Origin of the sequence: Marivita sp. (assembly GCF_020055635.1) — a bacterium.
Taxonomy (GTDB): Bacteria; Pseudomonadota; Alphaproteobacteria; order Rhodobacterales; family Rhodobacteraceae; genus Marivita.
Window position 1 is genome coordinate 1 of the sequence record NZ_JAIPUT010000005.1, and the last position, 113,163, is coordinate 113,163.

The window sequence follows — 113,163 nt, forward strand, 5'->3', positions numbered from 1 at the left end:
CGTCCTTAGTCGTCAACAGCATTCTGGTCATTGCTCTCACCACAATTGGCGACAGCTGCCTGCGCATGTCCCTCTTCAAGGTTCCGCGTGTCGGCACAGTGACCGTGAGCACCGTCATCGCCATCATGTTACCGTCGCCATTTTGCAGAAGACTGCGGTTGGGCGCGCCCGATGCGAGAGCCGCGCCGGAGAGCGTGCCATTGCCATTGTTGGAACCGCTAAATTCGAAGGTCGCGACGTTGTCGTTCCCGAATTGCTCGGCAGTCTGGAATTTGTTCCCGTTTCCGCCTCCCTGGGTCAGGGTGAAGCTGTTGGTTTCGCCGAGTTGATCGAGCAGCCAGAGACTCTGCCCTGCGTTGATCTGGGTGACCGTTGCGCTGTTCGACGTGCCTTCCTGCCAGACGCCCTGTTTTGCAAAGGCTGGATTGAACCCGTTGAAATCGCCAATGCCACTTTGTTGGAACTCACCACCCGATTGTGTCACCGTCAGGCTGTTGCCGGTGCCGGACGCGCCATTGCCCGTGTAAGTTTGCCGAACACGACTGACGCGCATATTGCCTGTCTGGACGATCGTTGCAGTGTTCGCGACATCGATGACCGGTGACGTCGCGCCATTCGAATTCTGCTGCACTTCAAATACGCGCGACCCGAAATCCTGCGTTACGTCGAGAAGGTTTCGATCGCCCAACTGGTCGACGCCAAGATTGTTCTGAGCGTAGTTGGAACCCGTGCCCACGCGTCCCTCTGCAGACTGTAGGATCACGAGTACATTGTCGTCGCCGTCCTGAGTCATGCGGCGCTGCGGGTTACTGTCACCAGCGCTTGCGTTCGAACCATTTTGTTCGATCAAAGCCGAGTTATCAGTTCCTATCTGATCAAGGAACGCGTCATTGCCATCGGCCAAGGCGGTCGTCATCGAAAGACCAAGTGCAGTGGTCGAGGTGAGAAGAAGTCTTGTAAGGTTCATTGGATCGTTCCCGGATTTGTTCGAATTGGCAGCTGTTTACGTTGCCCGCAAAAGGCCATTTGGTGGCCGAAGCGGCCCCATTACCGTGTTGGTAAAAAAGGGATTTTGGGTGATTTGATCTCTGGGCGAACTTGAGCGTTCGATTTCGCGTCAAGGTGCCACCGATCGGCGTCAGACTGTTAACAAGTTAAAGTGACACTCCTCCCGTTCATCACAACCCCGCCGTTAACTTTTCAGAACTCGCCACGAATTTCTACAGTCTTGGCTGTTTTTTGCCTGCTTGCGGCCATCTTTTTGACAATTTTCTTGCTTAAGTAGAGTCAAATCAAACGTCTACTTTCTTAGGATGTATAATTTGTGCTGACGCGTTTCCGCGTCAGCCACAGAACTGCTTCTGTGGGAGGATTGTTGTTTTTCGTTTGACGGTAGAGCAACTTGATTCGAAGTGGCCGGTTCGTGGTCGCCGTTTGCGCCGCTTCAAGCCTGTGATCTGAAAAGTTGCAGTTGCGAGATTTTTGGGCGCATGAGCCTGGCATCGACGCGCCTCAAGGGCAGGCGAGATGCCGCAAAGGACACACTTTCGAGTGTTGCCGGTAAGGCACTCCTGCAACCTTGCGATGCTGAGACTCCTGCGGCCGCCATCGAAATTCCTTGAAAATGAACCATTTTTTGAGCAGGAAGGCCAATGAGCGTCTTTTTGCCGAATGGGAGATCACCGTGAATTACAGGCCATCGAGGATAATGGCTGCAGGCCTTGTCGCCTGTATGTCGTGCATGTCGCCCGCGATGGCGCAGGATCTGAGCTTTCAGTTCCTAAATCCCAGCTTCGGCGGCAACCCTGGTTACAGCGGCCATCTGCTTTCGACCGCGAACGCCCAGCGTACGGCGACGGCACCAGAAAGAAACGACGACGTTTTTGGCGGGAATGCGGGGGGCGTCGATGATGCGCGCGATACTCGTGCCGACCTGTTCGTCCGGCAGTTGGAAGGCCGTTTGCTCTCGGCGCTTTCGGCGGAGGTGACGGCCGCGATCTTCGGCGACACGCCGCAGGACCAGGGCACGGTCGAATTCGGAGACACGACGATCACCTTCGACCGCTCCGCCGATGCGATAACACTGAACATCATCGACGCGCTTGACGGCACATCGACGACCATCACGGTTCCACAGCTGGTGACAACTGGCGGCTGACGCATCAACGCAAACCGCAGAATTAGACGGCGCTCACAGAAGTCCGCATGTAAAGGAAATCGAGTTGATAAATTCAACGCATCTGCCGCGAGCATTTGGAAAATCCGCACGGCTCCTGCTTGCTCTGGGGCTCTCGATGGCCATTTCAGCCTGTGCGAGGAACGATCAATTCTACGAAGGCCCGAATCCGGCCAGCGTTGGAAACCTCACGGCGCAGAACCTTGCGTTGCGCGAGGTTGCTCCTCCTGTAAATCGCGTGGTGGTGTCCGTATACCGTTTTCCGGACCTGACCGGCCAATACAAGGAGCGGGATCTTGTTCAGTCGCTGTCGCGGGCCGTGCCACAGGCCGGCGCGCCGCTTCTGATCAAGGCTCTCCAGGATGCAGGCCATGGCCGTTGGTTCACCGTGCTCGACCGCGAAAGCCTTCAGGATGTCGTTCAGGAGCGCCAGATTGTCGAGCGGATGCGTGAACAGTATCGCGGCGAAAGTCCGGTGAACCCATCTGTGCTTGGACCATTGATGCATGCCGGGATTATCGTCACCGGTGGCATTATCGGATACGATTCCAATCTTCAGACCGGCGGTGCGGGTGCGCGATTCCTTGGCATCGGTGCCAATACGGAATGGAAATACGATATCGTCAGCGTCAGCTTGCGGGCGGTCTCAACCGAAACGGGTGAAGTTCTTGCCAGCGTCGTGGCGCGCAAGCCGCTTGCGTCGATCAAGGGGCAGGGGGACGTGTTCCGTTTCGTCGAGTTGGACAAGCTACTCGAAGCCGAGGTCGGCATTGCCACTAACGAACCTCGTCAAATCGCAGTTCAGCAGGCTGTGGAAAAAGCGGTCATGGGGCTGATCGCTGAAGGCGCTTCACGGGGCATCTGGCATTTCAAGAACAGCGAAGATCAGGCCCGCTTCGTCGCAGGCTATCGCAGCCAGCTGTTCAACGGCGATGTCCCCCGCGATGTCGTCAGCCCGCGTCCCGACACCGAACAAGCGGCGAACATACCTCAGACACTGCCGTACAGGCGTGCTGCTGCTGCGCCGGTTCGGATGCGACAAAACACGCCCGAGCCGTCTCCGCCGAACCCGCCGCCGCCCGCGGCGCCAAACGAGGTTCTCGGGTAGCGGAAGCGACCTTCGCCGCATCCATTCCGGATGTGGATGGAGGTCACTCAACCGTGCCTTTGCTGCCGTTTTTTTGCCATTCCTGGATGCTGTCTTGAAAGGGACGAGTGCAGCTACAGGAGGCAAGAATGCGCATCGGTTTTTTTGTCCAAATATTCGCGCTATCCGTTGTGTCGGGTGCAGCCATGCCCCCGACACCGGTTGCAAGCTCCGAAAGCGACGAAAACACGCTTTTTCTCAGGGGCGACACGACAGAAGCCCAAGTGACGGTCTGGCAATCTCCGCAAGCGCGCAACAGCGCAGCCCTCATTCTGAACGGAGCGGATGCATTGAGTGATCGTCCGACCTGGTTGCGCGAAACCTCGTCCACCCTGCGCCCAAACGCGCTGATGCAGCTTGGCGAGGGGCATCTCCTGGACATCACCATCACAGGTAAGGACAACCAGGTCGCCGTGACGCAATCTGGCATGACCGGGACCGCCACGATCAATGTTTCGGGTCGACTTAATATGACGGCCATTCAACAATTTGGTCGCGGTGATACTGTCTCTGTAAGGCAGTCCGGTTCTGCAAACACAGTGGCGATTTCACAATAGCCGTGCTAGGCAGGACGTGTATTGATTGGAGTTCGCACCATGAAGAACCTTTTTGAAAAATCCCCATTCGCCGCGCTTGTTCTGGCGGCCACGTTCTTTTCCGGCACGACATTTGCCGGAAGCGGGAATTCAGTGCTCGTTGAGCAAATCGCCACGAGTGCGGGGGGGAGCAATACGCTGATCATTGATCAGAGCGCCGCAAGCAACTCGACTGTTGGTGGTATCTCTCTGGATCGAGAGCTTGAGCTTGACCTGTCGGAACTTGGCCCAGTCGACCTGAACACGTTTGCCACAACTCTCGGGCAAGCATCCTCTGTAGCGCTCTCGGAGAACCTGCTCACCATCTCGGGTGGAGGCGCGAAGGCAACACAAAGAGGTGCCGGAAACACTGCGTCGATTGCCCTGAAAGGTGATGGTGGGAAGGCCGGTCTTGAGCAATTCGGAAATGACAACAGGGCGACCATCCTCGTGAACGAGGCGGCTCTGGGTGTCATCGTTCAAGAAGGAAACCAGAATACGGGCGTCTTGTCGGTTTCTGATCTCGGTGCAAGTGGCGAACTGATCCAACTCGGCAATGGAAACATGACGGAACTGGAGGTCAGCGGCGTGCAGGACGCGAACGTTTCATACACTGTACAGGGCAATGGTGTAACCACCTCCATCCCGGCAAGCGTCGTCAGTAACGTCAATGGACAGATCACCATCGTCCAAAGCCAATTCACCACGTTCCAGTCGCCGTGATGCGTGTGGGGTGGGATCGCATTTCACCGAGCTTGCGGTGGCTTGTTGCGGGCAGTCTTGTTGCGTGTGCGACCAACGCCATGGCCGGCCCGGTTGCGACGGGTCAAATTGAGATAACTCCGACCGAAACGGGAATGACCGTTTCTGCTTACGTCCGAGGCCTGTCTGACGACAGCGTAACCGTGGGGGCGAGCCTTGTCGTCGTAAAGACGGACGTGAACGGCAATATGCGCACGCAACAGTCCAGAACGCTGGAAATATCCAAAGGACAGACATTGCGTGTCGCACAGGCAGGGATATCGGTGGGGTCGGAAGGCGTCGTCGACATCGAAGTGATGGTTCGACACGATGATACCGTAATTCACAGCATAACCCACAGCATCCAACAAAAAGTCAGCGACTAACTCTGAGAATGAATTCCCATATGACACCTCCTCTGCGTCTCCCACGCTTTTCCCTTGCCGCAATCGTCCTTCTTGCTTCAGCCATCGGGGCTGACGAAGCGCATGCCCAGACCGAAGAAGAATTGGTGCAGGCGTTCTCGGGTGACTGGATCGTGGTGGATTCAAAATTCACGACCGACTCATCACCTTGTCGCATCCGGCTCGAAGAGGCTTCCAGCATCGATCCGGGCTGGCGCCAGAGCGATATCGGCGCCAATTGCGCAGCCTCCATCCTGCCGCGTTCTTTGTGGCGCATTGAAGAGGGAAAGATCCTCTTGCGATCGCCGGACGGTGAGCCACTGGCCGAACTTGGAGGAGAGCCCACGCGTCTCACAGGGGATTTCTTTGGCGATCCCGATGCGATCATTCTTGAACGCGAGGCAGGAAGCGGGGCCAAGGCAGATCTGGTCAAGGCCATATCACGCCACAGGTGTTATTTCCTTGGTTACACCGATACCTGTGCTCAAAGTACCGCGACCCAGGCCCCGGATCTTGCCGAAGGTCCGAGCAATATCGATGTCTTGGTAGACTTGAATGTTCGAAGTCAACCCCGCCGAGAGGCAGCCACCATCGGTGCGGTTCCCGCAGGATCCGAAGTGATGGTCAATCTCTGCTTTTCCACGTCCGACGGCATCTGGTGCCGCGCCCAATTCGGTGAACAGTCGGGGTGGATGGCAAAATCGGCCATAAGACAGGGTGAATGGCCGGTTCTGACCTTCGTGAATTCAAGCGAGTCCTGATGGATCCGGCTCCTTTCCGAAGGTCATGAGGGTTGACAGGGTGTCGCCCGCTGCTAGCGCTGTAGCATGCGAAAGTCACTTTCCAGCGCGACGCCTGTCCGAACGCGGGATCCGGAACGAACCAAAGGGCAGATTCTCGAAGCTGCTCTGAGTGAGTTCGCAAGCAACGGGTTCGATGGCGCGAAAGTTCACCAGATCGCGCAGAGGGCCGGTTGCAATGCGCGGTTGATCTACCATTATTTCGAAAGCAAGGAACGTCTGTATACGGCGGCCTTGAGCAGGATCTATTCTGAAATCCGCGCCCGCGAAGACGAACTTCATCTCGATACGCTTCCTCCGGAACACGCTATCAAACGACTGACCGAGACGACTTTCGATTTCTTCGAAAGCAATACGGCCTTTCTGGCGATCACGCGAAGCGAGAACCTACTGGGTGGGCGCTTCATCGCCCAGGTGCCCGAGATCCAGAAGATGTCCACACCGTTTCTCGACAAGATCTCGGATGTGCTGACGCGCGGCCATGCGGAGGGCGCATTCCGGGAAGGGCTCGACCCGTTGCAACTCTATGTCAGCATCGTTGCGCTGAGCGCGCATCACATCAACGCCAGTCACACCTTATCGGCCACCTTCGGCTGCGACGTATCCGGCAAGGAGTGGCGGCAGCACCGTCGCCGGCATGTGGTGGAAATGATCCGAAGCGCAGTGACGGCTGTCGAATCGACACTCTAGGGGCCCATCGCCAAGAGATTGTATACCTCTGCATATGCGGCATTCTTGCTCAGGACGGGGAAAAGTCGCCCGATTATGAGGCAGTCCCAAAATAATTCAATTTTCATTTACTTAACCGTTTTCAACTTTCGGCACGGCTGCTGCTAGTGCTGCGGCATGAACATGTCAGCCTCCATACCCGCTCCCGCACCGCCGCAGGCAAAAGCCGCAGGCGTCCATCCCAGACCGGCGCTGGAATTGCAGGACGCCTCTGTGGTCTTCGGAACCGGAGACACGGCAGTCACGGCCTTGTCGCCCACCAGCATCCGGATGGATCGCGGCGATTTCCTTGCCTTGGTCGGCCCCTCGGGCTGTGGCAAATCCACCATCCTCAAACTGGTGAGCAACCTGATCCAGCCAAGTTCGGGCCTGGTTCTGGTCGGCGGGAAAGAAGCCAGGGCCAAGGAACTGCGCATCGGCATGGCATTCCAGAACCCGACCATGCTGCCCTGGTTGACGATCGAGCGGAACATCATGATGCCGCTCAAGATCGTTTCGCCGTTCAAGCAGACCTATCGCAAGGACAAGACCGGGGCGTTCCGCGACCGTGTGCATGCGCTGCTCAAGCAGGTCGGGCTTCAGGGCTTCGCCAATCATTACCCGTGGCAATTGTCCGGCGGCATGTTGCAGCGGTCGAACCTGTGTCGCGCGCTGATCCACGAGCCTGACCTGCTCTTGCTGGACGAGCCGTTCGGCGCACTGGATCAGTTCACCCGCGAAGAGCTGTGGCAGATCATGCAGGATCTTTACCTCGACCGGAAGCCAACTGTCCTGCTGGTCACCCACGATCTGCGCGAGGCGGGGTATCTGGCCAACCGCATCTGCGTGATGAGCGCGCGTCCCGGGCGCATCATCTCGGACGAGCCGGTGACCATCCCGCAGCCGCGCGAGATCGGCATGATCTACAGCCCGGAATTCGTCGAAATGACCCAAGGCCTGCGCGAGCTGATCGCGCAAGTCCGAAGCACGTAAGGACGTCCCATGACCGACTCTCAACGCATCCGTCTGCTGTCGACGTCGCTGATCATCGGCTTTTTCCTGATGTGGGAATTGCTGTGCATCATTCTGAACGTGTCTGACCTCGTTCTGCCGCGCCCGTCGGAAATCCTGGTGACCATGTGGACGCGGTTCCCGGTTTTGTGGCCGCATATCCTTCAAACGCTGTATTCGACGCTGTTCGGGTTCTCGCTTGGGGTGATGATCGGTGTGACGCTGGGGGTGATCGTCGGCACGTCGAAGATCGCCTATGCGGTGGCTTATCCCCTGCTTGTCGGGTTCTCGTCGATCCCCAAGGTCGCGGTCGTTCCGATCTTCGTGCTCTGGTTCGGGTCGGGCACCACGCCCGCGGTGCTGACCGCGATGGTGATCTGCGTCTTCCCGATCGTGGTGAACATCGCCACAGGGCTCGCGACGACGGAACCGGAACTGGAAGACGTGCTCAAGACGCTGGGTGCGTCCAAGACCGAGATTCTCTGGAATGTCGGTCTGCCCCGCGCGATGCCGTATTTCTTTGCCTCGCTCAAGGTCGCGATCACGCTGTCTTTCGTCGGCGCGGTGCTGTCGGAAACCGTGGCGTCGAACATGGGCATCGGCAACGTCATGATGACCGCCTCATCCAATTTCCAGGTCTCTCTGGTCTTTGCCGGCTTGATTATCCTCGCTCTGATGGGGGTCGCGCTTTACGCCGTGTTCTCCATGCTGGAACGCCGGGTAACGGGATGGGCGACGCGCGGCAATGACATCGCCATCACCTGAAAACAATCCCTCAACGTCCCTCCAATCAAAAAGGATGACCTCATGAAACATTCCCTGTTCGGTGCTGCCTTCGCCTTGTTGGCCGGAGCCGCACCCGCATTGGCGGAAATGACCGATATCCGCTTCACTCTTGGCTGGAAGACCCAAGGATCCGACGCACCTTTCCTGCTGGCCCTGAACAAGGGGTATTTCGAGGAAGAGGGCCTGAACGTCACCATCGATCAGGGCGAAGGATCAGCCGCGACCGTGACGCGCATCATGGGCGGTGCCTATGACGCAGGCTTTGGCGACATCAACGCGATCATCCAGAACGCCGCCGCCCGTCCGGGCGAGGCACCGGTGATGGTCTACCAGTTGTGGAACCGCCCGCCCTTTGCCATCGTGACACCCAAGACCGCAGGCATTGAATCGCCAGCCGATTTCGAGGGCAAGACGCTGGGCGGTGCGCAAGGCACGCCGACGACCCGCCTGTTTCCGGTCTTTGCCGAACTGAACGGCATCGACCTCGAGAAGGTCGCGCAGGAAAACATGGCACCGAACCTGCAAGAACCGATGATGATCCGCGGTGACATCGACGGTGCTTTCGTGTTCACCTCGACGAGCTGGTTCAATCTGATCGCCAACCGACAGGACCCGGCCAATGACTACAACTGGTTCAACTTCGAAGACTATGGCATGGATCTTTATTCCAACGGGCTGATGGTGTCGCGCGCGATGCTGGCGGAAAACCCCGAGGCTGTGGCTGGTCTGGTCCGCGCGGTGAACAAGGCTACGATGGAAGTCGCGGCCAACCAGGACAGTTCGGTCGAGGCGATCATGGCTTTCGACAACCTTGTCGATCCCGAGCTCGAACGCGCCCGGCTTGAGTTTGCGTTGACCAACCTGATGAACGCGCCTGAAGTGACCGAGATCGGCATGGGCGATCTGGTGGATGAACGCCTGACCCGGTCAATCGAGATCGTCGCCAAGGGCTATGGCCTCGATCGTCTGCCCGAAGCGTCGGAGATCTTTGACCGGTCGTTCCTGCCGCCGATGGACACGCGCACCTTCGAAGTGACGCTGAACTAAGCCATGCAAGCCACATGCGCCAGGGCCCCCGCTTTGGCGCATGTTTTCTGTCTGGGGATCGCGGACGAATGACCAAGACTTTGATCCAGGGCGCGCAGGTTCTTGTCGAGAACGACAGCTTTGCCGATGTGTCGCTGTTGATCGAGGGCGACCGGATCGCGGCCTTCCTGCCAAAGGGCGAAACGGTCACCGATGCCAAACCGATGGATGCGAGCGGACGCATCATCATCCCCGGCCTCGTCAACGGGCACACCCATTCGCACGGAGCCCTGGCGCGCGGCGGTGTGCCGGACGATGCCATTCTCGAAACCTTCCTGTCCGGGTCCGCTTGGTTGAACCTTGGCCGCAGCCATGACGATCTGGCGCTCTGTGCCCAATTGTCTGCAGTCGAGTTGATCCGAAAAGGCTGCACCGCCTGTTTCGATCTGTTCATCGAGCTGCCCGGTCCCACAGTCGAGGGCACACATGCGGTGGCCCATGCCTATCATGACGTCGGCCTGCGGGCGGTCGTGGCGCCGATGATCGCGGACCAGACGATCTATCAGGCGTTGCCGGGGCTGCTGGACAGTTTTGATGGCCCGTTGAGAAACGCGGTTGCGGCGATGACCCTGCCCGATTGGGACAGCACGATGGCGATTTGCGGCGAGGCGCTGCGCAACTGGCCGGTGCCCATGGATCGCGTGCGTCCCGGTATCGGCCCGACGATCCCGCTGCATTGCTCTGATCCGTTCCTACAGCGTTGCGCGCACCTGTCGGCAGATATCGACATCCCGCTACAGACGCATCTGGCCGAAACGCGGTTGCAACAGGTGATGGCACAGCGGAAATTCGGAACGTCGCTGACCGAACACCTATCAGCGCTTGGCATCCTGTCGCCCCGTTTCAGTGGCGCGCACGGGGTCTGGTTGTCCGACCCTGAAATGGCGCTGCTGGCGGGGGCCGAAGCCGGGATTTCGCACAACCCGATGAGCAACCTGCGCCTCGGATCAGGCATTGCGCCGCTGCGCCGTCTGACTGATGCGGGGGTGCAAACGGGCATCGGCACCGATGCCAGCAACACGTCGGACGGGCAGAACATGTTCGAGGCGATGCGTCTTGCCGCGACGCTCAGCCGCGCGCAGACCATCGACACCGCGCAGTGGGTGCGCACGACAGAGGCGTTCGATATGGCGACGCAGGGCAGTGCCCGGTTGCTGGGGTTCGACAAACTGGGTCAGATCGCGACAGGCTGGGCCGCCGATCTGGTGTTCCTGGATCAAACCTATTGCCACTACACGCCGCAGCGCGCGACCCTGGATCAGATCGTTCTGGCCGAAACCGGGGCGGCCGTGCGCGAGGTGATGATCGCGGGGCAGATGGTCTTTGCCGAGGACCGTATCCTGACGCTGGACGAAACGGCCCTGCGCCAACGCGCCCTTGCCGCAGCCGAGCGCATCACCCATGCCAATGCCGACGCCCGCATGATGAACGCGGCGGCTGCCGAAGTCGTCAAGGGCTTCTGCCATCGCCATTGCTCTGCCAACCTGCCCTGAAGAACGAGGATATCATGGACCAGAAAACCGATCCGGCGACCGCCGCCAAAGCCATTGTCGAAGCCTATCTGGAACGGTCAATGGTTCCCGATCCCGAAGGTGCGCGGGCCTATGTCGCACAGGATTTCGAGATCACCTTCACGGGGGGGCGAAAGTTCACCGGCCCGGACCAGACCGCCGCCTTCAACGCCAAGCGCTACAAGTGGGTCAAGAAGAGGTTCCTACGCACGGATGCCGCCTATGATGCCTCGACAGGGGATGTGCATGTCTACAACACCGGCTATCTTTACGGCGCATGGCATGACGGCACGACCTTTGAAACAAACCGGTACATGGACAGCTTTGTCGTGCGGAACGGCAAGATCGTCAGCACCCATGTCTGGAATGACAGCGCAGAAATTCTGCTGGACAAGGCAGGCTTGGCCGAGGCTCCTTTATGATCGAATTGCCGACCCACGACCGGTACGACTACAGCGCCATCACGGAGAGACCCGACTACGAGTGGCCGGGTGGCAAACGGCTTGCGGTTTATGTCGGTCTCAACCTCGAACATTTCGCCTTTGGCGAAGGGCTGGGCGCAGAGCTTGCACCGGGCGGGCCGCAGCCGGATGTCCTGAACTATGCCTGGCGCGATTATGGCAACCGTGTCGGGGCGTGGCGCATGCTGGACATGTTCAACGCATTTGATCTGCCTGTCAGCGTCCTCGCCAATTCGGTGATGTACGATTATGCGCCCGACCTCATGGCGGCATTCAGCGCGCGAGGGGACGAGATTGTCGGTCATGGTCGCACCAATTCGGAACGTCAAAGCGTATTGTCGCCCGAGGAGGAGGAAACTCTGATCCACGAGGCCACCGATGTTCTGACCAAGGCAGAAGGCAAGGCGCCGAAAGGCTGGCTGTCACCCTGGATCGCGGAAAGCAGGGTCACACCGGACCTGCTCAGAAAAGCAGGCTACACCTATACACTCAACTGGTGCATGGACGACCAACCGATCTGGATGCGCACGGAACACGGACCGCTTTTGTCGATCCCGTACCCGCAAGAGGCCAACGACATTCCCTCCATCGTCGCGCGCAAGGACGGTGCCGCCACGTTCGCCGACATGATCATCGACAATTTCGACGAGATGCTCGAGCAATCACGGGCGCAACCCCTGGTGATGGGGATCGCCCTTCACCCCTATCTTGTCGGTCAACCTTACCGTCTCCGTCACCTCCGACGGGCCCTGACGCATATCTGTCAACACCGCGAGGAGATCTGGATCACCCAGGCCGGTTCGATTCACGATGCCTTTGCCCGCATGGACGACGGACCTGTCTGAAGTCGGCGTCTTGCCCGGGTCCTGTTTTCAGTCGTCGATCTCGAGACTGGTCGGCAGGATAACCTGCGCACTGACTTCAATCATGCCGGTCTGAATGACGACCTCGGCCACGGCCTCGGTGCCGGACCAACCGTTGATCAGGTGCTGATAGATCTGCGCGGTCAGTTCGACCTGCTCGCCTGTGTTCCCTTCATCCCCTGCCATCAGGGCTTTCAGATCGACAGCGCCGCCCGTTCGATCCATGCCATCTTGGGTATCCATCCATGCGAGAAACGCCTGGTTGGTTGCGGACGGGTCCCGTACTTCCGGCACGTTGAAAAGCCCCGTGGTGCAATACACCCGGGTCTTCTGACCAATCTCGCCGAAATGGATATAGACCTCTCCGGGCGGGGTCATGTCGAGGACCCAGAAGATTTTCTCGTCCGGAACGCGTGCAACGGCGACCGGGCCACCCTGACCTTGTGACCGTGCGGACTCGAAAAACGCGGATGGTTCCGCCATCGCACTGCTGCACTGGGCGACGAACCGGTTGATCGATTCGGAAACAAGCTCGTTTTCTTGCGTCGCGGCACCTGTTCCAAACATGGACACAGCCGTGGCTGCAAAAAAGAGTCTCTTGTAAGTCAATGTCTTTCCTCCTGAAATGAATTCCCGGCTATTCGGCACCGGTGACGCGAGGTGGTTTTTATTCTACCCTCATGACGAAGAACGAGGTTGCAATGATGAGGGTTCCTTTCAGCATTTTCGGCGTGATCCTATCCGCCTCTGGCGCGATGGCGCAGGGGCCGAGTTTCGATTGCGCCAAAGCATCCACCCCCGTTGAAGTGGCGATCTGCTCGTCAACACATTTGTCGCGGCTCGATCGCGAGATGGCGAAAGTCTATGCGTCCTTGCGCAATGAACTCGGGGTTCAAGCCCGACAGGACTTGCTCGACCGACAGCGGGCCTGGCTTGCTGATCGCGACAATTGTAGGGGCAGCGAGACCTGCCTTGCCCGAAAGATGTCAGATCGGATTGACGCTCTCAAGACACGGGCTTCTTTCCCTTCCGAGCAGTCGGGGGGCATGCCGCCGTCCCTGATCGGCCAATGGTTTCCTCATAGCGACATGAGCAGCCCGGATGGTGTCCGACTGTCGTCCGGAGTAGCGGATTTCGGACGGAACGGACGCTACGAAATCGAGCAGGTCCGACCGGGTGGATGGGTGTTCCGGATCACCGACAGAAACCAGGACGCCATGCAGCTCATGTGCGGATATGATCATGCCACCTATGTCGCCTTCATGCCGGCCAGGATGCCGCATGTCAGCTCAGGCACGCTTCTTGAGTATCAGTTCACGGCGCAGGACGCGCCACTGCCGGAACCGGACCCGTCGAACCCGATGGACCTTCTGACCGGGGCGTGCAGCATGGCGTATTACGTCAGGAACTAGCGGCTTGATCTCCAGCCGTTTGTCCGGCTTGGTGGCGATCCCGGCAGGGCGGTGTTCAGAACCGCATCGTGGCATCGACCGCGCGTTGCCAGGCGGCGTATTTGGCTTCGCGGGTCTCTTCCTCCATCTGCGGCGAGAAACTGCGATCGAGCGCCCATTGCGCGGCGAATTCGGCTTGGGCGGGGTAGATCCCGGCGCGTTGTCCGGCCAACCAGGCAGCGCCCAGAGCCGTGGTCTCGAGAACCTTGGGCCGGTCGACCCGCGCGCCGATGATGTCCGAGAGGAACTGCATGGCATATTCGGACGCGCTCATGCCGCCATCCACCCGGAGAACCGCGTCTCCGGTTCCGCCCATGTCGGCCTGCATCGCCGCCAGCAGGTCGCGGGTCTGGTAGCCCACGCTTTCCAGCGCGGCCTTGGCTAGCTCCGCAGGCCCGGAATTGCGGGTCAACCCGAAGACCGACCCGCGGCACTCGGCATTCCAGTAGGGCGCACCCAAACCGGTAAATGCCGGGACGAGCACGACGTTCTGGGTCGGATCGGCCTTTTCCGCCAGCGGTTGGGTTTCCCTGGCCTCGCGGATGATCTTGAGCCCGTCGCGCAGCCATTGCACCACGGCCCCGGCGATGAAGATCGATCCTTCAAGCGCATAGGTCGGTTCGCCGTCCAGCTGGTAGGCGATGGTGGTCAGCAGCCGATTTTCCGAGCGCACCGGCGTCTTGCCGGTGTTGATCAGGGCAAAACACCCGGTGCCATAGGTGGATTTCAGCATACCCGGTTCGAAACAGGCCTGACCCACGGTGGCGGCCTGCTGGTCGCCTGCAATCCCGAGGATCGGGATCGGACGACCGAACAGGTCGGGACGGGTCTCGCCGAAATCGGCGGCGCAGTCCCGCACTTCGGGCAACATGCCCTTGGGGATGTTCAGCCTGTCACAAATGGTTTGCGACCAGCGCCCCTTGTGGATGTCATAGAGCATGGTGCGCGCCGCGTTGGTGGCGTCGGTGACATGCTGCCTTCCGCCAGTGAGGTTCCAGACCAGCCAGGAGTCGACCGTACCGAACAACAGCTCTCCCGCCTCGGCGCGGGACCGTACGCCCTCGACATTGTCGAGGATCCAGGCCAGCTTGGTGCCCGAGAAATACGGGTCGAGCAGGAGTCCTGTGCGGGCTGTCACGGTTTCCTCGAATCCGTCCGCCTTGAGCGATTTGCAGAAATCAGACGTGCGCCGGTCCTGCCAGACGATGGCATTGTGGACCGGTTTGCCGGTCGCGCGGTCCCAGACCAGCGTGGTTTCGCGCTGGTTTGTGATGCCGATCGCGGCAATGCTGTCGGCACCGCTGCCGGCCTTTTCGATTGCGGATCGACAGGTTGCCGCCGTGGTGGACCACAGGTCCGCCGGATCATGTTCGACCCAGCCGCTCTTGGGGTAGTGCTGGTCGAATTCTTCCTGCGCCGATGCGATGACGGTCAGAGTCTGGTCAAACAGGATGGCGCGCGTCGATGTCGTGCCTTGGTCGATGGCGAGGATATGGGTCATGAGCGGCGGGCCTCCTCTTGGTGACGTGTTCTATTGGTCCAGTTTTTCAGGACGATGGAAAAGGATCAAACAGGAAAAGAGACTGTGGGGATCGGGGCGCGGAGTGCGCGCCCCGATCAAAGGCAGCTTACTGCCAGGACTTGATCAGCTCATCATAGGCGATGGTCTGGGGTTCTTCGTCCTCGTTCTCAAGCTTGGCATAAGGCGCACCCGGCTGGTCGAACCAGTACTGCGCGTCCCGCTCTTCGTTCATGACCGGACCGATGTCTCCCTGCACGCCTGCGCGCTCAAGGCGTTCCATCACGCTTTCCTGGTCAGCACACAGCGAATCCAGCGCCTCCTGAGCGGTTTTCGAACCGGACATGGCGTCGCCGATGTTCTGCCACCACAGCTGAGCCAGCTTTGGATAGTCAGGCACGTTGGTGCCGGTGGGCGACCATGCCACACGCGCCGGCGAGCGGTAGAATTCGACCAGACCGCCCAGCTTGTCCGCACGCTCGGTGAAGCTCTCGTGGTTGATCGAGCTGTCGCGGATGAAGGTCAGACCCACATGGGATTTCTTCACATCCACGGTCTTGGAGGTGACGAACTGGGCATAGAGCCAGGCCGCCTGTGCCCGATCCACCGGAGTGGATTTCATCAGCGTCCAGGATCCCACGTCCTGATAGCCGACCTTCTGGCCTTCTTTCCAGTAAACGCCATGCGGGCTGGGGGCCATGCGCCACTTGGGTGTACCGTCTTCATTCATCACCGGCAGATCAGGCTTTACGGTGTCTGCGGTAAAGGCTGTGTACCAGAACATCTGCTGGGCGATGTTGCCCTGTGCCGGGATCGGGCCTGCCTCGGAGAAGGTCATGCCAGCGGCTGCGGGCGGCGTGTACTTTTCAAGCCACTCGATCGCCTTTTCGACCGCATAGACTGCGGCAGGCGCGTTGGTTGCGCCACCCCGTGCCACACAAGACCCGGTCGGCTGCGAGTTCTCGTTCACACGGATGCCCCATTCATCGACCGGAAGGCCGTTGGGTTCACCCACGTCGCCCATGCCTGCCATGGACATCCACGCGTCGGTGTAGCGCCAGCCGAGGCTTGGGTCTTTCTTGCCATAGTCCATGTTGCCGAAGACTTCGCCATCGACGCCCATGTGGCTGAGGTCACGACCGGTGAAAAACTCGGCGATGTCCTCATAGGCAGACCAGTTGACCGGAACGCCCAGCTCGTAACCGAACTGGTCCTGGAAATCGGCCTTGTTCTTTTCGTCGTTGAACCAGTCATAGCGGAACCAGTAGAGGTTCGCGAACTGCTGTGTCGGCAACTGGTACAGCTTGCCATCGGGTGCGGTGGTGAACTGTGTGCCGATAAAGTCGTCCAGATCAAGGGTCGGCGACGTCACGTCCGCGCCTTCGCCCGCGATCCAGTCGGTCAGGTTGCGCACCTGCTGATAGCGCCAATGGGTGCCGATCAGGTCGGAGTCGTTGATATATGCGTCATAGATGTTTTCGCCCGACTGCATCTGCGTTTGCAGCTTTTCGACGACGTCCCCTTCACCGATCAGGTCATGTGTGACGTTGATCCCGGTGATGGCGGTGAAGGCCGGAGCAAGCACCTGGCTTTCGTATTCATGCGTCGTGATCGTCTCCGAGACCACCTTGATGTCCATGCCCTGGAACGGTTCAGCCGCGTCGATGAAGAACTGCATCTCGGCTTCCTGGGCGGCGCGATCGAGCGATGACATATCGCCGATCTCTTCGTCCAGGAACGCGCGCGCAGCGTTCATGTCGGCAAAGGCCGGACCCGCGAGGATCAGCAGCGCTGCCGTTGTGGATTTCAGGTTGAGGTTCATTGGTATTGTCCTCCCATTTTGAACCGTTGAACGAGGATTTGTTGTTGCGTGACCGGGGTTCCTCCGTTCCCGGTCACGGCGCCTGTCGCTACACCCAGCGGAAGACCGCAGCGGCGTAGATCAGGCAGACGACGAGGGCAAACGGCTGTGCCGTGCCCACGATCCCGAGCCAGGCCAGATTGATGAAGGCCGAGCCCAGAAGGGTGATGAAAAGCCGGTCGCCCCGCGTCGTTTCGATCCGAAGGATGCCCGTACGGGGCGTTTCCGGGAACTTGATCGCGAGCACCGTGAAGGTGATCAGAAGGCTCGCGATGACGATGAAGAACAACGCGGTCGGCCAGGTCCAAGCCATCCAGTCCATTGAAAATCCTCCCTTTCCGGATTCAAACGCGACCCAGGGCAAAGCCCTTGGCGATGTAGTTGCGGACGAAGTAGATCACCAAAGCGCCGGGCACGATGGTCAGGATGCCGGCGGCGGCAAGCACACCCCAGTCGATGCCGCTGGCCCCTTGTGTGCGGGTCATGATCGCGGCGATCGGTTTCGCGTCCACCGTGGTCAACGTGCGGCTCAGCAGCAGTTCGACCCACGAGAACATGAAGCAGAAGAAGGCGGCGACCCCGATGCCAGATGCGATCAGCGGGGTGAAGATCTTCACGAAGAAGCGACCAAAGCTGTAGCCGTCAAGATAGGCAGTCTCGTCGATCTCCTTGGGCACACCGCGCATGAAGCCTTCGAGGATCCAGACCGCGAGCGGCACGTTGAACAGGCAATGTGCCAGCGCGACGGCAATATGCGTGTCGAACAGACCGACAGAACTGTAGAGCTGGAAGAAGGGCAGGGCGAACACCGCTGGCGGCGCCATCCGGTTGGTCAGCAGCCAGAAGAACAGATGCTTGTCGCCCATGAAGTGATAGCGGCTGAATGCATAGGCTGCCGGCAGCGCCACGGCGAGGCTGATCACCGTGTTCATGGTCACGTAGATCAGCGAATTCACGTAGCCCATGTACCAGGCGGGATCGGTCAGGATCGTCCGGTAATTGTCCAGCGTCAGGTCACTAGGCCAGAGCGTGAACGAATTGAGGATCTCGGTATTGGTCTTCAGGCTCATGTTCAGCAGCCAGTAGATCGGCAGCATCAGGAACAGAAGGTAAAGCCCCATGACGATGATCGAGCCGTTGATCCTGACACGCTTCCTGGTGCCGCCTGCTGTCAGATCGCCGGGAATGCTGGTGGTGGTTGCATCGGTCATCGGATCAACCCTCCCGCTTGTCGAGGTTGATCATCACGGTGTAGAACACCCATGATATCAACAGGATGACGAGGAAATACATCAACGAGAACGCGGCTGCCGGGCCAAGGTCGAACTGACCCAGAGCCATTTTCACAAGGTCGATGGACAAGAGCGTGGTGGTGCTGCCGGGGCCTCCGCCGGTGACGACGAACGGCTCGGTATAGATCATGAAGCTGTCCATGAAGCGCAGCAGGATGGCGATCATCAGCACGCCCATCATCTTGGGCAGTTCGATGAAACGGAACACCTTCCAGCGTGACGCCTGGTCGATCTTGGCGGCCTGGTAATAGGCGTCCGGGATGGATTGCAGACCGGCATAGGCCAGGAGCGCCACAAGCGAGGTCCAGTGCCAGACATCCATGACGATGATCGTGACCCAGGCCGCGAACGGATCGCTGGTGTAGTTGTATTCGATCCCAAGGGCGGCCAGCGTGTGACCCAGAAGGCCAATGTCGACCCGGCCGAACACCTGCCAGATCGTGCCGACGACATTCCACGGGATCAGCAAGGGCAGGGACATGAAGACGAGGCAAAAGCTGGCCCAGAAACCCTTCTTCGGCATATTGAGCGCCACGAAGACCCCCAGCGGAACCTGGATCAGCAGGATGATCCCCGAGAACATCAACTGCCGTCCAAGCGCGCCCCACATGCGGTCGTCGTTCAGCATTTCCTCGAACCACTCAAGGCCCGCCCAGAAGAACTGGTTGTTGCCGAAGGTGTCCTGCACGGAATAGTTCACCACGGTCATCAGCGGAATGACCGCCGAAAATGCGACAAGCAAGAGTACCGGAAGCACCAGGAACCATGCTTTCTGATTGACGGTCTTGTTCATTACGCGGCCTCCCCCTGCACGCGCCAGTCATTGGCGTAGACGTTGACATGGGCATTGTCGAAGATGACCCGGTTCATGTCGGCGCTGACCGGATCCGCCTCACCGGCGATGATGTTGATGTCCGTCCCGAAGAATTCGGCCCGAATGATCTTGTGGCGCCCGACATCCTCGACCCGGCGCACCTTGACCGGCATTCCCTCGGTCTGCGACAGCCGCACGAATTCCGGGCGCACCCCGATCTCGACCTTGCCGTCCAGGGGTTTGTACTCCTGCGCCAGCTCCATCTGGGCACCGCTCAGATAGGCTGTGTTGCCGTCGATCCGCGCCGGGATCACGTTCATGCCGGGCGACCCGATGAAATAGCCGACAAACGTGTGTTCCGGGCGCTCGAAAAGTTCCTGGGGTGTCCCGATCTGCACGACGCGGCCGTCATACATGACCACCACCTTGTCGGCGAAGGTCAGGGCCTCGGTCTGGTCGTGGGTGACGTAGATCATCGTGTGGCCGAAATCGCGGTGCAGCTTCTTGAGCTGTGTGCGCAATTCCCATTTCATGTGCGGATCGATCACGGTCAGAGGTTCGTCGAACAGCAGCGCGTTCACGTCCTTGCGCACCATGCCGCGGCCAAGGCTGATCTTCTGTTTGGCATCCGCCGTCAGGCCGCGCGCCTTCTTGTTCAGCATGTCCTCCATGCCGATCATCTGCGCGATTTCCTGAACGCGTTCAGATACATAGGTTTCGTCCCGGCCACGGTTGCGGAGCGGAAAAGCCAGGTTGTCGCGCACGCTCATCGTGTCGTAGACGACAGGAAACTGGAACACCTGCGCAATGTTGCGCTCGGCTGTGGGCGCGTTGGTGACATCCTTGTCATCGAACAGGATGCGCCCCTGGGACGGGTGCAACAGGCCGGAAATGATGTTCAGAAGCGTGGACTTGCCACAGCCCGACGACCCCAAAAGCGCATAGGCCGCCCCGTCCTCCCAGTCGTGGTTCAGTTCCTTGAGGGCAAAGTCGTCCTCGCTGCCCGGCTTGGGCAGGTATGAATGTGCCAGATTGTCGAGTGTGATCTTGGCCATGATGTCCTCCCTCAGGCCGCCAGCGCATAGGCAGCAGGCGCAACGAGTTTGCCGTCTTCGCCGAAAATATAGACATGGCGGGGATCGAGCCAGACGCTCAATTCGTCACCAAGCGTCAGGTTGTGAACACCGTGAATCAGGCCGACCCATCGCTCGCCATGATGATCGAGATGCACGAATGTCTCGGACCCGGTCAGTTCGGTGACGGACAGCGTGGTCTTGAATTCCATCGCGTCGGTTTCATGCTTGCCGATTTCTAGATGATTCGGACGGAAGCCGGCCAGGTAACGGCCATCATCCAGTTCCGCGATCTTGCCCGTGGCGGGCGCGCTTTGGCCGTCGCCGAACATGATGCGTCCGCCGGTCTTGGAAATGGCGAGGAAATTCATCGGCGGATCCGAGAACACCCTTGCCGTGGTGGCGTCGATGGGCTGGCGATAGACCGACGGGGTGGGGCCGAACTGGGTGATGCGTCCTTCCCAGAGCGTGGCGACATTGCCGCCCAGAAGCAACGCTTCCTCCGGTTCCGTCGTGGCATAGACAAAGATCGAACCGGAAGCCTCGAAGATCTTGGGGATCTCGACCCGCAATTCCTCGCGCAGCTTGTAATCCAGGTTGGCAAGCGGCTCGTCCAGAAGCACCAGCCCGGCATTCTTGACCAGGGCCCGCGCCAGGGCGCAGCGCTGTTGCTGACCACCGGACAGTTCCAGCGGTTTGCGGTCAAGCATCGGCGTCAGCTTCATCAGTTCGGCGTTCTCGCGAACACGGCGGTCGATCTCGGACTTGTCGACGCCCATCAGCTTCAGCGGAGAGGCAATATTGTCATAGACGCTCATCGACGGGTAATTGATGAACTGCTGGTAAACCATCGCCACCTTGCGGTCCTGAACGCGCTGGCCTGTCACGTCCTTTCCGTTCCAGATGATCTGGCCGGTCGCGGGAACGTCCAGCCCGGCCATCAGGCGCATCAGCGAGGTCTTGCCCGACAGGGTTGGTCCAAGCAGCACGTTCATCGTGCCTTTCTCCAACGTCAGGTCCGTCGTGTAGATATGCGTCAGCCCGTCAACGGTCTTCGACACGCCCTTCAATTCCAGCGTCATCAGGTCCTCCTCCTTATTCCGCCGCCGCGGACGCGGAACGGCGATGACGCGCCATCCAGTCATCAAGTGCGCGGGATTGATCGCTGTTCAGTCGCAGCCCCAGCTTGTTGCGCCGCCAGAGCACGTCCTCTGCCGTCCGCGCGTATTCATGGGTCATCAGCCAATCGACCTCGGTTTCCGTCAGCGTGGCCCCGAAGTCGCGGCCCAGATCGGTGGCATCTGTCGCATCGCCAAGGACATCGGCGGCCTCGGTCCCGTAGGCGCGCACCAGTCGTTTCGCCCAGAAGTCACTCAGAAACGGATAGCGCGCTTTCAGATCGTCGATCAGTCCGGACACCCCGTCGACCGGAAAATCCCCGCCGGGCAGCGGCACACCGGCGGTCCAGCGCCCTTTGTTCACCGCAAGCTGTGCGGTGATCTTGTCCAGCGCGCTTTCCGCAAGACGACGGTAGGTGGTGATCTTGCCGCCAAAGATGTTCAGAACCGGAGCCCCCGCGCTGGTATCCACTTTCAGCGTGTAATCCCGTGTCGCCGCCGTGGCGCTGCTGGCGCCGTCATCGTAAAGCGGCCGCACGCCGGAATAGGTCCAGACAACATCGTCGCGGCTCAGGGGCTGTTTGAAATACTGGCTGGCGAAATCGAGCAGATAGTCCTGCTCTTCGGGGGTGCATTCGGGTTTGACCGAGGGGTCGCTATGCTCTGCATCCGTGGTGCCGATCAGCGTGAAATCGGTCTCGTAGGGAATTGCGAAGATGATGCGCCCGTCGGTTCCCTGGAAGAAATAGCACTTGTCATGGTCATAAAGCCTGCGAGTCACGATATGGCTGCCGCGGACCAGCCGCACACCTTCGCGCGAGTTCAACCTGACCTTGGACTGGATGATGTCGCCAACCCAGGGCCCACCCGCATTGACCAGCATCCGCGCATGAAAGGTCTGCAATTCGCCATTTTCGGTATCGCGCGTTTCGACGCGCCAGTGCCCGTTTTCATTGGCTGCACTGATCACCTTGGTACGCGTCTTGATCTGCGCCCCGCGCGCTTCTGCGTCTCTCGCATTGAGCACGACAAGCCGGGAATCCTCGACCCAGCAATCGGAATATTCGTACGCCTTGGTGAAACGCTCCTGAAGCGGCCTACCCTCCTTGGAGCCGCTCAGATCAAGCGTTTTCGTGCCGGGCAATATCTTGCGTCCGCCCAGGTGGTCATACATGAACAAGCCTAGGCGGATCAGCCAGGCGGGCCTGCGCCCCTTCATCCAGGGCATGAACACGCCCAGAAGTTTCGATGTCGGCGTATCGGAGTCGAACCGCATATCTTTATGATAAGGGAGCACAAAACGCATCGGCCAGCTGATGTGCGGCATCGCCCGAAGCAAGGTTTCGCGCTCGATCAGCGCCTCTCGCACGAGTCTGAATTCGAAATACTCAAGATATCGCAGGCCACCATGAAACAGCTTGGTCGAAGCCGAAGAGGTGGCCGAGGCCAGATCGTTCATTTCGACCACGGCGACAGACAACCCACGGCCGGCCGCATCCCGGGCAATACCGCATCCATTGATCCCGCCGCCGACGATCAGCAGGTCCAATACCTTTGTGTCCGAAGATTCAGTCACGCGTTTCTCCCCAACCGCGTCGCATTGCCAGTTATGTCGGCTGACGTCACGTCTTGCAAGCTTTATTTTCGTTTTCTTTCGTTTATGCGCCCTAGCGAAAGAAACCTCGCGCATGGGCGGTCTCTTGCAGCCCGCAAAGAGCACGAGAGGCGCCGTTGAGAGTTTTCGATTGTTTTTTGGCGCGTTTCTGGCGAGTCTTTCAAAAACCCGTGCCGGCCAGACATCGCGCTCGGGAAAAAACGAAAGGCCAGTGATGTCGCAAACGTTCCGCCATCCCGAAATACTCGAAATCGCGCGCCGGGAGGGAAAGGTGACGGTTGAGGGGCTCGCCGAGCATTTCGGTGTGACCTTGCAGACTATCCGCCGGGATCTGACCGACTTGGCCGAAGCTGGCCGCCTCGAACGTGTGCATGGCGGGGCTGTCCTGTCTTCTGGAACGACCAATATCGGATACGAGGAACGTCGGTCGCTGAAATCCGAAGCCAAACGCGCCATCGCGCGGGCCTGCGCGGCGCAAATTCCGGGGAATATCTCGCTGTTCCTGAACATCGGGACCTCGACAGAGGCGGTCGCGATGGAGTTGATGCACCATGAAAACCTCATGGTCCTGACCAACAACATGAACGTCGCCAATATCCTGGCCGGCAACCACGGGTGCGACGTGATCCTGACCGGTGGGCAACTGCGTCGCGCAGATGGCGGATTGGTTGGAAATCTCGCCACCGAAACGATCAAGCAGTTCAAGTTCGATCTTGCCGTGATCGGCTGTTCCGCACTCGACCGCGAGGGTGATCTGCTTGATTTCGACATTCAGGAAGTCAGTGTCAGCCAGGCAATCCTGCGCCAGTCGCGCAAGACGTTCCTGGTGGCGGATCAGACGAAACTCACCCGCAGCGCCCCCGCACGGATCGCGTCGCTTGCCAATATCGACACGTTCTTCACGGATGTGCCGCTGCCGGCCGATCTGGCGGCCGTTTGCACCGCGTGGGGAACCAAGGTGGTGGTTGCCTCCTGATGGTCTGAAGCCTGCGTTCCGTGAGGCTGGGAACCCCCGCGCACATGCGGCGTTTGACGACATGAGCCCTCCGCAAGGCCGTGGTCCGCCGAACGGCCCACGGTGCGGACCTGTCCAACGAGAAGGTTTCTCTCATGTCGCTGCACACCACATTGTGGATCAATGGCGAGACTTACGCGCTTGACGCCGATCCCCGAACGACGCTGCTTGATGCAATCCGCGATCACTTCAACCTCACCGGATCGAAGAAGGGCTGTGACCACGGCCAATGCGGCGCGTGCACGATGATCGTCAACGGCCGGCGGATCAATTCCTGCCTGACGCTGGCCTGCATGCATGACGGCGACGAGATCACCACCATCGAGGGGTTGGGCCAGCCTGGGGCAATGAGTGCGCTTCAGGAGGCCTTTGTCAGGCATGACGGGTTCCAATGTGGCTACTGCACCCCCGGACAGGTCTGTTCGGCGACGGCGATGCTCGAAGAGGTTTCCCAAGGCTGGCCGTCGCATGTCTCCGAAGATCTCGAGGGCCCGGCACCGCTTTCAGAGGCGGAAATCTCCGAGCGGATGAGCGGCAATCTGTGCCGGTGTTCGGCTTATCCCGGCATCGTCAATGCAATCCGTGACGCGGCCGAAGGAGGCACGACATGAGGGCTTTCGACTATGCCCGCGCCACGAGCGCGACCGACGCCACCGCCAAGGCCGCCGCTGGCGCGACGATCATTGCAGGTGGGACGAACCTGCTGGATCTCATGAAGCTCGAGGTGATGGCCCCCGAGCAGATCGTCGACATCAATCGCCTGGATATGAACCGGATCGAGCACACCGAGTCCGGTGGGCTGCGGATCGGCGCGCTGGTCACGAACAGCGATCTGGCCGTGCACCCGGTGGTGCGCCGTGACTACGCGGTCCTGTCCCGCGCGCTGCTGGCCGGGGCGTCGGGGCAATTGCGCAACAAGGCCACGACCGGCGGCAATCTTCTTCAGCGCACCCGCTGCGGCTATTTCTACGACACCGCGATGCCCTGCAACAAACGGGAACCGGGGACGGGCTGCCAGGCAAGGGACGGCTTCAACCGCATTCTTGCGATCCTCGGCACCTCGGAGCACTGCATCGCGACGCATCCGTCCGACATGGCCGTGGCGATGCGGGCATTGGATGCCGAGGTTGAAATCGAAAGCGCCACCGGCATTGCCCGGACCATCCCGCTTGTCGACCTGCACGTTCTGCCTGGCGAGACCCCGCATATCGAGACGACCCTTGACGAGGGCGATCTGATCACCGCCGTGATCTTGCCGCCACCGCCGGGGGGAGTGCACCGCTACCGCAAGGTACGGGACCGTTCGTCCTATGCCTTTGCGCTTGTCTCCGTCGCTGCCGTGCTTCGGATCGAGAGCGGCAAGATCGCGTCCTGTGCTCTGGCGTTCGGCGGGCTTGCCCCCAAACCCTGGCGCGTGGCCAAGGTGGAAGACGCCCTGACAGGGCAAGAACCAAGTCCCGAAATCTTCGACAAGGCGGCCGACATCCTCTTGGCCGATGCCAAGGGCTACGGGGCCAATGACTTCAAGATACCGCTTGCCCGGCGCACGTTGAAAGCCGTGTTGCGGGAGAGCGTGGAGGCCGCACAATGACCGCGCATCTGAAATTGGACAAACCGCAGTCGGACCGTCTGGGCGACATGGCGCAGGGCGTCATCGGGCGGGAAACGCCGCGCCGGGAAGGTCCCCTCAAGGTGACCGGCCGCGCGCCCTACGCGGCAGAGGTCGGGGATGGGACCGAAGCAGTGGGCGTCTTTGCGCGGGCCACCATCGCCAAGGGCAAGGTCACGAAGATCGGTCTCGACGCGGTCCGGGCGCTCCCGGGTGTCTGTGCCGTCATCACAGATGAAAGGCTGCTGAGAAACCCGGCGCAAGGCACGGCCAACACGGCGCCCGTGCAGGGGGGCCGGGATGTCGCGTATTTCGGTCAGCCCATCGCGCTGGTCGTGGCCGAGACCTACGAGCAGGCGCGCCATGCCGCGCACGGTCTCGAAATTGCCTATGACGCGGCAGAGGATGCTGCCGTCACGCCCGAAGACGCAGAACCGGAATCGCTGGAAAGCAAGCAGATCGACATCGGCGATCTGGACACCGCCATGTCACACGCGGCGCACAGCATGGACGCAACCTATACAACGCCCAGCCAGAACAGCGCCGCGATGGAGCCGCATGCTTCGATCGCCGTCTGGAAAGGGGATGAGCTGACGCTTCACGGCTCTTACCAGATGCTGAAGTTCAACCGGAACGAACTGGCGGATTCGCTGGGGGTCGATCCCGAAAAGGTGCAGATCAAGTCGCCTTATGTTGGGGGCGGGTTCGGCTCGAAGCTTGGCATCGCGCCCGAGGCGGTAGGGGCCGCTCTGGCCGCGAAAGAGTTGGGTCGTGCCGTGCGGGTGGTCCTGACCCGGCCTCAGGTCTTCGAAGCGACGATGCGGCGGTCCGAAACACGTCAACGGGTCCGGCTTGCCGCGGATGCCGACGGCAAGCTGACCGGAATCGGACATTCCGCCTGGGTGTCGAACCTTGTCGGCGAAGCGTTCAGCGAACCTGTCGCTCAGGCCACGCATTTCACCTACGGCGGTGCAAACCGGTCCTACAGGCACCTTATCCATCGTGTGAACCGCACCTGTGCGGGTTCCATGCGTGCTCCGGGCGAGGCGGTCGGGATGTTGGCGCTGGAAAACGCAATGGACGAACTGGCCCATGCGGCAGGTGTCGATCCGGTGGAGTTGCGCCTGAAGAACATTCCCGACAGGCACCCCGAAGACGACAAGCCGTATTCCTCGCGCCGCTTCGCCGATTGCCTCACGGAAGGTGCCAGGGCGTTCGGCTGGCACAAACGCAATCCGACACCGGGGCAGACCCGCGACGGCGAATGGCTCATCGGCCTTGGCATGGCCTCGGCCGCGCGGGGCAATATCCTGTCGGAAAGCCATGCCCGCGTCACCCTGCACTCGGATGGCACCGCGACGGTCGAAACGGACATGACCGACATCGGTACCGGCACCTACACGATCCTCGGGCAGATCACGGCCGAGATGCTGGGCCTGCCGCTGGACCGTGTGAATGTGGCGCTTGGGGACACGGCCTTTCCGCCTGCTTCTGGTTCGGGCGGGTCATGGGGCGCCGGATCGTCGGGATCGGCGGTCTTTGTCGCCTGCCAGAACATTCGCGCCGCGCTGGCCGAAAAGCTGGGCATGGAGGAAGACCAACTGACCCTGACCGAGGGATCCGTCATCCGGAACAACACGCGCGAACCGTTGAGCGCCGTCCTCGACGATGACTTGACCGTCGAAGGCCATATCGAACCCGGTGACACGTCCGAGGAAGTCCAGCAGGCGGCCTTTGGCGCCCATTTCGCGGAGGTCGCCGTCAGCGCCGTCACGGGCGAAACCCGCGTGCGGCGAATGCTGGGGTGCTTTGCGGCCGGACGGATTCTCAACGAACAGACCGCACGGAGCCAGTGCCACGGGGGCATGATCTTCGGGATCGGCGCGGCCCTGACCGAAGAGTTGGTGCACGATCCCCGAGACGGGCATATCGTGAACCATAATCTCGCCGAGTACCATGTGCCAGTGAATCTCGACATTCCGCAGCTCGAGGTGATGTTTCTCGAGGAACGCGACGCGCATGCAAACCCGTTGCAGTCGAAAGGCATCGGCGAGCTTGGCATTTCAGGCGCAGGTGCGGCGGTCACCAACGCGATCTTCAATGCCACCGGCGTGCGCGTGCGCGACTACCCGGCAACGCTGGACAAGGTGCTGCCGGGTTTGCCGGACATCTGATGCATGCGGCTGCACCCCTTACGCCGAAAACCGTGCCAGTGACGCGGCGAGTTGGTTCTCGGTGAACCCGCGTCCGATGACGGCGATGGTGTTGTCGGTGTCGCATGACGTCTCGGGGTCGGGCAGGATTTCCGGCGATTGAACCGACCGCCGCACGCTTTGCAGCAACAACCGACCCGCCGGTGTGCGCACCACGCCCTTGACGCGCACAACCTGGTCGCCGCGCGCATAAAGCAGCGCCGACAGCCAGACCGTGAAGGCGGTCCAGTCAGGTCTGTCGCCCAGATCAAGTCGCGTTGCCCGGATCGGTTGGCTGTCTTCGTCGGGCAATTGGTCCAGCGGGGCAGGGCGCGCGTCTTCGGACAGCGCCGGTAGGTCCAGACCATTGCCGAACCGCGCCGCCGTTTGCGCCGCACCGGGCGCGAGGCGGGCCAGCGTGGCGCGCAGCGTGTCGATCTCGGCTGGAGCTGCCAAGTCGGTCTTGGTCAGGATCAACCGATCCGCCGCTTCGATCTGTTTGCGGCTGAGCGCCTCTTTCCGGATCTGGTCAAGCGCGTTCTGGGCGTCGATGATCACGATGGTTTCGACGATCAGGATCTGACGCACCAGAACCGGGTGCGCCTGGATCATCGACAGGATCGCACCCGGATCGGCCAGGCCACTGGTCTCAAGAACGATGTTTTCAAGCCGTCCCGCCGGTGCGGCCACCTGGCTGCGCGCGTCGCACAGGGCCAGGAGCGTCCGGCGCAGGTCGTCCTGCCCGTCGCAACAGACGCAGGCCCCCGAAAGCAGAGTCATCCGGTCCGCCGCGGCGAGCAACGCATCGTCGACCGGCGCATCGGCGGCCTCGTTCACGATCACATGGACCCGCCCGAACCGACGCTCGAATAGCTGATGGCGAAGCCAGGTTGTCTTGCCCGACCCCAGAAACCCGCCAAGAAGGGTCAGCCGAAGGCGACCGTCGCTGTTGTCGGTCATGGATCCAGTGGATCGAGCGGCCGGCCCCGCAGGGTTTCGACCTCGCGCCAGACCGCTTCGAGATCGGGCACGATACTCTGCGCCCCGCTGAGGGACATCACCTGTATGCCCGGAATGACGCCGCCATCATGCGCCGTCACGCCAGTTCCCTTGAGAACCCTTTGCAGGACCTGAACACGGCGGAACCGTTCGCGCAGACGGTCATGCGGCGTGGCGGCCCCGGCTTCGGTCCAATGCCCCGGTGCCGCAGGATACCCACAGGCGCTGCACATCAGATCACCTCGGGCCGGGCCTCGCCGTCGAACGGATAGCGGGCGCGGAAATCGGTGGCGATGTCCTCGAACTTCATCCATTCGCAGCCGTCATGCCCGTTGATGTACTCGATCAGACGTTCCAGCATCAAAAGCACCTGCGGACGGCCCGCCACGTCGGGGTGGATGGTGATGGCGAAGACGCCATACTCCATTTCCCGGTAGACCCAGTCGAACTGGTCTTTCCACAGCTGTTCGATCACGCGGGGATCGACAAACCCGTGGCTGTTCGGCGCCTTCTTGATGAACATCATCGGCGGCAGGTCATCGACATACCAGTTCGCGTCGATCTCCACGAGGTCGATCTCGGGACCCCGCTTGAGCGGCTTCATCCACTCTCCGGCGGTCTTGGTATAGTCGATCAGCGTCCATTCGTCCCCGGACCGGGCGTAATGCACCTGGAAATCGCGATAGCTCTGGCTGTGGTCATAATCGAACCCGTGTTTCAACAGCAGGTCGGCGGTCGAGGCGGACATTTCCCACCACGGCGCGACGTAGCCCCTTGGTGCCTTGCCGGTCAGCCCCTTGATCAGTTCGATGGATTTGACCAGCACCTCTTCTTCCTGGCTCGGGGTCATCGCCACCGGGTTCTCGTGCGAGTACCCATGCGCGCCGATCTCGTGACCGGCCGCGACGATCATCTCCATCTCTTTCGGGAAGGTTTCGATGGAGTGTCCCGGGGCGAAGAAACTTGTCTTCAGGTCATACTTGTCGAACAGCCGCAAAAGGCGCGGCACACCGACCTCGGTCGCGAAGATGCCGCGCTGGATGTCGTTCGGGCTGTCGCCTCCTCCGTAAGAGCCGATCCAGCCCGCGACCGAGTCGATATCGGTGCCGAACGCGCACATGATTTTCTTGGGCATTGCAGTTTCTCCTCCTGGGATGTCAGACGCCGATGGGCATGTGTTTGGGGTCGCGTGCCACCGGGCGCGGCGCGACCAGCTCTTTCCACGTCGACAAGGCCCGGCTGACCGGCGGATAGGCGTCGCGCTTGATGAAACGGCCGCGTCCGGGCTGTGGCTGGCTGTTCGCGTCGGCCGCCCATACCACGTCGCCGCGCGACAGGGTAAAGCGCGGCAAGGCGCTGACCGTGAAGCCTTCGAACACATTGTAGTCGATGGCGGATTTCTGGGTTTTCGCGCTGATGGTCTTTGACGCAGCCGGATCCCAGACGACAAGGTCGGCATCCGCGCCGACCAGAACCGCCCCCTTTCGGGGATAGATGTTCAGGATCTTGGCGACGTTGGTCGAGGTCAGACCGACGAATTCGTTCATCGTGAGCCGCCCGGTTTCCACGCCATAGGTCCACAGGAGCGACATCCGGTCCTCCAACCCTCCGGTGCCGTTCGGGATGCGTGTGAAATCGCCGACGCCCATGCGTTTCAGTTTGGTGGTGAAGGCGCAATGATCGGTTGCGACGACCTGCAACGAACCGGCTGCCAGACCGGCCCAAAGCCCGTCCTGATGCTTCTTGTCCCGAAAAGGCGGTGACATCACGCGCTGCGCCGCATGGTCCCAGTCGGGATGCGCGTATTCGCCTTCGTCAAGCAGCAGATGCTGGATCAGCGGTTCACCCCAGACACGCTGCCCGTTCTGCCGCGCGCGACGGATCGCCTCGTGCGCGTCTTCGCTGCTGGTGTGCACGATATAGACCGGCACTCCGGCGGCATCGGCGATGGTTATGGCGCGGTTGGTCGCTTCCCCCTCGACCGAGGCGGGGCGGGAATAGGCATGCGCCTCTGGCCCGGTACTGCCCTCGGCCAGGTATTTTTCCTGAAGCGAGGCCACCAGATCGCCGTTTTCCGCATGCACGAACGGCAAGGCGCCCAATGCGGCGCAGCGGGTGAACGACGCGAACATCTCGTCGTCGTTCACCATCAGCGCGCCCTTGTAGGCCATGAAATGCTTGAAGCTGTTCACGCCGCGTTCGACCACGACCGCCATGTCGTTGAAGATCTGTTCCGACCAGCCGGTGATCGCCATGTGAAAGCTGTAGTCGCAGGAGGCCTGCCGCGCGGCCCGCTCTTCCCATTCGTCCAGCGCCGCGAGGATGCCGTCCTCGCCCGGAATGATGTAATCCACCACCATCGTGGTGCCGCCAGAGGCCGCGGCAAAGGTGCCGCTTTCCCATGTCTCGGCGGTGCGTGTGCCCATGAAGGGCATTTCCAGATGGGTATGCGGATCAATCCCGCCGGGCATGACGTAGCAGCCCGAGGCATCCAGCACTGTGTCGCCGGTCAGCTCAGGGCCGATCGCGGCGATGGTCTGGCCCTCGATCAGGACATCAGCGGCGTAGGTGCGATCGGCTGTGACGATTGTGCCACCTTTGATTAGGGTCGACATGCGGGGGCTCCTTTACGCGGGGGGAATTGCGCCGGTGCGTTCGACGATCAATCCGTAATGTTCGGGGCGTCGATGCGCGGCGAAGTCAAACACCGTCTGTTTGTAGGTCTTGCCCATATCCAGGTCGCAGGCAGCGGTGATCACCTCGTCCTCGACCGTGACGGCCTGCGCCGCGATTTCGCCCGATGGCGCGACGATCACGCTTTGCCCGCCCATGGCCGAGCCTTCTTCGTTGCCACATTTTGCCGTTCCCACAACCCAAGTGGCGTTCTGATAGGCACCGGCCTGCATTGAAAGAAGGTTGTGGAACAACGTGAGGCTGTCCATCGCCTGTTCGCCGACATGACCGAAGGGCGTGTTGTAGCCAAGCATGACCATTTCGACATCCTGAAGGCCCATCACGCGGTAGGTTTCGGGCCAGCGCCGGTCGTTGCAGATGGCCATGCCCATGTGACCTCCGAAAGCCTTGACCACGGGAAAGCCCAGATCGCCGGGTTCGAAATACAGCTTTTCAAGATGTTGAAAGTCGCGGCCCGGCTGCGGTTCCGCGTGACCCGGCAGATGAACCTTGCGATAGGTGCTGACGATGTTGCCGCCCTGATCGACAAGGATCGAGGTGTTGAAGCGCCGCTTGACGCCATCCACCACGACCAGTTCACCATAGCCAAGATAAAACCCGATCCCCAGATCCTTGGCCGCGTCGAAAAGCGGTTGGGTCGCGGGGCCGGGCATGTCCGTCTCGTAGTAGCTGTCCAGTTCTGCCTCGTCCTCGATCATCCAGCGGGGAAAAAACGTGGTCAGGGCAAGCTCGGGAAAAACCACGAGTTCGCAGCCACGCCCCTTGGCCTCGCGCATCATCTCAAGCAGACGTGCGACGGTGTGCACACGGGTTTCCGATTTGGCGATCGGTCCCATCTGGGCGGCTGCGGTGACGAGTTTACGCATCGGGGACGCTCCTTGTGTGCGGTGGAAACATGGCGGTACCGGCCCGAAAGAGACCCGCCCCGGTCACAGGAGTGCCCCGATCTGTACGGCTGCCTTGACGCCATCGATCATGCGAACCGTGATGTCGGGGCCGGCGGCCTGAGGAACATGGGACATGCCGGCACAGCCCAGTACGACCGACTGAATGTCGTCTTCGGCCTGAGCGTGGCGGATTGTTGCGAGAACCTGCTCGGTCGATGCGTCGCGATCGGTCTCAAGCGCGAGAACCGGAACGCCGCTGGCCCGGATTTTGGCAAGCTGGCCCGCAAGCCCATAGGACGCGATGTTGTCCTCAAGCACGGGTGTCGACACCGGCAGGGTGGTAATGACAGAAAACCTTGGCCCGGCAAGAGCGGCCAGATGATAGGCCGCCTGTCCGATCCCGATCACCGGACACGTGGCAAGGGTGCGGGCTTCGGTCAGGCCGGTGTCGTCGGCGCACGCGATCACGATCAACCGCGCGCCCGCGCGGGATGCTCTCTCGACCAGCTTGAGCAGCGGTGGGATGCAGGCCTCGCCGTCTTCGGGTCCCTGAATGGCAGGTGGACCATCATGCGAGGTCCAGGCCTCGATCATCGCATCCGGGGCTGCCTTGCGCGCCGTGGCCAGAATCGCTGCGGTCATGCTTTCGGTGCTGTTGGGGTTGATGATGACGATCATACCAGCCCCTTGCCGGCATCCGACCCCTTGCTGGCCCGGCGGCGGTTCATCCACACCGCGACACCGAGGAAGAACCCGATCACGAGCAACGAAAACACCGTGGTCAGCGTGCCAAGCGCATACAGGACGGGTGAGGTCACGTTGGTTGTCATGCCGTAGATTTCCAGCGGCAGCGTGTTCTTGCTGCCCGAGGTCAGCAGCGTGCGCGCGAATTCGTCATAGCTCAGCGTGAAGCCGAACAGAGCCACGCCGATCAGCGATGGCGCGATGATAGGCAGGACCACGTAGCGGATCGTCTGCCAGGCCGTCGCGCCCTGATCCCGTGCCGCTTCCTCGTAGCTTTTGTCGAACCGGTTGAAGACGGCGAACATGATCAGAAGCCCGAAGGGTAAGGTCCAGGTCAGCTGCGCGCCAAAGCCCGAGGTGGACCAATGCACATTGATCCCCGCCTGGTTGAACAACAGGCCAACCCCCAGCGAGATCAGGATCGACGGGATCACCAGAGCGGTGATAATCAGGTAGAACAGGATCGTGGACCCGGGAAACCGCTTGCGAAAGGCCAGCCCACCCATGACCGACACGACGATCGTGGTGACCATCACCATGAAGCCAAGCGCAAGGCTGCGCCGGAAGCTGCCCCAGATGTCACCCACCGCCTGCTGCTCGAAGAGGTCGAAGAACCAGTAAAGCGACACGCCCCGCATCGGAAAGGTCAGACCACCCCCCGGTCCCTGGAAGGACAGGATGCCGATGGTCAGTGTCGGACCGTAGAGAAACAGGATGAACAGCGCGAAGAACGCTGTCAGAACATAGAAGGAGCGCGGTCTGGGTTCCATCTCAAAGCTCCTTCCGGATATCGACGAACCGCAGAAGGATGCCGATGACGATCAGCACCGTCAGCAAAAGCACGATGGCCGTGGCCGAGGCGGACGGGTATTGCAGCAATGCAATGTCGTTGGAAATCAGACGACCGACATTGGCGGACTGGCTGCCCGACATGATCCTGACGGTGAAGAAATCGCCCATGACCAGCGTGACCACGAAGATGGTTCCGATCATGATGCCCGGCTTGGTCAGCGGCAGGATGACGTTCCAGAGGATCTGCGCGCCATTCGCGCCGCCGTCCCGCGCCGCCTCGATGAGGCTCTTGTCGATGCGCATCATGGTGTTGAAGATCGGCACCACCATGAAGAGCGTGTAAAGATGCACGAAGGCCAGAACGACCGAGAAGTCGCTGAACAGAAGCCATTCCAACGGCTCGTCTATGACCCCCCACGAAATCAAGGTGGTGTTGGCGATGCCGTTGCGCCCGAGAAACGGAATCCAGCTGATCATGCGGATGATGTTCGAGGTCCAGAACGGGATCGTGCACAGCAGAAACAGCGCGACCTGCCATGTCAGGCTGTGGATGTGAAAGGCCAGGTAATAGGCAACGGTAAACCCGATCAGGAACGTGAAAACCCACGTGATGATGGCGTATTTGAAGGTGTTCAGAAAGACGGTGTACGTCACCGGTGATCCGAACAGGAATTCGTAATTGTCGAATTCGAATGCCGGGATGATTGAAAACTCGGTTGCCTGCCAGAAGCTGACAATGGTGATCATGATGATCGGCAGAACAAGGAAGACCCCCAGAACAAGCGCCAATGGAGAGACCATCAGCCAGCCGATCAGGGATTTGCTTTCGCGCAGATTTTGCATGGTGTTCCGGTTGGCCCGTCAGAAAGAGGCAGGGGCGCAGTGACTGCGCCCCTGAACGGCGGTCACGCCGCGATGAATTCGTTCCACTTGCGGACCATGTACTGGTTCTCGTCCATGACAGAGTTCCAGCAGGCCACGGCCCCCATCCGGTCAAGGAACGATCCGCCGTCGCGCACCGCGCCCGGTCCTTCGAGAACCACACCCTGCGGGCTGACGATGTCGCTTTGGGATTCCTTGCCTTCGTACCAGAAGCCCCATTCGTCGTCGGACATGAACAGCTTGGAGGTTTCGGGCACGGCCGAGTAATAACCCTGACGCATGAGGAAGCCGCCGGCCCAGCCGGACAGGTACCAGTTGATGTATTCATACGCCGCATCGAGCTTGGCGCCCTCGAGGCTGGCCGCAAGACCCATCCCGCCGCCCCAGGACCGGTAGCCTTCTTCAAGCGGCTGGTAGACGCAGGGCACGCCCTGCGCGCGCACGGCGGTGATCGCCGGCGACCACATCGACTGGATCACAACCTCGCCCGAGGCCATCAGGTTGACGCTTTCGTCAAAGGATTTCCAGAACGCGCGGAACTGGCCGTTCTGCTTGGCTTCGGTGAAGATCGCCAATGTCTTGTCGATCTCTTCGCGGGTCATGTTGCCCTTGTCGGCATAGGTGATCTCACCCATGGATTCGCAGACCATCGCCATGTCCATGATGCCGATCGAAGAGATGTCGAGGATCGACGCCTTGCCCTTGAACTCGGTGTTCAGAAGCTCGGACCAGTTGCTGATCGGACGGCCGATGAGATCGGGGCGGATGCCCAGCGTGTCGGCGTTGTAGATCGTCGGGATGAGGGTCATCCAGCCGCTTTCGTTGTCGACGAATGAGGTGCCGTCAGGCCCGTCGACAAACCCGACCGTGTGCGGCGCGGTGCCTTGTGCGATCTCGCTTGTCGGGGTCAACTTGCCGGTCCGGAAGGTGCCGGCGATCTTGTCGTAATTCGCGATCCGGGAGGTATCCATGGCCTGAAGGTTGCCTGTGGGCCACACCTTCTTGCAGATCCAGTATTCGATGTCCGCGATGTCGAAGCTGTCGGGCTGGGTGGCCACACGCTGAGTGACGCTGTCGGAATCCAGCGCGGTCATTTCGAGCGTGATGCCAAGGTCTTCGAGTGCCTTGTCGGCGATCTCGTTGAAGGCCGACACGCCGGTGCCCGCCTGTCTCAGAACGATGTTGGACTGCGCCCAGACCATCGGTGCGGCGACGGTGCCGGCGGCGGCAGCCACCCCCGTCTTGAGCAATGTCCGGCGGCTCAGCCCGTTTCTTTTCGTGTATCGTGTCATCTTCTTCTCCTTGTCAGTGTCAAACGCCGCGTTTCAGGCGGTCAGGTGGTGTTGGTTGGTCTGGTCCCAGGTCAGCCCGATCAGGTCGCCTGGATTGTGCGGGCTGGCGTAGAAATCGGCATCCGGGACCACGGCTGTCACCTCCTGGTCTCCTTGCGCCCGCGTGAGGATCGACACATGCGTGCCCTGGTATTCGACGGCGACCACGCTGGCCTCGATCCGGCCCTGCCCGGCTTCGGTGGGCGCCACGGCATCGGAGCGGATTGCCACCTGGCCTTCGGGCAGGGAAATGACGTTGTGACCGCCCATGAACTGCGCCACGAATTTGGTGCGGGGCGCATTGAACACTTCGCGGGCGGGACCGGCCTGTTCGATGACCGCGTTGTTCATCACCACGACTTCGTCGGCGAGCGCCAAGGCTTCGTCCTGACCGTGGGTGACGTGCAGGAAACTGATGCCCAGCTCTTTCTGCAACTTGCGAAGCTCGCTGCGCATGCGGATCCGCAGGAACGGGTCCAGCGCCGACAGTGGTTCGTCCAGCAAGAGGACCTGTGGGCGGGTGATCAAGGCACGCGCCAGGGCGACGCGCTGTTGCTGACCACCCGAAAGCTGCGCCGGGCGCCGATCCTTGAGAGCGGTCAAATCCACGAGTTCCAGCATCTCGCCGGCTTTCTTGTCACGTTCGGACTTGTCGACGCCCTTCATCTTGAGGCTGAAAGCCACGTTGTCGAGAACGCTCAGATGCGGAAAAAGTGCGTAGTTCTGAAACATCATCGCCGTGCCGCGCTGCGCCGGAGGCAAGGGCGAGATGTCGCGCCCTGCGAGAAGGATGGACCCTTCCGATACGGTCTCGTGACCTGCGATCATGCGAAGCGTCGACGACTTGCCGCACCCCGACGGACCAAGCAGGCAGGTATAGCTCGCCGGTTTGAAATGGTGGCTTATCGTGTCGACCGCCACGGTGTCGCCATACCGCTTGGTAAGCGACACCAGCTCGAGATCCTGTTTCGCAGCGTTCATGCTTCCCCCTGATGCTGCTTTGAACAAAGCGGTTATGTTCCGCCTTCGGGAAGACATTCGGGCCGCAAATGCATCGGAGTTTCCCAGACGGTGCATCATCGGTCGTTTTGAGGGGCAGCTGCTCAGATTTTGTGCACAATATTGTATACACTTTGGTCAAATTTCGCTCTCAACCTCTGCGGTACTTGTCGTCAAAGGAGTGACATGGCATCACGATTCGCAAAGGACATTGCTATGAATGAAGCGGTTGGCGAGGCACTGGCACGGCGTGGCGACGCGCCATCAAGCGATCTGGTATGCCAGGCCCTGTCACAGGCGATCCATGAACAACGGCTGGCCCCGGGCACCAAACTGGGCGAAGGCGAGCTTGCTGAAATATACGGTGTGTCCCGTACGATCATCCGCACGGCGCTTCAGTCCCTGGCGCATGGTCACCTGGTCGAAACGCAGCGCAACCGCGGAGCCTTCGTGGCGAAACCAACGCCCAAGGAAGCCCGCGAGGTGTTTGAAACCCGTGAATTGCTGGAACCGCGCTGCGCGCGCATGGCCGCGCTGAAGGCCACCCCCGAAGACATCGCGATGCTTCAGGCGCATATCGAGAAAGAACATGAAGCTCTGGCCCAGGCCGATCAGGGCAAGGCGCTATACCTGTCCGGGCAGTTGCACATCCACATTTCCCGCATTGCGGACCAGTCGATCATTGCCGGTTTCATCGAACACCTCATTGCCCGATCTTCGTTGATCGTGGCCCTGTACTGGAAGCGCGAGAGCGCCCTGTGCGAAAAACATGCGCATCATTCGCTGGTAGAAGCGATACGGGACAAGAATCAGGACCGCGCCGAAGACCTGATGCGCAGCCATCTTGTCGATCTCCATTCCGCACTCGAACTGCGCCAACCGCGCGAGGCGGATCTGTCTCTCAAGGCCATTCTGGGGTGACCTGCGGTCAGACGTCAGCCGGTTTCTCAGCCCAGAAGCCCGGCAGTCCTCCGCAATAGCTGGGAACGTTCAGACTGTCCTCCACGGCCGCGTACATCAGGGCACTGGAATAGGCAAAGCGACCGGGCTCGCCATCTTCCGGCCGGTGCATGCCGGTATAAAGCGCCTTGAGCAGCGATGCGTGCAACGCATCGTCAGCCTGATCCGCGACAAGGGCGGCTTGATCAGTCGCGGAATAGATTTCGCGGACGCCCATCAGCAAGGCGCGTGGGATCGGATCGAAGCCCGTCAATTCCCGACATTTCGCCGCGAAAGCGGCGACCGACGGTCCGCTGGCCTGCGCGGATGCCCAACCGGGAAGCAGCGCCGCTGCGGAGACGCCGCCAAGGACAGAACGGCGGGTCAGGGTGGGTGTACGTGTCATTCCGATTCCCCTTGCGCACTTTCGGTGTCCGGCGTCCAACGCGCGAAATAGCGCGCCAAAGCCGAAATTTCGGACGGCGTCAGCCGTTCGGAATAGGCGCGCATGCGGCCCATCGGGTCGGAGGATCGCGTGCCGTCGGCATAGGCGCGCAGCTGATCTGCCAGATAAGCCTCGGGCTGGCCGTGCAGGCGCGGAGACAGGCGGGCGCGGTCGTCCTCGGGGTCAAGCGAGTGGCAGCTTGCGCAGGGCGCCAGACCCCGCGACCAATCCCCGTCCTCGACAAGATCCAGCGCCGTCGCATGATCCTCGGGCGGGTCGCGGAACACCAGGTCGGGATGCGGCGCGCCGGCATAGAGCCGTGCCATCGCCCCGGCTCCTTCGCCCAGAGCCAAGGCAGTCTGCTCCATTTGCCGATGCTGGCGCAGCCCCTGTCGATACGCCATCAACTGTCGTTCGATATAGCGGGCCGGCTGGCCGTTCAGGACGGGATAGATTTCCCGTCCCGCGGTCGCGGTGGCCTCGGGATCGGGGGAGGCAACGTGACAGGTGCTGCAATTCAGCAACACATCCATCGACTGTGCATGGGCCACCGGGGTCGCCAACAGCGCGATAGCAACGGCCACGGTCTTGTGTCTTTTCTGCATCATGGCTGTGCCTCGGTTGCGATGTGCTCTCCCAGTCTCAGGGCAAGCGCCGCGATGGTGAGCGTGACATTCACGCTGGAAACGGAGGGAAAGTTCGAAGACGAACTGATCCAGAGATTGGGGTGGTCATGCGTCCGGCAGTCGCTGTTGACCACGCTGTCGCGAGGATCTTCCCCCATGATCGTTGCGCCGGTGATATGGTTGTTCGGCAGATATCCCTCGTTATGCTCGACGCTTCCGGGGGCGGCGCCGAACCGTTCGGCAATCTCTTCGACGCGGCGTTTCGTGTCTTCCGCAGCGCGTGTCACGTAGTCGTCGACATCGTAATGAATCTCGGGACGCGGCAGGCCGAGCGCATCGGTCAGCCCCTCGGTCGAGGGGCGCATGCGGTTCGAGGGATCCGGCAACTGTTCGTGGAACGCCGTGATGACCTGACGCCGTGCGGTTCGGTGGCGCACCGCGTTTCGAAGCGCGTCGCCCGTCAGACCTTCGTCAATCGCCGCCAGCGCGATGCCTTCGACCGGGTTCATGTTCAGGATCATCATCTTGCGCGCGGAGTATTCGCTGCGGAAGTCGCCATCCCGAAGGCTGGTGATCGCCGAAATCACGTTGGGGCCGCGCCCCGGCCAGAGCGGCCTTTCGCTGTCGAAGGAAGATGACGTTCCGGGGTGATCCATCAGGTTGCGGCCCACCATGTCCGAGCTGTTGCCCACGCCTTGCGGCGCGCGGTCCTGCGTCGACATCAGCATGATCTTCGGTCCTTCGATCCCGTTGGCAGCGAGCACGAAGCGATCGGCCTCGACCCGGAACTCTTCGCGGCTCGGGGTCAGGTATCGTGCGGCCGTGATGCGACCGTCCTCGCCGACCTCCAAGCGGTGAACCACCGCATCGGTGATCAGTTGCGCGCCTGCCGCCTGAGCCTTTTCGATCGACATGTTTCCGGAATATTGCGCACCGATCGGGCAGATCGGCATGCAGTTGGCATTCCCGCAGCATGGCGGACGTCCGTCATAGACCTGCTGGTTGTTGCGCGCCTGCGGGGCGCTGATATGGGCATAGCCAAGCCGCTGTAGTTCCTCGTGAAAGATCTGGTCCATGTAGGAGAACGGGGCTGGCGGCATGGGGTAGGGCGACGACCGGGGCGCATCGAAGGGCGCATCCTCGGGGCCCGCGACGCCCAATGCGCGCTCGGCCTCGGCGTACCACGGCTCGATGTCCCAGTAATCGAGCGGCCAATCGCGTCCGACGCCATAAAGTGTCCTGAGCTTCATGTCGTTCGGAAGGTACCGCCACGTCGATGCGGCCCAATGCCAGGTCGTGCCGCCCACGGCGCGGATATATTGCTGATTGTAGGGGCGCGGGCCTTTCTGGATGAGGTAGTCGTCGGTGCGCGCGACCTGTGGCTGCGGGGCGTGAGGCACAACCGGATACGGAGACATCATCGTCTGCGGATCGGCCTGGCGGAATCGGTCCACGAGTTGTGTGCGGTCAAGCTCTGGCCCGTCGCACAGGATGGTGACGCGCATCCCGGCTTCGGCGGCGCGCTGCGCGACCAAGCCTCCCGCAACGCCTGCGCCGATGACAAGCAATTGAGGGCGATGCGGAAGCGTCGTTGTCATGTTGCGAGGTTCCTGTAGGTTTGGCGATTAACGCCACAGATGTGTCAGGGTTCCGCCCGTGTGTGCAGCAAGCGGTCCAGACGAGGACCCTTTGACACGGGATCAATCTGCAAGGGCCGCGTCCAGTTCCTCCAGATTTTCCTGGTTGCTGAGCAACAACGCCACGCCGCGTAACGCCTCGATGCGATGGAAGATGACCAGCATGCACAGCATGATCGGTGTGGCCAGGAATGCTCCGGCAATCCCCCAGACCCAGCTCCAGAACATCAGCGAGACCAGGATCACGGTCGGGGCCAGCACGATCTGCTGGCCCTGCAACAATGGGTCAACAAGATTTCCGAGCAACTGCTCGATTGCGAAGATGCCGACGCCGATCCAGAACGCCGTCGCGGGGTCTACCACCAGAAAGGCGTAGAGGACCGGAAGCGCTCCTGAAATCACCGACCCGAGGCTGGGGATATAGGTGAGGATGAAGGTCAGAACGGCCCAGACCACCAGCAGGTCTATCCCGAAGATCGCGAGCCATCCGACATAGAGTCCGGCCGTGAGCATCCCGACGAATGTCCGGACCAGCAAGAAGCGGTGCAGCCTGAGCGTGATCGATCCGGTGGCCTTGTCCAAGGCGCTGCGCCCGTTTTCGTCCACCAGATCCCGGGCTTTCGCGGCCCAGCACGGCGCTTCGGCCAACGCGAGAAGAACGATGAAAAGAATGACGATCAAGGCGGACAGGAAGGCGCCGGTCATTGTCGCGGCTGCCTCGGCGACAGTGGTGGCACGATCGACGATCCAGCCGCCGATCATGCCGCCGGCATTGCCCCAGACGGCGCGCAGGTCTTCGGCAAGCGGCGCTGTTTCGCTGTTCCCGTCGGATCCGGCCTGCGGCATCAGCGCGTTTATTTCGTCAGAAATGCTGGGAAGCACCTGAAGCGCCTGGAGCGCCGCGAAGTAAAGCGCGCCGAACAGCAGACAGATAATCGCAATCAGGAACAGGATGACAAGAAAATGGGCAAGCCAACCGATCCATCTTGGCAGCGCGCGTTTTATCTTCTGATCGAGAGGTGCCAGCATCAGGGCGATGAGCACGGCAAATGTCACCGGGACAGCAACGATCGCTGCGGTGCGCAACAGCCAGATGGCGAGGATCGCAAAAATTGCCCCCGTCAACCACACGCCCGTTCTGGACATGCCGGGCATTGCGAATTTCCGAGGCGGGCGGTTCTCCATGAAAGGCACTCCCAGTGCGCTTGCGAATTTTGCAGTGTCGCCGAAACGTTGCCTTGGCGGGCTTTGTTCCGGAGCCTCTATGGGCGCAGATGTTCCCGCAGACATCGACCGGCACTCAAAAAAACCGGATTCAAGCGTGAACCCGATCGCGCCCGGCGCGTTGAACGGGGGTGTTTGACGCTTTCACTCTGACCGCGCTTCTGGCCATCGGCGGCGTTGCTGCCGTCATCGTCTTGATTTCCGGCCTTCGGATGACCGGCCTTGCAGATCGCATCGCCGACCGGACCGGATTCGGCGAGGCGCTGATCGGCGGTGTCCTGCTGGGCGGCGCCACATCTTTTTCGGGCACGGTGGTTTCGCTGACGGCGGCGCTTGATGGGCGCGCGTCACTGGCCTTTTCGAACGGCATCGGGGGCATCGCGGCACAGACCGCATTTCTCGCCGTGGCGGATCTCCTGTATCGACGCGCCAATCTCGAGCATGCCTCTGCCGAACTCGCCAACGTGTTCCAGTGTGGCCAGCTTCTTCTGCTTCTGTCCGTCCCCTTTGCAGCCTACGCGGCACCTGAAATCGCGGTTTTCGGCGTTCATCCGGCGTCGCTCGCATTGGCGGCCATCTACGGTGTCGGCGTCGTCGCCACGTCGCGCTTGCGACAGTCGCCGATGTGGCGGCCGGTCGAGACCGAAGAGACACGCGACGATACGCCGGACGAGGGCGACAGTCCGGACCAGCCGGCACGGGGGCTCATCGTTCAGTTCGTTGGCCTCATGCTTGTCATGGGCAGTGCGGGCTGGGTGATTTCGCAGGTCGGTGCGCAGTTGACGGACCGTCTTGGGTTGTCTGCCTCGCTGGTCGGAGCCTTGATGACCGCGGTTGTCACTTCGCTGCCCGAACTCGTCACCACGCTGGCCGCCGTCCGCCGTGGCGCGTTGCAGCTTGCCGTCGGCGGGATCATCGGGGGCAATACGTTCGACACCCTGTTCCTGACCATTTCCGATATCGGGTATCGAGAGGGATCGTTGTACCACGCAATCGAACGAAGCGACCTGTTCTGGTTGGCGGTGGCGATGATCATGACCGGTGTCTTGATGCTCGGGCTTCTGTTCCGCGAAAAACAGGGACCTGCGGGGATCGGACGGGAAAGCGTCTTGCTTCTGTCGATCTATTTCGCGGCCATCGCAATTCAGGCGATGCTTGGCTGAGGGAATTCGCCGACGCGGGTCAGGCCGTGGAGCGGGTCTTTTCTTCGCCACGGGCGGCCCCCAACGTGTCGGCCTTGGTGGCTCCGCGCAGTCCCATCGGGCGGTCCGGGCCAATCGTAGAATCCTGCGCCGTCTGCGCCTCGGTTTCTGCGTCGAACAAGGCGGCGAGCAGCACGATGAAGGCCGACAGCCAGAACCATGTCAGAAGCACGACGACACCGGCGAGGGTTCCGAAAACCTCGTTGTAGTTTCCGAAGGTCTGGACGTAGTAGCTGAAGCCGAATGTGGCCGCGACCCAGAGCGTACATCCCAGCACGGCCCCGGGCGAAAGCCAGCGCCAGCGCGCCTTGCGCCGGTTCGGCCCGTGCCGGAACAGGGTTGCAACGCCCGTGACCGCCACGAGGAAGATCAGCGGCCAGCGCAGGACTGTCGCCGCGGTCTTGGCAAGCGGGCCGGCGGCGACCTGGCCCGCGATTGTCGGAAGCGCCGCAACGATGAGGACCGTGAGGCACAGCGCCAGGATCAGGGCAATCGTCAATCCGATGACGACCAACCAGCGCTTGAAGAAACCGCGGGTCTCGGTTTCCTCGTAGATCATCGCCAGCCCCTGCATGAGGCTGTCGGTGGCGTTCGACGCCAGCCAGAGCGCCACCCCGATGGAAATCACCGCCGCAAAGGTGAGGGATTCCTCTGCCGTGTCCGCGATGTCGGTCAATTGTGCCGACATCAGATCAGCAGCCGAGGGCGGAAACATCGAGGAAAAGAGCCCACGTGTCTGCTCGGCAAGGATCACGGGATCATAAACCAGCCCGACCAGCGCCACGATCGCCGAAAAGGCCGGGACCAGCGACAGGATGCCGAAAAAGGCGATGCCGGCCGAAATCAGTCCCAGATGCAGTTCGCCAAGCCGTGTCCAGCAGCGGGCAAGAATGTCCAGCCACCCGGATCTTGGCAGGGAGAGCGGATGTCTGGCATCGCGGCCTCGGGTCATGTCGGTCTCCAATATTCCGGAAAACGCCCCGCCTCAGGGCGCAGTTCCAAGAGGTGCTTTGCGTGGGTAGAAACGGCGTGAGGCAGTGCCGCACAGGTCAGTCGGGATCGCACCCGTCCGGTTCGATCCGGCCGCGCCGCGCGAGGGCCTGCGCCGCGCCAAAGCAGATCGCGGCCCATGCCGCACCGGCCAGCCATCCAGCCAGCACGTCGGTCGGCCAATGCACGCCAAGATAGACACGGCTGACACCGACAAGCAGGGTCAGAAGCACGGCGGTGGCAAGTATGAAGATCTTCAACCGGCGCTGTGGCTGAACCCGCGCGATCAGCACGCCGAGGGACAGATACGCGACCGCCGCCATCATCGAATGACCGGAGGGAAAACTGGCCGTATGCACGATGGATCCATGCGGCACGAGCTCTGGGCGGGGTCGGTCGAAAAACTCTTTCGCGATCCCCGACAAGACGATCCCGCCACCGACAGCGGACAGGAGAAAGAGCATCGAACTGATCCGATGCCGCATCAGGAAATAAAGCGCCACCAGCCCGGTCGCGAGCGTCAGCACCGCCACGCCTCCAAGAGCCGTGAGATCGCGCCCCATTTCCTCGATCCATCCCGGCCCGATGGGATCGCCAGGATCTCCTGGTGTGCGCAGGGCCAGCAGGATGTCGCGGTCAAGATTGCGCGTCGATCCTTCGACCACCTCGTCGGCCAGTTCCGCCAGCGCCCAGAAGGCGCAGACAAGGGCAACCAGAAAGACCAGCCAGCGCAGTTCGATTGCCTGCATCAGGGCTTTCGTTCGTGTCGTGGCTCCTGTCGCCATGTCTTTATCGCTCCATTCTCGTTCGTTTTTTAAGAATTTTTCGGGTTAGCCGGATCCGGACACGCTCAGCTTTGTGCTTCGGTTTCCCGATTCCGGGTCGGTCGCGTCGGGTTGAGGCACCTCCTGCACCCTTTCGCGCGGGAACCAGTCTGGATGGTGATCGCGGATATAAGCCATGAGCTCTTCGCGCAGTCGGCTCTGCGCCGCCCAACCGGTCGAGGGGTCATCCATCATCGCGTAGAAACTGATCTTCAGACCTTCAGCGTTCTGATCCACGGCGTAGGTGATCGCGCTTTCGGAATCCGAGATGTCCGATCCCTCTCGCACCAGCTTGTCGAAATAGGACCGCAATTCAGCGACGTCGGCGCGATGATCCAGCCACAGTTCGATGACCTTCATCATGCGCGCCTCGGCGACGGACCAGTTTTCGAACGGTTTCGACACGAAATAGGTGACCGGCACGACGATCCGCCGGTGATCCCAGGTGCGCAGGCGCAGAAAGGTGTAGAAGATCGATTCCACATATGCCCAATCGCCTTCGAACAGAACGGAATCGCCGATCCTGACGGGCTTGGCAAAGGCGATCTGAAGTGAAGCGAGGATATTGCCCAGCACAGCCTGACCGGCGATGCCCAGCAACACGGTCAGCACACCGGCCGAGGCCAGCAAGGTCAGGCCAATGCTTTCGAACAGGTTCAACTCGGCAAGCACCACGATCGCGGCAAGTCCGACCATGATCAGAACGATCAGGCGCCGCAGCGCATAGATCGACGTCAACAATTCGCGCTCATCGGCCCCCCGCTTGTCGTCGATGTCGCCAACATATCGCAGCGTGACGCGATGCAGGACCGCATCGAGCAGTCGAAGGGCGGTCATCCCGACACCCCAAACCATCAGAATGATCAAGGTCGGTCGCAGGACGGCCTGAACCGGGCCGGAGAACGAAATCACGTGGCTCAGGATGAGTTGGGTCGCGCCCGCCATGATGAGGATCGCCACGGGCATCCCACTGCGTTCAAGACCGTTGCTCAGCCATGGCCGGCTGGACTTCCGGGACAGCGAGAGCGCAGCCGTCCGTGCCGCCAGACCCAGCAGCAAAAGACCGGCGGCCAACAGAGGCAACGCAATCCATTCCCAGAGCCAGAGACCTGCGAAATCGCTCTTCAGGCTTTGCGGAATCCAGCTTTCGAAGCGTCGCGGGCCGAACGCATCATAGAGCGCTGCCACGTTCTCGACCGTTTGCGGCGTGAACAGCCAGACTGCCGGGGCGTCGGCGGGCTTGTACCGACCAAGGCGCAAGTCATAGGCGGACGCATGGGTCTCGAGCGTTCCGAGGATCAGGTTGCGCCGGGGTTGCCCCGCGCGGGCGTTGGAATCCGGAGAGCCTTCGATCATTGCATCGGGTCGCGCGGGCAGCGCGGACCAGTCGATCCAGACTTGTCGGGCCAATATGGACGCCAGTTTGCGAGCGATCTCGGGGGCGCGGTCCTGCTGGGAATCCGGTGGCAGGTCCGACAGGTTCAGATAATGCGCGGCACGGCTGTATTCGCCCTGCTGGGTGGCGTTCACAAAGCCGCGCAGGGCTTGTCGCGGCGAGGACCGGTCGATCCCGGTCGGATGTGGATCTTCGAGCCCGACATTGATGCGGTCGGTTTCGTACCAGGTTTCCGACGTCTCCTGTGCCGAAGCCGCGTTGCACCATGCCAGCATGACAAGACAGGCCGCTGCCGCCGTGAGACAGCGCAGAACGTCCCGGATCATTGTGCGGTTCGCCAACGGATCGGCTGGCATCGGTTCTCCTGCGAAAGTGCGGATGCGTGTGAACCCAACACCAGCCAACCCGAGCAGTTCCGTCGCGGAACTGAGGAACATGGGCAAGTCGCGCGGCGTTGTCGACTAGGCGCGGGAAGGGAAACAGGCATGATGCACGTGATCGTAAACAGGCACGCAGGCGACGGGGCTGACAGTGACAGCAGGATTGCGCAGTTGCGCCGGGCTGTGGATTCGGCGGGTCTCGTGGCTGACGTGGTGACCCCGAAAGCCCGCGAGTCGTTGTCGGATTGTGCAGAGCGGCTTCTGGATCAAGGAGCCGAGACGCTCGTGGCGGCTGGCGGGGATGGCACGATCGCTGCTCTGGCGGGACCGTGCCATGCCGCGGGGGCGCGCCTTGGAGTCATCCCCATGGGCACCTTCAATTATTTCGCACGCGCCCACGGCATTCCGCAAAACCCTGACCACGCAGCGGAAAACCTGGCTCGAGGACCGGAACAGGCGGTTGCGCTGGGCATGGTCAATGGTCGGGTCTTTCTGAACAATGTCAGCATCGGGCTGTATCCCTCGATCCTGCGCGCGCGCGAAGACGTGTATGACCGGTTCGGTCGCTCGCGACCGGCGGCCTATTGGTCGGTGCTGAAAACTCTTGCGCGACGTCCTGGCTCGCTCAGGTTGGCGGTCGAACTGGACGGTGCCGAACATCGCCTGCGCACTCCGCTGGCGTTTGTGGCCGCCAGTGCCTACCAGCTCGAGGAGTTCGATCTTGCCGGCGTCGAGGCCCCCCGCGAGGGATCCTTTGCAATGCTGGTGGCGCCGCGGGTGCGCCGGCGGGCGCTGCTGCGGACCGCGTGGCGGCTGGCGTGGGGCAAGGCGGCGAAGGGCCCCGACTATGACCTGTATACGGCGGACGAAATCACGATCCAGCCGGAGAAACCGGATGTGCTCGTCGCGTGCGACGGAGAGAAGATGCAGATGGACACCCCGCTTGTCATCAAACGTCATGCAACGCCGCTTCGGTTGATCGCGCCCAAAGCCGACTCGTGACCCGCATCGTTCATATCTCGGACCTGCATTTCGGTCGCGATGACGCAACGCTGATCGCGCCGTTGCACGAGGCCATCGCCACGGCCAAGCCCGATCTGGTTGTCGTGTCCGGAGACATGACCCAACGCGCGCGGCGCGCACAGTTTCGTGCGGCGCGGGCGTTTCTTGATCGTCTGCCTGCACCGTGGCTGTGCGTGCCCGGCAATCATGATGTCCCGCTCTACAACCTGGCCGCGCGCCTGCTGTGGCCCTATGCCGGGTACAAGCGCCATATCAGCCGGTGCCTGCGGCCCGAGTTCCGTACGGACGGGGTTCTTGTGCAAAGCCTGAATACCGCCTGGCCCTTTGCCTGGCAGCGCGGCCATCTGCGGCGCCGGCACTTGCAAGAGGTGTGCAAAAATTTCGGTGCGTTCAAGGGTGCGCGCATCCTTGTGGCGCATCATCCGTTCCAGCAATCGCCGGAGACGAAGAAGGAGCTCATGCCGAACGCCGAAACGGCCCTGCACGAGCTTGCCGACAGCGGTGTCGATGCCATCCTGACCGGGCACCTTCATCGCTGGTACGCCGAACCTTTCGTCGCCCGGACCGGCGGCAGCATTCTGCAGGTGCATGTCGGAACCGGTCTGTCGACACGGTTGCGCGGTCAGGAAAATGACTTCGCGATTCTCGATATCGAAGAGCGCCAATGCACGGTGACCCGGATGATCGCCGGGTCGGATGGGCAGTTCAGACAAGACATGACGAGGCAGTTCTCGTTTGACGAACGCTGAAGAACGGTCCCGTCATTCTTCATCCGATTGCGGTGGCAGATTTGCATAATAGGCTGCGACAGCTTCGATGTCATCGGCACTCAGCTGTTCTGCAATCTCGCGCATGACGTTCAACGGGTCGTTGTGCCGAGTTCCGTTCTGCCACGCGCGAAGCTGGCTGGCGATATAGTCGGCGGACTGCCCTGCCAAGGGCGGAACCGCGGTGCCGCTCTCCATCGCATCCTGCCCGTGACACATGACGCAGGCCGTCATCTCGGCACTTGCGGATCCGCTGCGCAATCCGGCCCGGGCCAAGGCTCCACCCCGTTCCAGCAGGCGGGTGTCAGCCTCTGGATCGGCGGCGTCCGAGGATGGGGATTTCGAGGCATACCACGCGGTCACCGCGCGGATTTCACTGGCGGTCAGTCGCGATGCAACCTCGGACATGATGCGACTTTCGCGCGTGCCCTTGCGATAGGCGACAAGCTGATCCGCAAGATAGGACCAGGGCAGCCCGGCCAGCATCGGCGCCGCCCCGCCGCCTTGCCCGCTGCGCCCGTGGCAGGCCATGCACTTCATCTCCACCCCGCCTTGCTGGGCACCCCCGGCGGCAATGAGGCGACCTCGTTCGAGGGTGCCCGCGTCCGGAGACTGATCATTGTCGGACGTGCCGACAGGGTTCGAGAAGTCCTGCGCTTCGACGCCGAAGCCGAACGCCAGAACCAGGGCAAGTGTCAGAAAGCGGCGCATCGGATTATCCTTCATCCAGGTCGGCGAAATCCTCGCGCATCCGCGCCACGTCTTCGGCGGAAACCTCGTCCGTGTAATCGTTGCCGAAAGCGGTGCGGATATAGGACACCACTGCGGCAACCTGTTCATCGTCCAGCCAATCGCCGAATGCGGGCATGGCACCGTTGCCCTCGACGACCAGGTTGACGGGATAGCGCGCGACCTCGAGCTTTGCGTTGCCCGCAAGAGCCGGGTATCGCGCCGCGCCAAACGCTCCGCCGCCGCCCGGCCCGTGGCATCCCGAACACGCTGTTCCGTAGATCGTTTCGCCGTCGGTTTGTGTGAAGACATCCGTCGTCGCCCCGAGTTCCTCGGAACCCGGTGCCTTCGACGGGGCCTTGTCCTGAGCCGAGACCATCGGTGCGACCGTCAGGACCAGGATGAATGCGGAACGTTTGAACATAGGTTCCTGCCTCCTTACTGAGATGTGGTGGCGCGTTCGTGGATCTGACGCACGGCGTCGAGGGCGGACAGAAGCGACCCTTCCTGCCATCCGGGCAGGTAACTGATATGCTCTCCGGCGCAGACAAAGCGGTTGTCCATCGTTGCCGCGACTTCGTAGTCACGCCCGCGTTCATCCCAGTTCGAATAGCAGCCCAGCATCCATGGCACGCGGTGCCAGCTGAGCACGACGCCCGTGGTGAATTCATCCCTGTATTGAGGATGGATCTGCGCGCCATATTCGAGCACGGATTCAAGGCGCTCTTCCGGCGACATGGAGTTGTAGGCATAGGCATGCGGGCCATACACATACGCGCCCAGAAGAACCCCTGGCCCGCTCGAATGCATCTCGTTTGACGGATAGGCGATTTCGGCGATGGGAAGATCGGTCAGGGTGATCCCGCCGTAGATCTGTTCGTCGCGTTCCCAGAACCGGCGCTTGAATTCAAGACCGGCCTTGACCGCTTCGTAGTAGTGCAAGGCGCGCATGACTTGCCGCAACTCGGGCGACACGTCGACGTCAAGCTGGCTCAGGATGGTGAAGGGGATGGTGCAGACGCAGTAATCCGCGGTGATCTGCCCGCCTTCGCCCTGACCGTCGGCGGCATTGTACTCGACCGTCACGCTGTCTTCCGATTGCATCACGCGGGTGACTTGGGCGTTGTACTGGATAAGGTCACCGACTTCCCGCTCGAAAGCCTTGGCGATCTGTTCCATGCCGCCCACCGGCTGGAACATCGGCGCGTGGTGGCGGTAGGTCGTGTGGTTGCGCATGTATTGCCAGAAGCGCGACTGAAGCAGGTCCTTCAAGGCAATCGGCTCGGACGGTTCCGGCGCGGCGTCATAAAGCCCGCCACCGGGGGCGCTGCCATCGGGATAGCCCCGGTATTCCGCGATATCGAGGCTTGCCGTATACCGGTAATCCTTGTCGAGGATGCCGAAGGATTTCAGCGACTCCAGCAGGATTTCGGTGTCCTCCTGCGTCAGGTTCGAGTCCAGCGCGCCCTTGTTGGTGGCCTTTCCCAGCAGTTCGGTTATCTGACCGACATAGTCGGCCCAAGCATGACCATAGCGGATCGGCTTGCCATCGAAATGATTGGCGGAGTGAAGATACGCATTGTGGTTTTCCTGAACGAACACCTCGAGCGGCACGTCCAGGCGGTGGCAGTAATCCAGCACGGCGAGGTGATGATGCGGAATCCGCCACGGACCGATATTGATATATTGCCCGTCCGAGAATTCGACATCCTGGCGGTAGCCGCCAAGCTCTTCGATCTGGTCGCCGCCTTTCAGCGTCCAGCATCGGCCGCCGGCACGGTTCTGATATTCCAGAATGGTGACATCATATCCTGCCCTGCGCAGTTCCAGCGCCGCGCACATGCCCGCCAGTCCTCCCCCCAAAACGACGACGGATTGCCCATCCGGGGCACCGGAAAGATCGGGCGGTCCGGTGTACGGGCTCTGACGGGCGTGGCCCAGACTGGCCATGGCGTTCAGCATTGTGCCGGACCCGGCGGTCAGCCCGATCATCTTGAGCAATGCCCGGCGGGTGGGGAGGGGGGGTTCGTCAGCCATGAGACCACCTTTCAGCTTTCCTGGGACCGTACAGTCGAACGCGCAACCTCGAAGATTGTTTCCCGCTTCGGAGGGGAAATGCGCAGGCATGGCCGCGTGCCGGTATCGGAACAAAGATCGCGCGCGGATCGTTGGAACCTCATCAATCCAACAAGTTGTCTTAACGCGAGGACCGGCAGCCATGGCCGACCCAACACGGAAATTTGGACCAGATAAAATTGGACAGCGCATTGCCGAAGAAGACGCGGACGCCGTTCGTCACGAAAAGGAAGAGGAATCCGTCACCGAGGCGACACGGCTGTCGGCACGGTTGATCTACGAGGTCGTCCGGCGCGATGGCGAAGAGGAATTGCGCCGCCCGGCACCGTCGCTGGTTTTCTCGGGGACGGCTGCCGGCATCCTGATCAGCCTGTCGGTTCTCGCCGAAGCCATCTTGCGGACGCATCTGGACCCTGAACGTCCCAGCACGTTCCTGATCGAGAACATGGGGTATACGATCGGGTTCATCGTGGTCGTATTCGGTCGCATGCAGCTTTTCACCGAAAACACCATCACCACGGTGCTGCCGGTGGTTGCCCGGCCGGATCGGGACTGCATCCTGTTGATGGTCCGGCTCTGGACGGTCGTGCTGGCGGCCAACGTTGTCGGCGCATTCATCGCGGCGGCCTTTCTGGGGCTGACCAACGTCGTCGATGCCGACCTGCGGGCCTCGTTGACCGGGCTGTCGTTTCACGCGGTGGATTTCGATCCGTTGGAAGGCTTCATTCGCGCGATTCCGGCCGGGGTTCTGATTGCAGCCGTCGTCTGGATGATGCCGTCAGCGCAGGGCAACGCGTTCTTCATCGTTTTCACCTTCACCTATCTTATCGCCGCAGGAGACTTCCCGCATATCGTGGCGGGTTCGGTCGAAATGGCCTTCCTGATGCTGCGCGGTGAATTGGGCCTCGTCCCCGCTGTCACGGGCTTTTTCCTGCCTGTTCTGGCTGGCAACGTTGCCGGCGGAACGGCGATCTTCACGCTGCTGGCCTGGGGCCAGGTGCGCAATGAGGTGGAGCATGGAACGCGCGAAGAGACCGTCCGTTAATCCTTCGGAAACGAAGGAGAGACGTCATGAGCCAAGAAGTGAACATTCCCGCCCAACATCAGGAGTCCATGCCTGCCGACGAACACCGGATGGAGCCCGCCCCGGACTGGCACCCGCGATATCCCGGCAGCGGACGCCTGAAGGACAAGATCGCGCTGATCACCGGCGGCGACAGTGGTATCGGTCGCGCGGTGGCCGCGCTGTTCGCCAGGGAAGGCGCCGATATCGGGATCATCTATTTCCATGAGGATCACGACGCCGAGGACACCCGCAAGATCGTCGAGGACGAGGGCGGCAAATGTCATCTGGTCAGGGCCGATATCGGCAATCGCGACGAGGCGATGAGAGCCGTCCATGCAATTGCCGAGCATTTCGGCACGCTCGACATCCTGGTGAACAACGCCGCCCAGCAGTTCCTGGAAACCGATTTGCGTGGCATCACGGAAGAGCAGTTGCGCCGGTCCTTCGACAGCAATGTGATGGGCCAGTTCTTCGTCACCCAGGCGGCGCTGGATCATCTGCCCGATGGCAGCGCGATCGTGAACACGGCGAGCGTCAACGCGTTCAAGGGCAATGCCAAGCTTGTGGATTATACCGCCACGCGCGGCGCGATCACCGCGTTCTCACGGTCGATCGCAAGTCAGCTTCTCGACCGCAATATCCGCGTCAATTGCGTGGCACCCGGGCCGATCTGGACGCCCTTCATCCCTGGCACCATGCCGGCCGACATGGTCGAAGGCTTCGGCAAGCACGCGCCCATGGGACGGCCAGGCCAGCCTTGGGAGGTGGCGCCGTCCTACCTCTTTCTGGCGTGCAAGGATGGCAGTTACTTCACCGGCCAGACGCTCCATCCCAACGGCGGGATGATCGTCGGCAGCTAAGACGCTTCAGGGTTCCCCTCCGTCGCGCCTCCTGGCGGTCGCCAATGTCTAGACCGACATCGTGGCGACCGATCCGCCGTCCACGCGGTAGTTCGATCCGACGACGAAGCTCGCCTTCTCGGAGCACAGAAATGCGATCGTTGCCGCGACCTCCTCGGGCCGTCCCCGGCGTTTGAGTTCGAGATGCGGGCGATCTTCCTGCAAGAAGCTCTCGATTGCCTTGTCCCGGCTGACGCCTTCGGCCTCGGCCTTCTTGTCCATCATGGTATCGGTCATCGGCGTCTCGATGAAGGCGGGTGAGACGCAGTTCACCAGAACGCCACTGGGGGCCGCGACGCGGCTCAGGCCCTTGGCAAAGTTCAAGAGACCCGCTTTCGCCACGTTGTAGACGGCTTCGTCGGAATAGGGCTGCATCGCGTTTTCGGAACAGACGATGACAACGCGGCCCCAGCCGCGTTTCTCCATCGTCGGAACAAATTCCCGGAGTGTCCGGACGACCGACATGAAATCGGTCTCCCATGCCTCGTTCCATGCGCCATCGCTCATTTCCAGCGGATGACCCTTCGCACCTGTCACGCCTGCGGCGCAGACCACGATGTCGGGCATGGTGAACCGTTCTTCGACCGTCGCGCCCAAGCCCTTGACCTGGTCGGCCGCGCGCAGATCGGCTTGCAGGGCGTTGGCATTCCGGCCCAGGGCGTCGGCTGCTTCGGCCACGGCATCTCCCCTGAGGTCGACGACGATCACATTGGCCCCTTCCTCTAGAAGCGCCTGTGCCGTCGCGCGACCGATGCCCGATGCGCCACCGGTTACAAGCGCGGTCTTGCCCTTCAATCCATAATCCATGGTGGACGGTCCTTTCTTGCGATACAGGATTTTGCGGTCAACGTTCCGGTCTTCGGGCAGTTCCCCTCAGCACCGCCGCAGGGCCATGGCGTCCAGAAGCGCGTTGACGGATACCGCCGCCCTAGGCGGCACAAGATCGACCGTGTCCTTTCCCTCCAGCGCATCGAGAAAGGGCTCGATCCCTTCGCCTGCGTCCAGGGGCGGGATCGTTGCCGTGAGCGCCGGAGTGTCTGCGCCGCGTTTGATGACAGTCAGATCGCCATCCGCCAGCTGCGCCGCGCCATTTTCCCCGACCAGCGCGATTTCAAGCCGCATGGTGGTGTCGGTCCACCCCGCCTCGACCACGCCTGTTGCGCCGTTTTCGAACGTGACCGCAGCAGCGCCGTGATCATCCAGTGGCCAGCCCAACGCGTTTCCCGTCACCGCGTGCCCTGCCGAGATGGGTCCGACGAGCCATTGCAGCATGTCGATGACATGCACCGCCTCGTCGACAAACCCGTCGTAGCAGGCAAGCGCCGGATCGGTCATCCAGCAGTCCAGATCCAGCCAGTCGGCATAGCCGCCATCGTGTGAAAAGCGCATCCTCGCGTCGATGATCCGGCCGATCATTCCGTCCTCCAGGGCCGATTTGAGCTGCTTCAAGGCGGTATTCGTGCGAAAGAAGTAGCCGGTGTGCAAAAGGATGCCCTTGTCCTCGGCCAGGTCGGCACATCGCTGCGCGGCGTCGGCGCTTGCGGCGAGAGGTTTCTCGGAAAAAACGGGCAACCCGGCGGTGAGCGCGGCCGAGATATCGGCTTCGTGATGCGCGGTTTCGCTGCACACGATCGCACCGACGCATCCTGTCTGGGCGATGGCCTCGAGGCTGTCGAGCGGCTCTGCGTTCAGGTCGGCGCAAAGCCTGTCACGACGCTCTGTGTCACGATCGTGGATTGCGCCGATGCGCCAGCCCCGATCCTCGACATGGCGCAGGTGATCGGCGAGGTGGACATGGGCCGCGCCCAATAGAAGAAGCGTTTGATTTTGCATAAGCTCTCTTTCCAGGCAGCCAGGCGCGGCTAGGCGGCCTTTGTTTCCAGTTCTCCACGCAGGCGCGGCAACGCTTCGGGATGGGTTTTTTGAAGCCAGTCGATGAGTTTTTCCCGCACCTCGCAGCGCAGGTCCCAAGCCTGTGGCGAGGTCCGCGCGCTCATCAATCCGCGGATGGCGATGGTATCCTTGTCGGTGTCGGTCACCTGCAGATTGACGACGTTGCCGTCCCAATGCGGAGATTTTCCGACGATCTCTTCAAGCTGCTTGCGCACGTCGGCGACCGGAACGGTGTAATCGAGATACCAGTAGACCGATCCGATGATCGACGCGCTTTCCCGGGTCCAGTTCTGGAACGGTTTTTCGATGAAGTAACTCAGCGGGACAACCATGCGCCGCCAGTCCCAGATCCGGACGACCACATAGGTCGCGAAGATTTCCTCCACCCAGCCCCATTCACCTTCGACAATCACCACGTCTTCGAGCCGGATCGGCTGGGTGATCGCGATCTGCACACCGGCGATCAGGTTGGCAAGGACGGGCCGCGCGGCGAGACCGAGGATCAGGCCGGCCGCACCCGCCGAGGCGAACAGGCTGACGCCGTATTCCTGCACCGGTTCGAAGGTCAGCAGCACCGCGCCAGTGGTGAAGATCGCCAGCAGGATGGTGACCGTGCGGCGCAAAACGCGCACCTGCGTCACGAATTTCCGCGCGGCGAGGTTGTCATCCGTGTCCAGCCGATGCTTGCGCACCGCCCGGTCGCTGAAATGCCGCGTGAGAATGATCGCGGTCCAGCCCAGGAACACGATCAGCAGGACAAGAAACAGATGCCCGAGCCATTGTTCATAGCCATAGGGCAGTTCGAGGATCGGCACGGTGATCGCCAGCGCGGCAAGGATAAAGGCAAGGCGCGTGGGTCTGCGCGCGCGCCGCAGGAGGGACGCGCCCAAGCCCTGTGTGGTGTCGGTGAAACGCCGGAGCAACCGGAAGACCAGGAAATGCAGAATGACAGCGACCACCAGGGCCGCTGTCATGAAGAGGATCGGCGCAAGCCAGTCCGGCCAGCCTGCTGCCGCCTCGCCTAGTTCAGGTAGGTATGACCACACCTGTTCCATCGGATCACCAGAACCAGATCACGAAACCGGCTGTGGCAACGGCGAGCAATCCTGCCCAGAGGGTCCGGTCGATCCAGATCGGACGCTCGAGGGTGGTGAAGATCTCCTTTGCCTCGGAACCCGACCATACGAGGTTCTTGACGTCCTCCTTCTCGTCCTGACGCGTCATCGCGGACAGGCCGAAATGAACGATGATGCCGAGCAACATCATGATCGAGGACATCACCGTGTAGTGGATTGCTGGCAGCCCCCAGGATTCCCACACCCCGGTCACTTCTTTCAGGATGAACAGCGGTATGCCGATCACCAGGCCGAGCACGATGGTCCAGAACGCGCCGGTGCCATTGAGCCAGGACACGAACAGCCCGAGGATATACACGACCACGATGGTCGGGATGATGTAGGACAGTGACGACTGGAAGTAGCTGAACAGGCTCTCGAAGCTCGAGATCATCGGCGCATAGATCGCGCCGAACACCATGACGATGCCGGTGACCACGCGGCCCAGCCAGACCTGGCGGTCTTCGCCGATGTTCCAGATCGGTTCGACGAAATCCTTCACGACAAGCGTCGAGGCAGAGTTCAGGGCCGAGTCGAGGGACGACATGATCGCGGCGATCAGCGCCGCCATGATCAACCCGCGAATACCGACAGGCATCAATTCGAAGGCCAGCGTCGGAAAGGCGAGGTCCGGCGTTTCCAGGTCGGGATACAGCTTGAGAGCGATAAGCCCGGGCAGGATCATCAGGAACAGGTTCGGCAGCTTCAGGAAGCCGGCGAACAGGGCACCGACCTGGCCTTCCTTGAGGTTTTTCGCGCCAAGCGTGCGCTGCACCACGAACTGGTTGATGGTCCAGTAGTAGAAGCCAAGAAGCACGACGCCCCAAAGCCCGGTCCACGGAAGGAAATCGTCATCCGCCGGCAGAATGAGCTTGGTTTTCTCCTCGGGCACGTCGACGAAGAGCTCCTGCCATCCCCCGATCTCGTTCAGACCGAGCCAGAACAGGGCTGCCGCCCCGATGATGAGCAGGATGGCCTGTACGGTGTCGGTCACGACCACGGCCGAGAGGCCGCCGAGAATTGTATATATCCCCGCGACAAGCGCCAGAACCGCCACCGCCGTCCACAGGTTGAGGTATCCGGTCACGTTCGAGATAACCAGCCCGCCCGCATAAAGCGCACCAGCGGTGTCGATGAACATGATCGCCAGGATCGTGAAAAGCGAAAACGCCCTGCGGGACCGGACGTCATATCGCCGTTCGAGAAATTCGGGGACGGTCGATATCTTGGCGCGCAGAAACGAGGGCAGAATGAAGATCGCGAAAAGGATGAGAACGAGCGCGGCTGTCCATTCATAGTTGAAGATCACGACACCATTCGAATAAGCGCCGCCCATCAGGCCGACGAAACTCGACCCCGACATATTCGAGGCAAAAAGCGAGAAACCGATAAGATACCAGGGCAAGGATCGGCCCGCGAGGAAATAACTGTCCGATCCTCCTTCCAGTTTTTTCGAAACGTATATGCCATGGGCAACGACCCCGATGAAATAGATCAGCACGATCGTGTAATCTATCCAACTCAGATCAAATTTTGCGTCTCCCATCCGAACAACTCCTTCAGCCACATTCATTGCGGGGGTCGACAATGCAGACGATCAGAAGCGGCGGGTCACTCTTTCCGGTCGTCGCAAAGAACGGCGTCACCCTTTTCCATCAGTCAGCCAAGCAACCGCCGGGCGTTTCGACCCTGGGTGACAATGCTCCGAAACACGCGCGCCGACACGGCGGGCCAGCGGATTTCGATCAAGGCACCAAGTTTGTTCACACAAGGTCAAATCATCTTGAATCAAACGCCGATGGCAGTTTCCGGTTTCGCGGGCCATGACGAAAAAATTCGGGAACTTCGCGCTTTTCCTGGCGTTCGCGGTAACGCATTTGGAAAACTCTCAGAGAAACACCATCAGGACAATCGCAATAGCAGTCGCAACCAATAGGCCAACAATGAGTGGCCCCGCCTCGCGCCGCCGCCGTTCCGTCTGCGGATTGTCGGCAAGCTGTTCGGGGCGGTCGGATGCACCGGCATCGCCAGGACCCGCACGGACGTCTTTCGGTTTGGCAGGGCTGCGTTGTTCCTCGACAAGACGTCGGGACTCTTCGGACATCGGTGTTTCGGAGTGAGTTTGATCGGTTGGATTGCGACGATCCGAATTCAATTCCGGGTCATTCCGTCGTTCATTGTCATTTGCAGGGTGATCGGCCATTTTGTTTCTCCTTTCCGCTTGCGGATATTGCAATCGGAAAAGGGGGCCAGCAATGCGATGGTTCCATATTCACGCTGAGGCTATTTTACGCCCAGACGCGACATTGTTTTGGGAAAGGCAAGAAGAGGGTAAAAAACGCCTGAAACACAATATCGGTTCCAAAAATATATTCAAAATATTTTGGCACCTTTACGGTCATGGGTTGTTGCTATGACAGGCCGCAGCAACGCGGCGAAGTTACGAATAGGAGAAACTTCATGAAAAAGCTTCTTGCAACAACAGCCATCGCGACAATGGCGGCGATGCCGTTGTACGCGGAAAACCATACCGGCGGTGATTCCACCTCAGGCGAACAGCAAGCCTCGATGAGCGATCCGTCGATGACCTCTGGCGACCTGCAAATCCGGGGTTCCGAATTGATGGGCAAGACCATCTACGTCCCGGGAGAAGGCAGTTCGGCCGACCAGATCGAAAACGAAGTCGCGGACGCCTCTGACCAATGGCAGGACGCAGGCGAGGTCGGCGACATCATCCTGAGCCGTGAAGGTGAGTTGAAATCCATCACGATGGATGTCGGCGGTTTCCTGGGAGTTGGCGAAAAGGTCGTCAGCGCATCGATGGACGAGCTGAGGTTTGTCACGGATTCCGATGACGAAGGTGAATACTTCATCGTTTTCAATGGCGACCGGTCCGAGCTTGAAGACCGCGAGGCCTTTGATCAGGCCGCTGCAGAGCAGCAGGGCGATCAGATGATGAGCGATCAGTCCGGGACCCAGACAGCGTCGTCAGGTCAATCGGGTGACTCCGGTCAGTTGACCACGACCGGCGATGATATGGAAAGTGCCGATAGTTCCGAGTCGACAGACACGATGCAGGACAACACCGATACCGCGAGCGATACGTCGTCGTCGGACATGACCGAAGACGAGCGCACCGCCGACATGTCCGAGCAGGACGGTTCGTCCACAATGTCGGAAGAAGAAACGGCAGCCAATACGTCTGGGCAGGATGATCAGACCGCGCAGCAGACACAGGACACGCTGTCGTCCTTCACCGCTGACGAACTCGAAGGCATGCCGGTCTACGGCAGCGAAGGCGATCGCGTCGGTGAAGTCGAACGCATCATCCTGACAAACGACGGTCAGGTCGAAACCGTTGTTGTTGACGTCGGTGGCTTCCTTGGTCTCGGCGAAAAGCCGGTGGCCGTGGCACTTGACGACTTGCTGGCTGGCGAAGATGCCAACAGCGGCGAGATGCGTCTGTCGGTCAATCACACCGAAGAGGATTTGCAGAACATGGAATCCTGGGAAGAGTGATCCGCTTTGTTTGGTAACGAGTAACCGGGGTCGCCCATCGGGCGGCCCCTTTTTTGTTGCGCGCCCTCAAGAGTTCGAGAGAGACCCGGCAACGGTGATCAGGATCGCGGCGGCAGACGACATGGTGAATATGCCGAAAACCGCAAAGAGACCGTCGCGGAGCAGCAAAGACGTTGCGAAAAGCAGAACCGCAGCACCAAGAACGGATGACGAGAAAGGCACGATTTCAAGAAACGGCATGGACGCGCCGCAGATCAAACAGAGCGCCTGAATGGTCTTGCGGCCCGGCCAGCGCAGCATCGTATGCCAGCGATCTCGCGAATGATGATCAAGCCAACCGGCGACGCCATGCAGCTTTTGAACGGCCGCATTCGCGCGCTGACCCTCAAGCGTATAGTTCATCATGAAACGTGGCAGCCACAGCTTCTTGCGACCCGCGACCATCTGCACGGATATGGCGGCGATCGCGATTCCGCAGGCTGACGAGAACAGGGGTATCCCGCTCAGCGGCGACACCACGAGCAGGGCGGGAACCATCAGGATGGGCAAAAAAGACCGCCCCCCGAAGGCATCAATGGTTTCCTGCACGCTTACGGTTTCCTGATCAGAAAGGTCTTCGAGGCGATCAACAATCTGGTTGACGCTGGTGGTGCCCGTCATGTCATCCATGTGTGGTCTTCCGTAGAAATTGGATTTTGACGTCAACGTTCCACCGATGCGACCGTTCCGGCGCGGAACGAAAATGCGGGGTGCGGCGTTCGTGTAGGCCACACAAGGAAACCCGCATGCGTTACAAGCGTGGCCAGGCCAGCACCAGTTGGCAGGCCCGTCCCCTCACGGTGTTGAAGGCCCTGTTGTCGCACGGCCATATCCTGGCCGCCGTGCTTGCTGTTCCCTTGGGTGTCGCGCTTTTCGAGCAGCAATGGGCGCTTTCGCTCGCGCTGACGGTTCCGACGGTATTCTGTCTCGGGGCCGCGGCGCTCAGCACCCGGTACGGCGTGCCGAAGGACCTGCGGGAAAACGAGGCGGTCTGCACCTTCGTGGCGATATTTCTCTTGTTGTCGATACTTCCGGTCCCGGCCTTCTCCGTATTGGGCATGGGGCTGCATGATGCTCTTTTCGAAGCGGTGTCCGGAGTAACGTCCACAGGCCTGACCGTGGCGCAGGGAACGATGGAATGGCCCTTTGCCGGGCATATCCTGCGCGGCTGGCTGCAATGGTCGGGTGGGTTCGCCATCGCCGTCGCGGGTGTCGCGCTGATTTTGGGACCGGGCGCTGCGGCCAGCACAATGGGGCATGTCGGGATCGACGACCGGGACATTCTGACCTCGACCCGGTCGCAAGCGCGGGACTTGCTGATCGCATATGCGGTGATGACCGGTATCGCCATCGGGTTGCTGGTCGTTCTGCTGCCGAGTTGGCAAGAAGGCGTCGCCGTCGCATTGACCGCTGTTTCGACCGGGGGCTTCACCCCCCGCGCCGACAGCCTGGCGAGCTATTCGACCGGCGCGCAGGTCGTGGTCATCCTCATCTGCCTGTCCGCATCGGTGTCCCTGATCGCGTATGCCCATCTCAGGAAGCGCGATTGGCGGGGCGCTTTGGAACAGAGCGAGGCCGCGAGGTATTCCGGCTTGGCCCTGGCTGGCCTGGTCGCGGTGGCCCTGGTTCTGTGGCTGACGGGTCAGCCGTCACTGAGCGACATGCTGGACGCCATGTTCAATTTTCTGAGCGGGCTGTCCACGGCCGGCTTTTCCAGCGCGCCGATCAACACGGAGTCTGGATATCTTGCGCTCGTTCTCCTGGGCATGGTCATCGGCGGCGGCATCGGGTCGACGGCCGGCGGCGTCAAATTCGACAGGGTGATCACCCTTGCGTCGATGGTGCGGGTGTCCTTGCTCAGGTTGCGTGTGCCTCCCCGTGCCGTCACCAGCCTCCGGGATCGCCGGTCGAAGGTTGCCGCCGACCAGGTCATTTCGATCGGGGCCGTGGTGTTTTGCTACGCGGTCTCGGCCCTGGTGTTCTGGATGTTCTTTCTGCTGTCCGGCGAACCGCCGCTGTCGTCGCTGTTCGAGGTCATCTCGGCCCTGTCCACCGTGGGTCTGTCGTCCGGTCTCACCGGGGCCGAAATGCAGACCCACCTGAAATATGTTCTGATGGCCGCGATGCTGCTGGGCCGATTGGAATTCCTTGCGTTGCTTCTGGCGCTGTCGCCGGGCACGTGGATCAAACGGAGTTGAACCATGCGTATCGTCGTCGTCGGAGCCTCGCGCTTTGGGCAAGCCACAACCGAACAATTGCTGGACAAGGGACACGAGGTCGTTCTTGTCGACAGTGACCGTGCCAAGCTTGAGGAACTGGAAGAGGAGCTAGACTGCGGCATGCTGCATGGCGATGGGTCTCTCCCTTCGGTCCAGCGCGAGGCCTATGGCGACCATGCCGATGCGCTGATCCTGCTCACAAACAGCGATGACGTGAACATTCTTGCTGCGACCGTGGGAAGGTCGATCGGGTTCGAACGCGTGCTGCCGCAGATCGTGCGTGGCGAACTGATCTCGGTCTGCGAGGAACTGGGGCTCGAGGACGTGATCGCGCCGCATCATCGCGTCGCGCGTTCCATCGTTCGACTCCTCGAAGACAATGACGACGCCTCGATGGAGTTGCGCTTTCACAAGGGGTTGCAACTTGTCGGGTATCAGGTCCCGGACCGGCTGAGTGGCAAACGCGTCGGCGGCTTGGACCTGCCTGACCGCTGCCGCGCCATCGGCATCGCCCGCGGAGAGGATGAAAACCTCGTATCCGATGACACGGAACTCAATGCGGGCGACAAACTGGTCCTGTTGGTCGACGACTCCGCGAAATCCGAACTCGATGCGTTTTTCGAGGACGATGGTGACAATTCGCCGTCCCCGGAGGAGGACGACGACTGAGCCTGTCGGCTCGATCCGGGGTCAGGAATGGTGCGACAGCCAGTTGCAGATCGTCTGGAACACCATCGGTTTGGGCATTTTCGCAGCGGCGGGAAATTGTTGCAGGACCCTGGAACTGCGTTCCTCGTAGCCGGTCAGGAACAGGATGGGGACGTTCTTGTCCGTCAACCGTCGGGCGACGTCTTCGCTGGTCTGGTCACGACCCAGGTTGACGTCGAGGATGGCCCATCGCGGCAGGGTGCCGGATTCCAGTTCGGCCAGCGCGGTTGCCGCGCAATGATACGGCCCCATGACCGCGTACCCGGCTTCTTCGAGCGACACCGCAAGGTCGATCGCTATGATGACCTCATCTTCAAGGACCAGGATATGGTCGCGCTGCTCTTGGGGCGTCATTTTCTGCTCCATTCCTGACGTCAAATCACACTCTCGCCGCATAGAGGACCTGGTGCCGGACCTGTCATCGCTGAGCGTCGGGTGTCAACAGATTTTCGGCAAGCTGCTGGAAAGGCGGAATAAAATTCCACCTTTAAGAGATATCGACGTTCAATCTTAGCAAAATTCAAAGCGTCTGCAAGTAGAGTACTTGCAGAAAATGCAACTTCTGGTCCCGCCTCCCTCAAGAACAGATTCCGCCGGATTTTGGGAACCAAGGCCTGACAGCCCCGTTCACAAGCAAGGCATCAGTCAACGGAGTGTGAGCCATGACGCAGTTCTCGAGGCGCGCGATACTCAAACAAATGGGAGCCGTCGGATTGGCCTCTGCCGTCCCGCAGACCCTGGCCGCGCAGAACCCGTATGCCGAACTGGATGGTGTCCCGTGGTTCTTTCTGTCCGACACCGAAGCACGGTTCCTCTCGGCCTTCTGTGACGTGCTCATCCCCGAAGACGAGTTTCCAAGCGCCACCCAGGCCGGAGTGATCGATTTCATCGATCTTCAGCTCGCCACGGGCTACGGCCAGGGCGCGGGCCTATACATGAAAGGCCCCTTTCGCAGGGGCACACTCTCGCAGGGCTACCAGGCCGAGATGGTTCCTGCCGCATTGATCCGCAATTTCATCGCCGCCGCAATCGAGCAAGGTGGCGACCTTGCTGCCGCCGATGCCGAGCAGCGCGAAGGGGTGGTCAGCGCGCTGTCGGAAACCGAGGACTCCTTTGGCGGTGCGCAGGGGCGGGTCGTGTTCGAGGAACTCTGGGCGCTCACCAAGGAAGGCTATTTCGGCGATCCGCTTTATGGCGGCAATCGCGATTACGCGGGCTGGGAGATGGTCGGATTTCCGGGAGCGCACGCCTACTACCTTGAATTCGTCGACAAGAATGTCCCGTACCGCGCCCCGCCCAAGGGGATCGGACATATCCCCGGAACCAACCGTTCTGCCTCGCTCGGGGCCAGCGCGATGATGAAGAAAGAGGGCTGAGATGGTCACGGAACTGCCGAAAACAGATGTCGTCATCGTCGGATCGGGATGGACCGGCCTTGCTGCGGCTTATGAGCTGGCCAATGCGGGGCAGCGGTGCGTGGTTCTCGAACGGGGCGGCTGGCGCCACTCGACCACCAGCTTTGGTGCGCCGGAAGAGCACGACGAGCTGAAATACGCGCGCCAGAAGGAACACATGATCGACACGCCGATCAAGACGCTGAGCTTTCGCAATGACGGGTCCCAGACGGCTTTGCCAATGCGCCGGTTGGGGTCGTTTCTTCCCGGCAAGGGGCTGGGTGGCGCCGGCATCCACTGGAACGGACAGCTCTGGCGGCCCTTGCCGAGCGATCTCAACATGGCGTCCCATTATTCGGAACGGTATGGGCAAGGCATCCTCGACGGGCTCAGCGTGCAGGATTGGGGCGTCGACTATGACGAGCTGGAGCCGCATCTGAATTTCTTCGAAAAGATATGCGGCACCGCAGGCATCGCCGGAAATGTCGAAGGCGAGGCTGCCGAGGGTGGCAATCCGTTCGAAGGCCGCCGCAGCGAGCCCTATCCCAACCCGCCGATGAAAAGCTCGCCGCCGCAGGACATCTTCCGACGCACCGCCGAGCAGATGGGCTACAACCCGTTCCATATGCCGTCTGCCAATGTCACGCGGGCATACGAAAACCCCTATGGTGCCCAGCTTCATCCCTGCGTCTATTGCGGCTTCTGCGAAAGGTTCGGCTGCGGCTATCTGGCCAAGGCCGACCCGATCATCTGCATCTACGACGTCCTGAAGGATCACGAGAACTTCGAGTTGCGCACCGGGGCGCATGTGCTGCGTGTCGAAAAATCGGCAGATGGCCAGACCGCGACCGGCGTGACCTATGTCGACGAGGACGGCCGCGAGCTTTTCCAGCCGGCCGACACGGTGTGCCTCAATGCCTATGCACTCTGGAACGTGCACCTGATGCTGGTCAGCGGTCTTGGCACACCCTATGACCCGCAAAGCGGCGAAGGCACGGTGGGACGCAATTATTCCTACCAGACGATGGCCGCGGCATCGGTGTTCTTCGAAAAGGATGTCTGGTCGAACCCGTTCATGGGGGCCGGTGCGATGGGCATGACCATCGACGACTTCAACGGCGACAATTTCGATCACGCCGATCTGGGCTTTGTCGGCGGCGGGTATATCAGCGCCAACCAGACCAACGGACGCCCGATCAATTACCAGCCGACCCCGCCCGATACGCCTTCCTGGGGCCGCGAATGGAAGCAGGCGGTCCGAGAAAACTACCTGCACCATATCGGGATCGTCGTGCACGGATCATCGGTTTCGGTTCCGCAGAACTATCTCGACCTGGACCCCACCTATGTCGATGATTACGGCCAGCCGCTGTTGCGGATGACCTTCGACTTCCCCGAAAACGACCGCCGGATGTCCAGCTACGTGCTGTCCAAGGCCGAGGAAATCGCGCGGAACATGGATCATGTCCGGGCGGTGAGCACCTCGAACCAGGCGGCCGAGGGCGAAAGTTATTCGGTGGTCCCATACCAGACCACGCACAATGTCGGCGGTGCGGTTATCGGCACCGATCCTTCGACAAGCGTCGTCAACAGGTTCGGGCAGATGTGGGATCACCACAATGTCTTCGTGTTCGGGGCCTGCCTGTTTCCGCAGAACCTTGGCTACAACCCGACGGGTCCGCTGATGGGTCTGGCATATTGGACGCTCGATCACATGAAGTCCGACTACCTCGAAAACCCACGCCCGCTGATGGATGCCTGAAGGAGACACGCCATGAAACAGATCCGCTACGCAGCGCTCATTTCTCTTCCTGTCCTGCTGGGGGTGACATGGGCTGTTCAGGCGCAGGATTTTTCGGACGGACCCTCGGTTCAATCGCTGGAGTCGCGGCTTGACGATGACGGCGTCAGCTTCAACGCCCAGGTCGAGCAACGGCCGGATGATGACCTTCTCGAGATCGGTCGCCTGGTGGCGATGGGGGGGGCGGAAAACGGCGGGTCGGGCATGGCGTGCATCACCTGCCACGGAACGGATGGCCACGGCGACGGATCGGGCGCGTTTCCCCGGCTCGACGGTCAGCCGGGCTGGTACCTGTACAAACAGCTGGTCGATTATGCGAGCGGCGCCCGGCCGAACCAGGTCATGAGCGCGATTGCCGATCGGTTGACGGAACATGAAATGGAGGCGGTCTCGGCTTATTACGGTGCGATGCCGACCGGAACCATTCCCAAGCATGGCGACGTCGCCGGAACGCAGTTGCAATGGGGGGGGCAGCTTGCCGCCGTCGGATCGGCCGAAAAGGGCATCCCTGCCTGCGTCAATTGCCACGGGGCGAATGGAACGGGGCTCGCGCCGTCGGTGCCCTATCTCGCCGGTCAATACGCCAGCTACATGGAACTTCAGCTCCAGCTTTGGAAAGAGGGTGTCCGCGACAATGACGCGATGAACGTCATGTCCTCCATCGCCAACAAGATGGACGAAAGCGACATGCATGCCGTGGCCGAATATTACGCGCGCGTCACCTCGGAAGAGGCGCAGGTCGAAGACGAGCAATACGTTTCGCCCTCCGCGATGGAGTAGCGGCCCATGTCTGATCGTGACCGCAATTCGGGTCTGTTGGGAACCGTATTCGCCATCCTGTCCGGAGTGATCGTCTCGCTCGCCGTGGGGGTCTGGGCCTTGGGGACACCTGGCAATGATCCCGTCGGCGCTGCTGCCGTGACGGCGGGGACGTTCATGGAGGGCAAATTTCGCTGGCTGCGCGCCGAACCCGAAAATGTGCCGCAAGACTGGGTGGAAATCAGCAAGACGGTCCGGGGCGGTGACCCGCAACGCGGTGCGACGCTGATCGCCCAATATGGCTGCGGATCCTGCCACGTCGTTCCCGGTGTCGCACGTGCCCATGGCACGGTCGGCCCGGACCTCAGCGGCTTTCGCGATCGTGCCTATATCGGCGGCGTCCTGTCGAACGAGCCGGGCGATCTGGTTGACTGGCTGATGAACCCGACGACGCATGCGCCCGACACCGCCATGCCTGATCTTGGCGTGACCGAAACGGATGCGCGTCACATGGCGTCCTACCTCTACACGCTTCGAGGCTCGTGATGGGCTCGACCCTGGACCAGTTCGGATCGCAGACGACGTTTGCAGATGCCGGGATTGGCGCTGCAAGAACGGTGTGGCTGACCAATTCGATGTCGATCATCAGCCTGGTGATCCTGGCCTTCGTCATGCTGGTTGCCCTGTTCGCGTGGCGCAGCACCGGGGGCGGACGGGTCTGGTGGATCATTGGCGGCGGCATCGTCTTTCCGCTGATCACGCTAAGCGTGCTGACCGTGGCCTCGGCCACGACGCTTCGGAGCATCACGGGCGAGGCGCAGCCCGAAGCGCCGGTGATCGAGATCACGGCTTACCAGTACTGGTGGGACGTCGTGCATCACTCGGAAGGCCGGTCGCTGCGGGACGCGAATGAAATCGTGCTTCCGTTGAACATGGCCGTCACGCTGCAATTGAAATCCAACGACGTCATTCACTCGTTCTGGGTGCCCTCGGTGTCGGGGAAAATGGACATGATCCCCGGCCGGATCAACGAATTGACCATCACCGCGACAAAGGAAGGCCGGTTTCGAGGCCAATGCGCCGAGTTCTGCGGCCTGTCTCATCCTCTCATGGCCTTCGAGGTCCTGGTTTTGCCGGTCGAGGAATACGCGGCCTATCTCGAAAGCCTCGACGAAGACGCCCGCGATGCCGTCACGCCCCAGCAGCGCCGTGGCAAGGAGGTCTTTCTGACATCCGGATGCACCGCCTGCCACGCGGTCAATGGCGTGTCCGAGAACGGACGCCTTGGCCCCGACCTGTCCCGCGTCGGGGCGCGCGCAAGCCTCGGAGCGGGCATGTGGCGGATGAACAGGGGCAACCTCGCAGGCTGGATCGCCGATGTCGGCGACATGAAGCCCGGCGCTCAGATGCCGTCCTACAACGACCTCAGCGGCCCTGACCTCCGCGCGGTGGCGGCCTGGTTGGAGAGCCTCAAATGACGGCCGTCGACGAACCCCAAAGCTATTCCGGTACCAGGAAGGGTGAGCCGGACAAGACGATCGAAGAGGTCTGGGCGCAGCCGACCGGCTTGCGCTGGTGGTCGTCGGTCAGCCATCGGGTTGTCGGCAAGCGGTTCATCTATACCGGCTTCGCCTTCTTCATCATCGCCGGGTTCCTGGCCCTTCTGGTGCGCACACAGCTGATCGTGCCGGGCAACACGTTCCTCGACAACGAGACCTACAACCAGGTCTTCACGATGCACGGAACACTGATGATGTTCCTGTTCGCCATCCCCATTCTCGAAGGGTTCGCGGTTTACCTGATCCCCATGATGCTGGGCGCGCGCGACCTGATCTTCCCGCGGCTCGGACAGTTCGGGTATTACTGCTATCTGTTCGGCGGGATCATCGTGCTGTCGTCCTTCCTTTTCGACGCGGCCCCGGACGGTGGCTGGTTCATGTACGTTCCGCTGACCACGAACGCCTTCACGCCGGGGGTCTCGGCGGATTTCTGGCTGATCGGCATCACCTTTGCCGAGATCGCGTCCGTCACCGCTGCGGTCGAACTCATCGTGGCGATCCTCTGCGCACGGGCGCCGGGAATGAGCCTGACCAAGATGCCGATCTTCGCCTGGTATATCCTGATCACCGCCTTCATGATCGCCATCGGCTTTCCGCCACTCATCATCGGGTCGATCCTGCTCGAGGCGAACCGGCTTCTGGGGTTGCCGTTTTTCGACCCGACGGTGGGTGGCGATCCGCTGCTGTGGCAGCACCTGTTCTGGCTGTTCGGTCATCCCGAGGTCTACATCATCTTCCTGCCTGCCGCCGGCATGGTCGCGACGATCCTGCCGACCTTTGTGGGCAAGCCGCTTTTCGGCTACGGGTTCGTCGTCGCCGCGGTGATCTCGATGGGGTTCATCAGCTTCGGCCTCTGGGCACACCACATGTTCACCACAGGTCTGCCGATCCTGTCCCTCTCGCTATTCTCGGCGGCGTCGACGATGGTCGCGGTGCCGACCGGTGTGCAGATATTCGCCTTCATTGCCACTCTGGCGCAGGGCAGGCCGCGCATGACGACACCCATGCTGTTCGTGATGGGCTTCCTCTTCATCTTCGTCCTTGGCGGTCTGACCGGGGTGATGCTCGCCAGCGTTCCGTTCAACTGGCAGGCACATGACAGTTACTTCGTGGTGGCGCACCTGCACTATGTCCTGATTGGCGGAATGGTGTTCCCGCTCTTTGCGGCCTTCTATTACTGGGCGCCGCACATCACCGGTCGCATGATGTCCGAACGGCTGGGCAAATGGGTGTTCTGGCTGATGTTCATCGGCTTCAACGCGACCTTTTTCCTGATGCACGTGACCGGTCTGCGCGGCATGCCACGGCGCATTGCGACCTACCCGGAAGGCATCGGCTGGGACCGGCTGAACCTGCTCAGCACGCTGGGTTCCTACATCCTGGCCGCCGGGGTCGCGCTTTTCATCTTCGATTTCATCCGCCATCTGCGTCACGGTGAACGCGCCGGACGCGACCCGTGGCGCGCGGGAACGATGGAGTGGCTCTACCCGACCGTGGCGATCGGCTTCAACTTTCACGCCATCCCGCCGGTCGAGACCCGCGAGCCGCTGTGGAACAATCCGAACATGCTTGGCAAGAACGCCGAGGACGTCGAGGGTGTCATGCGCAAGATGCATGATGGCCGGCGCGAAACCATCGGCTGCGATCCCGTCAGCGGTTCGCCCGTGCAGATCGTGCGCCTGCCGCACCCGACCTTCACCCCGATGTTCACGGCCTTCGCGCTGGCCGTGGCCTTCGCTGCCACGATTGCCAGTGCCTATTTCGTGGCCATCGCCGGGATCGTCGCGGGTCTTCTGGGGTTCACCATCTGGGCATGGGAGCCGTCCGACAGCGGTGTGACCCGCGATGCGGGAATGGGATATGTCCTGCCCGTCAACATGATCGAGAAGCGCAGCCACATGCACATCGCGACTGTGGGCACGATGCTTGTCCTCTACGCGCTGCTAGGCTCCCTGATCTTTGCCCTGCTGTACCTGTGGAACGTGTACCCGAACTTTGCCGCGCAGACGGCGCAGCCGAACCTCCTCTGGACGGGTCTTTCCATGCTGGCCGGACTGGTCCTGTTGATCCTTGCCATGATCAACCGACGGGTCGCGGTGGCCGACAAGATCGGCCTTGCGACGGTGATGAACCTTGCCGTGATCCTTGCCAGTATCGCCTGCACGGCGTGCCTTGCTCTCGCAATCCAGCGGACGGACCCGTGGGGTACGGCGCTTGGAGCGACCATGTGGGCGACGCTTGGTTTTGTCGCGTTGAACCTTTTCATCACCCTGTACTGGGCCCTCTTCAACGCCGCGCGCAAGGTGACCGGGCGCGTCGGGGCGGGGCAGAGCCTGCCTGATTTCAATCTTGCAACCTATGCCAAGGGCACGGCCGTGATGGTGCTGATCACCGGCGGCCTGTTCCTGGCGGCAACCTTGGGAGGTCTGTCATGACGGCGCTTGGACGACAGGTCTGGGGGCTGACGATCCCGGCGGTGGCCTGGGCCGCGCATTTCATCGCGATATACGCTCTGATCTCTGCCGCATGTGCCCCGCGTGGCCTGATCGATATCCCGCTCATGTTCGGGCTGGGCATCGTGGCGACGGTTCTTTTCGGGATCGCCGCGCTCTGGCCGACGATCCGGCCGCCAAAGGGCGCCGCCCTCACCGGTGCGATCCGGGTCGGGGGGCTGATTTTTGCGGTCGCCATCCTGTTCGACGTTCTGCCGCTCATCTTTTCCTCAGGCTGTGGAGGCTGACATGGAAACCGAAACATACGTGCCCTTTTGCGGCATGCCACCCATGCCGGACGAACTTCTGACCCGGTGGACGCTTGACCCGCTTCTCCTGTCCGGTCTGGCTTTCGCGTTCGGTGCGATCCTCTGGATGGCAAATGGAACGGCACTCAGGCGCGGCGTCATGGGCTGGGCTTTGGTGGCCATCCTCTTCGTCTCGCCGCTGTGCGCGCTCTCGATGGCGCTCTTCTCGGCCCGCGTGGGGCAACATTTGCTTCTGACACTGGTTGCAGCACCGCTCCTGGCCCAGATGTGGCGCAGCCATGTTCCGCCGACATCCATTTCGGCCCTGGTCTTTGCGGCGCTGTTCTGGCTGTGGCACGCGGCTGAGCCCTACGCCTGGACCCTGCAATCCGACCTTGCCTATTGGGCGATGCACCTGAGCCTGTTGGGCAGCGCCATCAGCCTCTGGGCCGGGCTGCAAGAGCGGCTGGTCAAGAGGCCGTTCGAATGCACGATCGTGCTCGCCGCCACGGCGGCGCAGATGACCATGCTGTCGGTACTTCTCGTCTTTGCGCCAACGGCCTGGCACGGCTGGCACGAAGCCGCGGCCTTGTCCTGGGGATTGTCCGGCATGGCCGATCAGACGCTGGCGGGCGCGATCATGTGGGTGGCCGGTGGCCTGCTCATGTTTGCGGCTGTGCTGGTGTTGTCCCGGCGCTTTGTTTCCGAGGCGTGGACAGACAATGCGGTCAGCCATCCGGCCTCGCCATCAACGCGTTGACGGCGCGTTCGGCAGGCACATGATCAAACGCGCGCCGGAGAGGTCTCTCCGGCGCGCGGTCTCTGGATCAGGCGAAGGACCAACGCTCCATCCAGCGTTCGCCATCGACGTCATAGTTCGACGCCATGTCGCCATGCACGATCTCTTCGCTGTTCGCGAAGACGAAATTGGCGAACATCGGCAGGACGGACCCGCCATCCATCGTCACCAGTTCCTGCATCTCGTAATACATCTGGCGGCGCTTGTCCTCGTCCAGCTCGGCACGGGCAGTGCTGAGCAGTTCGTTGAACCGGGCGTTCGACCAGTTGGTTTCGTTCCATGCCGCATCGCTGGCATAGGCGGTCGAGAAGATCTGGTCTTCGGTCGGGCGTCCACCCCAATACACCGCGCAGAACGGATGCTTGAGCCATACGTCGGCCCAGTATCCGTCATTCGGCGTCCGGTTGACCGTCAGGTCGATCCCGGCGTCCTTGGCCGAGTTCTGATAGAGCACCGCCGCGTCGATGGCACCCGGGAAGGCTGCGTCAGCCGCCGAAAGCGTGACGTTCAGACCGTCGAGACCGGCTTCCTTGAGATGGAACTTCGCCCTGTCGGGGTCATAGGGGATCTGCGGCAGGTCCGGGTTGTGGAACCGGTAGCTTGGCCCGATGGGGTTGTCGTTCCCGACCGTGCCATGTCCGAACAGAACCTTCTCGATCAGCTCTTCGCGGTTGATTGCATGCTTGAGCGCCATCCGCACATTCACGTCGTTGAACGGCGCGGTGTCGGTATGCGCTGCGAAGGTGTAGTATTGCGGTCCGGCGATCGAGTTGATGTTGATGCCGGGGCGTCTGGCCAGCAGGCCGACGGTCTTCAGGTCGAGCTTGTCGATGGACTGCACGTCGCCCGAGATCAGCGCCGTGGTACGCGCATTGAGATCGACGATGGACAGCATCTCGACCGCGTCGAAGAAGCCGCGCTCCTGCGTCCAGTCTTCGGTGTGGCGTTCGAAACGGGCAATCACGCCCGGATTGAATTCGACCAGCTTGTAAGGGCCGCAGCCGTCGCCGGACCGCCAGTCGGGTTCCCCGTCCTTGGTCGGCATGATGGCAAGGTGATAGTCGGTGAACACGAACGGAAAGTCGGCGTTGCCGCTTTCCAGATCGAAGACCACCGTGTCATTGCCTTCGGTGCGAATGTCGGTGATGCCCGCAACGATGGGCGCCGCGGCCGAGGTCGAATCCTCGCCCCGGTGGTGGTTGATCGACACGACGACATCTTCGAGCGTCAGCGGCTTGCCCGAATGGAACTGCACATCCTGACGGATCTTGAAGCGCCAGCTCGAGGCGGTGGCGTCGGCTTCCCAGCTTTCGGCCAGCGACGGTTCGAGCGATCCGTCCGTTCCGACACCGGTCAGGAACCCGTGCATGCCGTAGGACAGCGCGACGGTGAAGCCGTTGATGAACGAGCCCGGATCCAGCGTGTCGTTGGTCTGGCCGTGGCCCTTGGCGACGCGGATCGTGCCGCCGCGGGATTGCGCGCGGGCGCGCTGCGGGATCAGGCCTGTTGCGGCCAGCCCGGTGAAAGCGGCACCGGTGGCCAGAACGGACCGCCGTGTCAGGCCGGATCGTGGTGTAATGGGTGTCTTGAATGCCATGTTGGCTTCCCTTCCTGTCAATTTGTGGTCTTGTTTTCAGGTCGCGGTCGCGTGCGGACCATGTGACGCGCAAACCATAGACTGTCCTTGGCCGGTTGGGAAACATACCTTTGATAAACTTTCGTGAAGATCCGCGCGGCGGTCCACTGAATCCGGTCGCAAATTCCGGAAAAGCGCGTCGGCAGAAAGGATTTCCGCGCGCATCGGACCGTCTTGTTGTTCCGCGTGTTACGCTGCGTTCGGTTTGGCGAAATCCGGCGATTGCACCACGCCCGCATCGAACAGCCGGGCAATCTCGGTTCCCGTGCAGCCTGCGATCTCGGACAGGATTTCCTCGGTATGCTGGCCGAGGGTCGGCGCGGGCCGTGCCATGCCACGGTCAAACGCGCTGAACGCCGCAGGATGCGACGGCACCGGGAAACGCCCGATGCCGGGCTGCATGACCTGCGAAAACATCGGGTTGTCGTCGCCAAGGTCCGGGTCCTCTGCGACGGCCTCGCGCGTCGTGCGAAATTCGGACCAGGTCAGCCCGGCCTCGTTGAAGGCCCGCTCGAAATCGGCCACGCGGCGCAGGGCGAACCAGGGCGTCAGGATCGCCGTGATCTGGTCGCGGAACCGCCAGCGGTTGCCTTCGACCGACAGGGGCACGCCAAGCCGCTGTTCAAGCGACGCCATCGCCTCGGTCATGCCGGTTGCCTTGCAGATGCCGCGCCATTGCCTGTCAGTCAGGCCGATCACCATGACGCGGCGTCCGTCGGCGCAGACGAAATCCTGACCATAGGCCCCATAAAGCGCGTTGCCCGCCTTTTCGCGGTCCCGATCGTTCAGGGACACGTCGCCGATCATCCCCAGGTGACCCAGCGTGGCTGCCGCGACATCCTTGAGGGCCAGCTCGACCTCTTGCCCGCCATGACCACGCAGGCGGTGCCGTTCTGCGGCAAGCAGGGCGGAAACACACATGTTGCCCGCGATCAGGTCCCAGGCGGGCAGGGCGTGGGCCACCGGGTCGTCGCTGCCGACGGGGCCGGTCATATGGGGAATGCCAAGCGCCGGGTTCACGGTGTAATCCACCTGGGGCCGCCCGTGCCGGTCGCCGGTCAGCGTGACCATGATCAGGTCGTCGCGATGCTTGCAAAGCGTCTCGTGATCCATCCAGCCGCGCACCCGGAGGTTGGTCAGGAACAGCCCTGCATCCTTTCCCGGCGCGGTGATGATCCGGGTGATCAATTCTCGCCCCTCGGGGGATTTCATGTCGACGGCGATCGATTTCTTGCCCTTGTTCATGCCCGCCCAGAACAGGCTCTGGCCGTTCGGTGCCAGCGGCCAGCGACCCGCGTCCAGACCGCCCCCCAGACGATCGAAGCGGATCACCTCCGCCCCCATCTGCGCCAGCGTCATCCCGGCCAGAGGCACCGCGACGAAGGCTGAACCCTCGACGACCCGCATCCCGGCGAGCACGCTCATTGCGCGTCCGCCCAGATCGCCGTGGCCTGCATGCACTGGTGGCCGTCCTGACCCGTCCAGAGGCTGAGCACGGCATCCTCGGCTTTCATCGCGATGTCGCAGGGCGTCCCCGCGAACATCGGATGCACACCGCGGAAATCGAAATACTTGGGCGTCGTGCCCCGCGCCCGAATGGCTGCGCGCATCAGCAGCGTGGCCTGCAACGGGCCATGCACCACGAGGCCGGGATATTTCTCGACCTCCTTGGTGTAGGGCAGGTCATAATGGATGCGATGGGCGTTGAACGTGATGGCCGAGTACCGGAACAGCAGCGACTCGGCGGTTTGGACCTGTTCGATCGGATCGCTTGGCAGCGGTTTCTTCTTCGGTGGCGTGAAGGTCTCGGGAATCTCGAGATAGACGATGTCCTGCCGTTCCTCGATGCCCAGACCGGAGGGTCCGTAGATCGCATGATCGACCGTCACGAACACCATCGGCCCGGCGGCGCCCTGCTTTTCGGTCACGGACCGGATCGACGACCGCCGCTTGAGGGCATCGCCCACGCGCAGGGTGGGGCCGTAGAACTTGAGCGCACCGCCCGCCCACATGCGACGATCAAGCCGGACCGGCGGCAAGAGGTCGGTTTCACGCGGGTGCCCATCCTTGCCCAGATTTTCATTCGGTGTCGAAATGGGAAAGGCGCACCAGTGCCAAAGCGGTGGAAGAGGATCGCCATGAACCGGAGCCTTGCCCGATCCGACAGTGGCCTGAATTTGCCGCGCCAGTTCGGGAGTGACGCAGCCCGCGTCGGTTGTCACCCGGCCCGTCCACGCATCAAGGTTCAACATGTCCATGATCTTCTCTCCCCCACGGCTTCGCACTGGATAACGCGAAGATCGAAAAAAATCAAATGATTTTAGGCACTTATGGGAATACCACGGTATACCGGGAACAGTCTTTCGCAGGTGCGGCGTTTGAGAGGCAAGGATTATTCCGCAGTTTCTGCAGGTGCAGTATCGTGCAAAAAATCGCATCTGGACCGCGCCGGAGACCCGGATCGGGGGCTTTCGGCGTGGCATTAGACCGCTTCCGCGCACAGGCATGGCAGGGTAGCAATGCATATGGACTCGCATGACCCCACCGATGACACCCCGCGTGCGCCTGATGGCCACGCCGAGACGAATGGTGACACCGGCTTCTCGGTTCATCATGATCCAGCATCGGGCGCATTGCAGTTGTCCGGACCCTTCACGATCTCTGCGGTGACCCGGGCAAAAGCCGCGTTCGACGACGTGACCGCCGAGGCGCTCGAGAATGTCGATCTGTCGAAGCTGACGCATCTGGACACCGCCGGGGCCTGGGCGCTGGTGACGCTGAGAACGCGCATCGGGCAGGCGGGCCGCGACCTGAAGATCACCGGGGCGAGCGACAAGATGGCCAGCTTGCTGGAAAGTGTCACCCGGGCGATGCCCGAACCCACATCGCCCAAGGATCAGCGGTTTTCTCTGTCCGTCTGGCTGGACGGGTTCGGCCGGAAGGTCTTCGCCGGTGTTCTGTTCCTGCGGGCGTTGACCGCGTACCTGGGCATGTTTCTCCACCGCCTGTTCCGGGCATTGCGCCACCCAAGCGAATTTCGCTTCACCGCGTTCGTGCATCACTGCGAAGAGGTTGGCTTGCGCGCCGTGCCCATCGTGGCGTTGATGGCATTCCTGATCGGTGTCGTTCTGGCCTTTCAGGGGTCCACCCAGCTGCGCCAGTTCGGGGCCGAGGTGTTCGTGGTCGACCTGATCGCGATCTCGATCCTGCGCGAACTGGGCATCCTGCTGACCTCGATCATCGTGGCCGGTCGCACGGCGTCGGCCTTCACCGCCGCCATCGGGTCGATGAAGATGCGCGAAGAGATCGACGCGATGCGCACCCTGGGGCTCGATCCGGCGATGACGCTGTTTGTGCCGCGCATCCTTGCGCTGCTGGTCATGCTGCCGATCCTCGGGCTGATCGCCAACCTGGCGGGGTTGTTCGGTGGCGGGCTGATGGCGTGGATCGACCTCGGGATCTCGCCGGCGATGTTCCAGACGCGCCTGGTCGAAGGCACCTCGGTCGAACATGTCTTTGTCGGACTGATCAAGGCCCCGGTCTTTGCGCTCATCATCGGGGTGGTCGGATGCCATGCCGGGATGCAGGTGCAAAGCAACGCGGAATCGCTTGGGCGGATGACGTCGAACGCGGTTGTGACGGCGATCTTTGCGGTGATCGTCGCGGATGCCGTGTTCTCGATCTTCTTCGCGCGGATCGGCATATGACCGAGCGCGAGATCGTCATCCGGTTGCGTGGCATTCGCAACCAGTTCGGCACGCAGGTCGTGCACGAAGACCTGGATCTCGATGTCCATCGCGGCGAAATCCTTGGCGTGGTCGGCGGGTCGGGCACCGGCAAATCGGTTCTCCTGCGCACGATCACCGGGTTGCAGAGACCGACGGCAGGCAGCGTCGAGGTGCTGGGAACCGATGTGCTGAATGCGGATGACGACACGCGGCAGGCATTGGAGACCCGCTGGGGGGTGATGTTTCAGGATGGCGCGCTGTTCTCGTCGCTGACAGTGCGCGAAAACGTCGAAACGCCGATGCGCGCCATCGACGGACTGGACCCGGCGATCCGAAACGCGCTGGCCGACCTGAAGATCTCGATGGTCGGATTGCAATACTCGGCCGGCGACAAGTACCCCTCCGAACTGTCGGGCGGGATGCGCAAGCGGGCCGGGCTGGCGCGGGCGCTGGCGCTTGACCCCGATATCGTCTTTCTGGACGAACCGACCGCCGGGCTGGATCCGATCGGCGCGTCTGCGTTCGATCAGTTGATCCGGGGCCTGAGCCATTCGCTCGGGCTGACGGTGTTTCTGGTGACGCATGATCTCGACACGCTGCACGCGACCTGTGACCGCATCGCGGTGCTGGCAGAGCGAAAGGTACTGGTGACTGGCACCATGACGGATATGCTGGACGTCGATCATCCCTGGGTGCACGAGTATTTCCACGGGCCCCGCGCCCGTGCCGCGGCGTCCGAAGGTCCGGCCAGAAGCGGCCAGAAAGGCGACTGACTTGGAAACCAAGGCGAATTTTGTCCTGATCGGAGCGTTCACCCTTGCGGGGCTGCTGGGCATCCTGGGGTTCTTTCTCTGGTTCGCGCAGGTCGAGCTGGACCGCCAGTTCGATTATTACGACATCCGGTTTTCCACCGTCGCGGGGCTTGGCAACGCGTCGGATGTGCGGTTCAGCGGTCTGCCGGTCGGGCGGGTCGTGGATGTGCAGCTGTCGCCTGACCAGGATGGTTCGGTTCTTGTCCGCGTCGAAGTGGATGCAGCCACCCCGGTGCGCACCGACAGCGTTGCCACCATCGAGGCGCAGGGCGTGACCGGCGTATCCTTTGTCAGCATCAGTTCAGGTTCGCCTTCTGCCGACCTGCTGGAACCGACGTCCGAAGACCCGGTCCCCGAGATCGAGTCGGGCCGGTCCACCTTGCAGAGCCTTTCGGAAGACGCGCCGCAATTGCTTGAGGAAGCGTTGCAACTGGTGGCGGATCTCGGCGAACTTCTGGGCAGCGACAACCGGGAACGGCTGAACCGCATCATCTCGAACGTGGAGGCGGCCTCGGATGATTTCTCGACAACGCTCGAGGGGTTCTCGTCGGTGACGACGACGGTCAACGACTTCGCGGAACAGATCAACCGGTTCAACGAAACCCTGAACACCCTGACCGGCGATCTGACCGACGTGCTGCAAACCGCGGACCAGACGCTGGTGTCGATCGGCGAGTTGTCCGAGCAGGGCAAGGGCGTGCTCGCAAATGGTGACCAGACCTTGACCGCGGCGCAGTCAGCGATCGCTCGGACCGAAACCTTCGTGACGACCGAACTGAGCCAGACGACCGAGGAATTGCGCGCCACGGCAACAGCCCTTCAGGACGAGATTGCGGCCCTGAGCGCGGAGGCCCGCGCCCTGATGGCGACCCTGAACACGACTGGCGCAACCGCGACCGCGCGACTGGAAGAGGCACAAGCCACGCTTGATGCAGCCGATGCGCTGATCGCGCGTCTGGACGGAACGGCGGAAATCGTGGGCGATGCGGCCGGCACCTTCGACACGCTGATGCGCGAGGAAGGCGCACCGCTCCTGGCCGAGACGCGGGCGATGGTGGCCGAGGCGGATCGCGCGGTGGCGTCGGTCGCCGGGATCGCCACGACGGACCTTCCGATGATCATCGCCGACATTCGCGAGACCGCCGGCACCTTCCGCACCGTGACAACGGAAGTCGGCGAAAACCTGACCGCGTCGAGCCAGTCCGCCGAAGAGGTTCTGCAAACCGCGCGGGTCACGCTGGAAGATGCTCGGGTGTCCTTTGCAAACGCAAATGATACGCTGGTGGCGATCAATGACGCGCTGGAAACCGGCGACCGCGCGCTGAGCGCAGCAGAGCGGGCCTTCACCGGGGCGGATCGCGTCATCAACGAAGACATCACGGGTATTCTCGACGGGCTGGAACAGTCGCTGGACAGCCTGAACGCAGCGGTGGGGCAGGTATCCGAGGATCTGCCCGGAATTTCCCAGGATCTGCGCGCTGCAGGCCGGTCTGCGTCGGAAACCTTTGCCGAGCTGCGCCGTTTGACCGACGCGGCCTCGCCGCCGATCCGCGAATTCACCAGCACCGCGCTGCCGCTTTATTCGCGATTGGCACAGGAAAGCCGCGCGTTGATTGCGAATCTCGACCGTTTGACCGATCAGATACAGAAAGACCCAGCGCGATTCTTCCTTGATCGCGAAACGCCGGAGTTCAGGCGATGACCCGATTGACCCATCTCCGACAGGCCGTTCTTGTGAGCGGTCTGGCCCTGCTCTCCGGATGTGCCGCGATTTCCGCGGTCGGCGATGCCGCGACGCCCCTCGACGTCTACGAGCTTCGGGCGCCGGACAGTATTCAGCCCGCCAATCGGGCGGCGGCGCGCGACGTGATCGTCGAGCAGCCGACCACGAGCGGGGCGCTCGAGACAGACCGGATCATGATCCGTCCCGACCCTTTGCAGGCACAATATCTGCCCGAAGTGCGGTGGAGCGAGCCGACCCCGGTGATGGTCCAGACCTTGATGCTGCGCTCGATCGAGGCCACCGGCGCGGTGCGCTATGTCGGTCGCACACCGCTTGGGGCGAGCGGCGATATCGCGCTTGTCACCGAAATCATTGATTTCCAGGCAGAGGTGAACCCCGACGGCGACACGGCCACCGTCGAGGTCAGACTGCTGGTGCGCATGGTGCGCGAACGCGACGCGCAAATCCTGGCCAGCCGCACCTTCTCCGCCAGCACGCCCTCGGCCTCGACCGAAACAGAAGTCCTCATCGACGCGTTCAGTGCCGCGTCGGACCGGGTGTTCGTGGACCTCGCCGCGTGGGTCCGTGACCTGATCTGATATCGACCGGACAGGGTTCACTGCAACACGCGGAACATCCGTCTCGCGGCATCCGTTCATCCTGCACCAATGGTGAACAAGGATCCTCTCGATGCCCCCGACCGACCCGATGAGCCCGCCCGAGACCGTCGCCGCGTCCATCGAAGCATCGCAATGGCTCGACGCGCCCGCCTACAGGGTGGCCAATCTGGTGTCCACCACGCTTGAACTGGCCCCGGTAACGGCGCGCAAGGTGCAGGATGCGCTGCACGGAACCTGGCTCGGACATCCCTTGCATCCTGCTTTGGCAACGCTGCCGATCGGGACGTGGACGCTGGCCTTCGGTCTTGATACCGCCGCAAGCCTTCGCCTCAACCAAAGCACGCGAGTGGCGAAGACGGCGGATATCGCGCTGCAGGTGGGCGCGGCCGGAGCCGTGGTTGCGGCGGCGTCGGGCATGGCGGACTGGCGGCAGATTCACGGCCGCGACCGGCGGACCGGGCTGGTCCATGCCGCCGTCAATGCGACCGCCTTGGGTCTGACGCTTGGCTCCCTCGCATTGCGACGGCGTGGGCGGCGTGCTCCGGCGCGTGCCCTGAGTGCCGCAGGGTGGCTGGCGTTGATGGGCGGAGCCTGGCTCGGCGGGCACATGGTCTATCGGCGCGGCGTGGGGACTGACCACGCCGACCGGTCACCCGAACCGCGCGAATACGTTCCGGTGATCGCCGCCGACGCGCTGAAGGAAGACCGTCCGGTCCGTGTCGCCGTGCCGGACCCCGCGGCCCGCGCCGAAGTGGGGATCGTCCTCGTGCGGCACCGTGGCCGCATCCATGCGATGGGATCGCGCTGTTCGCACATGGGTGGTCCGCTTGACGAGGGGTGGGTGCAGGATGGCGGCATCGTCTGTCCCTGGCACGGATCACGCTACTGCCTTGCCAGCGGACGCGTTCAGAACGGCCCGTCAACGGCCCCGCAGCCGCGCCATGCGGTGCGCGTGAGGGACGGAGTGGTGGAAATCCGCCGCCAGCAGGAGCCCGGCGACGAGGCGCTGACGCTCGATGACATGAAACGCGCCGCCGCTGCACCCATGCCAGAGGTGCCCGAGGGTGCCCGCAAGGCGGACGAGGTGCTTTTCGAACACCACGAGATGATGCGGCGGCTGTTCGAGCGGATCGCAGCGATGTCGCCCGACGACCCGGAGCGGCGGGACATGATGCGCGTTCTCGCCGGCGAGCTGGAAATACACGAGCATGTCGAGGACGAGATATTCTATCCCGCCGTCCGCGCCGTCAGCGAAGATGTCCCGGTCGCCCATGCCGAGCATCAGCAGCTTGCGGACATGCTCGCGGTGACGCTGCGCCTTGGCACGTCCTCGCCGGAGTTCGAGGCGCAGTTGCAGGCGCTGCATCAGGCCGTCGATCACCATGCCAGTTCCGAGGAACACTCGATGTTCGTCGAGGCGCAAAGATTGGGCGATGCGCGACTGAGGGTGCTGGGTGCGCAGATCGAGGACATGCTCGACGAGGAACGCGAGAGCCGCGCCCGCACTGCGTTCCGAAACCTGAAGACACGGTTACTGGAAGGCCTCTGAAACCGCAGGTCCAGAGGCAGATCACGCCCTGTGCGTCCCGGCTCCGGCCTACACGATGGCGAGGTCGTCGAAAATCAGGCCCGTCTGCACGGCGACAAAGCCGACGTCCTCGGGCTTGTGCCAGACCTCCCAGTCAGACGAGCGCTCCTCTTCGAGGAACACCGAGACGCGGTTGTCCTGCATCGTTCCCAGCCGAACGGTTGTCGGGTCGGACCCGTCCATTGTCTGCATGTCGGCGAGAAATGCAAAACTGGACGGGTCGAACCCCGGCATATCGATCTTGTGGATGTCATTGGACACGACCTTGCCGGTGTTGCCCGACAGGAATTCCGCATCAGCACCGTTGCCTTGGGAAACCGCGATCCAAGACAGGTTTTCGGTGCCGTAGCCGGATTTGCTTTCCTGCGATTGCAGACGGATGTCGAAAGACGCGTTCGTCACGTTGCTGATCCGGTCGGTGACCGCGGCGCTGTTGGTGTCGCTGGCCACCTGCGCCAGAACCGTTGGCGCTGCGTCGAATGCGGTTCCGAACGCGACCGTACCAAGCGTTCCGTTGGTTGCGTCCGATCCGGCGACAAGGGTCTGGCCGTTGACCGTGTGGACACCGCTTTCGACCGCGAGCCAGCTGACCGTCTCGGTCTTGTGGCGACCGTCGAGGTAATCCCATTCGTCCAGTTGGAACTCGAAGCCGGTCTCGTCGATATTGCGCACCCGCATGGTCGAGGGGGCCGATCCGTCGCTGGTTGGCGGACCCATCACCACCGAGGCATCGTCGAGCGCTTCGGCAAAGTCGACGCGGAACCAGGTCTTCGCATCGGTCTGCCTGAACGTGACCGTGCCGGCCTCTCCGATCAGCGCGTCCTTTGCCTCGGCCTCGCCGACCGGCGTGCCGATGTCCTCGGCCTCGTCGATCACCGCATCCGTTTCCGTGTTGGCGCCGATGGCCAACCCGGCCAGCGCCCCCGAGAGACCCGCGTTGTAATCCAGCGACACTTCGTTGCGGACGTAATCCCACCGGTCGTCGGCATAGCTGCCCGACTTGTCCGGACCACCGACCAGACCGCCAGACAGCGTGTGCTCGTTCGGCAAGGATGTGTCCCAGTTATGGCCGGACGCATTGCGGTGATGCGGATTTTCCGGGAAGTCTTCGCCGAAACCGATGAGATAGCTGAAGGCGTCGGGGTTGTCGCCCAGCAGGTAGTCGATCTGGTCAGCGGCGAAGGCGCGCGTCATGTCGGCCTGTTCCGCCTTGTTCTGCCCGTCAAGCACATCGGCGAATTGCATCGAAATGAACGCGGTGTTGGCCGCATAGCGGTTCGCGCCCCACTCGTGAAGCCAGACAAGCCCCTCGTTGGTTTCGGTGCCCTCGAGCCGATGGAGCTTTGCCGTCCATTCCGACATGTAGGTTTCCAGATGCGAGACATACTTGTCGTTGCCGGTGAATTCGGCGAGACGCACCGCGGTGCCCATGGATTTGTCATCCCACCCGAAGGACCAGTACATGCCGCTTGGGGCATAGTAGGATTGGGCCTTTTGCAGGTATTCCGTCTCTCCCGTCGCCTCGTAGAGCCATGTCGCGGCCCAGGCCAGTTCGTCCTTGTAGCCCGACCAGGACTTATAAAATTCAGCGGCCTCGGGCACCGTGTCGTTGTACGTGCCCTGGTAAGCCTCGGAAAAGGCGAACAGTTGCCGGGCATCGGCGAGCAACTCTGCCGCGCGCTGGTCCTGACCGTTCTGGCCCAGAAGGATCGCGCCTGCCGCAAGGGCCGCAGCGGTTTCGGCCGAGACCTCGGTTCCCGGGGCCTGTGCCGACACCGCGTAGGTCGGGCGTGCCATGGTCATGTCTTCGGCAGCCCCCCAATCGGCGTGATCCAGACCGCCATTTCCGACCTGAACATAGACCACGTCATCGGCCAGGGTTGCCGTCCCATTGTCGTCATAGGTGCGCGCAAGGTAATCCGTGACCCAGGAAATATGCGCGAGGATATCGCCGTCGCTGTCCGACGCTCGGTAGCCCTCGGCATAGTCGATGGCGCCCCAGGCAAGCGTCGTTGCGGCGTAGGCCATGGGCAGACCGAACTTGACGTGATCGCCCGCGTCGTACCATCCGCCGGTCAGATCGCGACCGACATCGGCGCCGTCCTGAAGCGCGCTGTCTCCACGCCACCCAATCGGGTGATCTTCGGGCAGATCGCCGGAATATTGCGCGTAGTAGAAGTCCATCGACAGATCGAGCGCGCTTGCATAGTCGCCGGTTCCGAAGGGCGACAAGGCAGCGACGTCGTTGCCCGCCACCGTAACATCCGACAGGAAGTCCAGATCGTCCGGCGGCGTACCGGCCCCGGTGAAGCCGACGGTCACGCTTTGCCAGGGTCCGATGGATTTGCCCCATTCCGCGCCCGAAAGGGCAATGTGATCCGCGTCGATCCGGGTCGCGTTCATCCCCCAGGCGTTCTGGATGATCAGGTCATCCGACGCGACGATCAGATCCCAGCTGTCGATCCAGTCCTTGCTGGTGTTGGTCACGGTGATCGCCCCGTTGAAGCCGCCGTTCCAGACGGCAGAGACGCGATATCCGGCTTCGATATGCGGTGTGACAGTGTGGTTTTCTTGACCTGCGGAACTCATGGGAAATGACCCTTTTCATGCTGGCATGGTGCGAAATTGCAGACTGATGAAACTGGTGACGGGCCATCCGACGGCCTCGGAAACCCTGTGCAGGTTTCGAGTGACGGGCGGCGTCTATGATGCCGCTGGAACCTCGGCAAGTGCGACACGAAACGCTGTTGGGAGTGCTCGGCACGAACCCGCCGAACGCTTTACGGCGACAATGCGTAGGCATGGAATAAGGCGGGATTGTGGTGCCGATTTGGCCAGGACTGGCAAAAATGTCCACGGAGGCCATGCCTGTCTCATGACGTTGCGGAAGGGGCGTCCGCGCCGGGATGTGCTGTCATTCCGCCGGACGTGCCGGGCCCGTGTTTGCGTCAGGGTCGGTCAGTCCTTGACCGACCAACCCGACGTCCGGACGATGTCCGTATGTGCGCCAAGCGACGGGGCCGTTTTGTCCAGGGCAAGATCCGAGGCGCTGAAAGTGATCGGCGTGCGCACACCGGGCACGCCTTCCGGCGCGATCTGCATCCCGCGATGCACGATCTGCGGATCCGAGAACACCTCGGCCACCGTGTTGATCGGAGACGAGGGCACCTTGACCGCTTTCAGCGCATCCAGAAGATCCGCCTTGGTCCATTTCGCAGTCTCGGCCTTGAGGATCGGCACCAGACTGCCGCGATATTTCACCCGGCTCGCATTGGTCAGGTAATCCGGATGTTCGGCCAGGTCGGTGCGGTTCAGGACCCCGCACAGGCGCTGATATTGCGCGTCATTGCCCGAGGCGATGATGATGTCCCCGTCCGAGACCGGAAACACTTCGTAGGGTACGATATTGGGATGCTGGTTGCCCATGCGGTTGGGCGACTGGCCCGTCGCCAGAAAGTTCATCGCCTGGTTGGCAAGGCTTCCGGTTCCGGCATCCAGCAGGCTCATGTCGATATGCTGGCCGTGCCCGGTCTTGTCGCGCGCGGTCAGCGCGGCCTGGATGGCGATCACGGAATACAGCCCGGTGTAGATATCGGTGACGGCAACGCCCACCTTCTGCGGCTCGCCGTTCGGGTCACCGGTGATCGACATCAGGCCGGACATGCCCTGCACGAGATAGTCATATCCTGCCCGGTCGGCATACGGCCCGGTCTGGCCGAAACCGGTGATCGAACAATAGACCAGCCCGGGATTGACCGCCGCCAAGCTGGCGTAGTCGAGCCCGTATTTCGCCAATCCCCCGACCTTGAAGTTCTCGATCAGGACATCCGCCTCGCGCGCCAGGTCCAGGACAAACGCGCGGCCTTCCTCGGTGGCAAGGTCCGCCGTGACCGAATACTTGCCGCGGTTGCAGCTGTAGAAATAGGCGGCCGAGGGCGTGTCCTCGCCCTCGCGGTCGATGAAGGGAGGGCCCCAACTGCGGGTGTCGTCGCCCTTGGGGCTTTCCACCTTGATGACCGTGGCGCCCAGGTCGGCCAGGGTCTGACCGACAATTGGCCCGGCAAGGATGCGGGCCAATTCCAGAACCTTCAGCCCTTCCAGAGGTGCCGGCATCAGAAGAACGCCTGCAACCCTGTCTGGGCACGACCAAGGATCAGGGCGTGCACGTCATGCGTGCCCTCGTAGGTGTTGACCGTTTCAAGGTTCTGCGCGTGGCGCATGACGTGGTATTCCGCCATGATCCCGTTGCCGCCATGCATGTCGCGGGCATGCCGCGCGATCTCGAGCGCCTTGCCGCAATTGTTGCGCTTGATCAGGCTGATCGCCTCGGGGGCGGCGGTGCCCGCATCCAGCATCCGACCGACCTGAAGCGCGGCGTGAAGCCCCAGCGTTATCTCGGTCTGCATGTCGGCCAGTTTCTTCTGGAAGAGCTGCGTCTGCGCCAGCGGACGCCCGAACTGCACCCGGTCCAACCCGTATTTGCGCGCCCGGTGCCAGCTGTCCTCTGCTGCCCCCATCACGCCCCAGGCGATGCCATAGCGTGCGCGGTTGAGGCAGCCGAACGGTCCCTTGAGGCCCTCGACGCCCGGCAAAAGCGCGTCTTCGCCAACCTCGACATCCTTCATCACGATCTCGCCGGTGATCGAGGCGCGCAGCGACAGCTTGCCGTGGATCTTGGGTGCCGACAGACCCTTCATGCCTTTTTCCAGCACGAATCCCCGGATCTTGCCGCCATGCGCCTCGGACTTGGCCCAGACCACGAACACATCCGCGATCGGGCTGTTCGAAATCCACATCTTGGCGCCGTTCAGGACGTATCCACCGTCGGTTTTCCTTGCGACTGTCTTCATGCCACCGGGGTCGGACCCGGCATCCGGTTCGGTGAGACCAAAGCAGCCGATCAACGTACCCGCGGCCAAACCCGGCAGGTATTTCCTGCGCTGCTCATCCGTTCCGTAAGCGTGGATCGGGTACATCACCAAAGAGCTTTGAACGCTCATCATCGACCGGTAGCCGCTGTCCACGCGTTCCACTTCGCGTGCGACGAGGCCGTAACTGACATAGCCCGCGCCCAGCCCGCCGAACTCTTCCGGGATGGTGATGCCCAGCAGGCCCATCTCGCCCATCTCGGCGAAGATCTCGGGCGCGACGCCTTCGTTGAGATACATGTCCGAAACCCGTGGCATCAGCTTGTCCGCCGCGTATGCGGCCGCGCTGTCCGCGATCATGCGCTCGTCTTCTTCCAGCGACGCGCGCAGGGCAAGCGGGTCTTCCCAGTCGAATTTGCCGAGAGAGGGTCCATGACCCGCGTTTGATGCATCAAGCATGTAAAAATCCTCATTTTTTCGGCAGCGCCCGGGCGATCACGCAAGATCCCGCCGGTGGGTGCTGCCAGACTCCATTTGTCACGACTGATACCCTGAATTTCAGCAAGCTGAAACACCCACGTCGGCCCTGTTTCGGCACGTCACGTCACCGGTGCGTGCAACGCTTCTGTTGCGTCCCGTTTGATAAAGGAAAAACAAGGGCTTGCCAAGTTCGAGACTTGTCTTCCATCCTGCGAGGCCTGCGGACGAAGCGCCTCGTTTCGGGTGGGTATGGCCCGCTCTCTCGGCGTGGATCCGCAAGGCGGATGTCGGCAGGATCATTCCCTGCCCAAGAATTAGGCAAAGCGCGACATGTTTGGGCGCGCCGCGTGGGTTGCGGGTCCATCTCCTTGCACCGTGGCGATATTTGGGCAACGCTGAAGTATGACCGAACAGCCTGTCTTTGATGAAATGTGGGGCCGCGACGAGCAGTTGCGCGCTCCTTATCGCAATTATCACAACTGGTTCGACAAGGAAGATCCCAAGCGATTGCGCGCCAAGAACCGCGAAGCCGAAGACCTTTTCCGACTGACCGGCATCACCTTCAACGTCTATGGACGATCGGAAGCGGAAGAACGGCTGATCCCGTTCGACATCATTCCGCGGATCATCTCGGGCGCCGAGTGGGCCAAGCTGTCGCGCGGGATCGAACAGCGAGTCAGGGCGATCAACGCCTTCCTGCATGACATCTACCATACCCAGGAAATCGTGAAGGCAGGCCGCATCCCGCGCGAGATGATCTCGCAGAACGACGCGTTCCTGCCGCAGATGATCGGCGTCGATGTGCCCGGCGGGGTCTATACCCATATCGTCGGCATCGACCTGGTGCGGACCGGGCCGGGAGAGTTCTTTGTCCTCGAAGACAACGCCCGGACACCCTCCGGGGTGAGCTACATGCTCGAGAACCGTGAAACCATGTTGCAGATGTTTCCCGAGCTTTTTTCGAAGAACCGCGTCCAGCCGGTGCAGCAATACCCGACAGACCTGTGCCGGTCCCTCGAAGCCTGCGCGCCCCGGATGGCCGGGCCGAACCCGACCGTCGCGGTTCTCACGCCCGGCATCTACAATTCCGCCTATTTCGAACACGCCTTCCTGGCTGACCAGATGGGGGTCGAACTGGTCGAGGGTCATGACCTGCGGGTGGTCGATGGCCGCGTGGCGATGCGCACGACGCATGGGTACAAGCCCATCGATGTGCTTTATCGCCGGGTCGACGACGATTTCCTCGACCCGCTGAATTTCAACCCCGAAAGCCAGCTGGGCGTGCCGGGGATCATGGATGTCTACCGCGCCGGCGGCATCACGATCGCCAATGCGCCCGGAACCGGGATCTCGGACGACAAGGCGGTCTATTCCTACATGCCGGAAATCGTCGAATTCTACACCGGAGAGCGCCCCTTGCTTAAGAACGTGCCGACATGGCGCTGTTCCGAACCCGAGTCGCTGGCCTACGTGCTCGACAATCTCGAACATCTTGTCGTCAAGGAGGTGCACGGCTCCGGCGGGTACGGCATGCTGATCGGCCCGACCGCGACCAAGAAGGACCTCTCGGCCTTTCGCAGGAAACTCAAGGCCCGGCCCAAGAATTACATCGCGCAACCGACGCTCAGCCTGTCCACCGTTCCGATCTTTTCGCGCACCGGGCTTGCGCCTCGCCATGTCGATCTGCGCCCCTACGTTCTTGTCAGCCCGGACGGAATCAAGATCACGCCGGGGGGGCTTACGCGGGTTGCTCTCAAGAAAGGGTCGCTTGTCGTGAATTCGTCCCAGGGTGGCGGCACGAAAGACACCTGGGTGCTGGAGGAGTAGGGGCATGTTGGGAAAAACCGCAAATGGCCTCTTCTGGATGTATCGCTACATGGAACGGGCCGAAAACACGGCACGGCTGATCGAAACCGGCCAGCGCATCGCGCTGACGCGGCTCAACCAGACTGACGAAGAATGGAAGTCCGTTCTGAAATCGGCCGATTGCCTGTCGGGCTACCGGGCCGCGCATGACGACATGTCCCGCGATCAGGCGGTGGACTGGATGCTGCGCAGCAAGGACAATTCCTCCTCCGTCGTGTCCAGCGTGAATGCCGCGCGCCAGAATGCCAGGCTGGTCCGCACCGCGATCACCGGCGAGGTCTGGGAGGCGGTGAACTCGGCCTACATGGCTCTGAAATCCGCCTTGTCGCGCAAGGTGTCCGAACGCGATCTGCCCAGTGTCCTCCGCCTGATCCGGCATCACGCGGCGCTGGTGCGCGGGGTCACGCATGGCACGATGCTGCGCAATCAAATCTACGATTTCGCGCGCCTCGGCACCTTCATCGAACGGGCCGACAACACGGCACGGATCCTGGACGTGAAATACTATGTGCTGCTGCCTTCGGCCAAGTCGGTCGGAACGTCGATCGACAACGTGCAATGGGAATCGATCCTGCGCTCGGTCTCGGCGCGCGGCGGCTTCCGCATGGAGTTCGGCGCCGGTGGCGGGCCGCGTGAAATCGCGGAATTCCTGATCCTCGACAGGCGGATGCCCCGCTCTCTGGCCTTCTGTGCCGGCAAACTGGGGGACAACCTGAATTACCTGGCTGATGATCACGGGGCCGGTGCGGCGTCACGCGAACGGGTCAGCGCGCTTGAAAACGGACTGCTGTCCAAGGACATCAACGATATCTTTCAATTCGGCCTGCACGAATTCCTGCAAAAAACCATCGAGGAAATCACCAATATTTCCCGCCAGATCGAACAGGATTTCCGTTTCTATGCCTGACCCAGATGGGGATCTCACGCCATGCGCCTGAGCATCGAACACACGACCCGCTACCGCTTTGACGCGCCCGTCGTCTACGGTCTTCAGCAACTGCGGAAGACGCCGAAAAGCACGTATAATCAGTCTGTCACGAACTGGACCACGCAGATCGTCGGAGGCCGCAAGGAGGTCGCGTTCGAGGATCACCATCACAACACCACGGAACTGATCAGCTTTGATCCCGATACCACCGAACTATCGGTAACAAGCGCGGGCGAGGTCGAGATCGAAGACAATGCCGGTGTTCTGGGGCCGCATCACGGCAATGCGCCGCTGTGGCTGTACCTGATGACCACCTCGCGAACCGAAGCCGGATCGGGCGCGCGTGCCCTGATCAGGGATTTCAACGCGCCGATGGATATCTCGGATTTGCACGCGCTCTCGGAGCGTATCCGGACGGCCATCCCCTATACGCTGGGCTCGTCCGAACCAAGCTGGTCCGCAGAAGATGCGATCTCGGCCGCCAAAGGCGTCTGCCAGGACCATACCCATGTCTTCATCGCCTGCCTGCGTGCCTTGTCGATCCCGGCGCGATACGTCTCCGGCTACCTGATGCTCAACGAGACAACCAGCCAGGACGCCATGCATGCCTGGGCCGAAGCCTTTGTCGAAGGTCTGGGATGGGTCGGGTTCGACGTGTCCAACGGTGTTTCGCCGGACACACGTTACGTTCGCGTTGCGACGGGGCTGGACTATTCCGATGCAGCGCCGATATCTGGAACCCGGATCGGCGGCGCCAACGAGGAACTGCATGTCCGCATCAACGTGGTTCAGCAGTAAGGGCTTGAAGTGACATATTGCGTGGGAATGATGCTCCGAAGGGGGCTTGTGTTCATGTCGGACACCCGCACCAATGCCGGCCTCGACAATATCTCGACATTCAGGAAGATGACGGTCTGGAACGAACCGGGCGATCGGGTTCTCACGATCATGTCGGCGGGCAACCTGGCCACGACCCAGGCCGTGATCAGTCTGCTGGACGAGCGCAGCAAGCTTCCGGCAGACCGCAAACCGTCGCTGATGAAAGCTCCGTCGATGTTTCAGGCGGCCTGCATGGTGGGCGACACGCTGCGCGAGGTCATCCGCGACCTCAAGGATGGCGGTCAGCGTGCCGAAAGCAATTTCGATGCGACCCTGATTCTTGGCGGCCAGATCGCGGGCAGCCCGTCGCGCCTGTTCCTGATCTATCCCGAGGGCAACTTCATCGAAGCCGGAGAGGACACGCCATTCTTTCAGATCGGCGAGATCAAGTACGGCCGCCCCATCCTCGTCCGCGCCTACGATCCCGACCTGAGTTTCGAAAGCGCGATGAAGCTCTTGCTGGTCAGCTTCGACTCGACCCTGAAGGCCAATCTTTCGGTCGGAGCGCCGCTCGACTACTTCTGCTACGAGGCGGACAGCCTCATCAAGAAACATGTCGGCCGTGTGGAGGCGGACAACAAGCAGTTCCAGACGATCTCGACTCAATGGGGTGACGCGCTTAAACAGGCGCTGGATACGTTGCCAGACGTAACCCTGACCACGGACTGATACGTCCAAGCCAGAAAGAGCCCCGATGTCCTCGAACCCAGTCATCTGCGTTGGCGGTGAAAACCTGATCGATCACGTGACCCGGGACGGTGTCGTCTCGACCTTGCCCGGAGGGTCGCCGTTCAACGTCGCGATGGCGTTGGGAAGACAGGCGGCAGAGGTGCATTACCTCACGCCGATCTCCACCGACAGCTGGGGCGACCTGCTGGCCGAAACGCTCGATGCGTCCGGCGTCACTTTGAGCGGCGGGCGTGTTGGAGCCCCCAGTACCATTGCGCGGGTGACGGTGACCAAGGGCATTCCGTCCTACCTGTTCGAACGTGACGGCACCGCCGAACGCAGCGTCAGCGCGTCGTCGATCGCGGCGGCCATGCCGGCAAACACCCAGGCATTGCACACCGGATCCCTGGCCATTTCCGAAGGCCATGACGCGGATGCTTGGGAGCAGGCCTGCAAGACCACCTACGAGGCCGGAACGCTTGTTTCGCTTGATCCGAACGTGCGTCTGTCGATCATCGCGGATGTCGACACCTATCGCGCGCGCATCTTCCGGATGATCCAAAGCGCCCATGTCCTCAAGCTGAGCGACGAAGATCTCGACGGGCTCTGCCCCGGCATGGCACAGGCCGAGGCGCTGGACCTGGTGCGGTCGCGCACCTCGGCTGCACTTCTGGTCATGACCAAGGGGCCGGATGGCGCGATGGCATGGTGCGACGATGGATGGATCGACGTTCCCGCCCCGCCGGTGCCCGGACTGGTCGACACGGTTGGGGCAGGGGACACGTTCATGGCCACCCTGCTGGCCGGTCTTGCCCGGCTGGACGCGCTGTCGCCGCCCGCCCTTGCCCATCTGACCGCCCCGGATGTCGAAGGCCTGCTGCGCCGCGCCGGCATGGCTGCCGCCATCAACTGTAGCCGCGCCGGGTGCAACCCGCCGTCACAAAAAGACCTCGACGCGGCGATGTCCGGCGCAGGCTGAGGTCCGTTCAAAGCGACAGCCGACGTTCCCGCGCACCGCCGCGACGGCGCGGCTTTGGCAGCGCAAGGTCGAGCGGCTGCAAGGGGGTTTCAATCGACCGGTTCAGCAGGTCGCAGAACTCCGCAACCGCGGGATCGGTGTCCCGGAACGGGGCGGCCGACAGATAGGCGCGCGAGGCTTCGGTAAGATAACAGGCATTCGCGGGCAACCCGCCAAGCCATTGCATGTAGCCCAGCTGACCAATCTCGCGCGCCCGTTCGGGCGTTGACGGGTTGACCTGCAACTGGGTCAGGGTTCGTTCGATCGACATACAGCGCCCTCCGCGCAGGGACGGTGTGTCGGAAGGTACGAATAATGCCCGACGCGGGAAGCGCCGTGCAGATCGACCCTCCGGTGCACCCCGCCCGGGTTCAGTTCTCTTGCGATGGCAGGTCTCCTGACTCGCGGGTCATCATGTCGATCGCACCTTCCCAGGCGGTGAGCCCAGTGGTCTTGCGCGAAGCACTTGCCGCTTACAGTTGCGGGGGCAGTCACGGATTTTCACCGTATTCCCTAATCGGCCGACGCGGTTGGCGCCGACCACCATCACCACGATATTCCCAGAAGTCGCGATTCCAATCAATGTGGATTGTGAAGATGCGTCGAATTTGACCCGCCTTCAGGGCAAGCAGGGAATTGTTAAGACCTTGGTGCAAAGTTGGGCCGAAATGGGGCCAACCGCCCCAATCCGCATTTGAAAAGGACGGCCCGAACATGCCAGCGACCCTGACAATCGTGCAGCTGTTCCTGTACCTGGTCCGTCGCATCAGGGCCGCCCGCAACATGCGGGCAGCCCGGTGTCTCGGCTCAGACCGCGAAAAGATCGTCGGCGACCCCGACAAGCTGCATCAGGAACCCGTCCGATGTCCCGTCAAGGATGTCGGAATAGACCGCATCGCTCTGGTTCAGCCCTGCCTGCAAGCTGGCATCGGAACCGTCGAAGCCTTGCATGATGGCATTGGCCATCTCGATATCCGACATGCCCCGCGTCACCGCGAAATGCCCGCCCAGCAGAACCTTGTTGGCAAGATAGGCCGCATCCGCCGCTCCGCCGGTTTCCGCCTTGGCACCGCCCAGGATGGCCTGGATGAAGTTCGCGGGCGTCACACCCGCTTCATCCTCAAGCTGGTCAAGCCAATACGCCATGCCCTGCGGGTCAGGATCGCGGCCAAGCACGTTTTCATAGACCGTCGTGACAAAGGACGACAGGTCATCAAGGTTCCCGTAAAGCGCGCGCGTTTCCGGCTGGTCGAAGAAACGCGTTGCGATCTCTTCAAGACGCATCCCGTTCGCCATCTGGTCGCCCCAGAAGAACAGCCCGACAGCATCCGGTGCGCGGTTGAAATAGGCGATGTAAAGCTCGGTCAGGGCCGCCATGGACGCACCGTCCAGGCCCGCCATCCCATCGAACATGTCGATCGAAACACCGTCATTTCCGAACGGTGCAACGCCGGTGTCGAACTCGATCCACTCGATATTGCGCGCGGTCAGAGCGGAGCCGCCGTCCTCTCGGTTCTCGATCACGATGTCGTTCCCCGAGAAGCGCAGCGAATAGGCGGACTGGTTTCCGTCCAACACCAGACTGTCCGTACCGGCGCCTCCGTCGAACAGCGTGGCGCTGCCGTCTGCGATGATCCGGTCGTCGCCGTCGGTGTTGTCCCGCTCCGGGTCGGGCGTTTGCCCAAGTCCTGCATCCGATTGATCGGTGAACGGGTTGACGATCGGAGTGGGCAGGTCGTCGTCCAGCCTTTCTGCCAGCCACTCGGCAATCGCCCCGAAATTCTGCGCCACGGCGGGATGAATGCTGCCCGGAAGCGCCATGTCATCTGGCGGTGCCGATCCGAACACGGTCGTGTAATGCACCATCGAGGCCAGCAGGTAGAGCGTCGGCGTGCCATGCGGACCGTCATCGACATAAAGGTCGGCCGGCCGCAATGCCCCCAGACCAAGGTCGGGGTCGCCAAGCATCGCCGAGATATCCGGCCCGACGCTGATCAGACGGACTTCCAGATCCGGGCGGGCATCTCGGATGATATCGGTCAGCGACACCCACCAGTCGTGCCAGTCTCCGTTCATGTAGGTTTGCCATGCCGCGAATTCGGCGTCCGAGGGAGGGAAGGACGAGATGAAACCCTCCATTTCCGGCCAGGTTTCGTAGATGTTGATTGCAGCCCCGGGAGCCCGGTCTTCAGCCCATTCGATGATCCGGAGCGCCGATGTTGCGGGCGAGGTGCTGGGGTCGATCCAGTAGGGGCTGTCGGGTGACTGATCCTGGACGAAATTCACCGCCGAGATCGTGATCTGGTTGAAACCGGCATCTGCAAAGCTGTCTCCGGTGTCACGATCCCACGCCTCGGATACCGTGGGAAGGCCGATATGCGGATCAGGTGGAAGATCATCATGCCTCGTCAGCATCCCGGTCTGCATGCCCACGGCATACGACTGCCCGTTGGCATCGGCGAACTGGTTCACCCAATGCGCCACGGAAAGTTCCGGATTTCCAACGGCCCAGACATACAGGCTGTTGCCAAAGACATATTCGCGCACGTCATCCGTCGGAGTGATCGGGTTGTAAGTCGGCTCGGATTCGGGGTCCGGGTCCGGCCGCGGATCTGGTCGTGGATCTGGTTGCTGATCGGGCTCAGGCTCGGGATCGGGCTCTCGTTCCGGATCGGGTCTTTCGGAGGGGTCTGGCAATTGGTCGAAATCCCAGGGGGTCGAAGCCCATGTTCCATCCTTCATGTGCCCGGGTGCGGGGTGGCTGTCCATGAACGCGACCACCGCGTCATGGCGCGGGGTCGAATCCTCCAGATGCCGCATCGAGCCCCAACTGCCCCATTTGCTCGGTTCCGAGACGTCGACAAACGCGTTGAACAGGGTCCCGCCTGCCGCCTCCCACCCTTCCAGAAGCTCTGTGTAGAGCTGACCCATTCCTTCGGAATAGTTCAGATGCGTGAAGAATTCGGTCAGCCTGTCATTGTCGACCCATTGACCGATCCCGACCACATGCGTGCCGCCTTCATACATCACGAGGTCGAGCCCATGCGCATCGGCCACGCCCTTGTGATAGCGAAACAGTTCGAACAGGCCCTGAAGCGAATCCTCGGCGTCACCGGTCACCGATCCGTCGCGCAATTCCCGCACGGCCAGCGCTTCTGCCAGATCGAAACGGTGCTCTGCAACATAGGCGTTTGCCGCCGCACCGGAGAGGCCCTGTGCGCTGGCGTCCTGCCGCGCCTGTGCCTCGCTTTGGGAAATCCAGTCCAAGACGGTGCCGGCCTTGGCATCCGTGCCCAGACTGTTGCCGAAATACCCCGTGATCGCGTAGGTGTCGAAGGACAGGTACGGGGCTGCGTTTGCCTGACCTTGTGCCTGCCAGTTCGGGGCGTTCAGAACGGAATTTTCCAGCCCCGGCCAATACGTGTGGGTCGAGATCACCTTGACCAGCTGATCCTCGGACCCGGCGTAAACCTGATCCAGGATGCGTGCCATTTCTGCGGATCGCGCACCATATTCCTGCACCCACCCATCGCCCAGATCCTGTCCGAACCGCTCTTGTGCGGCCTGGGCCGCATCCTGTGCCTGCTCGAACATCCAGTTCCAGACTTCGTTCGAAAGTTCGATATGCGCCCGCAGATCGGGGTTCAGGTTGTCGCGCACATAGGTGGCGAATTCGCGGATATAGGTCGCATCCGCATGCCAGGGAATGTTGAACCAGGGTTCGGTCCCGGTGGCATTGGCCAGCGCGACCATGATTTCGACCGGGACGCCGCCGTGGTAGGTGTAGTCACCGGCCTGCGGCCGCTCCGACCAGTTCCGGATCGTGGAATCGTTGGTTGCCTGCCAATCCATGAATCGCAGCGAATGCGCATCGCCGATGATGTCGAGCCAGAGCGGATTGAAGAGCTGACCCGCCTCATGCGCCGGAATGTGTTCCTGCTTTACGACCTCGATGTTGCGCAGATAGTTTCCGGTGTTCTGCGGATCGGTCGAACTGATCGAGATCGTGACCATCCCATCGCCGGTCGGGCGATGGTCGAACCAGATCTCGCCATCTGTCCGTGAAACGATTTCGGCACCGTACACGGTGATGTCGCCGTCGCCGTCAAAGCTCAGCCGGTAGAGACCGCTGGTATATTGCGCCTCGGCCGGCATCTCGGTCAGGATGAAGGTCTGGATCTGCTCGACCCCCTCGGGGAATTCGGTGATCCAGCCGTTGTCGTCAAGCACGCCCAACGCGCCGAGGTCGTCTGCCGAGTAGGCGCCCCACTGACTGTCCGTGTGGGCATGCCACGGCCGGGCCGTCTTGAAAACATCAAGGAAAGGTTGTTGTACGCTCCAGTCGACGACACCCCGCAATCCAAATGCCATCGCCGCCGCAGAAGTCTGCGTTCCGAACACGTCGGTCAAGGGTTCCATGCCCCACTCCACTCATCCAAAGCCCCCGGAAAGAGCGTTGGGCGGTGAAATGTGAAGGCGGACTTAAAGTTCCGATTTGTCGCAAACTGTCCCGGGGCCCGATCGCACTCACGCCGTGCAGACCGGCAATGCCGTGCTCAGGACTTTCCTCTTGAAACAACGGGTTGAACGACCAGCAGGCGAAGTTCCGCCAAAACGGAGCGCGCCCCGTCCCGCCGATGCGGAGTGCGTAGAATTTTAGTCAACCGCCCCGTGCCATGATCAGGAGCCCGACCACGATCAAGACCAGACCGATCACCCGGCTGGGCTGAAACGGCTCGCCAAGCAAGAGCATGCCCGATCCTGCGACCATCACGAAGCTCATCGCGACGAAAGGGTAGGCGAGGGAGAGATCGAGCTGCCGCAATGCGAACAGCCAGAACACCGTCCCGACGCCGTACAGCGCAAGACCCAGCATGACCATCGGCGAAAAAACCATGGCCGCCGTCTTGATCCAGACGCTTGCGTCAGGGGACGCCGTGGATTGACCGACACCCACCTTGAACGCGGTCTGCCCAAGAGCGGACAGCGAGACGCTTGTGAAGATCAGCGCGAATGCGCCCCATGTCATGATGCGACCCAGGAGATGTCGACACTGCGGGATGTGATGATGATCAGCAGGATGGTCGCCACGCAAACCCGGCTGATGTTGTCCCTGAGTGCGAAGACGACGGGGTCGTCGCCGATCTTGCCGCGGCTGGCCCAGGTCCAGCTGCGATAGATCCAGAACATCATGACCGGAACGATCAGCCAGAGCATGAACGGCGTGGCGTAGTAGGCATAGACCGATGTCGAGTTCACGTATTGCGCCAGCGTCAGGATGGAAAGGGCACCGTTCGCGATGCCGAAGGTCAGGACCAGTTGCAGTTCCGAGGCGTAGTAGTTTCGCGAAGGCAGCCTGACGTCTTCGACTTCCGTGCTGCTGATCCCGTCAAGTTCGATATACCGCTTCATGTAGGCAAGGCTGAGGAAGAAAAAGAGCGAAAAGCTGAGCAGCCACGGGCTTGGCGCCAGCAAGGTCGCGGCCGACCCCGCGAGGATGCGCACGGTATAGAGTAGCGAAAGCGCAACCACGTCGATGGTCGAAAAGCGTTTGAGCAAGAACGTGTATGCCGAGGTCAGGATGGCATAGCCGGTGATCACGACGCCGAAGAGCACGTTCACCAGGATAAACGCCCCGAACACCGCGCTGGCCAACAGAACCACTGCGGCCATCAAACCGTGCCTGATCGACAGGTGCCCGGCGGCGAAGGGGCGTTTGTGTTTCGTGGCGTGGCGGCGGTCTGACTGGATGTCGGCGATATCATTGATCAGGTAGACGCCGGACGCGCAGAGGCTGAAACAGACAAAGGCCAGAATGCCGGCCACAAGCACGTCGAAATGCATGTATTCATGGGCAAAAAGGATAGGGACGAAGACAAGAACGTTCTTCGCCCATTGATGCGGGCGCATGGCCTTGATCAGGGCTGCGGCGGTTGTCATCTCCTTGTCGAGCTGGAAGCTCACGCTGTCTGCGGAACGCTCCATTTCGCGTCTTGCGGCGGGGCTTGGGCTGACAAAGCCGGACTTTTCCGCAACCCGCCAGACGGGAATGTCGGCATCACTGTCGCCGAGGTATTCGAACGGCCCCTGCGCCATCTCGCGGATCGCTTCCAGCTTGGCCGCTCCCTTGAGGTTTCGGCCCGGCACGGTTCCGATCACGTCGTCGAAGAGGCCAAGATGCGCGGCCACTTGGCGCGCGATCGTGATGTCTGTCGCGGTCGCCAAGACGATGCGCCGACCCGAATTGCGCGCGACCCGCAGGTAGTCAAGGACCTCTTCACGGTATGGAAGCGTCGCGACATCCGGAGCGGCGTTTTCGGCAAGCGACCTCTTGAGCCCGGACAGCCCCCCCGAGACATAGCCGAGAACCGCATCCCGAAACACCTGCGGGTCGCGCGTGGCCTGGGCCAGCGATTCTTGCGCGATGTCGCCTGCAATCAGGGTTCCATCAAGATCGACGAACAGATCGAGCGTGTCGCTTTGGATGGAATTGGAAACGATCTCTGGCATAGTTGTCATTGTACTCACCACGCGCAACAAAACCGCGATAAATGTCGAAAACGCCCCTTTTTTGCGACGCAATCGTTAACTTCTTGTCACTGATGTCCTCTTTACGCAGCTTCAACATCAGGAGTGGACAAGCGATAATGGTTAAATCCGGCCAAAAAGCGACAAATTTCGCAATTTGCTTTGGCGTGTTCGTGGCAGCCGTCCTGTTTCGGGCGGTCGGGGCGGATTTCGGCTTTTTCAACGGCGATGAGCGGGTGAACGATGCGGCCCGGTTTCTGGCGGGTGAACTGATCCCGACCCAGCACTTCTATCCCCCCTTCTTCAACTACCTGAACGGGCTCGCCTTTGCCGGGCTGTTTGTCGTTGGCCTGTTCTCGGATCTGTGGTCCGATACCGCCGGGTTCCGCGATGTCTATTTCACGGACCCGACGCCGTTTTATCTCACCGCGCGATACGTGACGGCTGTGATCGGGGCACTTTGCGCGCCCCTGTTCTATTCTTCCGCCCGGCGCGTCGGTCTGTCACCGGTCCAGGCGCTGATGTCTGGCGGTTTTGCCGCGGTCTTCCCGATCGGTGTCTTCATGGCGCATATCGCCAAGGGTGACACCGGCTTGGCAACAGCTTGCCTTGCGGTTGTCTGGGCCTTCCTGATGCGCATCGACACGCCGCATGTGCGCCGCTGGGATATCGTCCTTGGAGTGACCGTCGCCTTGGCCTTCGGCTTCAAACAATCCGCGCTGCTGGTTCTGGGGCCCTTGGCCATGGGCATGATCTTCGTTCTGGCGCGCCGCGAAGGTCCTGCGGCGTCTCTGAAATCCTTCGGGCTGGCACTGCTCGTGCTTCTGGTCCTGTGGCCGGTCATGAATATCGGCATCCTGCTGGACATCGACGGATTTCTTGCGTTCCAGAAAATCCAGACGGTGATGTCCGTGCGCGAGGAAGACCCGTTCGGCATCGGGCTTCCGATCACCCTGGCAATCTTCGGAGATGCCGTGACCGGTCTCAATCCGGTGGTTTTCGCGATGTCCGCGGTGGTCCCGTTCTGGCTTGTCGGCACGGCCTGCAGGCTTGATCTGCGCGACGCGTTGATCGCGATCTGGATCATGAACCTCCTGTCGGTCCTCGCGATTTCCCTGACCGTCGGCACCCGACAGCCGGAGCACCTGTTTCTGCCCAACCTCTATATCCAGCTACTGCTGGCGGTTGTGGTCATGATGGACATGCTGCGGGCCTATGTCGGCATCCCGAGGGTCATCGTCGCGACCGCGGCCCTTGCAGGCTTTGCCATCATGGTCGCTGGTGCGACGAACGTGCTTCAGCAGGCCCTGGTCACCCCGAACGCGACACGCCTCGTCGCGTTTCTGGACGAGTCCTATCCCGGCGCAAGGGTCCAGACTGGGATCGCCCTGCCGGTTCCGCAGACGGTCGCGGCCCAGCAGATGGAATTCGCCCGGCTGGATCGACTTGGCGCGAAATACGGCATCGACATGCCCGAGATCGCCGAGGAACGGATCCTGACACACGACGCGGAAAACGCGATTTTCTGGGTGAACGTGCCCTTCGTGATGTCGGGGCTGGAAGGTGAAGAAGCCAAGGACGCCGATTTCCCGATGCAACCGCATACCTGGCCAATCCAGCCCGAGGAATGGACGCTCGAAACCTGGGTGAAGGACGATTTCGACGTCTTCGTCGTCAATGATTTCGATTATCTTCTGACCAACAGCCGGTCCCCCGACATCCGCCGCTTTCATGCCGAACTGCTGTCCCGATGTGACAGGGTGCGCGATTACACCGCGCGCAAGCCGCTGTTTCTGGAATTCGACCTGACGGTGTTCGACTGCTCGGCGTTGTGACGCGACCCGGTCTCAGGTGCGGCGCAGCTTGATCACCACGTTGACGCTGGAAATCTCGGCCCCGTCCGGCGGGCCGGGAATGCGCGCAATCTCGAGCTCATCCGCAGGGGCGTCGGTCAGGCGGCCTTCGTCTTCCCAGAAGAAATGCGGGTGGTCATGCGTGTTCGTGTCGAAATAGCTGCGCGCGCCATCGACGGTGACTTCCTGCATCAGCCCGGCATCGCAGAAGGCCCGCAGCGTGTTGTAGACCGTCGCAAGCGAAACCTGCTCTCCGGTGTCCTGAACTGCGGCGAACAGGCTTTCGGCGGTGACGTGGCGGTTCTTGCCGTCTCCGACCAGAAGAGACGCCAGCGCCACGCGCTGCCGCGTCGGGCGCACGCCGCCTTTTGAAAGCCATTCAGTTCCGCGCTCGATTGCTGGTGAAGACATACCGATCCCATTGCGTTGCTGAGGTAATATATAGGGCGCGACGGGGCATTTGTTCAATTAATTTTCCTGTCGCACCTTGTCTCAGGTCCGCGATGCGGCGGGCTTGCACGGGCGCGGGACCCGGTGATAGAGGGTTCTGGATGTCGCCAACCTACCGGGAGCCTTGTCGAACATGACCGATTTTCCAACCAGCTTCGACCGCGATGACCTTCTGAAATGCGCGCGGGGAGAACTGTTCGGGCCGGGCAACGCGCAGCTTCCCGAACCTCCGATGCTGATGATGGACCGGATCACCGACATTTCCGGCGACGGCGGGGCCCATGGCAAGGGCCATGTCGTGGCCGAGTTCGACATCACGCCGGACCTGTGGTTCTTCGAATGTCACTTTCCGGGCAATCCGATCATGCCGGGCTGTCTTGGCCTTGACGGTCTGTGGCAGCTGACCGGCTTCAACCTCGGCTGGCGCGGCTGGCAGGGGCGCGGTTATGCCCTGGGCGTGGGCGAAGTGAAGCTGACGGGCATGGTGCGCCCCGATCGCAAGATGCTGACCTACTACGTCGATTTCACCAAGGCCGTTCAGACCCGTCGCCTGACCATGGGTGTCGCCGACGGACGGGTCGAGGCGGATGGCGAAACCATCTATCTTGTCAAGGACATGAAGGTCGCCCTGTCGGAAAGCTGATGGCGCGGACCCGTGTCGTGTCGGTGTCTCTGGAGAAGGTTCGGGAAAACAGTGGCACCGAGGCCCCCAAGAAGAGGTGGCGTGAGGGAAAGCATTTGCCTCAGGAGACCGCCGGTTTCGGGATGTCTCCGTCATCGGCAAGAAGTTCCTCCAGAAAGATGCTGATCAGTTGCGCGCGCCCGTCGACGCCGGCCTTGGCATAGATGGAAGACGCCTGCGCCCGTACCGTGCCTTTTGCGGTCCCGCGCAGGGTCGCGATGCTTTCGTTGTCGAATCCCTTGAGCAGCAGCAGCGCGACGTCGCGTTCGGCGGCGCTCAGGTTCCAGCTGTCGAAAAAGGCTTCGATCACAGTGACCATGTCTCCGCGCGCCGCGCGCAAGCCGGTCTCGATGTCGCGCATCCGGCTGATGATCTGGCGCAGTTCCCGCATCAGGATCACCACACCGGCGACCAATGCGGCAGCGGCCATCGTTTCGACGAGAAGGTGGATCTCAAGGATCCGCCCGGCTTCGAGATAATCCGCGATCACGTCCCCGACAAAGAACATCGCACAAAGTGCCTGCGCGAGGATGATCACGGCGAGCAGGGCTGCTCGCCGTTCCGATTTGCCGAAGAAAACGCGCTGTAATGTCATTCGGTCCGTGCCGTTTCCCGGATGGTCTTGCGTCCCGTCACCATCGCCTTGGCCAGCGGAACCTTTGTCAGCCAAGTGTCGAACACAATGCCGGCCACATGCAATGCGACAGAGGCGATCAGCCACGCGAACGCCGCTTCATGCATCTCTTCGACCCAATCGATGCCGAAAAACCGCATCGTGCCCATCATGTAGCCTGTCACACCCAGGGCGATCAGCGTCAGCCAGAGGTTGTAGACCATCAGCGCACCCAGCGGGTTGTGCGACAGGTGGATCGGTCTCTGACCTGTCAGGATCGACCGCACATGCGCAACAGCTGCGACCGGGTTCGGCGGGAAGGCCGAGAACCGAGCAGGGGGTGGGCCGACCAGCCCCCAGAGCAGGCGGATCGCGACGAGGCCCATCGCGGTGTAGCCGACCCATGCATGGAAGGTGGATTCATCTTCCGAAAAGGCGTTGATCAAGACCGTCAGGGCGACGCCCCAATGGATGAGGCGCACCAGCGGGTCCCAGACGCGGACCTCGCGGGCGCCAGAGCGCCCGCTGGTGGATGTCACTGTGCCCGCCATCACTTGATCTCGAGCTTCATGGGCTTTCCCGTCCGGGCATCGACATAGACTTCGCCCATCTGGTTGTTGCCGACGAAGTAGACTTCGATCTTGCCGTCTTCCATTTCCGATTTGCGGACTTCGTAGCCCATCTCGGCCAAGGAGGCCGTCACGGCTTCGACGGTGGTGCCAAGCACCGTATCCATCGAAAGAGTGGCGGCGAAAGCCTGCGTTGCGAACACGGCGGCGGTGAGGGAGGAGAGTATGATCTTGCGCATTGAGAGGTATCCTTTTCCAATCAGGTGTCTGCGCTCCGGTCATCCGAAGCACGGCCCTGATCTGGCGCATCGACCGCCAAGGCGATATTGGTCTCAGGCTTGTTTGGCTCGAATAAGCGCCTGCTTAGAGCGCGATTTCGCCGAAGCCACAGGCATGTGTCCCTACACGACGCGCCGGAATGCCCGGCCGGAACTCTCGAAAACTCGAAACCTCCGGCCGTTTCTGACGTTGCAGGAAATGGGGTCCGGTCCCGAAGGAAAGCCGCATTTTGCGCAACGCGGGTGGCAGGATGCGCCGAAGTGATCCGGGTGCGGGCACAGGGGCCTTGGAAACGCTTGCTCCTCTGCGCCAGCTTCCCTACACACGCTTGCAACAATTGTAAGGAGCCGTGATGCGCCGTGTTGTCGTGACAGGATTGGGAATTGTTTCGTCCATCGGGAACAATACCGAAGAAGTGGCCGCGAGCCTGAAGGCGGGCCGGTCCGGAATCACCGCAAATGCCGATATGGCAGAGCATGGCTTCCGGTCGCAGGTGGCCGGGTCGCTTGATCTGGACGTGTCCGAGCACGTGGACAAGCGCACGCTGCGCTTCATGGGGCCGGGGGCGGCCTATGCCCATATCGCGATGGGGCAGGCGATTGCCGATGCCGGGCTGACGCAGGACGATGTGGTGAACCCGATGACCGGTCTCATTGCCGGGTCGGGTGGGCCGTCGACCAGCGCGATGCTGGCCGCGCACCAGACCGTGCTCAAGACCGGCGGAACCAAGCGGATCGGGCCGTTTGCCGTGCCCAAGACGATGTCCTCGACGGTGAGCGCGAACCTTGCGACCGCCTACCAGATCAAGGGCATGAACTTTTCGATCACATCGGCCTGTTCGACGTCGCTGCACTGCATCGGCATGGCGGCGCAGCAGGTGGCTCTTGGCCTTCAGGACGTGATGTTCGCAGGTGGTGGCGAGGAACTGGACTGGACGCTGTCCTGCCTCTTCGATGCGATGGGCGCGATGTCGTCCAAGTATAACGACACACCCGAAAAGGCGTCGCGGGCCTTTGATGAAGGGCGCGACGGATTCGTGATCTCGGGCGGCGGCGCGATGGTGGTTCTCGAACCGCTGGAGCGGGCCTTGGCGCGCGGTGCCACGATCTATGCCGAAGTCACCGGGTTCTCGGCCACATCCGACGGGGCCGACATGGTCGCGCCGTCTGGCGAAGGTGGCGAACGGGCGATGCGCGGCGCATTGAGAACACTCCCGGATGGCCGCCGCGTGAGCTATATCAACGCCCATGGCACCTCGACGCCGGTGGGGGACGTGGGCGAAATCGAAGCGGTCCGCCGCGTCTTTGGCGAGGGCGACACGCCGCCTGTCAGTTCGACGAAATCCATGACCGGGCACAGCCAGGGCGCCACAGGTGCACAAGAGGCGATCTATTGCCTGCTCGCGCTGCGCGATGATTTCATCATCCCGTCGATCAACGTGGAAACGCTGGACCCGGCGCTCAAACCCGAAGAGATTGCAACCAGCCTTGTCGAAAACGCCGGGCTGGACACGGTGATGACCAATTCCTTCGGGTTTGGCGGCACCAACGGATCGATGTTGTTGTCGAAATATATGGATTGAACATGGCAGGACAATTGCAGGGCAAGCGCGGCCTCATCATGGGTGTCGCGAACGAACGCTCCATCGCGTGGGGAATTGCCAAGGCGATGGCAGAGGCCGGGGCAGAGCTTGCCTTCACGTACCAGGGCGACGCATTCGGTAAACGGCTGGAACCCCTGGCGGCCAGTGTCGGGTCGGATTTCATGGTCGATGTGGATGTCACCGACGATGCGTCACTTGATACCGCCTTCGACCAGCTGGGCGCGCGCTGGCCGACGATCGATTTCCTTGTCCACGCGATCGCCTTTTCCGACAAGTCGGAATTGCAGGGCCGCATCCTCAACACCAGCCGGGCCAACTTCAAGACGTCGCTCGATATCTCTGCCTACAGCTTCATCGACGTGGCGCGGCGCGCGCATCCCCTGATGGTCGAAAACGGCGGTACGCTGCTGACCCTGACCTATATGGGATCCACCCGAGTGACGCCGAATTACAACGTGATGGGGGTGGCAAAAGCCGCGCTCGAAGCTTCGGTGCGCTACCTTGCCAACGACCTGGGGCCCGAGGCCATCCGCGTGAACGCCATCAGCCCCGGACCGATGAAAACCCTGGCCGGTGCGGCTATCGGCGGCGCGCGGAAGACCTACAAGCACACCGACCAGAACGCCCCCTTGCGGTCGAACGCGTCACTTGAGGCAGTGGGCGGCACCGCCGTCTATCTTGCCTCTGATGCGGGCGCGTGCACCACCGGCGAGATCATCCGCGTCGATGGCGGGTTCCACGTTCTGGGCATGCCGCAATACGAGCATCTGTAACCGCTTGGCGGCGCAACCACGCGCACGACCCGGATAGGTGAGGCCGGGATCGCACGTCAGGATTTTTCGCGATCAGGCGTTTCGATTGTAGTTCTTGTTCTTCCCGTCGAACCACGTGAATGAATACGAGTCGTTCCCGGCGCCATCCCCGCCACTGTGGCCGCCAACGCCGAAGATCCGCAGGTCGTCGCCCTGCCAGTCGAAAAAGACCGTCCGGTTGGCCGCCTTTTGCGTCTGGTGGTAAATCTGGCAGCCATGCACCGTTTCAGGACGATCACCATGTGGGCCCTGGGCCAAAATGGCGAAGAAGCGGTCGGCATACTCGTCACACTCGGCCTTGAACTTCGGATGCGGAGTCGTTGTCCCTTCTGGGCAGATCAACACGATCTTGGCATTCGGCCTGGCGCTTTTCGCCGCCGCCTCCGCTGCCGCCGTGGCATTTTCGCGACTGACATGCTGCGCCTTGGTGATCTTCTTGATGGGCTGCGTATTTGCGCAAAGTGCACAGATATCGCCCGTCAACGCATAGGCGCCGCATCCTTCGACCAGACATTGTCCCATCTGTTTCTCTCCAGTTGAAATTGATTTGCAGAAAACCTCTGTGGAAGACCTTGACGCTACGTCAAAAGACGATTCCGGGCAAGGAACTCGCTGGACCGATGCCCTTGCACCTTTGCTCCGCGATCCGTCCGATCCCTCCGGCACCGGCGGAACCCTGCCATCCGGCACACGTTGACCGGCCGAGGGAGACATCTGTCGAATGACGTACACACTGACATTGCAAAGCATCGAACCCGTAACCCACGACACGCATCACCTGGTTTTCAACAAGCCGTCCGGATACACCTACGAACCCGGTCAGGCGTGCGAATTCGCCTTGGCGCGAAAGGGATGGGAGGACGAACAGCGCCCATTCACCTTTACCGGGCTGCCCACCGATCCGACCCTCGAATTCGTCATCAAGTCCTATCCCGACCATCATGGCGTGACCGATCAGATCGCGGATTTGCAGCTGACCGACCAGGTGGAAATCGGTGAGGCCTGGGGCGCCATCGAAGACAGGGGACCGGGCATCTTCATCGCGGGCGGCGCCGGCGTCACGCCGTTCATCGCCATCCTGAAGCGCCGCTTGCAGACGCATGGATCCCTGGGCGGTTCTCAGCTGGTGTTTTCCAACAAGACCGAACAGGACATCATCCTGCGCGACACCTTCACGTCGATGCCGGGGCTGACCTGCCATTTCTTGGTCACGGATGATCCCGAAAGCGAATTTGCCCATGCCCGGATCGACAAGGATTACCTCAAGGAAATCGTCGCCGGCACCAAGGGCCCGATCTACATCTGCGGACCGAAGCCGATGGTGAAGGATATCCAGAGCGCCTTGATTTCTCTGGGGATCGAGGACAAGCGCCTGGTCACCGAGGATCTTGGCTGAAGCGGGACGCTGACGCTTCGTCAGGCTGCGCAACGTTGCGCTTATATGCTTGGAAACCGCCGCTTTTAGGTTGAAAAAATTTATTTTTGCGACAATTCATCTGTGCGTGGTGGGCGGGAGCCCCGTGGCAGACAGATGGCTTGTTGATGGACAGAGACGTTTCATTTCATCCCGGGGATATCAGCGATCAGGACGCGACCGCGATCTTCAGTGCCTCGAAGGTTGCAATGGTCCTGACCAATCCGCGCCTGCCCGACAACCCGATCGTCTACGTCAACCGCGCCTTCCAGAACCTGACCGGTTACACGTCGGATATGGCACTTGGCCGCAATTGCCGCTTCCTGCAATGCGACCAGACATCCGAGGCCAAGGTCGCCGATCTGCGCAACGCGGTTGCGCAGGGCGAAGAACATTCGACCGTCCTTCTGAACGCGCGCGCCAACGGCGAACAGTATCTCAACGCGCTTCTGATCGCGCCGATCCATGACGACGAAGGAGATCTCGTCTATTTCGTCGGCCTGCAGAGCGAAGTCGCCCAGGATCATCAGGCCGAACGGCTTGAGCAGTTCGAGACCGTGATGGCGGAAATTCAGCACAGGGTCAAAAACCACCTGTCGATGATCCTCGGTCTGATCCGCATGAAGGCCCGCCGAAGCGACGATCCGAACGAATTCAAGGATCTGTCACGTCGTGTCGAAAGCCTTCAATTGCTCTACGAGGAAATGTCCGGAGCCACGCTCGAGCGCAATGACGGCAAGATCAAGCTGGGCGCCTATCTTGGCCGCGTCGCCAATGCGATTGCGTATCTGGATTCGCGGCCGGGTGTCCGCATGAACATCTATGTCGAACCGCTCATGGTGGACACGGAAACCGCCGTGCGGATAGGTCTGATCCTGTCCGAGGTTCTGACCAATGCGATGCAGCATGCCTTCCGCGAGCAGAAATCCGGGCTGGTCGAATTGCGGGTCTCACGCACCGACAATGGCGGCATGCGCGCCATCGTCAGCGATGACGGGGTCGGCATTCCCGAAGACGTCACCTGGCCAAATTCCGAAAGCCTGGGCGGCCGGATCGTTCAGGGCCTGTGCGAGGGCCTGCAAGCCAGCCTCCAGGTCACACGCGGCGCAGTCGGAACCATCGTCATGATGGACGTGCCGATGGCCGAGTGACCGGCACCTGCCCGCAGCTCAGCGCGCGCGCTCCGGGGCCTCTTCCACTAGAACCACTGGCCCGGTTCCATCAAGCCAAGATCCAGCAACTGGCGCGAATGCCATTCGAAAGCCACCGAATTGTGCCAGCGGAAGGTTTCGATCTCGAAGGCCGAGCCGGGATTGCGCTTGAGCGCCTTTGCGGTGCGGAACGACACGATGGACGCCGTCAGGTTATGGTGCCACGGGCAGGCATATGTGTTGAATTCTTCATCGTTGAACGTGTGATCCGAACGCAGTTTCAAACCGGGAGCCGCGCGGAACAGGGCAATGCGGTCGATCTTGCGGCGTTCCGGCGGCACGTGTTCCTCGTAGCGCCAGCGCAGCCCACCGAAGAAATCAAGCTGCCGTTCCTTGGGATGGTTGGTCGTCGGATCGGGCCGGCCAAGCGCGTAATAGCCCGACCGGTCGAGATACGCCTCCTCGAGGCAGACCGCATCGGGATAGGTGTCGAGATCGCTGGCATAGAGGTCCACCGCGTAACACAGCATCGCGTCTCGGCGCTCCTCGGTGTGGAACGCAAGCAGTTCCCCGATCGTGCGCGTCTCGCAGAACGGAAAGAACAGGTATTCGGCGTTGTAGCAGACATACATCCAGACGCCCGGCGCCTTGGCGATCACGGCGTTGACGATCTCTTCGCGGTTTCCATCTCGCGCGATATGCGCATCCACGCGCAGCACGCAGTCCTCGACATCCGGGGCCAGATCGAATTCCGGCGCCATGAAGACGATCACCGACGTGAAGCCAAGCTGCAGGTTGTGCCGCAGGGTCGAGTCGATTTCGACCGCGTCTTCTGCGAAGACAAGCGCAACCGGCCCCTTGGCGACAGCGTCGGGGGCTCTGGAAAGAAGATCGTTGATGCCTGCATAGCGCATGAGCGGACCTCTGCGGGATTTCACACCAGAATCGATGAAAAAAGCGTGCATTGCAAGACAGGGGTGACATGCGCTATCGCCACGCCCTGAACCCCGCCCCGGAGGATTGGCCCATGTCCGAACCGAAGAAGCTCTATATCAAGACCTATGGCTGTCAGATGAACGTCTATGACAGCGAACGCATGGCCGAGGCGCTGGGCGGGCAGGGCTATGTCGAAACGCAGTCTCCGGACGATGCCGACATGATCCTGCTCAACACCTGCCACATCCGCGAAAAGGCCGCCGAAAAGGTTTATTCCGAACTTGGCCGCTACAAGGGGCTCAAGGCCGAAAGGCCCGACCTCAAGATCGGTGTCGCGGGCTGCGTTGCGCAGGCCGAGGGGCAGGAGATCATGCGCCGTCAGCCGATGGTCGATCTCGTGGTCGGCCCGCAAAGCTATCACCGCCTGCCCGAGCTTGAGGCCAGGACGCGCAAGGGCGAAAAGGCGCTCGATACGGATTTTCCCGAAGAGGACAAGTTCGAGGTTCTCAAGAACCGCCCCAAGGCGAAACGCGGCCCCACCGCGTTCCTCACCGTGCAGGAAGGCTGCGACAAGTTCTGCGCCTTCTGCGTCGTGCCTTACACGCGCGGCGCCGAGGTCAGCCGTCCTGCCGACCGCATCCTTACCGAGGCGCGCGATCTGGTCGATCGTGGCGTGCGCGAGATCACGCTGCTGGGCCAGAATGTCAACGCCTATCACGGGGCCGGAGAGGGCGGTGACTGGTCGCTCGCCCGCCTGATCTGGGCGCTCAACGACATCGACGGGCTGAAGCGCATCCGCTTCACCACCAGCCATCCCAACGACATGACCGACGACCTGATCGAGGCGCATGGCACCTGCCCGAAACTGATGCCTTACCTGCATTTGCCCGTGCAATCCGGCTCGGACCGCATCCTGAAACGGATGAACCGCCAGCATACGGCGGAAAGCTACATGAAGATCATCGAGAAACTGCGCGCGGCGCGCCCCGATCTGCTGCTGTCGGGCGACTTCATCGTCGGTTTTCCCGAAGAGACTGAAGAAGATTTCCAGGCCACGCTCGATATCATCCGCGCCTCAAATTACGGCTACGCCTACAGCTTCAAGTACTCCACCCGCCCCGGCACCCCGGCAGCTGAACGCGACCAGCTTTCCGAAGACGTCAAGGATGACCGCCTGCAACGCCTGCAAGCGCTGATCACCGAACAGCAGAAGGCGGCCCAGGACGCGATGGTCGGCCAAGAGGTCGGCGTGCTGTTCGAAAAGCCGGGTCGCCTGCCGGGCCAGATGGTCGGCAAGTCCGATCACCTGCACGCGGTCCACGTGCAGGCCGACGGGGTGAAGGCCGGTGATCTGCGCCGGGTGCGGATCGTCGCTTCGGGGCGTAACTCGCTTGGTGGAGAATTGGTCGTCTGACACAGCAGATGTGCTTTTACCGCGACATGTTGCGGTTGGCTCTTCCCTGAACCGCAGTCTCTGGTAGTATTCTCTTGAATCAGCCCCACCAACCATGGTGGTGACGGGCATCGTGGTAACGAGGGATATGGCAATGAAGACGCGGATCTCTGCCTGGATCATAGGGTTCGCCCTGGCGGCGCCACAGATTGCCGTGGCCCAGCAAGGCGAACAGTATATTCCGGGCATCTGGATCGATCCGGACGGGTGCGAACACTGGGTCATGGATGACGGTGTCGAAGGCTACATGAGTCCGCATCTGCGCCGCGACGGCACACCGGTCTGCCATCAGATCAGCCGTTGTGCCGTGGTCCCCACCGACACGATGTTCGCCACCGGCAGCGCGCGGATCTCGTCCGCCGGCGCCGCCGGGCTGCAAAGCTTCTTTGCCTCGCATCCGGCCAATGGCTTCGTCATCGAGGGCCACACCGATTCCCGCGCCTCCGAACGGTCGAACCTCGCGCTGAGCGAACGGCGCGCCGACGCGGTGGCGCGGATCGCCCGGCAGGTCGGGGCGCGGGTCTACGCGATCCGGGGCTTCGGCGAAAGCCGCCCGCTGGCGGACAACACGACGGCGGGCGGCATGGCCAAGAACCGTCGGGTCGAAATCCTGTGCATGCGGTGAGGGGCAAATGATGCGACGCAAAATTTCTGTGCTGGGCCTGATTGCCGCAATGACCCTGTCGGCCTGTGCCGTGGGGCCCGACAAGACCCGGGATCGCGGCTTCGACAGCAAATCCCTGAGCGAGTTGCAGGCGGGCATCTGGATCGACCCGAACGGCTGCGACCACTGGATCATCGACGACGGCGTCGAAGGCTACCTGTCCCAGCGCCTCGACCGCAGCGGCAAGCCGGTGTGCTCGGGTACGCCGCAGCGGGGCAGTTCAACACTTGGTGATTTCAAGGGCAGCAGCACGGGTTTGCTCGGGGATCCGCTTTGATTTTCGCGGGGCACCGCTTGCACTGGGCTGTGGAACTTGCCACCTTCAACCAGCGACCCATGCACCGGAGACCCGCGTGACCACAGACACCTTGTCAGAAGCGCTTGTTGAATTCCCCGATAACCGTTTGCTCATCGACCTTTGCGGCGAATACGACCGCAACCTGACCGAGATCGAAACCCGTCTCGGGGTGCAGATCCTGCGCCGCGGGAATCAGTTGGCGATCCACGGCGAACCCGACGCGCAGGCGGATGCACGCGATGTGCTGATGGCGCTCTACCAGCGGCTCGAACAGGGACGCAGCGTCAATCCCGGCGATATCGACCGCGAATTCCGCATGGCCCCCGAAGACGCCGGCCCGGACAAGCAGATCGAGATGTTCGAGGGTGGCCCGGTCGAGATCAAGACCCGCAAGAAGCTGGTGGAGCCGCGCACCGACGCGCAAAAGGCCTATGTCCGGTCGCTGTTCGAGAACGAACTGGCCTTCGGCATCGGCCCGGCAGGCACCGGCAAGACCTATCTTGCGGTGGCCGTCGGCGTGAACATGTTCATCACCGGCCAGGTCGACAAGATCATCCTGTCGCGCCCCGCCGTCGAGGCGGGCGAAAAGCTGGGCTACCTGCCCGGTGACATGAAGGACAAGGTCGACCCCTACATGCAGCCGCTCTACGACGCGCTGAACGATTTCCTGCCGGGCAAGCAGCTGGCCAAGATGATCGAGGAAAAGACCGTCGAAATCGCGCCGCTTGCCTTCATGCGCGGTCGGACGCTCTCCAACGCCTTCGTGGTTCTGGACGAGGCGCAGAACGCCACGTCGATGCAGATGAAGATGTTCCTCACCCGTCTCGGCGAAGGTTCGCGCATGGTCATCACCGGCGACCGCACCCAGGTCGACCTGCCGCGCGGCGTGGCGTCAGGCCTGTCCGACGCGGAACGCCTGCTGAAAACCATTCCGAAGATCAGCTTCAACTACTTCACGTCCAGGGATGTCGTGCGCCACCCGCTTGTGGCCGCGATCATCAACGCCTACGAGAAGGACGCGGAAACGCCCTGATCTTCATCTTGCCCGATAAACTCCGGGGGTTTGGGGGCTGGCCCCCAATGGACAACCAGTGACCAACTTGACCGACATCGTGTTTG

109 protein-coding genes, 1 pseudogene and 1 riboswitch (1 of these 111 only partly in view) are annotated in these 113,163 nt (G+C 61.6%); of the genes and pseudogenes, 57 read left to right on the forward strand and 53 right to left on the reverse strand.

Translation table 11 applies throughout. The features are described 5' to 3' along the window. A partial coding sequence (locus LCF60_RS03915) for a hypothetical protein (protein WP_292289782.1) occupies nucleotides 1-967 on the reverse strand: 967 nt, incomplete at its 3' end. Nucleotides 968-1,624: 657 nt separating this feature from the next. Here LCF60_RS03915 and LCF60_RS03920 point away from each other — a divergent pair. The 13 genes from LCF60_RS03920 to LCF60_RS03980 all read left to right on the forward strand — a co-directional run bounded on the left by LCF60_RS03920 (nucleotide 1,625) and on the right by LCF60_RS03980 (nucleotide 12,251). After that, nucleotides 1,625-2,158: a curli assembly protein CsgF gene (locus LCF60_RS03920; protein WP_292289784.1), complete on the forward strand. Its 534-nt coding sequence runs from the start codon at nucleotides 1,625-1,627 to the stop codon at nucleotides 2,156-2,158. Between the two features lie 136 nt (nucleotides 2,159-2,294). Further along, a complete protein-coding gene (locus tag LCF60_RS03925) occupies nucleotides 2,295-3,284 on the forward strand; it encodes a CsgG/HfaB family protein (RefSeq protein WP_292289786.1) in 990 nt (329 codons plus the stop codon). Between the two features lie 128 nt (nucleotides 3,285-3,412). Beyond that, nucleotides 3,413-3,880, forward strand: a complete 468-nt coding sequence (locus LCF60_RS03930) for a hypothetical protein (protein WP_292289788.1) — start codon at nucleotides 3,413-3,415, stop codon at nucleotides 3,878-3,880. Between the two features lie 39 nt (nucleotides 3,881-3,919). After that, nucleotides 3,920-4,621 (forward strand): hypothetical protein, encoded by a 702-nt coding sequence (locus LCF60_RS03935; RefSeq protein ID WP_292289790.1) that lies wholly within the window; start codon nucleotides 3,920-3,922, stop codon nucleotides 4,619-4,621. A gap of 80 nt (nucleotides 4,622-4,701) precedes the next feature. Next, nucleotides 4,702-5,025, forward strand: a complete 324-nt coding sequence (gene csgH / locus LCF60_RS03940) for a curli-like amyloid fiber formation chaperone CsgH (RefSeq protein ID WP_292289792.1) — start codon at nucleotides 4,702-4,704, stop codon at nucleotides 5,023-5,025. Between the two features lie 8 nt (nucleotides 5,026-5,033). Further along, entirely contained in the window at nucleotides 5,034-5,804 is a 771-nt protein-coding gene (locus LCF60_RS03945) for an SH3 domain-containing protein (RefSeq protein WP_292289794.1), read from the forward strand. 66 nt (nucleotides 5,805-5,870) lie between these two features. Then, entirely contained in the window at nucleotides 5,871-6,533 is a 663-nt protein-coding gene (locus LCF60_RS03950) for a TetR/AcrR family transcriptional regulator (protein ID WP_292289796.1), read from the forward strand. Between the two features lie 156 nt (nucleotides 6,534-6,689). After that, nucleotides 6,690-7,544, forward strand: coding sequence for an ABC transporter ATP-binding protein (locus LCF60_RS03955; RefSeq protein WP_292289798.1), 855 nt, complete (start codon nucleotides 6,690-6,692; stop codon nucleotides 7,542-7,544). A gap of 9 nt (nucleotides 7,545-7,553) precedes the next feature. Then, complete coding sequence (locus tag LCF60_RS03960) at nucleotides 7,554-8,327, forward strand: ABC transporter permease (protein WP_292289801.1); 774 nt, start codon at nucleotides 7,554-7,556, stop codon at nucleotides 8,325-8,327. A 42-nt stretch (nucleotides 8,328-8,369) separates the two neighbouring features. Further along, nucleotides 8,370-9,395, forward strand: coding sequence for an ABC transporter substrate-binding protein (locus LCF60_RS03965; protein WP_292289803.1), 1,026 nt, complete (start codon nucleotides 8,370-8,372; stop codon nucleotides 9,393-9,395). Between the two features lie 68 nt (nucleotides 9,396-9,463). Next, on the forward strand, nucleotides 9,464-10,927 hold the full coding sequence (locus LCF60_RS03970) for an amidohydrolase family protein (RefSeq protein ID WP_292289805.1): 1,464 nt from the start codon (nucleotides 9,464-9,466) through the stop codon (nucleotides 10,925-10,927). Nucleotides 10,928-10,941: 14 nt separating this feature from the next. After that, complete coding sequence (locus tag LCF60_RS03975; RefSeq protein ID WP_292289806.1) at nucleotides 10,942-11,367, forward strand: nuclear transport factor 2 family protein; 426 nt, start codon at nucleotides 10,942-10,944, stop codon at nucleotides 11,365-11,367. Beyond that, nucleotides 11,364-12,251 carry a polysaccharide deacetylase family protein gene (locus tag LCF60_RS03980; RefSeq protein ID WP_292289807.1) on the forward strand — a complete coding sequence of 296 codons (888 nt, stop codon included), beginning with the start codon at nucleotides 11,364-11,366 and terminating at the stop codon, nucleotides 12,249-12,251. The genes LCF60_RS03975 and LCF60_RS03980 overlap by 4 nt, the downstream gene beginning before the upstream one ends. A gap of 27 nt (nucleotides 12,252-12,278) precedes the next feature. Here the strand turns inward: LCF60_RS03980 and LCF60_RS03985 are convergent, their stop codons facing one another. Then, complete coding sequence (locus LCF60_RS03985; protein ID WP_292289808.1) at nucleotides 12,279-12,917, reverse strand: hypothetical protein; 639 nt, start codon at nucleotides 12,915-12,917, stop codon at nucleotides 12,279-12,281. 107 nt (nucleotides 12,918-13,024) lie between these two features. Here LCF60_RS03985 and LCF60_RS24585 point away from each other — a divergent pair. Both LCF60_RS24585 and LCF60_RS03990 read left to right on the forward strand, forming a co-directional pair. Beyond that, a pseudogene (locus LCF60_RS24585) lies at nucleotides 13,025-13,264 on the forward strand (lysozyme inhibitor LprI family protein); the annotation flags it as partial. A gap of 93 nt (nucleotides 13,265-13,357) precedes the next feature. Continuing rightward, the gene (locus LCF60_RS03990; protein ID WP_292289809.1) at nucleotides 13,358-13,681 is read left to right on the forward strand and encodes a hypothetical protein; all 324 of its coding nucleotides are present in this window, start codon (nucleotides 13,358-13,360) and stop codon (nucleotides 13,679-13,681) included. Nucleotides 13,682-13,736: 55 nt separating this feature from the next. On the opposite strand, the gene glpK is transcribed toward LCF60_RS03990, so the two are convergent. The 8 genes from glpK to glpD form a co-directional block, all read right to left on the reverse strand. Continuing rightward, nucleotides 13,737-15,221 (reverse strand): glycerol kinase GlpK, encoded by a 1,485-nt coding sequence (gene glpK / locus LCF60_RS03995; RefSeq protein WP_292289811.1) that lies wholly within the window; start codon nucleotides 15,219-15,221, stop codon nucleotides 13,737-13,739. A 127-nt stretch (nucleotides 15,222-15,348) separates the two neighbouring features. After that, entirely contained in the window at nucleotides 15,349-17,061 is a 1,713-nt protein-coding gene (locus LCF60_RS04000) for an ABC transporter substrate-binding protein (protein ID WP_292289813.1), read from the reverse strand. A gap of 88 nt (nucleotides 17,062-17,149) precedes the next feature. Next, nucleotides 17,150-17,422: a DUF2160 domain-containing protein gene (locus LCF60_RS04005; protein ID WP_292289814.1), complete on the reverse strand. Its 273-nt coding sequence runs from the start codon at nucleotides 17,420-17,422 to the stop codon at nucleotides 17,150-17,152. A 22-nt stretch (nucleotides 17,423-17,444) separates the two neighbouring features. Then, nucleotides 17,445-18,311, reverse strand: a complete 867-nt coding sequence (locus tag LCF60_RS04010) for a carbohydrate ABC transporter permease (protein WP_292289815.1) — start codon at nucleotides 18,309-18,311, stop codon at nucleotides 17,445-17,447. Nucleotides 18,312-18,315: 4 nt separating this feature from the next. Beyond that, the gene (locus tag LCF60_RS04015) at nucleotides 18,316-19,185 is read right to left on the reverse strand and encodes a sugar ABC transporter permease (RefSeq protein WP_292289817.1); all 870 of its coding nucleotides are present in this window, start codon (nucleotides 19,183-19,185) and stop codon (nucleotides 18,316-18,318) included. After that, nucleotides 19,185-20,261, reverse strand: coding sequence for an ABC transporter ATP-binding protein (locus tag LCF60_RS04020; RefSeq protein ID WP_292289819.1), 1,077 nt, complete (start codon nucleotides 20,259-20,261; stop codon nucleotides 19,185-19,187). The genes LCF60_RS04015 and LCF60_RS04020 overlap by 1 nt, the downstream gene beginning before the upstream one ends. 11 nt (nucleotides 20,262-20,272) lie before the next feature. After that, a complete protein-coding gene (locus LCF60_RS04025) occupies nucleotides 20,273-21,361 on the reverse strand; it encodes an ABC transporter ATP-binding protein (RefSeq protein WP_292289820.1) in 1,089 nt (362 codons plus the stop codon). A 13-nt stretch (nucleotides 21,362-21,374) separates the two neighbouring features. Continuing rightward, a complete protein-coding gene (gene glpD / locus LCF60_RS04030) occupies nucleotides 21,375-22,973 on the reverse strand; it encodes a glycerol-3-phosphate dehydrogenase (RefSeq protein WP_292289821.1) in 1,599 nt (532 codons plus the stop codon). A 253-nt stretch (nucleotides 22,974-23,226) separates the two neighbouring features. Between glpD and LCF60_RS04035 the strand changes: the two genes are divergently transcribed. The 4 genes from LCF60_RS04035 to LCF60_RS04050 all read left to right on the forward strand — a co-directional run bounded on the left by LCF60_RS04035 (nucleotide 23,227) and on the right by LCF60_RS04050 (nucleotide 27,810). Beyond that, nucleotides 23,227-23,988, forward strand: coding sequence for a DeoR/GlpR family DNA-binding transcription regulator (locus tag LCF60_RS04035; protein WP_292289823.1), 762 nt, complete (start codon nucleotides 23,227-23,229; stop codon nucleotides 23,986-23,988). Between the two features lie 140 nt (nucleotides 23,989-24,128). After that, on the forward strand, nucleotides 24,129-24,638 hold the full coding sequence (locus LCF60_RS04040) for a 2Fe-2S iron-sulfur cluster-binding protein (protein WP_292289986.1): 510 nt from the start codon (nucleotides 24,129-24,131) through the stop codon (nucleotides 24,636-24,638). Then, entirely contained in the window at nucleotides 24,635-25,618 is a 984-nt protein-coding gene (locus tag LCF60_RS04045; protein ID WP_292289824.1) for a xanthine dehydrogenase family protein subunit M, read from the forward strand. Before LCF60_RS04040 ends, LCF60_RS04045 begins: the two co-directional genes overlap by 4 nt. After that, complete coding sequence (locus LCF60_RS04050) at nucleotides 25,615-27,810, forward strand: xanthine dehydrogenase family protein molybdopterin-binding subunit (protein ID WP_292289826.1); 2,196 nt, start codon at nucleotides 25,615-25,617, stop codon at nucleotides 27,808-27,810. Before LCF60_RS04045 ends, LCF60_RS04050 begins: the two co-directional genes overlap by 4 nt. Nucleotides 27,811-27,828: 18 nt before the next feature. Here LCF60_RS04050 and LCF60_RS04055 read toward each other — a convergent pair whose 3' ends face one another. The 10 genes from LCF60_RS04055 to LCF60_RS04100 form a co-directional block, all read right to left on the reverse strand. After that, nucleotides 27,829-28,788 (reverse strand): GTP-binding protein, encoded by a 960-nt coding sequence (locus LCF60_RS04055; protein ID WP_292289828.1) that lies wholly within the window; start codon nucleotides 28,786-28,788, stop codon nucleotides 27,829-27,831. After that, nucleotides 28,785-29,060 carry a hypothetical protein gene (locus tag LCF60_RS04060; protein WP_292289829.1) on the reverse strand — a complete coding sequence of 92 codons (276 nt, stop codon included), beginning with the start codon at nucleotides 29,058-29,060 and terminating at the stop codon, nucleotides 28,785-28,787. The genes LCF60_RS04055 and LCF60_RS04060 overlap by 4 nt, the downstream gene beginning before the upstream one ends. Beyond that, nucleotides 29,060-29,962, reverse strand: a complete 903-nt coding sequence (locus LCF60_RS04065; RefSeq protein ID WP_292289830.1) for a polysaccharide deacetylase — start codon at nucleotides 29,960-29,962, stop codon at nucleotides 29,060-29,062. The genes LCF60_RS04060 and LCF60_RS04065 overlap by 1 nt, the downstream gene beginning before the upstream one ends. Nucleotides 29,963-29,984: 22 nt before the next feature. Then, nucleotides 29,985-31,442: a dihydropyrimidinase gene (gene hydA, locus LCF60_RS04070; RefSeq protein WP_292289832.1), complete on the reverse strand. Its 1,458-nt coding sequence runs from the start codon at nucleotides 31,440-31,442 to the stop codon at nucleotides 29,985-29,987. 12 nt (nucleotides 31,443-31,454) lie between these two features. Then, entirely contained in the window at nucleotides 31,455-32,387 is a 933-nt protein-coding gene (locus tag LCF60_RS04075) for an N-carbamoyl-D-amino-acid hydrolase (protein WP_292289834.1), read from the reverse strand. 63 nt (nucleotides 32,388-32,450) lie between these two features. Next, nucleotides 32,451-33,086, reverse strand: coding sequence for an aspartate/glutamate racemase family protein (locus LCF60_RS04080; protein ID WP_292289836.1), 636 nt, complete (start codon nucleotides 33,084-33,086; stop codon nucleotides 32,451-32,453). Next, nucleotides 33,083-33,922 carry an ABC transporter permease gene (locus LCF60_RS04085; protein ID WP_292289838.1) on the reverse strand — a complete coding sequence of 280 codons (840 nt, stop codon included), beginning with the start codon at nucleotides 33,920-33,922 and terminating at the stop codon, nucleotides 33,083-33,085. Before LCF60_RS04085 ends, LCF60_RS04080 begins: the two co-directional genes overlap by 4 nt. Before the next feature lies 1 nt (nucleotide 33,923). After that, on the reverse strand, nucleotides 33,924-34,787 hold the full coding sequence (locus LCF60_RS04090) for an ABC transporter permease (RefSeq protein ID WP_292289839.1): 864 nt from the start codon (nucleotides 34,785-34,787) through the stop codon (nucleotides 33,924-33,926). Nucleotides 34,788-34,849: 62 nt separating this feature from the next. After that, complete coding sequence (locus LCF60_RS04095; protein ID WP_292289840.1) at nucleotides 34,850-36,118, reverse strand: extracellular solute-binding protein; 1,269 nt, start codon at nucleotides 36,116-36,118, stop codon at nucleotides 34,850-34,852. 33 nt (nucleotides 36,119-36,151) lie between these two features. Beyond that, nucleotides 36,152-37,138, reverse strand: a complete 987-nt coding sequence (locus tag LCF60_RS04100; protein WP_292289841.1) for an ABC transporter ATP-binding protein — start codon at nucleotides 37,136-37,138, stop codon at nucleotides 36,152-36,154. 234 nt (nucleotides 37,139-37,372) lie between these two features. Between LCF60_RS04100 and LCF60_RS04105 the strand changes: the two genes are divergently transcribed. Continuing rightward, nucleotides 37,373-38,077: a GntR family transcriptional regulator gene (locus LCF60_RS04105; protein ID WP_292289842.1), complete on the forward strand. Its 705-nt coding sequence runs from the start codon at nucleotides 37,373-37,375 to the stop codon at nucleotides 38,075-38,077. Nucleotides 38,078-38,084: 7 nt separating this feature from the next. Here the strand turns inward: LCF60_RS04105 and LCF60_RS04110 are convergent, their stop codons facing one another. The 4 genes from LCF60_RS04110 to LCF60_RS04125 all read right to left on the reverse strand — a co-directional run bounded on the left by LCF60_RS04110 (nucleotide 38,085) and on the right by LCF60_RS04125 (nucleotide 41,949). Beyond that, nucleotides 38,085-38,501 carry a sugar dehydrogenase complex small subunit gene (locus LCF60_RS04110; RefSeq protein WP_292289843.1) on the reverse strand — a complete coding sequence of 139 codons (417 nt, stop codon included), beginning with the start codon at nucleotides 38,499-38,501 and terminating at the stop codon, nucleotides 38,085-38,087. Beyond that, nucleotides 38,498-39,148: a c-type cytochrome gene (locus LCF60_RS04115; protein WP_292289844.1), complete on the reverse strand. Its 651-nt coding sequence runs from the start codon at nucleotides 39,146-39,148 to the stop codon at nucleotides 38,498-38,500. The genes LCF60_RS04110 and LCF60_RS04115 overlap by 4 nt, the downstream gene beginning before the upstream one ends. Beyond that, nucleotides 39,145-40,764: a GMC family oxidoreductase gene (locus LCF60_RS04120; RefSeq protein ID WP_292289846.1), complete on the reverse strand. Its 1,620-nt coding sequence runs from the start codon at nucleotides 40,762-40,764 to the stop codon at nucleotides 39,145-39,147. The genes LCF60_RS04115 and LCF60_RS04120 overlap by 4 nt, the downstream gene beginning before the upstream one ends. 102 nt (nucleotides 40,765-40,866) lie before the next feature. Next, nucleotides 40,867-41,949, reverse strand: a complete 1,083-nt coding sequence (locus tag LCF60_RS04125) for an AI-2E family transporter (protein WP_292289848.1) — start codon at nucleotides 41,947-41,949, stop codon at nucleotides 40,867-40,869. A 209-nt stretch (nucleotides 41,950-42,158) separates the two neighbouring features. Between LCF60_RS04125 and LCF60_RS04130 the strand changes: the two genes are divergently transcribed. Then, nucleotides 42,159-43,190 (forward strand): sodium:calcium antiporter, encoded by a 1,032-nt coding sequence (locus tag LCF60_RS04130; RefSeq protein ID WP_292289850.1) that lies wholly within the window; start codon nucleotides 42,159-42,161, stop codon nucleotides 43,188-43,190. Between the two features lie 19 nt (nucleotides 43,191-43,209). Here the strand turns inward: LCF60_RS04130 and LCF60_RS04135 are convergent, their stop codons facing one another. From LCF60_RS04135 to LCF60_RS04145, 3 genes are all read right to left on the reverse strand, one after another. Then, on the reverse strand, nucleotides 43,210-44,181 hold the full coding sequence (locus LCF60_RS04135) for a YihY/virulence factor BrkB family protein (protein WP_292289852.1): 972 nt from the start codon (nucleotides 44,179-44,181) through the stop codon (nucleotides 43,210-43,212). Nucleotides 44,182-44,278: 97 nt separating this feature from the next. Then, nucleotides 44,279-45,004: a phosphatase PAP2 family protein gene (locus LCF60_RS04140; RefSeq protein ID WP_292289854.1), complete on the reverse strand. Its 726-nt coding sequence runs from the start codon at nucleotides 45,002-45,004 to the stop codon at nucleotides 44,279-44,281. 45 nt (nucleotides 45,005-45,049) lie between these two features. Then, the gene (locus tag LCF60_RS04145) at nucleotides 45,050-46,795 is read right to left on the reverse strand and encodes a mechanosensitive ion channel domain-containing protein (RefSeq protein ID WP_292289856.1); all 1,746 of its coding nucleotides are present in this window, start codon (nucleotides 46,793-46,795) and stop codon (nucleotides 45,050-45,052) included. A 129-nt stretch (nucleotides 46,796-46,924) separates the two neighbouring features. Between LCF60_RS04145 and LCF60_RS04150 the strand changes: the two genes are divergently transcribed. Together LCF60_RS04150 and LCF60_RS04155 are read left to right on the forward strand one after the other, a co-directional pair. Then, nucleotides 46,925-47,821, forward strand: a complete 897-nt coding sequence (locus LCF60_RS04150) for a diacylglycerol kinase family protein (protein WP_292289857.1) — start codon at nucleotides 46,925-46,927, stop codon at nucleotides 47,819-47,821. Beyond that, nucleotides 47,818-48,591, forward strand: a complete 774-nt coding sequence (locus LCF60_RS04155; RefSeq protein WP_292289858.1) for a metallophosphoesterase — start codon at nucleotides 47,818-47,820, stop codon at nucleotides 48,589-48,591. Before LCF60_RS04150 ends, LCF60_RS04155 begins: the two co-directional genes overlap by 4 nt. Before the next feature lie 12 nt (nucleotides 48,592-48,603). On the opposite strand, the gene LCF60_RS04160 is transcribed toward LCF60_RS04155, so the two are convergent. The 3 genes from LCF60_RS04160 to LCF60_RS04170 are packed head-to-tail and all read right to left on the reverse strand — an operon-like array spanning nucleotide 48,604 to nucleotide 51,375. Next, nucleotides 48,604-49,320: a c-type cytochrome gene (locus LCF60_RS04160; RefSeq protein WP_292289859.1), complete on the reverse strand. Its 717-nt coding sequence runs from the start codon at nucleotides 49,318-49,320 to the stop codon at nucleotides 48,604-48,606. A 4-nt stretch (nucleotides 49,321-49,324) separates the two neighbouring features. Next, nucleotides 49,325-49,762 carry a cytochrome c gene (locus LCF60_RS04165; protein WP_292289861.1) on the reverse strand — a complete coding sequence of 146 codons (438 nt, stop codon included), beginning with the start codon at nucleotides 49,760-49,762 and terminating at the stop codon, nucleotides 49,325-49,327. Nucleotides 49,763-49,776: 14 nt separating this feature from the next. Further along, entirely contained in the window at nucleotides 49,777-51,375 is a 1,599-nt protein-coding gene (locus LCF60_RS04170; RefSeq protein WP_292289863.1) for a flavin monoamine oxidase family protein, read from the reverse strand. Between the two features lie 181 nt (nucleotides 51,376-51,556). On the opposite strand from LCF60_RS04170, the gene LCF60_RS04175 reads away from it, so the two are divergent. Together LCF60_RS04175 and LCF60_RS04180 are read left to right on the forward strand one after the other, a co-directional pair. After that, a complete protein-coding gene (locus LCF60_RS04175; RefSeq protein WP_292289864.1) occupies nucleotides 51,557-52,459 on the forward strand; it encodes a formate/nitrite transporter family protein in 903 nt (300 codons plus the stop codon). A gap of 26 nt (nucleotides 52,460-52,485) precedes the next feature. Next, nucleotides 52,486-53,340 carry an SDR family oxidoreductase gene (locus LCF60_RS04180; RefSeq protein ID WP_292289865.1) on the forward strand — a complete coding sequence of 285 codons (855 nt, stop codon included), beginning with the start codon at nucleotides 52,486-52,488 and terminating at the stop codon, nucleotides 53,338-53,340. Nucleotides 53,341-53,388: 48 nt separating this feature from the next. On the opposite strand, the gene LCF60_RS04185 is transcribed toward LCF60_RS04180, so the two are convergent. The 5 genes from LCF60_RS04185 to LCF60_RS04205 form a co-directional block, all read right to left on the reverse strand. Continuing rightward, on the reverse strand, nucleotides 53,389-54,186 hold the full coding sequence (locus LCF60_RS04185) for an SDR family oxidoreductase (RefSeq protein WP_292289866.1): 798 nt from the start codon (nucleotides 54,184-54,186) through the stop codon (nucleotides 53,389-53,391). Between the two features lie 66 nt (nucleotides 54,187-54,252). Further along, nucleotides 54,253-55,212 carry a Gfo/Idh/MocA family oxidoreductase gene (locus LCF60_RS04190; RefSeq protein ID WP_292289868.1) on the reverse strand — a complete coding sequence of 320 codons (960 nt, stop codon included), beginning with the start codon at nucleotides 55,210-55,212 and terminating at the stop codon, nucleotides 54,253-54,255. A gap of 29 nt (nucleotides 55,213-55,241) precedes the next feature. Continuing rightward, nucleotides 55,242-56,327 carry a mechanosensitive ion channel family protein gene (locus tag LCF60_RS04195; RefSeq protein WP_292289869.1) on the reverse strand — a complete coding sequence of 362 codons (1,086 nt, stop codon included), beginning with the start codon at nucleotides 56,325-56,327 and terminating at the stop codon, nucleotides 55,242-55,244. Nucleotides 56,328-56,331: 4 nt separating this feature from the next. Beyond that, nucleotides 56,332-57,933: a sodium:solute symporter gene (locus LCF60_RS04200; RefSeq protein ID WP_292289870.1), complete on the reverse strand. Its 1,602-nt coding sequence runs from the start codon at nucleotides 57,931-57,933 to the stop codon at nucleotides 56,332-56,334. A 342-nt stretch (nucleotides 57,934-58,275) separates the two neighbouring features. Next, nucleotides 58,276-58,491 (reverse strand): hypothetical protein, encoded by a 216-nt coding sequence (locus tag LCF60_RS04205; protein ID WP_292289871.1) that lies wholly within the window; start codon nucleotides 58,489-58,491, stop codon nucleotides 58,276-58,278. Between the two features lie 356 nt (nucleotides 58,492-58,847). On the opposite strand from LCF60_RS04205, the gene LCF60_RS04210 reads away from it, so the two are divergent. Further along, a complete protein-coding gene (locus LCF60_RS04210) occupies nucleotides 58,848-59,906 on the forward strand; it encodes a PRC-barrel domain-containing protein (RefSeq protein ID WP_292289872.1) in 1,059 nt (352 codons plus the stop codon). Between the two features lie 66 nt (nucleotides 59,907-59,972). On the opposite strand, the gene LCF60_RS04215 is transcribed toward LCF60_RS04210, so the two are convergent. Next, entirely contained in the window at nucleotides 59,973-60,575 is a 603-nt protein-coding gene (locus LCF60_RS04215; RefSeq protein WP_292289873.1) for an exopolysaccharide biosynthesis protein, read from the reverse strand. 116 nt (nucleotides 60,576-60,691) lie between these two features. On the opposite strand from LCF60_RS04215, the gene LCF60_RS04220 reads away from it, so the two are divergent. Beyond that, entirely contained in the window at nucleotides 60,692-62,143 is a 1,452-nt protein-coding gene (locus tag LCF60_RS04220) for a potassium transporter TrkG (RefSeq protein ID WP_292289875.1), read from the forward strand. Nucleotides 62,144-62,146: 3 nt separating this feature from the next. Continuing rightward, nucleotides 62,147-62,833 (forward strand): TrkA family potassium uptake protein, encoded by a 687-nt coding sequence (locus tag LCF60_RS04225; protein WP_292289877.1) that lies wholly within the window; start codon nucleotides 62,147-62,149, stop codon nucleotides 62,831-62,833. Nucleotides 62,834-62,854: 21 nt separating this feature from the next. On the opposite strand, the gene LCF60_RS04230 is transcribed toward LCF60_RS04225, so the two are convergent. After that, a complete protein-coding gene (locus LCF60_RS04230; protein WP_292289878.1) occupies nucleotides 62,855-63,226 on the reverse strand; it encodes a hypothetical protein in 372 nt (123 codons plus the stop codon). Between the two features lie 308 nt (nucleotides 63,227-63,534). Here LCF60_RS04230 and LCF60_RS04235 point away from each other — a divergent pair, with 308 nt between their 5' ends. The 8 genes from LCF60_RS04235 to LCF60_RS04270 are packed head-to-tail and all read left to right on the forward strand — an operon-like array spanning nucleotide 63,535 to nucleotide 71,885. Continuing rightward, nucleotides 63,535-64,248, forward strand: a complete 714-nt coding sequence (locus tag LCF60_RS04235) for a gluconate 2-dehydrogenase subunit 3 family protein (RefSeq protein WP_292289879.1) — start codon at nucleotides 63,535-63,537, stop codon at nucleotides 64,246-64,248. Nucleotide 64,249: 1 nt separating this feature from the next. After that, on the forward strand, nucleotides 64,250-66,028 hold the full coding sequence (locus LCF60_RS04240) for a GMC family oxidoreductase (protein WP_292289880.1): 1,779 nt from the start codon (nucleotides 64,250-64,252) through the stop codon (nucleotides 66,026-66,028). Nucleotides 66,029-66,040: 12 nt separating this feature from the next. Next, nucleotides 66,041-66,847, forward strand: a complete 807-nt coding sequence (locus LCF60_RS04245) for a c-type cytochrome (RefSeq protein WP_292289881.1) — start codon at nucleotides 66,041-66,043, stop codon at nucleotides 66,845-66,847. 6 nt (nucleotides 66,848-66,853) lie between these two features. Next, a complete protein-coding gene (locus LCF60_RS04250; RefSeq protein WP_292289882.1) occupies nucleotides 66,854-67,372 on the forward strand; it encodes a c-type cytochrome in 519 nt (172 codons plus the stop codon). Further along, nucleotides 67,372-68,304, forward strand: a complete 933-nt coding sequence (gene coxB, locus LCF60_RS04255) for a cytochrome c oxidase subunit II (RefSeq protein WP_292289883.1) — start codon at nucleotides 67,372-67,374, stop codon at nucleotides 68,302-68,304. The genes LCF60_RS04250 and coxB overlap by 1 nt, the downstream gene beginning before the upstream one ends. Beyond that, nucleotides 68,301-70,820: a cytochrome c oxidase subunit I gene (gene ctaD / locus LCF60_RS04260; protein WP_292289884.1), complete on the forward strand. Its 2,520-nt coding sequence runs from the start codon at nucleotides 68,301-68,303 to the stop codon at nucleotides 70,818-70,820. Before coxB ends, ctaD begins: the two co-directional genes overlap by 4 nt. Then, nucleotides 70,817-71,125: a hypothetical protein gene (locus tag LCF60_RS04265; RefSeq protein ID WP_292289885.1), complete on the forward strand. Its 309-nt coding sequence runs from the start codon at nucleotides 70,817-70,819 to the stop codon at nucleotides 71,123-71,125. The genes ctaD and LCF60_RS04265 overlap by 4 nt, the downstream gene beginning before the upstream one ends. 1 nt (nucleotide 71,126) lies before the next feature. Further along, the gene (locus tag LCF60_RS04270; protein ID WP_292289886.1) at nucleotides 71,127-71,885 is read left to right on the forward strand and encodes a cytochrome c oxidase assembly protein; all 759 of its coding nucleotides are present in this window, start codon (nucleotides 71,127-71,129) and stop codon (nucleotides 71,883-71,885) included. Between the two features lie 67 nt (nucleotides 71,886-71,952). Here the strand turns inward: LCF60_RS04270 and LCF60_RS04275 are convergent, their stop codons facing one another. The 3 genes from LCF60_RS04275 to LCF60_RS04285 all read right to left on the reverse strand — a co-directional run bounded on the left by LCF60_RS04275 (nucleotide 71,953) and on the right by LCF60_RS04285 (nucleotide 75,818). Next, nucleotides 71,953-73,521: an ABC transporter substrate-binding protein gene (locus tag LCF60_RS04275; RefSeq protein ID WP_292289888.1), complete on the reverse strand. Its 1,569-nt coding sequence runs from the start codon at nucleotides 73,519-73,521 to the stop codon at nucleotides 71,953-71,955. Between the two features lie 228 nt (nucleotides 73,522-73,749). Next, a complete protein-coding gene (locus tag LCF60_RS04280) occupies nucleotides 73,750-74,985 on the reverse strand; it encodes a CoA transferase (protein WP_292289889.1) in 1,236 nt (411 codons plus the stop codon). Continuing rightward, a complete protein-coding gene (locus tag LCF60_RS04285) occupies nucleotides 74,982-75,818 on the reverse strand; it encodes a MaoC family dehydratase N-terminal domain-containing protein (protein WP_292289890.1) in 837 nt (278 codons plus the stop codon). Before LCF60_RS04285 ends, LCF60_RS04280 begins: the two co-directional genes overlap by 4 nt. A 267-nt stretch (nucleotides 75,819-76,085) precedes the next feature. Between LCF60_RS04285 and LCF60_RS04290 the strand changes: the two genes are divergently transcribed. The 5 genes from LCF60_RS04290 (at nucleotide 76,086) to LCF60_RS04310 (ending at nucleotide 81,992) form a co-directional block, all read left to right on the forward strand. Continuing rightward, the gene (locus LCF60_RS04290; protein WP_292289891.1) at nucleotides 76,086-77,267 is read left to right on the forward strand and encodes an MlaE family lipid ABC transporter permease subunit; all 1,182 of its coding nucleotides are present in this window, start codon (nucleotides 76,086-76,088) and stop codon (nucleotides 77,265-77,267) included. Then, nucleotides 77,264-78,061 carry an ABC transporter ATP-binding protein gene (locus LCF60_RS04295; RefSeq protein ID WP_292289893.1) on the forward strand — a complete coding sequence of 266 codons (798 nt, stop codon included), beginning with the start codon at nucleotides 77,264-77,266 and terminating at the stop codon, nucleotides 78,059-78,061. The genes LCF60_RS04290 and LCF60_RS04295 overlap by 4 nt, the downstream gene beginning before the upstream one ends. Before the next feature lies 1 nt (nucleotide 78,062). Beyond that, nucleotides 78,063-79,802 carry an MCE family protein gene (locus LCF60_RS04300; RefSeq protein ID WP_292289894.1) on the forward strand — a complete coding sequence of 580 codons (1,740 nt, stop codon included), beginning with the start codon at nucleotides 78,063-78,065 and terminating at the stop codon, nucleotides 79,800-79,802. Beyond that, the gene (locus LCF60_RS04305) at nucleotides 79,799-80,422 is read left to right on the forward strand and encodes an ABC-type transport auxiliary lipoprotein family protein (RefSeq protein ID WP_292289895.1); all 624 of its coding nucleotides are present in this window, start codon (nucleotides 79,799-79,801) and stop codon (nucleotides 80,420-80,422) included. The genes LCF60_RS04300 and LCF60_RS04305 overlap by 4 nt, the downstream gene beginning before the upstream one ends. Nucleotides 80,423-80,513: 91 nt before the next feature. Continuing rightward, the gene (locus LCF60_RS04310; RefSeq protein WP_292289896.1) at nucleotides 80,514-81,992 is read left to right on the forward strand and encodes a DUF2231 domain-containing protein; all 1,479 of its coding nucleotides are present in this window, start codon (nucleotides 80,514-80,516) and stop codon (nucleotides 81,990-81,992) included. Nucleotides 81,993-82,040: 48 nt separating this feature from the next. On the opposite strand, the gene LCF60_RS04315 is transcribed toward LCF60_RS04310, so the two are convergent. The 3 genes from LCF60_RS04315 to LCF60_RS04325 all read right to left on the reverse strand — a co-directional run bounded on the left by LCF60_RS04315 (nucleotide 82,041) and on the right by LCF60_RS04325 (nucleotide 87,358). Further along, nucleotides 82,041-84,620 (reverse strand): glycoside hydrolase family 9 protein, encoded by a 2,580-nt coding sequence (locus LCF60_RS04315; protein WP_292289897.1) that lies wholly within the window; start codon nucleotides 84,618-84,620, stop codon nucleotides 82,041-82,043. A 369-nt stretch (nucleotides 84,621-84,989) separates the two neighbouring features. After that, nucleotides 84,990-86,144, reverse strand: a complete 1,155-nt coding sequence (locus LCF60_RS04320; RefSeq protein ID WP_292289899.1) for a CaiB/BaiF CoA-transferase family protein — start codon at nucleotides 86,142-86,144, stop codon at nucleotides 84,990-84,992. Beyond that, complete coding sequence (locus LCF60_RS04325) at nucleotides 86,144-87,358, reverse strand: acyl-CoA dehydrogenase (protein ID WP_292289901.1); 1,215 nt, start codon at nucleotides 87,356-87,358, stop codon at nucleotides 86,144-86,146. Before LCF60_RS04325 ends, LCF60_RS04320 begins: the two co-directional genes overlap by 1 nt. 423 nt (nucleotides 87,359-87,781) lie before the next feature. Here LCF60_RS04325 and LCF60_RS04330 point away from each other — a divergent pair, with 423 nt between their 5' ends. From LCF60_RS04330 to LCF60_RS04350, 5 genes are read left to right on the forward strand one after another with little or no spacing between them, the layout of a single operon-like run. Continuing rightward, the gene (locus LCF60_RS04330) at nucleotides 87,782-89,206 is read left to right on the forward strand and encodes a circularly permuted type 2 ATP-grasp protein (protein ID WP_292289902.1); all 1,425 of its coding nucleotides are present in this window, start codon (nucleotides 87,782-87,784) and stop codon (nucleotides 89,204-89,206) included. Nucleotides 89,207-89,210: 4 nt separating this feature from the next. Then, a complete protein-coding gene (locus tag LCF60_RS04335) occupies nucleotides 89,211-90,152 on the forward strand; it encodes an alpha-E domain-containing protein (RefSeq protein WP_292289903.1) in 942 nt (313 codons plus the stop codon). Between the two features lie 21 nt (nucleotides 90,153-90,173). After that, nucleotides 90,174-90,971 (forward strand): transglutaminase family protein, encoded by a 798-nt coding sequence (locus LCF60_RS04340; RefSeq protein ID WP_292289904.1) that lies wholly within the window; start codon nucleotides 90,174-90,176, stop codon nucleotides 90,969-90,971. Nucleotides 90,972-90,998: 27 nt separating this feature from the next. Next, entirely contained in the window at nucleotides 90,999-91,721 is a 723-nt protein-coding gene (locus LCF60_RS04345) for a peptidase (protein ID WP_292289905.1), read from the forward strand. Nucleotides 91,722-91,746: 25 nt separating this feature from the next. Then, nucleotides 91,747-92,700 carry a carbohydrate kinase gene (locus LCF60_RS04350; protein ID WP_292289906.1) on the forward strand — a complete coding sequence of 318 codons (954 nt, stop codon included), beginning with the start codon at nucleotides 91,747-91,749 and terminating at the stop codon, nucleotides 92,698-92,700. 7 nt (nucleotides 92,701-92,707) lie between these two features. Here the strand turns inward: LCF60_RS04350 and LCF60_RS04355 are convergent, their stop codons facing one another. The 4 genes from LCF60_RS04355 to LCF60_RS04370 form a co-directional block, all read right to left on the reverse strand. After that, entirely contained in the window at nucleotides 92,708-93,010 is a 303-nt protein-coding gene (locus LCF60_RS04355) for a hypothetical protein (protein WP_292289907.1), read from the reverse strand. Between the two features lie 98 nt (nucleotides 93,011-93,108). After that, nucleotides 93,109-93,302: riboswitch (cobalamin riboswitch) on the reverse strand. A gap of 244 nt (nucleotides 93,303-93,546) precedes the next feature. After that, on the reverse strand, nucleotides 93,547-97,158 hold the full coding sequence (locus LCF60_RS04360) for a DUF4214 domain-containing protein (protein WP_292289908.1): 3,612 nt from the start codon (nucleotides 97,156-97,158) through the stop codon (nucleotides 93,547-93,549). Nucleotides 97,159-97,399: 241 nt separating this feature from the next. Further along, a complete protein-coding gene (locus tag LCF60_RS04365) occupies nucleotides 97,400-97,768 on the reverse strand; it encodes a hypothetical protein (protein WP_292289909.1) in 369 nt (122 codons plus the stop codon). Next, nucleotides 97,765-99,258 carry a UbiA family prenyltransferase gene (locus LCF60_RS04370; protein ID WP_292289910.1) on the reverse strand — a complete coding sequence of 498 codons (1,494 nt, stop codon included), beginning with the start codon at nucleotides 99,256-99,258 and terminating at the stop codon, nucleotides 97,765-97,767. Before LCF60_RS04370 ends, LCF60_RS04365 begins: the two co-directional genes overlap by 4 nt. 176 nt (nucleotides 99,259-99,434) lie before the next feature. Between LCF60_RS04370 and LCF60_RS04375 the strand changes: the two genes are divergently transcribed. Further along, nucleotides 99,435-101,102, forward strand: coding sequence for a glycosyltransferase family 39 protein (locus LCF60_RS04375; RefSeq protein ID WP_292289911.1), 1,668 nt, complete (start codon nucleotides 99,435-99,437; stop codon nucleotides 101,100-101,102). Nucleotides 101,103-101,114: 12 nt separating this feature from the next. Here the strand turns inward: LCF60_RS04375 and irrA are convergent, their stop codons facing one another. Continuing rightward, a complete protein-coding gene (irrA, locus tag LCF60_RS04380) occupies nucleotides 101,115-101,531 on the reverse strand; it encodes an iron response transcriptional regulator IrrA (RefSeq protein ID WP_292289912.1) in 417 nt (138 codons plus the stop codon). A gap of 172 nt (nucleotides 101,532-101,703) precedes the next feature. Between irrA and fabA the strand changes: the two genes are divergently transcribed. After that, entirely contained in the window at nucleotides 101,704-102,213 is a 510-nt protein-coding gene (gene fabA / locus LCF60_RS04385) for a bifunctional 3-hydroxydecanoyl-ACP dehydratase/trans-2-decenoyl-ACP isomerase (RefSeq protein ID WP_292289913.1), read from the forward strand. A gap of 100 nt (nucleotides 102,214-102,313) precedes the next feature. Here fabA and LCF60_RS04390 read toward each other — a convergent pair whose 3' ends face one another. The 3 genes from LCF60_RS04390 to LCF60_RS04400 are packed head-to-tail and all read right to left on the reverse strand — an operon-like array spanning nucleotide 102,314 to nucleotide 103,673. Next, entirely contained in the window at nucleotides 102,314-102,847 is a 534-nt protein-coding gene (locus LCF60_RS04390; RefSeq protein ID WP_292289914.1) for a LuxR C-terminal-related transcriptional regulator, read from the reverse strand. Further along, nucleotides 102,844-103,416 (reverse strand): cytochrome b/b6 domain-containing protein, encoded by a 573-nt coding sequence (locus LCF60_RS04395; RefSeq protein ID WP_292289915.1) that lies wholly within the window; start codon nucleotides 103,414-103,416, stop codon nucleotides 102,844-102,846. Before LCF60_RS04395 ends, LCF60_RS04390 begins: the two co-directional genes overlap by 4 nt. After that, nucleotides 103,416-103,673, reverse strand: a complete 258-nt coding sequence (locus LCF60_RS04400) for a PepSY domain-containing protein (RefSeq protein ID WP_292289917.1) — start codon at nucleotides 103,671-103,673, stop codon at nucleotides 103,416-103,418. The genes LCF60_RS04395 and LCF60_RS04400 overlap by 1 nt, the downstream gene beginning before the upstream one ends. Nucleotides 103,674-104,065: 392 nt before the next feature. Between LCF60_RS04400 and LCF60_RS04405 the strand changes: the two genes are divergently transcribed. Further along, complete coding sequence (locus LCF60_RS04405) at nucleotides 104,066-105,295, forward strand: beta-ketoacyl synthase N-terminal-like domain-containing protein (protein WP_292289918.1); 1,230 nt, start codon at nucleotides 104,066-104,068, stop codon at nucleotides 105,293-105,295. 2 nt (nucleotides 105,296-105,297) lie between these two features. Further along, nucleotides 105,298-106,089 (forward strand): enoyl-ACP reductase, encoded by a 792-nt coding sequence (locus LCF60_RS04410; RefSeq protein WP_292289919.1) that lies wholly within the window; start codon nucleotides 105,298-105,300, stop codon nucleotides 106,087-106,089. A gap of 72 nt (nucleotides 106,090-106,161) precedes the next feature. Here the strand turns inward: LCF60_RS04410 and LCF60_RS04415 are convergent, their stop codons facing one another. Next, complete coding sequence (locus LCF60_RS04415) at nucleotides 106,162-106,611, reverse strand: hypothetical protein (RefSeq protein WP_292289920.1); 450 nt, start codon at nucleotides 106,609-106,611, stop codon at nucleotides 106,162-106,164. A gap of 238 nt (nucleotides 106,612-106,849) precedes the next feature. Between LCF60_RS04415 and LCF60_RS04420 the strand changes: the two genes are divergently transcribed. Further along, a complete protein-coding gene (locus tag LCF60_RS04420; protein ID WP_292289921.1) occupies nucleotides 106,850-107,524 on the forward strand; it encodes a flavodoxin reductase in 675 nt (224 codons plus the stop codon). A gap of 146 nt (nucleotides 107,525-107,670) precedes the next feature. Continuing rightward, nucleotides 107,671-108,693, forward strand: a complete 1,023-nt coding sequence (locus LCF60_RS04425; RefSeq protein WP_292289922.1) for a PAS domain-containing protein — start codon at nucleotides 107,671-107,673, stop codon at nucleotides 108,691-108,693. Nucleotides 108,694-108,740: 47 nt separating this feature from the next. Here LCF60_RS04425 and LCF60_RS04430 read toward each other — a convergent pair whose 3' ends face one another. Beyond that, on the reverse strand, nucleotides 108,741-109,607 hold the full coding sequence (locus tag LCF60_RS04430) for a hypothetical protein (protein ID WP_292289923.1): 867 nt from the start codon (nucleotides 109,605-109,607) through the stop codon (nucleotides 108,741-108,743). A gap of 113 nt (nucleotides 109,608-109,720) precedes the next feature. On the opposite strand from LCF60_RS04430, the gene miaB reads away from it, so the two are divergent. The 5 genes from miaB to ybeY form a co-directional block, all read left to right on the forward strand. After that, the gene (gene miaB / locus LCF60_RS04435; protein WP_292289925.1) at nucleotides 109,721-111,043 is read left to right on the forward strand and encodes a tRNA (N6-isopentenyl adenosine(37)-C2)-methylthiotransferase MiaB; all 1,323 of its coding nucleotides are present in this window, start codon (nucleotides 109,721-109,723) and stop codon (nucleotides 111,041-111,043) included. Nucleotides 111,044-111,176: 133 nt separating this feature from the next. Continuing rightward, entirely contained in the window at nucleotides 111,177-111,707 is a 531-nt protein-coding gene (locus LCF60_RS04440; protein WP_363318381.1) for an OmpA family protein, read from the forward strand. 10 nt (nucleotides 111,708-111,717) lie between these two features. Then, on the forward strand, nucleotides 111,718-112,023 hold the full coding sequence (locus tag LCF60_RS04445) for a hypothetical protein (protein WP_292289927.1): 306 nt from the start codon (nucleotides 111,718-111,720) through the stop codon (nucleotides 112,021-112,023). A 76-nt stretch (nucleotides 112,024-112,099) separates the two neighbouring features. Further along, nucleotides 112,100-113,077, forward strand: coding sequence for a PhoH family protein (locus LCF60_RS04450; protein ID WP_292289928.1), 978 nt, complete (start codon nucleotides 112,100-112,102; stop codon nucleotides 113,075-113,077). A 58-nt stretch (nucleotides 113,078-113,135) separates the two neighbouring features. After that, nucleotides 113,136-113,163, forward strand: the start of a protein-coding gene (ybeY, locus tag LCF60_RS04455; RefSeq protein WP_292289930.1) for an rRNA maturation RNase YbeY. Its footprint extends 482 nt past the window's final position; the window shows 28 of its 510 coding nt (coding positions 1-28); it begins with the start codon at nucleotides 113,136-113,138; its stop codon lies beyond the right edge, outside the window.

Coding starts and splice junctions, on each gene's coding strand:
- LCF60_RS03935 (WP_292289790.1), top strand. CDS start 3,920: ATGAAGAACCTTTTTGAAAAATCCCCATTCGCCGCGCTTGTTCTGGCG.
- LCF60_RS04390 (WP_292289914.1), bottom strand. CDS start 102,847: ATGACATTACAGCGCGTTTTCTTCGGCAAATCGGAACGGCGAGCAGCC.
- LCF60_RS04060 (WP_292289829.1), bottom strand. CDS start 29,060: ATGTGCAGCGCCTGTGGGTATCCTGCGGCACCGGGGCATTGGACCGAA.
- LCF60_RS04245 (WP_292289881.1), top strand. CDS start 66,041: ATGAAACAGATCCGCTACGCAGCGCTCATTTCTCTTCCTGTCCTGCTG.
- LCF60_RS04265 (WP_292289885.1), top strand. CDS start 70,817: ATGACGGCGCTTGGACGACAGGTCTGGGGGCTGACGATCCCGGCGGTG.
- LCF60_RS03965 (WP_292289803.1), top strand. CDS start 8,370: ATGAAACATTCCCTGTTCGGTGCTGCCTTCGCCTTGTTGGCCGGAGCC.
- LCF60_RS04210 (WP_292289872.1), top strand. CDS start 58,848: ATGAAAAAGCTTCTTGCAACAACAGCCATCGCGACAATGGCGGCGATG.
- LCF60_RS04195 (WP_292289869.1), bottom strand. CDS start 56,327: ATGGAACAGGTGTGGTCATACCTACCTGAACTAGGCGAGGCGGCAGCA.
- LCF60_RS04200 (WP_292289870.1), bottom strand. CDS start 57,933: ATGGGAGACGCAAAATTTGATCTGAGTTGGATAGATTACACGATCGTG.
- LCF60_RS04325 (WP_292289901.1), bottom strand. CDS start 87,358: ATGCTTGATGCATCAAACGCGGGTCATGGACCCTCTCTCGGCAAATTC.
- LCF60_RS04035 (WP_292289823.1), top strand. CDS start 23,227: ATGTCGCAAACGTTCCGCCATCCCGAAATACTCGAAATCGCGCGCCGG.
- LCF60_RS04275 (WP_292289888.1), bottom strand. CDS start 73,521: ATGGCATTCAAGACACCCATTACACCACGATCCGGCCTGACACGGCGG.
- coxB (WP_292289883.1), top strand. CDS start 67,372: ATGGGCTCGACCCTGGACCAGTTCGGATCGCAGACGACGTTTGCAGAT.
- LCF60_RS04305 (WP_292289895.1), top strand. CDS start 79,799: ATGACCCGATTGACCCATCTCCGACAGGCCGTTCTTGTGAGCGGTCTG.
- LCF60_RS04425 (WP_292289922.1), top strand. CDS start 107,671: ATGGACAGAGACGTTTCATTTCATCCCGGGGATATCAGCGATCAGGAC.
- LCF60_RS04290 (WP_292289891.1), top strand. CDS start 76,086: ATGGACTCGCATGACCCCACCGATGACACCCCGCGTGCGCCTGATGGC.
- LCF60_RS04050 (WP_292289826.1), top strand. CDS start 25,615: ATGACCGCGCATCTGAAATTGGACAAACCGCAGTCGGACCGTCTGGGC.
- LCF60_RS04410 (WP_292289919.1), top strand. CDS start 105,298: ATGGCAGGACAATTGCAGGGCAAGCGCGGCCTCATCATGGGTGTCGCG.
- LCF60_RS04135 (WP_292289852.1), bottom strand. CDS start 44,181: ATGACCCGAGGCCGCGATGCCAGACATCCGCTCTCCCTGCCAAGATCC.
- LCF60_RS04400 (WP_292289917.1), bottom strand. CDS start 103,673: ATGCGCAAGATCATACTCTCCTCCCTCACCGCCGCCGTGTTCGCAACG.
- LCF60_RS04330 (WP_292289902.1), top strand. CDS start 87,782: ATGACCGAACAGCCTGTCTTTGATGAAATGTGGGGCCGCGACGAGCAG.
- LCF60_RS03970 (WP_292289805.1), top strand. CDS start 9,464: ATGACCAAGACTTTGATCCAGGGCGCGCAGGTTCTTGTCGAGAACGAC.
- LCF60_RS04100 (WP_292289841.1), bottom strand. CDS start 37,138: ATGAACGCTGCGAAACAGGATCTCGAGCTGGTGTCGCTTACCAAGCGG.
- LCF60_RS04065 (WP_292289830.1), bottom strand. CDS start 29,962: ATGCCCAAGAAAATCATGTGCGCGTTCGGCACCGATATCGACTCGGTC.
- LCF60_RS04365 (WP_292289909.1), bottom strand. CDS start 97,768: ATGACATGGGGCGCATTCGCGCTGATCTTCACAAGCGTCTCGCTGTCC.
- LCF60_RS04350 (WP_292289906.1), top strand. CDS start 91,747: ATGTCCTCGAACCCAGTCATCTGCGTTGGCGGTGAAAACCTGATCGAT.
- LCF60_RS03920 (WP_292289784.1), top strand. CDS start 1,625: ATGAACCATTTTTTGAGCAGGAAGGCCAATGAGCGTCTTTTTGCCGAA.
- LCF60_RS04120 (WP_292289846.1), bottom strand. CDS start 40,764: ATGACAACGACGCTTCCGCATCGCCCTCAATTGCTTGTCATCGGCGCA.
- LCF60_RS04295 (WP_292289893.1), top strand. CDS start 77,264: ATGACCGAGCGCGAGATCGTCATCCGGTTGCGTGGCATTCGCAACCAG.
- LCF60_RS04140 (WP_292289854.1), bottom strand. CDS start 45,004: ATGGCGACAGGAGCCACGACACGAACGAAAGCCCTGATGCAGGCAATC.
- LCF60_RS04045 (WP_292289824.1), top strand. CDS start 24,635: ATGAGGGCTTTCGACTATGCCCGCGCCACGAGCGCGACCGACGCCACC.
- LCF60_RS03990 (WP_292289809.1), top strand. CDS start 13,358: ATGAGCAGCCCGGATGGTGTCCGACTGTCGTCCGGAGTAGCGGATTTC.
- LCF60_RS04015 (WP_292289817.1), bottom strand. CDS start 19,185: ATGAACAAGACCGTCAATCAGAAAGCATGGTTCCTGGTGCTTCCGGTA.
- LCF60_RS03975 (WP_292289806.1), top strand. CDS start 10,942: ATGGACCAGAAAACCGATCCGGCGACCGCCGCCAAAGCCATTGTCGAA.
- LCF60_RS04430 (WP_292289923.1), bottom strand. CDS start 109,607: ATGCGCTATGCAGGCATCAACGATCTTCTTTCCAGAGCCCCCGACGCT.
- LCF60_RS04235 (WP_292289879.1), top strand. CDS start 63,535: ATGACGCAGTTCTCGAGGCGCGCGATACTCAAACAAATGGGAGCCGTC.
- LCF60_RS03980 (WP_292289807.1), top strand. CDS start 11,364: ATGATCGAATTGCCGACCCACGACCGGTACGACTACAGCGCCATCACG.
- LCF60_RS04105 (WP_292289842.1), top strand. CDS start 37,373: ATGAATGAAGCGGTTGGCGAGGCACTGGCACGGCGTGGCGACGCGCCA.
- LCF60_RS04090 (WP_292289839.1), bottom strand. CDS start 34,787: ATGCAAAATCTGCGCGAAAGCAAATCCCTGATCGGCTGGCTGATGGTC.
- LCF60_RS04270 (WP_292289886.1), top strand. CDS start 71,127: ATGGAAACCGAAACATACGTGCCCTTTTGCGGCATGCCACCCATGCCG.
- ctaD (WP_292289884.1), top strand. CDS start 68,301: ATGACGGCCGTCGACGAACCCCAAAGCTATTCCGGTACCAGGAAGGGT.
- LCF60_RS04230 (WP_292289878.1), bottom strand. CDS start 63,226: ATGACGCCCCAAGAGCAGCGCGACCATATCCTGGTCCTTGAAGATGAG.
- LCF60_RS03950 (WP_292289796.1), top strand. CDS start 5,871: ATGCGAAAGTCACTTTCCAGCGCGACGCCTGTCCGAACGCGGGATCCG.
- LCF60_RS04175 (WP_292289864.1), top strand. CDS start 51,557: ATGGCCGACCCAACACGGAAATTTGGACCAGATAAAATTGGACAGCGC.
- LCF60_RS04180 (WP_292289865.1), top strand. CDS start 52,486: ATGAGCCAAGAAGTGAACATTCCCGCCCAACATCAGGAGTCCATGCCT.
- LCF60_RS04240 (WP_292289880.1), top strand. CDS start 64,250: ATGGTCACGGAACTGCCGAAAACAGATGTCGTCATCGTCGGATCGGGA.
- LCF60_RS04190 (WP_292289868.1), bottom strand. CDS start 55,212: ATGCAAAATCAAACGCTTCTTCTATTGGGCGCGGCCCATGTCCACCTC.
- LCF60_RS04010 (WP_292289815.1), bottom strand. CDS start 18,311: ATGACCGATGCAACCACCACCAGCATTCCCGGCGATCTGACAGCAGGC.
- LCF60_RS04115 (WP_292289844.1), bottom strand. CDS start 39,148: ATGATGCAGAAAAGACACAAGACCGTGGCCGTTGCTATCGCGCTGTTG.
- LCF60_RS04405 (WP_292289918.1), top strand. CDS start 104,066: ATGCGCCGTGTTGTCGTGACAGGATTGGGAATTGTTTCGTCCATCGGG.
- glpK (WP_292289811.1), bottom strand. CDS start 15,221: ATGACCCATATCCTCGCCATCGACCAAGGCACGACATCGACGCGCGCC.
- LCF60_RS04020 (WP_292289819.1), bottom strand. CDS start 20,261: ATGGCCAAGATCACACTCGACAATCTGGCACATTCATACCTGCCCAAG.
- LCF60_RS04085 (WP_292289838.1), bottom strand. CDS start 33,922: ATGGAACCCAGACCGCGCTCCTTCTATGTTCTGACAGCGTTCTTCGCG.
- fabA (WP_292289913.1), top strand. CDS start 101,704: ATGACCGATTTTCCAACCAGCTTCGACCGCGATGACCTTCTGAAATGC.
- LCF60_RS04110 (WP_292289843.1), bottom strand. CDS start 38,501: ATGACACGTACACCCACCCTGACCCGCCGTTCTGTCCTTGGCGGCGTC.
- LCF60_RS04320 (WP_292289899.1), bottom strand. CDS start 86,144: ATGCCGGCACCTCTGGAAGGGCTGAAGGTTCTGGAATTGGCCCGCATC.
- LCF60_RS04080 (WP_292289836.1), bottom strand. CDS start 33,086: ATGATCGTCATCATCAACCCCAACAGCACCGAAAGCATGACCGCAGCG.
- LCF60_RS04160 (WP_292289859.1), bottom strand. CDS start 49,320: ATGCGCCGCTTTCTGACACTTGCCCTGGTTCTGGCGTTCGGCTTCGGC.
- LCF60_RS04075 (WP_292289834.1), bottom strand. CDS start 32,387: ATGCGTAAACTCGTCACCGCAGCCGCCCAGATGGGACCGATCGCCAAA.
- LCF60_RS04395 (WP_292289915.1), bottom strand. CDS start 103,416: ATGGCGGGCACAGTGACATCCACCAGCGGGCGCTCTGGCGCCCGCGAG.
- LCF60_RS04185 (WP_292289866.1), bottom strand. CDS start 54,186: ATGGATTATGGATTGAAGGGCAAGACCGCGCTTGTAACCGGTGGCGCA.
- LCF60_RS04215 (WP_292289873.1), bottom strand. CDS start 60,575: ATGGATGACATGACGGGCACCACCAGCGTCAACCAGATTGTTGATCGC.
- LCF60_RS04150 (WP_292289857.1), top strand. CDS start 46,925: ATGATGCACGTGATCGTAAACAGGCACGCAGGCGACGGGGCTGACAGT.
- LCF60_RS03955 (WP_292289798.1), top strand. CDS start 6,690: ATGAACATGTCAGCCTCCATACCCGCTCCCGCACCGCCGCAGGCAAAA.
- csgH (WP_292289792.1), top strand. CDS start 4,702: ATGGCCGGCCCGGTTGCGACGGGTCAAATTGAGATAACTCCGACCGAA.
- LCF60_RS04310 (WP_292289896.1), top strand. CDS start 80,514: ATGCCCCCGACCGACCCGATGAGCCCGCCCGAGACCGTCGCCGCGTCC.
- LCF60_RS03945 (WP_292289794.1), top strand. CDS start 5,034: ATGAATTCCCATATGACACCTCCTCTGCGTCTCCCACGCTTTTCCCTT.
- LCF60_RS04170 (WP_292289863.1), bottom strand. CDS start 51,375: ATGGCTGACGAACCCCCCCTCCCCACCCGCCGGGCATTGCTCAAGATG.
- LCF60_RS04315 (WP_292289897.1), bottom strand. CDS start 84,620: ATGAGTTCCGCAGGTCAAGAAAACCACACTGTCACACCGCATATCGAA.
- LCF60_RS03930 (WP_292289788.1), top strand. CDS start 3,413: ATGCGCATCGGTTTTTTTGTCCAAATATTCGCGCTATCCGTTGTGTCG.
- LCF60_RS04145 (WP_292289856.1), bottom strand. CDS start 46,795: ATGCCAGCCGATCCGTTGGCGAACCGCACAATGATCCGGGACGTTCTG.
- LCF60_RS04360 (WP_292289908.1), bottom strand. CDS start 97,158: ATGGAACCCTTGACCGACGTGTTCGGAACGCAGACTTCTGCGGCGGCG.
- LCF60_RS04340 (WP_292289904.1), top strand. CDS start 90,174: ATGCGCCTGAGCATCGAACACACGACCCGCTACCGCTTTGACGCGCCC.
- LCF60_RS03925 (WP_292289786.1), top strand. CDS start 2,295: ATGGCCATTTCAGCCTGTGCGAGGAACGATCAATTCTACGAAGGCCCG.
- LCF60_RS03960 (WP_292289801.1), top strand. CDS start 7,554: ATGACCGACTCTCAACGCATCCGTCTGCTGTCGACGTCGCTGATCATC.
- LCF60_RS04280 (WP_292289889.1), bottom strand. CDS start 74,985: ATGAGCGTGCTCGCCGGGATGCGGGTCGTCGAGGGTTCAGCCTTCGTC.
- LCF60_RS04125 (WP_292289848.1), bottom strand. CDS start 41,949: ATGTCCAGAACGGGCGTGTGGTTGACGGGGGCAATTTTTGCGATCCTC.
- hydA (WP_292289832.1), bottom strand. CDS start 31,442: ATGTCGACCCTAATCAAAGGTGGCACAATCGTCACAGCCGATCGCACC.
- LCF60_RS04370 (WP_292289910.1), bottom strand. CDS start 99,258: ATGACAACTATGCCAGAGATCGTTTCCAATTCCATCCAAAGCGACACG.
- LCF60_RS04285 (WP_292289890.1), bottom strand. CDS start 75,818: ATGGACATGTTGAACCTTGATGCGTGGACGGGCCGGGTGACAACCGAC.
- LCF60_RS04345 (WP_292289905.1), top strand. CDS start 90,999: ATGATGCTCCGAAGGGGGCTTGTGTTCATGTCGGACACCCGCACCAAT.
- LCF60_RS04440 (WP_363318381.1), top strand. CDS start 111,177: ATGAAGACGCGGATCTCTGCCTGGATCATAGGGTTCGCCCTGGCGGCG.
- LCF60_RS04005 (WP_292289814.1), bottom strand. CDS start 17,422: ATGGACTGGATGGCTTGGACCTGGCCGACCGCGTTGTTCTTCATCGTC.
- LCF60_RS04250 (WP_292289882.1), top strand. CDS start 66,854: ATGTCTGATCGTGACCGCAATTCGGGTCTGTTGGGAACCGTATTCGCC.
- irrA (WP_292289912.1), bottom strand. CDS start 101,531: ATGTCTTCACCAGCAATCGAGCGCGGAACTGAATGGCTTTCAAAAGGC.
- LCF60_RS04220 (WP_292289875.1), top strand. CDS start 60,692: ATGCGTTACAAGCGTGGCCAGGCCAGCACCAGTTGGCAGGCCCGTCCC.
- LCF60_RS04225 (WP_292289877.1), top strand. CDS start 62,147: ATGCGTATCGTCGTCGTCGGAGCCTCGCGCTTTGGGCAAGCCACAACC.
- LCF60_RS04335 (WP_292289903.1), top strand. CDS start 89,211: ATGTTGGGAAAAACCGCAAATGGCCTCTTCTGGATGTATCGCTACATG.
- LCF60_RS04205 (WP_292289871.1), bottom strand. CDS start 58,491: ATGTCCGAAGAGTCCCGACGTCTTGTCGAGGAACAACGCAGCCCTGCC.
- LCF60_RS04420 (WP_292289921.1), top strand. CDS start 106,850: ATGACGTACACACTGACATTGCAAAGCATCGAACCCGTAACCCACGAC.
- LCF60_RS04165 (WP_292289861.1), bottom strand. CDS start 49,762: ATGTTCAAACGTTCCGCATTCATCCTGGTCCTGACGGTCGCACCGATG.
- LCF60_RS04445 (WP_292289927.1), top strand. CDS start 111,718: ATGCGACGCAAAATTTCTGTGCTGGGCCTGATTGCCGCAATGACCCTG.
- LCF60_RS04025 (WP_292289820.1), bottom strand. CDS start 21,361: ATGACGCTGGAATTGAAGGGCGTGTCGAAGACCGTTGACGGGCTGACG.
- LCF60_RS04055 (WP_292289828.1), bottom strand. CDS start 28,788: ATGACCGACAACAGCGACGGTCGCCTTCGGCTGACCCTTCTTGGCGGG.
- LCF60_RS04000 (WP_292289813.1), bottom strand. CDS start 17,061: ATGAACCTCAACCTGAAATCCACAACGGCAGCGCTGCTGATCCTCGCG.
- LCF60_RS04355 (WP_292289907.1), bottom strand. CDS start 93,010: ATGTCGATCGAACGAACCCTGACCCAGTTGCAGGTCAACCCGTCAACG.
- miaB (WP_292289925.1), top strand. CDS start 109,721: ATGTCCGAACCGAAGAAGCTCTATATCAAGACCTATGGCTGTCAGATG.
- LCF60_RS04095 (WP_292289840.1), bottom strand. CDS start 36,118: ATGACACGATACACGAAAAGAAACGGGCTGAGCCGCCGGACATTGCTC.